Raw genomic sequence first — 113968 nt, forward strand, 5'->3', positions numbered from 1 at the left:
GGTGGCCCGGGAGGTGGGCACCGAGGGCAAGTTGGGTGGTCAGGCCCAGGTGAAGGGGGTCTCCGGCACCTGGCGGGACCTGACCGACAACGTGAACTCGATGGCCTCGAACCTGACCAGTCAGGTGCGGAACATCGCCTCGGTCACCACCGCGGTCGCCAACGGTGACCTCTCCCAGAAGATCACCGTTGATGCCCAGGGCGAGATCCTGGAGCTGAAGAACACCGTCAACACGATGGTGGACCAGTTGTCGTCGTTCGCCGACGAGGTGACCCGGGTGGCCCGCGAGGTCGGCATCGAAGGCAAGTTGGGTGGTCAGGCCCAGGTGAAGGGGGTCTCCGGCACCTGGCGGGACCTGACCGAGAACGTCAACCAGCTCGCCTCCACCCTGACCACCCAGCTGCGGGCGATCGCCCAGGTGTCGACCTCGGTGACCCGGGGTGACCTGACCCAGCGGATCGCGGTGAAGGCACAGGGCGAGGTCGCCGAGCTGAAGGACAACATCAACCAGATGATCGTCACCCTGCGGGAGACCACCCACAAGAACGCCGAGCAGGGCTGGCTGGACTCCAACCTGGCCCGCATCGGCGGCCTGTTGCAGGGCCAGCGCGACCTCGGCGAGGTCTGCCGGATGATCATGATGGAGGTGACTCCGCTGGTCGACGCGCAGCTAGGGGCGTTCTTCCTGGCGGACAACTCCGAGGGGGTGATGCGGCTGAGGCTGACCGCCTCGTACGGCTATGTGTCCCGAGGCCACGAGGTCACCTTCGGTCCCGGTGAAGGGCTGGTCGGGCAGACCGCCCTCTCCCGCCGCACGATCCGGGTCGGGGCCGTGCCGGACGGCCGGATCACCCTGCGCTCCGGGCTGGCCGACACCCCGCCGGCCGACCTGGTCGTGCTGCCGGTCCTCTTCGAGGGCGAACTGCTCGGAGTGATCGAGTTCGCCAGCGTGACCCCCTTCTCCGAGCTGCACCTGTCCTTCCTGGAGCGGCTGGTGGCCACCATCGGCATCGCGGTCAACACCATCCAGGCCAACCGGCGTACGGAGGAACTGCTCGCCCAGTCGCAGCGGCTGGCCCACGAGTTGCAGGAACAGTCCGCGGAGTTGCAGCGCACCAACGCCGAACTGGAGGAGAAGGCGACCCTGCTGTCGGAGCAGAAGGGCAACATCGAGACCAAGAACCGGGAGATCGAACTGGCCCGGCTCGGTCTGGAGGAGAAGGCGCAGCAGCTCACCCGGGCCTCGGCGTACAAGTCGGAGTTCCTGGCGAACATGAGCCACGAACTGCGTACCCCGCTGAACTCGCTGCTGCTGCTGGCTCGGCTGCTGGCCGAGAACTCGGAGCGCAACCTGACCCCGAAGCAGATCGAATTCGCCCGTACGATCCACGGCTCCGGGTCGGATCTGCTGCGCCTGATCGACGACATCCTCGACCTGTCCAAGATCGAGGCAGGGCGGATGGATGTGGAGCCGACCGAGGTCCGGTTCGCGGAGATCCGTGGCTACGTCGAGCAGGCGTTCGCCCCGCAGGCCGAGGAGAAGGACCTGGAATTCCAGGTACAGGTCGGCGAGGATCTGCCGCCCGCGGTGATCACCGACGCCCAGCGACTCCAGCAGATCCTGCGCAACCTGCTCTCCAACGCGGTGAAGTTCACCGACAACGGTGCGGTGACGCTGCGCATCTCCCGGGCGCCGGAGCAGGCGGTCTTCGACGTACCGGCGCTGATCAACGCCCGTCAGGTGATCGCCTTCACGGTGGTCGACACCGGTATCGGCATCTCCGACGACAAGCTCTCCCTGATCTTCGAGGCCTTCCAGCAGGCGGACGGCACCACCAGTCGTCGCTACGGGGGTACCGGCCTGGGGTTGTCCATCAGCCGGGACCTGGCCCGGCTGATCGGCGGCACGATCACTGTCAGCTCGGTACCCGGCCAGGGCTCGACCTTCACCCTCTACCTGCCCGACGTGTTGGCCCCGGACGCCGTGGTGGCTCCGGCACCGCCCTCCCCGCAACGGGCCGGCCTGCCCTCGTCGTTGCTGATGCCACCGGTGGAGCTGCTGCCTCCGCAGCCCGAGGCGCCGAAGACCCGCCAACTGGACGGGGCCACCGTGCTGATCGTCGACGACGACGTACGCAACGTGTTCGCCCTGACCAGCGCGTTGGAACTGCACGGCATGACGGTGCTCTACGCCGACAACGGCAGCGACGGGGTACGCCTGCTGGCCGAGCACCCGGAGGTCGACATCGTGCTGATGGATGCCATGATGCCTGACCAGGACGGGTACGAGACGACCCGGCAGATCCGGCGTAACCACCGGTTCGCGGACCTGCCGATCGTCTTCCTGACCGCCAAGGCGATGCCCGGCGACCGGGAGTCGGCGATCGCGGCGGGGGCCAGCGACTACATCACCAAGCCGGTCGACCTGGACGAGCTGATCGAGTTGATGGGCTCCTGGATCAGTGGCAGCCGCACCGAGGAGGGTTCGTGACGCAGGTGGCCAAGGCGCTACTGGTCGATGACCGCCGGGAGAACCTGCTGGCCCTGGAGGCGATCCTCCAGGGGTTGCAGGTGCAGTCGGTGGCGGTGGAGAGCGGGGAAGCGGCGCTCAAGCAGTTGCTGGTCGACGATTTCGCGGTGATCCTGCTGGACGCCCAGATGCCGGACATGGACGGCTTCGAGACGGCCAGCCACATCAAGCGGCGGGAGCGTACCCGGCACGTACCGATCATCTTCCTGACCGCCGCCGACCGGGACGCCCAACTGGCGTTGCGCGGCTACGCGGTCGGCGCGGTGGACTACCTGACCAAGCCCTTCGACCCCTGGGTGCTGCGGGCCAAGGTCTCCGTCTTCGTGGAACTGTGGACCAAGACCCGCCAGTTGGCCGCCCAGTCGGAGATGGTCCGCGAGCGCGACGCCCAGTGGCGTGTGCTCACCGACGCCGTGGACGAGGCCACCACCCTCCTGCGCACCGCCTCCGACAACCCCAACGCCGTCCCCCAAGCCCTGACCACCCTCGAACAAGCCCGCTGGGGCCCCACCCCCGACTAACCCCACCCCGGCCCCTCCCCACCCCGCCCTCCCCACCCCGCCCTCCCCACCCCCCCTCCCCACCCCCCCCACCGCTCTCTACGCCGCGATCTTGCACTTTCTGTCGGGGCAAAACGGGGCAAGGGTGGCGTATGGGCGACCAAAAGTGCAAGATCGGCGCGGCGTGGGGCGTGGGGCGTGGGGTGGGCGTGGCGTGAGGGGGGTTAGGGGGTGGGGGCGTCGTTGCGGATCATCAGGGCGCTGCGGAGGCCGGTGATGTCCAGGACGCGGAGCAGGAACTCGCCGACGTTGGTCAGCATGAGCAGGCTCTGGGCGTGACTGGCCTTGCGGCTGAGTACGACGAGGGTCCCGAGGCCCTGCGAGTCGCAGAAGGTGACGCCACCCAGGTCGAGCACGATCCGGGGCGGCGGCTCGGCGAGGACCTCGTTCACGACGGTCGACAGTTGGGCGGCCGTGAGCATGTCGATCTCACCGGCAAGGCGCAACACTGCTTCGTCGCCCGCTCGATGTACGGTGATGGACAGTTCGGCACGATCCACCGGGTCAGCCTATCGCGATCTCGCACGTCCGGCCCGTCGAGGCGAGCCGGCTCGGGGGTGGCCTTTCGCAGGTGAGCCTGGTAACCCCGATCCGGGGTACCTGCCGGTGCTCCGATCGACGCTGACACAATGGCGACATCGTGACCGAGGTGACTTCCGCCGGATCCGACCGCTACCCGGTCGACGCTCCGGCCTCAGCGGCCCTGTTCGACCGCGCTCGCGCCATCGTGCCGGGCGGGGTGAATTCACCTGTGCGTGCCTTCCAGGCCGTCGGTGGAACCCCCCGCTTCATGGTTCGGGGTGAGGGCCCCTGGCTGTACGACGCCGACGACCGGCGCTACGTCGATCTGGTGTGCTCGTGGGGGCCGTTGATTCTGGGCCACGCGCATCCCGAGGTGGTCGCGGCGGTCCAGGCCGCCGCCGCCAAGGGCACCAGCTTCGGTACGCCGACCCCCGGTGAGGTGGAGTTGGCCGCCGAGATCGTCGCGCGGACCCCGGTCGAGCAGGTCCGACTGGTCAACTCGGGCACCGAGGCCACCATGTCGGCGATCCGGTTGGCCCGTGGATACACCGGCCGCTCGAAGATCATCAAGTTCGCCGGTTGCTACCACGGTCATGTGGACGCGCTGCTGGCCGCCGCCGGGTCCGGTGTGGCCACCCTGGGCCTGCCCGACTCGCCCGGCGTCACCGGCGCCGCGGCCAGCGAGACGATCGTGCTGCCGTACAACGACATCGCCGCGGTCGAGGAGGCCTTCGCCGCCGAGGGCCAGCACATCGCCGCCGTGATCACCGAGGCGGCGGCGGGCAACATGGGGGTGGTCGCCCCCCGGGACGGCTTCAACGAGCAGTTGGCGCGGATCGCCCACGCCAACGGTGCGCTGCTGATCATCGACGAGGTGATGACCGGCTTCCGGGTCTCCCGCGCCGGGTGGCACGGCCTCGACCCGGTCGAGGCGGACCTGTGGACGTACGGCAAGGTCATGGGTGGTGGGCTGCCTGCGGCGGCCTTCGGCGGGCGCGCGGAGATCATGGCGCGACTGGCCCCGGCCGGTCCGGTCTACCAGGCCGGCACCCTCTCCGGTAACCCGCTGGCCTGCGCGGCCGGGCTGACCACCCTGCGGTTGGCCGACGAGGCCCTCTACCGCAAGCTGGACGAGACCGCCACCGTCGTGGGCAAGCTGGCCACGGAGGCCCTGACCGCCGCCGGTGTCCCGCATCGGCTGTCGTACGCGGGCAGCATGTTCTCGATCTTCTTCACGGACGCCGACGTGGTCGACTACGACAGCGCCCGCACCCAGCAGGTGCCCGCGTTCAAGGCGTTCTTCCACACGATGCTCGCCGCCGGGGTGTACCTGCCGCCGAGCGCGTTCGAATCCTGGTTCGTGTCGGCGGCGATCGACGATGCCGCCCTGGAACAGATCGCCGCCGCCCTGCCGGTGGCGGCCAATGCAGCGGCAGCGGCGGGCACAGGGGGGTAAGCACGGTGAGCAAGACGGTGGTCCATGTGCTTCGGCACGGTGAGGTGTACAACCCGGAGGGCATCCTCTACGGCAGACTGCCCGGGTTCCGCCTCAGCGAACTGGGTGTCCAGATGGCCAAGGCCGCAGCGCAGGGGCTCGCCGACCGCGACGTCGTGCATGTGGTGGCCAGCCCGCTGGAGCGGGCCCAGCAGACCGCCGAACCGATCGCCGCCCAGTTCGGACTGCCCGTCGGGGTGGACGAGCGACTCATCGAGAGCGCCAACTGGTTCGAGGGCAAGAAGGTCTCGCCCGGTGACGGTTCCTTCCGGGATCCGCGCAACTGGTGGGTGCTGCGCGACCCGGTCACCCCCTCCTGGGGGGAGGCGTACCGGGCGATCGCCGAGCGGATGTTCGCCGCCCTGCACGCCGCCCGGATCGCCGCCGAGGGCCGGGAGGCCGTCCTGGTCTCCCACCAACTGCCGATCTGGACCCTGCGCCGGCATGTCGAGCGCAAGCGACTGTGGCACGACCCCCGCCGCCGTCAGTGCGGGCTGGCCTCCCTCACCACCTTCCACTTCGACGGTGCGAAGGTCGTCGGCATCGGCTACTCCGAACCGGCCGCGCACCTGGTGGCGATGTCGGCGACCGCCCGGACGGCGAAGGGGGCCTGATGGCGCTGGGCAGGAGGTCGGTGGCCGGTCTGCTGGCCGCCGGCACCGCTGTGGCTCTGCTGGCCGGCTGTGTCTCCGGCGGTGGGGGGAAGCCGGAATGTGACAGCGAGGGCGGCATCGTGCAGTGCGCCCCCGACCAACGCTCCGCCGCTCCCAAGATCAGCGGTGAGCTGCTCAAGGGCGGCAGCTACGACGTGGCCGACCAGCGTGGCCAGGTGGTCGTGGTCAACTTCTGGGGCTCGTGGTGCGCGCCCTGTCGGGCCGAGGCCGAGGACCTGGAAGACACCTACCAGGCGACCAAGGACTCCGGGGTCACCTTCCTCGGCATCAACGTGCAGGACAGCCGGGACAAGGCGATCGCCTTCGAGGAGGGCCGGGTCAGCTACCCGAGCATCTTCGATCCGGGTAGCCGACTGGCCCTGGACATGGACATCCCGCCGAACACCATCCCGGCCACGGTCGTGCTCGACCGGGAGGGCCGGATCGCCACGGTGATCCGGGCGGCCGTCCGGCAGGAGGGCCTGCAACCCATCGTCGAGCGAATCGCCGCGGAGTCACCCGCGCCGTCCGGCCCACGCTGATGGGCGAGACCTTCGGACAACTCGCCGTCTCCGGTCCGCTGCTGCTGGCGATGGGCGCGGCGGCCCTGGCCGGGCTGGTCAGCTTCCTGTCGCCCTGCGTACTGCCGTTGATGCCGGGCTACCTTTCGTACGTCACCGGCCTGGCCGGCGCCGACCTGGAAGGCCGAGGCGCAGGCAAGGGCACCCTGTCGACGCCGGCGGTGGCGCAGGGGTCACCTGCTGACAGCAGCGAGCGCGGTGGCGGCGTCGGCACCGTCGTACGGGATGAACAGCCCAGGGTGCGGGCCGCCGTGAAGGGGCGGGTGCTGGCCGGCACCCTGCTCTTCGTCCTCGGGTTCACTGTCGTCTTCGTCAGCACCGCGATCCTGTTCAGCACCATCGGCCGGGTCTTCTTCGACTACAAGCGTCCGTTGGAGATCGTCATCGGCGCCCTGGTGGTGCTGCTCGGGCTGGGTTACCTCGGGGTGCTGCCCGGTCTCCAGCGGGAACTGCGGATCAACCGGCTGCCCTCCGCCGGTCTGCTCGGTGCCCCCGTACTCGGTGCGGTGTTCGCCTTGACCTGGGTGCCGTGCACCGGGCCGACCCTCGCCGCGGTGCTCGGCATGGCCGCCACCAGCGGGCAGACCGATCGGGCGGTCGTACTCGCTGTGGCGTACTGCCTCGGGTTGGGGATCCCGTTCGTCGTCTTCGGGCTGGGCTTCAACCGGCTGCTCGGGGTGTTCCAGGCGATCCGGCGCAACAGCCGCTGGGTCACCCGCATCGGTGGCGCCCTGCTGATCCTGATCGGGTTGGCGCTGGTCACCGGCGGCTGGACCAACGTGGTGATCTGGTTGCAGACCACCATCGGCGTAGGCGATTTCCAGGTGAGCATCTGATGACCGCTGTGGACGACCGGCCGGCCGACACACCGGCCAGGAAGCCCCGCCGCCCCAACCCCCTGCTGGCCCTGGCGCGCAACTCGTGGCGACAGCTGACCAGCATGCGTACGGCGTTGGTACTGCTCTTCCTGCTCGCGGTCGCCGCCATCCCCGGGTCGGTGCTGCCACAGCGCGGGGTCAACCCGGAGGATGTCCGCGACTTCTTCACCGAGCACCCCGACCTGGCCCCCTGGCTGGATCGGATCGGCGCCTTCGAGGCGTTCAGCTCGGTCTGGTTCTCCGCTATCTACCTGCTGCTGTTCACCTCGCTGATCGGGTGCATCACCCCCCGGTTGGCCGACCACATCCGGGCCCTGCGCGCCCGGCCACCGGCCGTACCGAAGCGGCTCGGCCGGCTGCCGCAGCACACCGTGGTGCCCGCCCCCGAGGGTGGGGTGGCGGCGGTCGCCGAGGTCCTGCGGCGTCGGCGGTGGCGGGTGGTGGTCCGGGGCGACGAGGTCTCCGCCGAGAAGGGCTACCTCAAGGAGACCGGCAACCTGATCTTCCACACCTCCATGGTGGTGGTGCTGCTCGGTGTCGCACTCGGCTCCTGGTACGGCTGGCAGGGCAACCGCCTGCTGGTCGCCGGCGAGGACCGGGTCTTCTGCAACACCCGCCAGCAGTACGCCGAGATCAAGCTCGGTCCGCGGGTCGGCGACGACCTGCCCCGGTTCTGCATGCAGTTGGACGAGTTCGACGCCCGTTTCCTGCCGACCGGTCAGCCCTCGTCGTACCGCGCGAAGGTGACCGTGGACGAGAACGGCGGCGCCCCCCGGACGGCGGAGTTCTCGGTCAACTCGCCGCTGCGCCTGGACGGGGCGAACGTCTACCTGCTGGGGCACGGGTACGCCCCGGTGATCCGCTACACCGACCGGTTCGGTGGCACCCAGACCAGCGCCGTGCCCTTCCTCAGCAACGGTGATGTCGGGATGACCAGCGAAGGGCTGGCCGCCTTCCCGGACGCCAATGTCGATCCGGCCACCGGCGAGCGCGACCCCAATCTCCAGGTGGCCTTCGACGGGCTGTACCTGCCGACCGCCCCGCAGGAGCCTCCGTTCACCCGCTCCGAGCACCCGACCGAGCAGAATCCCCTGCTCGGCCTGGTGGCCTACCGGGGCAACATGGGGCTGGACGCCGGCATCCCCAGCTCGGTGTATCAGCTGGACCAGCGTCAGGTACGCAACGGTCGGCTCACCGAAGTCGGTGCGAAGGAGCTACGGCTCGGGGAGAGTTGGACCCTGGACGACGGCACCACCGTCGAGTTCCTGGGCTCCGAGCCGTACATCGTGATCTCCGTACGCTACGACCCCGGTACGACCTTGCTGCTGGTCAGCTCGATCGGCCTGGTGTTCGGGCTGATGGGGTCGCTGTTCTTTCGGCGTCGGCGGGTCTTCGTTCGGCTGCTGCCGGCGGGTGCGATCGACCCCGCAGATGGATCTCCGACGAACGGTAGTAGTTTGATCGAGGTGGGCGGCCTGCCGCGTACCGAGCATCCCGGGTTCGCCGAGGAGTTCGCCCAACTGGTGGCGGCGATGCGCGGCGACCGACCGGCCGACGAAGTCGACGGCGTACCGGACGCGCGAGAAGGAGCCAAGTGATGTCCGCACTCTCCGACCAGATGGTCTCCATCACCACGATGGTGTACCTGCTGGCGATGATCGGTCACGCGGTCGAGTACGCCCTGGGCAACTCGCGGGCCGTGGCCGCCCCCGCCCGGCAGATGGTCGGTGCGGCGGTAGGTGCCGGTGGTGTGGCCGTGGCCGAGCGGGACACCCCGGTCGTCGATCCCAACGGACCGGCCCAGCGCACCGCCCGTCGGGCCGGCCTGGCCGGTCGGATCGCGATCGGACTGACCGCGCTGGGCGCGTTGTTGCACCTGGTCGGGCTGGTCACCCGCGGTATCGCCGCCGAGCGGATGCCCTGGGGCAACATGTACGAGTTCGTGCTCACGGTCTCGTTCATCGGCGTCGCCGGCTGGCTGGTGGTGCTGTGGAAGGTGCCGTCGCTGCGCCGGCTCGGGCTGTTCCTGACCCTGGTCATGGTGCTGCTGGTGGCCACCGCCGAACTGGTGCTCTACACCCCGATCGTGCCGCTGGTGCCCGCGCTCAACTCGTACTGGTTCGTCGTGCACGTGTCGACGATCGTGTTCGCCTCGGGGCTTTTCCTGCTCGGCGCGGTGCCGGCGGTGACGTACCTGATGCGGGCCGGCTACGAGCGGGGCAAGCGCAGCTTCCCGTACACCCTGGCGAAGCGGTTGCCGGAGGCGGCCAGCCTGGAGCGGCTCACCTTCGTCCTGCACGCCTTCGCGTTCCCGATCTTCACCTTCGCGGTGATCGCCGGAGCGGTCTGGGCCGAGGCGGCCTGGGGTCGGCCGTGGGGCTGGGACCCGAAGGAGACCTGGTCCTTCATCTCCTGGGTGATCTACGCGGGCTACCTGCACGCCCGGGCGACGCCGAGCGTGAAGCGCAACCTGGTCGCCTGGCTGGCCATCCTGGGCTTCGCGACGATGCTGATGAACCTGTTCGGCGTGAACATCTTCTTCACGGGCCTGCACTCGTACGCCGACGTCTAGATCGACGATTGCGCGTGGTCACGCCGGAACCGCGGTAACCAAGCGCACCTGATGCCGCCGTACCGGCGCAACGGTGTCAGTTCTCGCGGGCGGCCCGGCCGGTGGGCAGGTCGAGCGCGGCGGCGATTGCGTCCAGCACCTCCGGCTTGTCCGCACCGGCGCTGCGCAGCAGGTCGACGACCACCATCCGGATGTGGCCGACAACCGTGCTGACCGGCAGGGGCTGCTTGTGCCGGACCAACGGGGTCATCGCCCGGACGGTGTCGAGCGCCACCGCACCCGCCTGCTCGACGTGCCGGTCGGCTCTGTCGCCCGCACCGGCGACGACGGCGGCGAGCACCGCGGCGGCGCAGCCGGCCAGGCGGTTCAGCCCGGCCAGCGCGGCGACGAGCTGCGGTGGCGACGGGTGCGGCAGTCGGGCCAGCACCAACGCCGAGCGCGCCAGCGTACGGGTGTTGCGGACGGCGTAGTCGACGTGGTCGGCGGCGCTCCGGGCGGCATCGACACGGGATCGGTTGCGCCGCTCCCAGACTGCCAGGCGCAGGTTCTCGTCGGCGACCGACACGGCCCGGCGCAGCGCTGCGGTACGCGAGTCCAGTTGCTGAGCCCGCCCGAACGCGGTGACGGCCGCCTGCTTGTCGTGCCGCTGCACCGCCTGACGGATGTCGTCCAGCACCCCGGACAGCTCCGCGAACGTCCGCCGGCCTTCGGTTTCCAGAGGCCCGAGCGGCGACTGCGCGCCGACGACCTGGGTGATCAGCAACGCGATCGAGCCGCCGATCAACGCGTCGTAGAGGCGGGTCGGCTCCAGTTCCCCGCCCGGCGGCACCACGGCGACCAGGAAGAGCGCGGAGGTGGTCAACTGGTTGCGGACCACGCCGGGGGCGCCGGCGGCGATCGTCAGCCCGGCCGAGGCCAGGATGACCACGAAGATGGCGGCGGTGGAGCGGGCGCCGAACACCCAGACGACGACCTCACCGAGGATCACGCCGACGGCGATACCGGCCAGAACCCGCACGGCCTGCCGCAGCCGTACGCCCCGGGCCTGCGACAGGACGATCAGCGCGGCGGCCGGTGCGTAGAACGCCGAGGCGTCGCCGCTGCCGTGCGGGCCGCCGAGCAGGCGACTGGCGACGAACCAGGAGGCGGTCGCGGCCAGCGTCACCTCCACCACGAGAAGCCAACCGCTGCGCAGCCGGCTCCACGAGGTTCGGAACCAGTTCGTGACCCGAGACACGTGCTTCAACGAGGTGGGCGGATGTTTCGTCGCTGCCTGGACCAACCGCCGAACGAGCACCCACCCGGGCGGCCCGACCACTGACCGGCCCGACGACCCGTCAGGCCCGGAGGAAGGGCAGCAGCAGGGCGGTGAGTTCGGCCGGCTGCTCCTCGAAGAGCCAATGGCCGCTGTCCTCGATCACCTCGCCGGTCACCGAGTCGGCGTACTGGCGGACCTGATCGGCCACCTGGCCGCCGAGGCTCGCCTGCGCGCCGATGGCGAGCACCGGCATGGCCAGCTTCGACTTGCGGTACTCGGCGTTGTCGGCGATGTCCTGCCCGAACGCACGGAAACATTCGAAGCTCGCCCGCAGGTGGGCCCCGTCGCGCAGGGGCCGGGCGTACTCCTCGATGTCCGCCGCGTCCAGGCTGCCCTTGCGGATCATCAACGAGTCGGTGAACTGGTCGACCCAGAGCGCCTCGCGGCCGGCGACGAGATTCTCGGGCAACCCGTTGGTCAGGTTGAAGAAGCCGAAGTTCCACACCGCCGGACCGGCGGCCGTCAGTGCCGGGAAGGTGTAGATGCTCTCGTCGGGGATCGGTGCCTCGCTGAGCACCAACCGACTCACCCGGTCCTGGTGGGCTGCGGCGTACGCGTACGCGACCATGGTGCCGATGTCATGGCCGACCAACCGGAGGGCGCGGTCCAAGCCCAGGGTGGTGAGCAGCCCGTGCAGGTCGGCGGCGAGGGTCTTCTTGTCGTAGCCGGCGGGCGGGGCGTCGCTGCCGCCGAAGCCCCGCAGGTCCGGCGCGATCACCTCGAACGACCGCCCTAACTCCGGCAGTACGTGCCGCCACATGTACCAGGACTGCGGATAGCCGTGCAGTAACACCAGCGTGGGCCCGATGCCGCCCCGGACGTAGTTGATGGTGACGTCACCGACCTGCGTCCGCTGCTCGGCGAAGCTCGTTGGAATCCGTCGCTCACCCATCATCACCTTTCTGCCTCGTCCGGGCGATTCGCCCGGTGGTCAGCTCCTCCGGCGTCGACGACTACCCGGCTGGCCCACTCTCATGCCGCCGCTTGTTAATAGGGGACCCCTGCTCTACCGGAGGCGTTAACAAGGGGCCCTTCCTTTCACGTCATAGCAGTGGGGGAGACTTGCTGTCATGGCTGCTCGTGGGTTTCCGTACACCGATCTGAAGGATTTCCTGGTGGCGCTGGAGCGCGCCGGTGAACTGCGCCGGGTCGGCGTGCCGGTGGACCCGACACTGGAGATCAGTGAGGTGGTGACCCGTACGGTCCGGGCCAACGGGCCGGCGCTGCTGTTCGAGCGGCCGACTCGCGGCGAGATGCCGGTGGCGATCAACCTGTTCGGCACCGAGAAGCGGACCGCGATGGCCCTCGGGGTCGAGTCCCTGGACGAGATCGGCAACCGGATCGGGGAGATGCTCAAGCCGGAACTGCCGATGGGCTTCTCCGGCATGATGGGCGGCCTGGGCAAGGTGATGCAGCTCAAGTCGATGCCCCCCAAGAAGGTCAAGACCGCCCCCTGCCAGCAGGTGGTCTACCGGGGCAAGGACGTCGACCTGAACCGGCTACCCGGGCTCCAGGTGTGGCCGGGTGACGGTGGGATCTTCCACAACTTCGGGCTGACCCACACCAAGCACCCGGAGACCGGCAAGCGCAACCTCGGGCTGTACCGGCTCCAGCAGCACAGCCACAACACCCTCGGCATGCACTGGCAGATCCACAAGAACTCCACCGCCCACCACGCCGTCGCCGAGCGGCTCGGCCAGCGGCTGCCGGTGGCCATCGCGATCGGCTGCGACCCGGTGGTCAGCTACTCGTCGAGCGCACCCCTGCCGGCCGACATCGACGAGTACCTGTTCGCCGGGTTCCTGCGCGGCGAGCGGGTGGAGATGGTCGACTGCCTGACGGTGCCGCTGCAGGTGCCGGCGCACGCCCAGGTCGTGCTGGAGGGTTACCTGGAACCCGGGGAGCGTCTGCCGGAGGGGCCCTTCGGCGACCACACCGGCTTCTACACCCCGGTGGAGCCGTTCCCGGTGCTGCACGTCGAGGCGATGACCATGCAGCGCGACCCGGTGTACCACTCGATCGTCACCTCGCAGCCGCCGCAGGAGGACCACGGCCTGGGCAAGGCCACCGAGCGGATCTTCGCCCCGCTGCTGCGGTTCCTCATCCCGGACATCGTCGACTACGATCTGCCGGCCGCCGGGGTCTTCCACAACTGCGCGATCGTGTCGATCCGCAAGCGCTACCCCAAGCACGCGCAGAAGGTGATGAACGCGATCTGGGGCGCACACATGATGTCGCTGACCAAGCTGATCGTGATCGTGGACGAGGACTGCGACGTGCACGACTACAACGAGGTGGCCTTCCGCGCCTTCGGCAATGTCGACTACTCCCGGGACCTGTTGCTCACCGAGGGCCCGGTGGACCATCTGGACCACGCCTCGTACCAGCAGTTCTGGGGTGGCAAGGCCGGCATCGACGCCACCCGCAAACTCCCCAGCGAGGGCTACACCCGGGGCTGGCCCGAGGAGATGACCATGACCCCCGAGGTCGTCTCCCTGGTTGACAAGCGCTGGAAGGAATACGGCATCCAATGACGCCCCCCTCCACCCCACCCACCCCCCGCGACCCCTCTTCCCGTCGCGATCTTGCACTTCCGGTCGCTGATTCGTCTGCTTCGTCCGGCTCTGTCCCGACGGAAAGTGCAAGATCGCGGGGGCGGGTCAAGGCGTTTCTGCGGCTTGTGGCGATTGAGCACTCGGTGTTCGCCCTGCCGTTCGCTTACCTGTCGGCGTTGACCGCGATGTCGGTTAACGGGGGACGGGTGCGGTGGGGGGATCTGGCGCTGATCACTGTGGCCATGGTGGGGGCTCGGACCTTCGCCATGGCGGCCAACCGGATTCTGGATCGGCGGATCGACGCGCGGAATCCGCGTACCGCCAATCGGGAGTTGGTGACCGGGGCGGTGAGCCTGCGGACGGCCTGGATCGGGGCGGGCGTCGCCCTGGTGGTCTTCCTGGCCGCAGCCGCCCTGCTCAACCGGCTCTGCCTGGTGCTGGCCCCACTGGCGGTGGTGCCGCTGATCGTCTACCCGTACGGCAAGCGGTTCACCAACTGGCCGCACGCGATCCTGGGCCTGGCCCAGATGGTCGGCCCGGTCGGCGCCTGGCTGGCGGTCACCGGCACCTTCGCCGGCTCCGGCCCGGCCTGGCTGCTCGGCGCCGCCGTGGGCCTGTGGATCGGTGGCTTCGACCTGATCTACGCCTGCCAGGACGCCGAGGTGGACCGGGAGATCGGGGTGCACAGCGTCCCGGCCCGGTACGGGCTGCGGTTCGCCCTGCACGCCTCCACCGTGTCGCACGTGGTGACATTCGTGCTGTTCGGCTGGTTCGGAGTGCTTGTCGGCTTCGGCTGGCTCTGGTGGATCGGGCTGGCGCTGACCGCGATCGCCTTCGGCTACCAGCATCTGGTGGTCAAGCCGACCGACCTGAGCCGGGTCAACCGGGCATTCTTCACCGCCAACGGTTTCGTCGGCATAGCCCTGTTCCTCTTCGCCCTGCTCGACCTGGTGATCCGCCTGGGTCTGCGTCCCTGACCCCGGCCGGTTCCCTCCCCGTTCGGCGGGGTGCCGGCCCGGCGGCGGTGGCGACCAGGCAGGCTTGGGACATGCGCGAACCATGGGTGGTCGGGGTGTCCGGGGCGTCGGGTACGCCGTACGCGGCTGCGGTCCTTCGCGGACTGCTGGACGCCGGGCAGTCGGTGGACCTGATCGTCTCCCGGGCGGCCCGGTTGACCGTCCTGGACGAGACCGGGCGTCCGTTCCGCGACGCACACTGGGCCGAGGATCTGGCCGCCTGGCTCGGTCGTGATCTCGACGACGCGGACGTGCGGCACTGGCCCGCCGGTGACCTGGCGGCCGGTCCCAGCAGCGGCTCCTATCCGGTACGGGGCATGGCCGTGGTGCCCGCGAGCACGGCGGCCTGTGCCGGTATCGCGATCGGGTTGTCCAAGGACCTGTTGCAGCGCTCCGCCGAGGTCAACCTCAAGGAGCGCCGGCCGGTGGTCGTGGTGCCCCGCGAGACCCCGGTGACCCGCAGCCACCTGGAACACCTGATCGCCCTGCACGATGCCGGGGCGGTGGTGCTGCCCGCCAGCCCCGGTTTCTACGGTGCCGGAGCTGACGCTTCCGCCGCCCAGCTGGTGGATTTCGTGGCCGGCAAGGTGCTCGACGCCCTAGGCGTGCCGCACACCCTGTTCCGCAGGTGGGCCGGAAAGGTGAACGCGGACCGGACCTGACGAGCCGGTCCGCGTTCGCTCCGCACCACTTCAGTACATGCCGGCGTTGGCCGGGCCCGGTCCGGTCGGGGCGGCTGGGCCCGTACTGCGCGGTCTGCCCATCTCATCCGTCTCTTCCAGCATGCCCTCCCCTTCAAGCAGGGCCCGCACCTCGGATTCCCGAAACCGGCGATGCCCTCCTGGAGTCCGGATACTGCCGATCCGGCCCGCCGCCGCCCAGCGCGTCACGGTCTTCGGGTCAACCCGAAACAACGCGGCGACCTCACCCGGTGTCAGCAGGCGATCTCCAGTGTCCACAGCCCCCTCCTCGCGTCGACGAAGCCCCCGGCTGAACACACTGCCCCCGGCCGGTGCGAGCCCAGAGCCGTCATGAGGGACGTATGGCAATTACAGCACCGCCGACCTGACGTGTCCGTCAAACGCGAAAAATGCACTGAGTGGGAAGTTAGTAATGGTACCGGCGCCCCAGCCTCAGGACCTTTGGTATGCGAACTGTAGCGCTAGGTAATTCCCAACGGATGCCGGCGTCCTGGTGCTACCCGGCGACGACTAGGGTCTACAGTCCGTGGACGCCATCGACCTCGCCCTCGTGGATCTGCTGCGCGGCAACGCCCGCCTCTCGTACGCCGAACTCGCCCGCCAGGTCGGGCTCTCCGCGCCCGCAGTGCACGAACGTGTCGGCAAGTTGGAGGCCGGTGGGGTGATCCGCGCCTACCGTGCCGAAGTCGAGCCGGAGACCATCGGGCTGGCCGTGACTGCATTGATCAGCATCGTCGAGGACTCCAACGCGGACACCGACGACGTGCTGGAGGCCTTTCGGGCCATACCCGAGATCGAGTCCTGCTACTTCATGGCCGGTGTCGAGTCCTTCCTGCTCAAGGCTCGGGTGAGCACCATCGCCGAGTTGGAGCAGTTGATCGTGCGGCTGAACCGTACCCCCGGGGTGGCCTCGACCCGTACCAGCATCGCGCTGTCGACCAAGTGGGAGAACCGTCCACAGCCGGTCGGGCCCTCCTCCTGAAGGCCCAGCTCTCAGGCTCGCTTGCTAGGTTCCGAAGGTGACTCAACTCGACCGGTGTGACGAGGCGAGCCGACGGTGGGTGACCGAGGCGATCGCCGCCGTCGAAGCCGACGCGAACCGGTCCGCCGACACCCACCTGCTGCCGTTTCCGCTGCCCCGACAGTGGGGCATCGATCTCTACCTCAAGGACGAGTCGGTCCACCCGACCGGGTCGCTGAAGCATCGCCTGGCCCGTTCGCTGTTCCTCTACGGGCTCTGCAACGGCTGGATCGGCCCGGACACCACAATCGTGGAGGCCTCCTCCGGCTCCACGGCCGTCTCCGAGGCGTACTTCGCCCGGATGCTGGACCTGCCCTTCATCGCGGTGATGCCCGCCTCCACCTCGCCGGAGAAGATCGCCCAGATCGAGTTCCAGGGCGGTCGGTGCCACCTGGTCGAGGACCCGGCGAAGGTGGTCATCGAGGCGCGCTGGCTCGCCGAGGACTCCGGCGGGCACTACATGGACCAGTTCACCTACGCCGAGCGGGCCACCGACTGGCGGGGCAACAACAACATCGCCGAGTCGATCTACGCGCAGTTGGCCCTGGAGCGTCATCCCGTACCCGCCTGGGTGGTGATCGGTGCCGGCACCGGCGGCACCAGCGCGACCATCGGCCGCTACGTCCGCTACCGGCGGCTGCCCACCAAGCTCTGCGTGGTCGACCCGGAGAACTCGGCCTTCTATCCCGCCTGGCAGGCGGCGAACTGGTCGGTGTGCACCGGGCGAGGCTCCCGGATCGAGGGCATCGGCCGACCCACCGTCGAGGCCTCCTTCCTGCCCTCGGTGGTCGACCGGATGGTGCGGGTGCCCGACGCCGCCTCGCTGGCCGCCATGCGCTCCGGCTCGGCGGTGCTGGGCCGCCGGGTGGGGGGCTCGACCGGCACCAACCTGTGGGGGGCCTTCGGGCTCATCGCCGAGATGCTGGCCGCCGGTCGGACCGGCTCGGTGGTCACCCTGATCTGCGACGCGGGTGACCGGTACGCCGACACCTACTACGCCGACGAGTGGGTGGCGGCGCAGGGCCTGGACCTGGCCCCGCACCTGGCCACGATCGAACGTTTCCTGGCCGACGGCAGTTGGCCGACCTGAGGACGCCGAATCACCGATTCCGGTGGGCCAGGCCCGGGTAGTGCAGGACGAAGCCGTCGGGGTCCATGTCGATCTCGGCGCTGAAGCTGCCACTGGCGTACCGGAACCGGCCGCCGCCCAGCGCGGTGTAGACCTGCTCGGCGGGCAACACCGTCAGGCTCGGCACCAGCACCCAGGCCACGCTGATCGGGAAATTGGCGTCAGCGGGCTGATCGGCCAGCCGGAGTCGGCGCACCGGCAAGGTGTTGAACAGCGGCGAGCCGCCCAGATCGACATCCAGGGCATCGGCCAGCCGGTCCGGATCCTCGACCCCGGGCAGCCCGGCCGGGGCATGACCGGTGGCAGCCAGGGCAGCGTCCAGGTCACCCTGCTCGGCGGCGGTCACCCGCCACCGGTCGGTGGCCCGTTCCAGGCGTACGCTTCGCCGCCAGCCCGCTCCCTCGACCTCGACCTCCAGCCGGAGGCTCACCCACTGGGGGTCGGTCAGCAGTTGATAGCGGCAGGTGTACGGGATCGGAGCCGCGGCCACCTGCGTGCCGTGCGCCGCCAGGCCGTGGCTGTCGTCGGCCAGGGCATGTTCGGCCCCGGCGGTGTCGATCCGGGTCCACAGCATCGACTTCGGCACGGTCGGCATGAACCGGACGTTACGCCACCCGGCCCCCGCCCGGCAGCGCCTTGCGCCGAAGGCCTGGTCGTACCCGTAGTGCCCCTCACCCTGGGGTCAGGATCGCGCTCGATACGGGGATCGAGTGGTCAAGGCAGGGCCTCAGACCACTCGATCCCTGATCAAGCGCGGTTTTCTGTCCCCGGCAGGGGACCCAGGTCAGTGGGTAAGCGCCCGGGGGCGCCCGCCCGACCCACGCCAGTCCTCGCGCGGCCGGTCCTGGGGGCCCCGAGCGTCCGAGCGGGGCCGGTCGCCGTATCGGCGTTCGCCACGACCTTGACCGCCGAAGCCGCGCTCGCTGCGGCTCGGGTCGCGGTAGCCGCGCTCACCCCGGCTGTCGGTCCCGGGGCGGCTGTCGCCCTGGCTGTCGGTCCGGCTTTCTGCCCCGTAGCCGCGCTCGCCCCGGCTGTCGGTCCCGTAACGGCGCTCGCCCCGGCTGTCGGCTCCGTAGCCGCGCTCACCTCGGCTGTCGGCTCCGTAGCGGCTGTCGCTCCGGCTGTCGGTGCCGTAGCGGCCGGTGCCGCGGGTGTCGTCGCCGTAGCGGCGCTCGGTGGGCCGGTCACGGTAGCGGCGCTCGGCGGTGGGTCCGTCGCCGAAGCGGCGCTGGCCACCCGGCCGGCTGCTCCGACGCGGGCCCTCCGGCTCCTCGCGTACGGGCACCCCACTCGGCTCCCGTGCGCCGATCAGCTCGGTCAGCGCCGGGTCGCCGGCGCGTACCCGGGTCTCCGCCGGCTGCACCCCGGCCTTCTCCATCATCGCCAGGGTGGTGCGTCGCTGCTTGGGCAGCACCAGAGTGGCCACCGCGCCGGTCTCCCCGGCGCGGGCGGTGCGGCCGGCCCGGTGCAGGTAGTCCTTGGGGTCCTTCGGCGGGTCGACGTGCAGCACCAGGGAGACCCCGTCGACGTGGATGCCCCGGGCCGCCACGTCCGTGGCGACCAGCACGGTGGTCCGTCCCTCACGGAACTCGGCCAGGGTGCGGGTACGCATCCGCTGGGTCTTGCCGCCGTGCAGCCCGCCGGCCCGGACGCCGACCGCCGCGAGTTGGCTGACGAGTCGGTCCACACCGAGCTGGGTGCGGGCGAAGACGATGGTCCGGCCGGCCCGCGCCGCGATCGACGCGGTCACCGGGAACTTGTCGCTCGGCGGAATCAGCAGCATGTGGTGATCCATGGTGGACACCGTGGCGGTGGCCGGGGCGGTCGAGTGGGTGACCGGGTCCGTCATGAAGCGCCGCACCAGCGAGTCCACGTCATTGTCCAGAGTGGCGGAGAAGAGCAGCCGCTGGGCGCGCGCCGGAGTCTTGGACAGCAGTTCGGTGACATCGGGCAGGAAGCCCATGTCGGCCATCTGGTCCGCCTCGTCGAGCACGGTGATCTCGACATCGTCGAGCTGGCAGACACCACGGTCGATCAGGTCGCCGAGCCGACCGGGGGTGGCCACCACGACCTCCACGCCGCGCCGCAGGGCGTCGATCTGGCGGTCGTAGGGCACCCCGCCGACGGCGGTCTTGACGAACACGCCGAGCGCGCGGCCCAGCGGCAGCAGGGCGTCGCTGACCTGCATGGCCAATTCCCGGGTGGGCACCAGGACGAGGGCCCGGGGGCGCAACGGCCGGGCTCGCGGCCCATCGCCGATCCGGGCCAGCAGCGGCAGCCCGAAGGCGAGGGTCTTGCCGGAGCCGGTCTGCCCCCGACCGAGCACGTCCCGCCCGGCGAGGGCGTCGGGCACGGTGGCGCACTGGATCTCGAACGGATGGGTGATGCCCTGTCGGGCGAGCGTCCGGACCAGCGGCTCGGGTAGGCCCAGGGCCTCGAAGCTGATCGCCTCGGCGGAGGCGGCGGGCGAGACGGTGCCGATGTCGGTCGGCTGCGCGGCCGGGTCGGCGTCGGGGGCGGACAGAGGCGTGCCGGAGACAGCAGAGGTGGTCAAGAAATGCCTTTCGAGCGGGGCGCACGTTTGCGATGTCCCGCTGCGGCACTACGCCGTCGGATCTTCAGCAAGAACGCCCAGGGGCGCGCACGGTGGCGCGCACGGTCAGTGATCACCTACAAGTGTACGGCGGCGGACGCACCGACACTCGGGTAGGCATGAGGTAGTGGGCGGATTCACCCGTCGATCCACCGACCGTCGTCACTCCAGCAGGCTGCTGAGGGCATTGTTCGCCACCAGTACGACCAGCACACTGATCGCCACGAGCAGGACCAGGGCGACCGCCATCACGATCAGCACCCGGGTGGTGCTGCTGGAGCGTTCGGTGGCGGTGTCCGCCCAGCCCTGAGCCAGGATGTGCCCGGTCAGCGAGCCCGAGTTCTCCGCCTCTCCGGCCGGGAAGGCGACCGTGGCGGAACTCGTACCGCCGGTGTAATAGGAGCTCAGATCACCGCCACCGGTAAGCGGCGTGGCCGGCGCGACACCGGCCCCCGGGGAGTTGGCTTCCGGCGTGGGAGCCGGTGGGGTGGTACCGGCTGCGGCTGACGATCCGGCGGCTGCCAGCAGACCCGGGCGGGTCGACTGGCGGGGTGCGGCTCCGGACGAACCGGGGGCAGGCTCGTCCCGGCGCCCGGTGGCACCGACCGGTGGTGGCCAGGTCGGCAGGGCGGGGGCCGGTACGACCGGCGGGGCCCCGGCGGGTTCGGTGCCGGTGATACCTCCGGCCCGGTTCGTCGTCACCGGTGCCGTGCCCGGTGCCGTGCCGAACACCCGCCCGGCGGGCGGCGCAGCGGGTCTGGAGGCCGGGGCCATGCCGGTGGCGGGTGGGGGCGGGAAAGGCGGGGCGGGCATCGGGCCCGGCGGAGGCGGTGGTGCCGGCATCGGTGGGCCCGGCATCGGGGTCGGCGGACCCGGCAACGGCGGGGATGGCCTGGGCGCGGGCGGCGGCGCGGGCACCGGCCCCGGCGGATAGGGCACAGGTGGGCCCGGTGCCGGCGGTGCAGGTGCAGGCGCCGGGGGTGCCGGTATGGGTGGTGCCGGTACGGGTGCGGGTGGTGCCGGCGGTCGTGGCGCGGGTTCCGGTTCCGGCGTCGGAGGCGTCGGCGGTTGGGCCGGTTCCGGCGGCTGCGCGGGCTCCGGCGGCTCGGGGCTGACCGGAGTCGACCGGTACACCCCGGCGGCCCTGCTGCCGGCCCCGGCGGCCTGCGCCTCGTCGACGCTCACCCGGCTCATTCCCGGCACCCGTACGCTGGCGCGCACCGACCCCCCTGATCCGGCCGACCCGGTCGCGGCCGGTGCGGCTGTCAGGGCTGTTTCCCTGCCGTCCGACCCGGTCGGCCCGGCGGACCCGGTCGATCCGGCGGACCCGGTCGGCCCGGCGGACCCGGTCGATCCGGCGGACCCGGTCGGCCCGGCGGACCCGGTCGGCCCGGCTGGCCCGTGCGACCCGGTGGGCCCCTGCGGTCCGGTCGGGCGGGGAACACCCGCTCGTCCCACGGCAGGCTGGCTGGCCGGGGTGGCCGAACCGATCGCGGCCTTCGGCGTGCCCGGGACGGGCTCGGTGCGCAGGGCGGGAGTCGATCCAGGGTCGGCCGTCGCCGGAACCTCGTGCTCGGTCATCCTCGCCTCCGCGCCACGCTTGCACCCGGATCCTCAACGCGACCGGGCGTGCCCTGAGTGACACCGTGCCACATTCCGGCGGTACGGCACAGCCGGAGTGCCCACAGTGTTCCGAGTGCGGCCGTATGGTGCCGGCCGGGTGGTCTGTTCAGTCAGGCGCGGCTCGACCGCCCTCAGCGGCCACCGGCCGCCGAGGGGGTGGTGGCCGCCGAGGGGGTGGCCGAAGCGCTCTCCCGGGGTGCGAGGCTGCTCGCCGCCGTGGTCGGGCTGTTGTCGCTCTCGTCGTTCTCGGGCGGAGCCGTCGCAGTCCGGGTCGGGCTCGGCGTCGTGGTGCCCGGTGGGGTGACCGACGGCGGCGGGGTCTCCGAGGGGGTGGGTGCCGGGGTCGGCGAGGGCGTCGTCGGCGTTGGCGTCGGCTTCGGAGTGGTCGGGTCAGGCTTCGGGGTGGTGGGGTTCGGCGCCGGGGTGGTCGGGTCCGGCTTCGGGGGAGTCGGAGTCGGCTTCGGAGGGGTCGGAGTCGGCTTCGGGGCCGGCGGGGTGGGGGTGACCGCCGGAGCGGGCACCGCGCCGACCACCCGGGTAGCGGCGTACAGGCGGGACCAGCGCACCGTGGAGATCTTCACCACGTCACCGCTGGTCGGTGCGTGGATCATCTTGCCGTTGCCGACGTACATCCCCATGTGGTGGATGGTTCGCCAACTGCTGCCGCTGGCGAAGAAGACCAGGTCGCCGGGGAGCAGGGCGGACCGGGAGACCGTCCGGGACCTGGTCGCGTAGTACTGGTCCCGGGCGACCCGGGGCAGCTTGTAGTAGCCCGCCGACCGGTACGCCGACCAGACCAGCCCGGAGCAGTCGAAGGAGTTCGGACCGGTGGCCCCCCAGACGTACGGGTCACCCAGTTGCCGCCGCGCGTACGCCAGGGCCGCCAGGGCGGTGGGGTGCGCGACCAGCCCGTCCGCGGACTGGGTGGGGTAGTCGGCACCCAGTTGCTGCTCGGCGCGTTCCTGCTGGCGGGCCAGCTCGACCAGCTGGGTGGCGTTCTGCTCGCGCAGCTTGACCAGCTTGGCCTCTTCGTCGCGCAGCGCCTTCTGGGTGGCGGTGTGCTGGTCCCGGACCCCGTTCAGTCGGGACTCGGCCGCGGTGTGTGCCTGGGTGGCCACCCTTTCGTCGGCCTGGGCGCGGGCCAGCTCACCGGCTGCCGGGGCGGTGTCGTGCTCCGCCCGTTCGCCGAGGTTGGCGCGCCGGAGCAGGTCCAGATCGAGCAGGTCGGCGGCGAAGTCGGCGGGCGGCAGGGCCGCGTGCAGCTTGATCGCCTGGGCGGCGGCCTGGTCGGCGCGCTGCTGGGCCTGTTGCAGCGCGGCCGTGGCGAACTCCAGATCACGCGCGGCCGTGGCCAGTTGGGTCTCGGCCTCGGTGAGCTGCTGTTGCAGGTCCAGGAGTTGGGTGCCCAGCTCGCCGATCCGAGCCTCGGCGGCGTTGATCTGTTGCTCGAGGGCGCTGCCGCCGGGCGAGATGGTCGTGGGAATCACACCGGGGGTGGTGGTCGCCGGGGCACCGCCGGGCAGGTGCAGCGGGCCGGTGAGCACCGGACGGGAACCGGTGTCGGGCACGGTCACCGGTACCCCTGGCTCGGCGTACGCCGGTGCCGAGAGGACCGCGGTGGCGACGGCGCTGAGCAGCGCGGACCAGAGCATTGGCCGGAGCACCGGCGAGACCACCGGATGTCGTCGCTGCCGTCGTCGCCCGTGCTCGCTGCCGACCATTGTGCTCCTCGTCCGGTGGTGCTGCTCCGCGTCGTGGTGGGAACGCGGTGGGGCGGGGACGGTACCAGGGTGTGTCGTCCCCCACCCTGTCTTACCTCACCGGCACCACAGTGTCGATGTCTGGACGGGTCACAGAAGGCTGAGAGTCCGGTTTGCCGGGGATGGTCCGGCGGAGGGCACTGTGAGCTGCCCCGGTGTCCGACGTAGGCTCTGAGATCGTGGCCAGGCACGGTCGCGACCGCAGTGGGAGGGACGGGCTTTCGATGGACGCCGGACTCAAGCGTGAGCTCGAAGCGAAGGTGTACGCGGGGGAGCGGCTGACCCGGGAGGACGGCATCGCCCTCTACGCCAGCGACGATCTGACCTGGCTGGGCCGGCTGGCCCACCACAAGCGCACCGAACTCAACGGTGACCGGGTCATGTTCAATGTCAACCGGCACCTCAACCTGACCAACGTGTGCAGCGCGAGCTGCGCGTACTGCTCGTTCCAGCGCAAGCCGGGCGAGAAGGACGCGTACACGATGCGCATCGACGAGGCGGTCCGCAAGGCCAAGGAGATGGAGGACGAGCAGCTCACCGAGTTGCACATCGTCAACGGCCTGCACCCGACCCTGCCCTGGCGCTACTACCCCAAGGTGCTGCGTGAGCTGAAGGCGGCGCTGCCGAAGGTCAACCTCAAGGCCTTCACCGCCACCGAGGTGCAGTGGTTCGAGAAGATCAGCGGCCTCAGCGCCGACGAGATCCTGGACGAGCTGATGGACGCCGGCCTGGAGTCGCTGACCGGCGGTGGCGCGGAGATCTTCGACTGGGAGATCCGGCAGCACATCGTCGACCACGCCTGCCACTGGGAGGACTGGTCCCGGATTCACCGGCTGGCCCACAGCAAGGGCATGAAGACCCCCTCGACGATGCTCTACGGCCACATCGAGGAGCCTCGGCACCGGGTCGACCACGTGCTGCGGCTGCGCGAGTTGCAGGACGAGACCGGGGGCTTCCAGGTCTTCATCCCGCTGCGCTACCAGCACGACTTCGTGGACTCGGCGGACGGCAAGATCCGTAACCGGATCCAGGCCCGTACCACGATGGCCTCACCGGCCGAGTCGCTGAAGACCTTCGCGGTCTCCCGGCTGCTGTTCGACAACGTCCCCCACGTCAAGTGCTTCTGGGTGATGCACGGGCTCTCGGTGGCCCAGCTGTCGCTCAACTTCGGGGTGGACGACCTGGACGGCTCCGTCGTGGAATACAAGATCACCCACGACGCGGACTCGTACGGCACGCCGAACACCATGCACCGCGACGACCTGCTGCACCTGATCTGGGACGCCGGCTTCCGCCCGATGGAGCGCAACACCCGCTACGAGGTGGTGCGCGAGTACGACCCCGCGCCGAGCCTGGCGCAGCGTCGCGCCGAGCCGCAGCAGGTCTGGGCCTAAGGACCTCAGCCCTCGGACGCGCTGGCCGCCGTGGTGCTGGCCAGCGCGAAGAGGGCCGAGCGGCCTCGCGTACCCTCGTCCGGGAGATGAGCGAGCAACAGAACAGCTTTCCGCGGCGCGACGCCGAGGGACGCATTCAGACCCTGGGTGACCTGCTCGGCGTGGCGCTGGCCGGTGCGGTCATCGGGATGCTGGTGCTGGTGCTCTTCGACGCAGCCTTCGCCTGGTTCGGTGCCGGTGACTTCGGCCAGGCCAACGGCTGGCTAGCGGTGATCCTGCCCGCCTGGCTGTTCTGGGAGGACTTCCGGGCTTGGGAGTTCGGTGCCCCCCGGGTGGTGGCCGCGCTGGTGGCCGTCGCGGTGGCGGTGGTGTCCGGGCTGCTGGTGGCCGGGATCGCGACCGGTCTGCCGCCGCTGGCCTCCGGTGGGTTGGCCGCAGCGACCTTCACAGTGGTGTACGCGCTGGTCTGGTTCCCGGGCGTGCGCTGGCTGGTCAACCGGACGAGCTGACCTCGGGTACCCGGACCGGGCGCACCGCCCGGTCGGGAACACACATGGCGACGTGAACGAGCGGAGTGGATCAACGTGAGTGCGGCGGTCAAGTACACACTCGGCCGGGTCGGCCTGTTCGCGGCCGTGGTGGCGGCCCTCTGGCCGGTCAACATCGACATCTTCCTGAAGCTGATCGTGGCGTTGCTGTTCTCCGCCGCCCTGTCGTTCTTCCTGCTCAAGGGCTGGCGGGACGAGATGGCCGAGGAGATGGCCGTCGCCGCCGAGCGGCGCCGTACGGAGAAGGAGCAGTTGCGCTCCGCCCTGGCCGGCGACGACAAGGCCGACACCGACGGCGATGCCCCCTCCGCCGAGCAGCCGGGCGGCTCCGATTCCCGGCCCGGCCCCTCAGCCTGAGCCGGGCGCCCGACTCCCTCGCCGCTACATGCTGCCGACGTAGGGATCAGGTTGGGATGGAGTAAACAGCGAGCGATATTGATATGACCATGTGACCGGTGGTGGGCTGGCCGCTACCGAGCGGGAAAACCCCGCGCCTCCAGGAGGTTGTCCATGGCCTTCCGATCCATCCCTGTCCGCCGGGCACTGGCGCTGATCATGGCTGCTGGTCTCGGGCTACTCGCCCTCTCCGCACCACCGGTCTCCGCCCGCCCCGCACCGGATCGGGACGAGCAGCCGGCTGCCGCCCCCTACCGGGTGCTGGGTCCGAGGACGGTGGCCGACCGCACCGCGGTCGCCCGTACCGGCGCCTCGATCGACTACTCCGAACACGGGGTGCTGCACATCTCGGCCACCCGCGCGGAGGCCGCCGCCATCACCCGGCTCGGCTTCCAGTTGGAGCCGATCGCCGCGGCGCCGACCGACCGGGGTCACGACCACGGGGACATCGGCGTCACGGCCTTCCCGCCGGCCGACGCGAACTACCACGACTACGCCGAGATGGTCGCCGTGGTCAACAAGGTCGTCGCGGACCACCCGGCGATCGCCCGCAAGATCAGCATCGGCACCTCGTACGAGGGCCGGGACCTGGTGGCGATCAAGATCTCCGACAATGTCGCCACGGACGAGAACGAGCCGGAGATCCTGTTCAACTCACAGCAGCACGCCCGTGAGCACCTGACCGTCGAGATGGCCATCTACCTGATGAACCTCTTCACGGACAGCTACGGATCGGACTCCCGGATCACCAACCTGGTCAACAACCGGGAGATCTGGATCGTGCCGTCGGTCAACCCGGACGGCAGCGAGTACGACATCGCCACCGGCTCCTACCGGTCGTGGCGCAAGAACCGCCAACCCAACAGCGGATCGTCGAACGTCGGCACGGACCTCAACCGCAACTGGAGCTACAACTGGGGCTGCTGCGGCGGTTCCTCCGGCTCGACCTCCTCGGAAACCTACCGGGGCCCCTCGGCCTTCTCCGCCCCGGAGACCCAGGCCCTGCGCAACTTCGTCAACAGCCGGGTGGTCGGTGGAGTCCAGCAGATCAAGGCCAACATCGACTTCCACACCTACTCCGAGCTGGTGCTCTGGCCGTACGGCTACACCTACAACGACACCGCCACCGGGATGAACGCCGACCAGTACAACACCTTCGCCACCATCGGTCGGCAGATGGCCGCGACCAACAACTTCACCCCGCAGCAGTCCAGTGACCTGTACATCACCGACGGCAGCAGCATCGACTGGATGTGGGCGGTGCACGGCATCTGGGCGTACACCTTCGAGCTGTACCCGCGCTCGGCCTCCGGCGGCGGCTTCTACCCGCCCGACGAGGTGATCCCGCAGCAGACCTCGCGTAACCGTGAGGCGGTGCTCCTCCTCGCCGAGTACGCCGACTGCCCGTACCGGGCGATCAACAAGCAGGCCCAGTACTGCGGCGGTGGCAGCGGCGGTACGACGGTCTGGTCGGACACCTTCGAGACCAACACCGGCTGGACGATCAACCCCAACGGTACGGACACCGCGACCTCGGGCCAGTGGGAGCGGGGTGCCGCCCAGGCCACCAACTCCAGCGGCGCCAAGCAGCTGACCCCGTACGCCGGCAGCAACGACCTGGTGACCGGCCGGCTGGCCGGTTCCGGTGCGGGTGACTACGACCTGGACGGCGGCGTGACCAGCGCCCGCTCCCCGGCGATCTCCCTGCCGTCCAGCGGCACCCTGACCCTGTCGTTGGCCTGGTACCTGGCCCACGGCTCGAACTCCTCCTCGGCCGACTACTTCCGGGTCAGCGTGGTGCACAACGGCGGCACCACTACCCTGCTCAGCCAGGCCGGGGCGGCCAGCAACCGCAACGGTGCCTGGACCACCTCCAACCTCAACCTCACCCCGTACGCAGGTCAGTCGATCCGGATTCTGGTGGAGGCTGCGGACGCCTCCACGGCCAGCCTGGTCGAGGCGGCTGTGGACAACGTCACCATCACCGCCTCCTGATCCGACGGGGCCCCGGCACCCCCCCCTCGCACGGGGCCCCGTCTCCAGGAACCGGTCATTGACGACGAACATGGATCGGCCCGGTGCTGCCAGCGCCGGGCCGATCGGCGTGGTCACCCCGGTGCGGCGGGGTGCCGGCGGGGTGTGCGCTACGGTTCTACCGACCCGCCACAGCGAAGCCGGTGTGAAACCGGCGCTGTCCCGCAACTGTGATGCCCCCTTCGGTGGGGGACGAGCCAGGTCGCCTGTGGCGCGGGTCGCGAACCGCGCTCTCGAGGAAGGGCGCCTCGCCCACGGGTGCCCTCGGCTCCCTGTCGGCGAAGCACCGATCTCCTCGACCGACAGGAGGACCGATGTCCAGACGTACCCCCCGGCTGCTCGCCGCCACCCTGGCGCTGGCCGCGCTGACCCTCGGTGCCTGCGCCGAGAAGACCACCGAGACCCCGGCCGCCGGTGGCAGCCCGACCAGCGGTGCCTTTCCGGTCACCGTAGGGACGCTGACCCTGGAGCAGCGCCCTGAGAAGATCGTCTCGCTGGCGCCGACGGCCACGGAGATGCTCTTCGCAGTCGGTGCCGGCCCGCAGGTCGTCGCCGTCGACGACCAGTCCAACTACCCGCCCGAGGCGCCGAAGTCGGACCTGTCCGGCTACCAGCCCAACGCCGAGGCGATCGCCGCCAAGAACCCCGACCTGGTGGTGATCAGCGACGACCGCAACAAGATCGTCGACCAGTTGGCCGTCCTGAAGATCCCGGTCTACCAGACCCCGGCGGCGCAGACCATCGACGACACGTACCGGCAGCTCACCGAGCTCGGCACTCTCACCGGCAACGCCGACACCGGGGCGGAGCTGGTGCGACGGATGAAGGACGACATCGAAAAACTCGTCGCCCAGGTGCCGGACCGGATCCAGGCGCCCACCTACTTCCACGAGCTGGGGCCGGAGCTGTACACCGCCACCAGCAAGACCTTCATCGGCTCGATCTACGCCCTGGCCGGTCTGGAGAACATCGCCGACCCCTCCGACGCCGACGGCAAGAGCGGCGGGTACCCGCAGCTCTCCCAGGAGGTGATCGTGGCGGCCAACCCGGACTTCGTCTTCCTCTCCGACGTCACCTGCTGCCAGCAGAGTGCCGCGACGGTCAAGGCGCGCAGCGGCTGGGCCGACATCAACGCCGTACGCAACGACCAGATCGTGGAACTCGACGACGACATCGCCTCCCGCTGGGGCCCGCGGGTGGTGGACCTGCTCCGCACCATCGTGGACGCCACCACCAAGGCCGCCGAGTGACGAACGGCCGGCGTTGACAAAGGCCCTTCCCATGCGCCGGACGTCAAGCAGGGGCCCTTCCATCCAAGCCGGATCCCGGCCGGCGGGCCTGCGGAAACGCTGGCTCGCCGCCGGTATCGGCGCGGTGCTGGTCGCCCTGTTGGCCGGGGTCTCCCTCGGCCCGGTCAGCCTGCCCCCGGGCAGCGTCGCCCTCGAACTGCTCAACCTGCTGCCCGGGGTGCAGTTCGACAGTGGACTGACCGAGCGGGAAGTCGCCATCATCACCGAGCTGCGGCTGCCCCGGGTGGTGCTGGGGCTGCTGGTCGGCGGGCTGCTGGCCCTGGCCGGCGGGGCCTACCAGGGGGTGTTCCGCAACCCGTTGGCCGACCCGTACCTGCTCGGGGTGGCCGCGGGGGCCGGGCTGGCGGTCACCCTGGTGCTGACCGTCGGTGGGGTCGGTGCGGGCGGGGCGCTGAGCGGGCTGCCGGTGACCATCCCCCTGGCCGCCTTCGTCGGCTCGCTCGGTGCGGTGATGATGACCTATCTGCTCGGTGCGGCCGGCGGGCGCAGCCGCTCCCCGGCCGTGCTGATCCTGGCCGGGGTGGCCGTCTCCGCGTTCCTGTCCGCCGGGCAGACCTACCTGCTGCAACGGGACGCGGAGAGCATCCAGTCCGTCTACTCGTGGCTGCTGGGGCGGCTGGCCACCGCGGGTTGGCAGGACGTCCGGCTGGTGCTGCCGTACTTCCTGATCACCAGTGTGATCGTCCTGCTGCACCGGCGGGAACTGGACGTGCTCTCGGTCGGTGACGACGAGGCGGCCAGTCTCGGCCTGCATCCGCAACGGTCGCGGTACCTGCTGATCGCCGCCGCCTCGCTGGGCACCGCCGCCGCGGTCTCCGCCTCCGGTCTGATCGGCTTCGTCGGCATCATCGTGCCGCACACCGTACGGATGCTGGCCGGTTCCAGCTACCGGGTCATCCTTCCGCTGTCCCTGCTGTTCGGCGGGGCCTTCCTGGCCCTGACCGACGTGGTGGCCCGGACCGCCGCCGCGCCGCAGGAGATCCCGATCGGGGTGGTCACCGCCCTGCTCGGCGGGCCGTTCTTCGTCCTCGTGCTGCGTACCGCCCGGAGGGTGCTGACATGACCCCGCCGGACCCGCCTGCCGTCGAGCTGCGTGATCTTCAGGTCAAGCTGGACGGGGTGCCTATCCTCACCGGCGTCGACCTGACCGTGCGTTCGGGCGAGTGGGTGACCGTGATCGGCCCGAACGGGGCCGGCAAGTCCACCCTGCTGCGCGCCGTCGGGGGCCTGCTGCCGGTGCCGCACCCGGTCCGCCTGTTCGGTACCCCCCTGGGGGATCTGCGTCGCCGGGATCGGGCCCGGGTGGTGGCCACGGTGGCCCAGTCCCCGGTCGTACCGCCCGGGATGGCGGTGCTCGACTACGTGCTGCTCGGCCGCAACCCGTACATCCCGCCGTTGGGCCGGGAGTCCGCGACCGACCTGGCGGTCGTGCGGGGGGTGTTGGAGCGGCTGGATCTGGCCGGCTTCCGGGACCGGGAGTTGGCCACCCTCTCCGGCGGGGAACGCCAACGGGTCTTTCTGGCGCGGGCGTTGGCCCAGGGCGCCACCCTGCTGCTGCTCGACGAGCCGACCAGCGCCCTGGACATCGGCCACCAGCAGGAGGTGCTGGAACTCGTCGACCAGTTGCGCCGTACCGAGGGGCTGACCGTGCTGGCCACCATGCACGACCTGTCGATCGCCGGCGAGTACGCCGACCGCATGGTGCTCCTGGCCGACGGCCGGATCGCCGCCACCGGCACCCCCGCCCAGGTCCTGACCGAAGACCTGCTCTCCCACCACTACCGCGCCCACGTCAAGGTCATCCCCGGCCCGCACGGCCCCCTCGTCCTCCCCACCCGCCCCCCTTCCACGCGATCTTGCACTTAGTGTCCCCGCATTAGGTACATAACGTGCATAACGGCGACCGAAAGTGCAAGATCGGCGGAGGTCAGGAGGGCGGGGTCAGGGCGATGAGGGAGAAGAGGGCGCCGTCGGGGTCGCGTAGGGCGGTGACGCGGCCTGCGGGGATGTCGCGGGGTGGGACGAGGATGGTGCCGCCGAGTTCAGCGGCGCGGGCGGCCGTGGCGTCGGCGTCGGCGACCGAGAAGTAGAGGGTCCAGTAGGCGGGGGAGTCGGGGGCGAAGGCCTCGTCGCGCGGGGGCATCATGCCGGCCACCATCCGATCGCCGAGCCGCCACCCGGTGTAGGCGACCTGCCCCATCGGCTCCTCCTCGGGCTGCCACCCGAAGACCAGCTCGTAGAAGACCCGGGCACCCTCGGGATCGGGGGTGACCAGCTCGGTCCAGCACATCGCCCCGGGCACGTCGAAGACCTCGGCCCCGGAGAAGGTCATCGGCTGCCAGACGCTGAAGGCGGCCCCGGCCGGGTCACTGAAGACCGCCATCCGCCCTCGGTCGAAGACCTCGAACGGCGGTACGACCACCTGCCCGCCCGCTCGCTCCACCCGCCCGGTGACCAGGTCGGCGTCGTCCGTGGCGACATAGGTGGACCAGATCGGCACCTGGTCCGGTACGGCCGGTGGCCCCACCCCGGCGACGGCCCGGCCGCCGAGCTGGAAGATCGTGTACCCGCCCGCCTCCGGCGCGGGCTCCACCTGGCCGGTCCACCCGAACAGCTCCGGGTAGAACTCCCGGGCCCGGTCCAGTCCTGGCGTGGCCAGGTCGGCCCAGCACGGTGTGCCCGACGGGACGCTGGCCACGGCCACCCCTCTCCAACCCGCAGTGGCCGCCGCCCGACCACCCCTCCTCGGGCATCGTGGCACCGCCGACGGCGGATCCGGGCCGGAAACCGAGAGAAGGTCAGCTGAACCGGCGACCCTCGTCCCGCCGGTAGGCCCAGCCGGCCAGGGTGGCCAGCAGCACCACCCACACCCCGAGCATGACCAGCGAGAGCAGGTTGACCGAGTAGTCCCCGACCGCCGCCCACATCAGCTCCACCGCACCCCGGGTGGGCAGAAAGGGTGCGATCGCCTCGATGAAGCCGGGCGCCTGGCCCGGTGCGGAGAGCAGGCCACCACCGAAGGCGAGCGGGAAGAAGACCAGCTGCGCCACCACGATCGCCGCCTTGCTGGGCAGCGCGTACCCGATGGTCAACCCCATCAGGGTGAACGGCACCGAGACCACGGCCACGGTCGCCAGGGCCAGCAGAAAGGCCCCCGGAGTGATCCGGGCCTGGGTCAGGGTCGCGGCGATCACCACCACGGGGACCAGGGAGAGGTAGGTGAGGAGCATCCCGGCCAGGATCCGCCCGGCGAAGCGCGGGGCCGACCCGGCCGGCAAAGTCCGGGTGTACGGATTCCAGGGCTGGTCGCGGTCCTCGGCGACACCCACGCCGTACTGGAAGATGTTGGAGCTCATCACCGAGAAGGTGACCATCGCGGCGGTGGCGTAGGTGGCGCCCACCGGATCCTTGCCGGCGAAGGGCACCACGAAGAAGAGCATCGCGGCGGCCGGAAAGAAGGTGCTGCCGAAGATCGCGACCGGGATACGGACGGTCTCCAGCAGTTGGTAACGCGCGTGTACCAGGGCAAGTTGCACGTCGAGATCCCCTCAGGTGGCCACTGGTGCGGCGTCGGTGGCGGTGATGGCCAGGAACGCCTCCTCCAGCGAGGTCGGGCGTACCTCCAGATTCCGGAACTCGACTCCGCTGGCGACCAGGTCCCGCACCAACTGGTCGGCGTCGCCGGTGAGCAGGTGGGTGCGGCCGTCGACGTGCTCGGTGCGTACCACCCCTGGCAGCGGCGGAAGCGTGTCGACGGTCAGGCTCACCCGGCGTACCCCGACCACGGCCCGGACCGCCTCGACGGTGTCGTCGGCGAGCACCCGACCCTGACCGATCACCACCACCCGGCGGGCCAGGGCCTCCACCTCCTCCAGGTAGTGGCTGCTCAGCAGGACGGTGCCACCTTCGGCGTGGAAGGCCCGGATGGCCTCCCAGAGGGTGTGTCGGGCCTCCACGTCCAGCCCGGTCGTCGGCTCGTCGAGCACCACCAACCGAGGGCGGCCGAGAAAGGCCAGCGCCACCGCCAGTCGGCGTTTCTGCCCACCGGAGAGCCCGCCGCACTGCCGCCGAACCAACTCGGCCAGGCCGAACCGGTCGAGCAACTCACCTTGGGGCACCGGGTCCGGGTAGTGGGCGGAGACGAAGTCGACCACCTCGCCGACCCGCAGGGTGCCGGGCAGCCCGGTCTCCTGCGGGGTGACCCCGATCTGCCGCCGGCTGGCCGGGTCACGCGGATCGCCGCCGTTGAGTTCCACCCGACCCGAGGTGGGCTTCCGCAGCCCGACCAGCAGGCTGATCAGGGTGCTCTTGCCGGCACCGTTGGGCCCCAGCAGGCCGACCAGTTCACCCGCCCGTACCTCAAGGTCGACCCGGTCCAGGGCGAGCACCTCGCCGTAGCGGCGGCTGACCTGTTCGGCGCGGGCGAGGATGTCTCTTTCCACGCGCTTGATCATTCTCGGTTCACCAGGTGGTGGCAATACGCCGGTCAGCCCAAGGGCGCGGGCAGTGGCGCGCTGTGCAGCACCGACATCCGGGAGACCGCCCGGGTGAGCACCACGTAGAGCCGGTGCAGCCCGCGAGGCTCGGCCGCGACGATGGCGGCCGGCTCGACGACGATTACGTGGTCGTACTCCAGGCCCTTGACCGCGGTGGCGGGAAGAACCGTGACGCGCGGGCCGCCGCCCGGGTCGGTGGCGGTCGCGGTCTCGATCCCGGCCGCCGCCAGCGCCGCGCCCAATCGGTCCACCGCCTCGTCGGCGGCGATCACCGCGATCGACCCCTCGTGGGCCAGCGCCGCCCCCACCTCGGCCACCGTCGCCCCCAGAAGACCGGTCACGGTACGCACGGTCAGCACCCCGTCGCGGCGCAACGACTCGGCCGGCGGTACGTCCACGGCGAGCGAGGGCAGCAACCGGTTGGCGAAGGCGAGCACGTCGGCCGGTACCCGGAAACCGACGGTCAACGGCACCACTGTCGCGTCCGGCTTACCGAGGTGGCCCAGGGTCACCCGCCAGTCGGTGGCGGCCCACGGCGCGGTGGCCTGGGCCAGGTCGCCGAGCAGGGTCAGCGAACCGTGCTCGCTGCGTCGGGCGAGCACCCGGCACTGCATGGCCGAAAGGTCCTGCGCCTCGTCGACCACCACATGCCCGTAGCTGCCCGGCCGCTCGATCAGCCCGGCCGCCTCGTCGATCAACACCGCGTCGGCGGCGCTCCACCGGGTGGCCTTCGGGGTACGCCCCAGCTTCGTACCGCCGCCGCCTGCTCGCTCCCTTGCCTCGCCGGTGCTCCGGGGCGTTGCGGTGCTGTCCTGGCCGGTCAGCAGGGCCTGCTCGGCGGGGGTGAGCAGGCCGTCGGCCGCCGCAGCCAGCCGGGCGGGGTCGGCGAGCAGCGCGTGCACCAGCCCGTCCGGGGTCAGCGCCGGCCAGACCGTGTCCAGGAAGGCCGTCACCGGCTTCGACCGGCCCATCCGGCGCAGCCACGCCTCGCTCGGCGACTCCGCCCGCCGGGCCTCCGCCTGCCGTTGCAGCAGCCCGACCACCCGGGCACGGACCCGTTCCCGGCCGAGGGCGTACGGCAACCGCTCGGCCCGGGTCTCCTGGACCAGCCGGTACAGCGGCTCCAGCCCGATCCGCCAGCGGAAGGAGCCGTCGGAGACGACGATCGGCTCGGTCGGCTCACCGAGGTACGTGTCGACCGCCCGACGCAGCACCTCGGCCATCCGGGCGTCGTGCTTGATCATTGCAACCGTCGGCGGGTCCACCGCCCGCACCACCACCCGGTCGACCAGGTCTTCGACGGTCGCCTGCTCGACCTCCACCTCGCCGAGGGCCGGCAGCACCGCCGCGATGTACGCCAGGAAGGCCCGGTTCGGGCCCACGACCAGCACCTTCGACCGGCGCAGCCGCTCCCGGTGCAGATAGAGCAGGTACGCGGCCCGGTGCAACCCGACCGCGGTCTTCCCGGTGCCCGGGGCACCCTGGACGCAGATCGACTCGGCCAGGTCGGCGCGGACCAACTCGTCCTGCTCGGGCTGGATGGTGGCGACGATGTCCCGCATCGGCCCCACCCGGGGCCGCTCGATCTCGGCGGTCAGGATCCGGCTGGCGGTGCCGAGTTCCTCGCCTCGATCCAGGTGCTCGTCCTCGAAGCTGGTCAGCATCCCGTTGTCGAACCCGAACCGACGCCGTACCGCCAGCCCCTGCGGGTCGCGGGCGCTGGCCTGGTAGAACGCCCGGGACACCGGTGCCCGCCAGTCCAGCACCAGCGGTTCGCCCTGCTCGTCGGTGACATGCCGGCGCCCTACGTGGTAGCGCCGCCCGGCGTGCTCGGCGGGGTTGTTGTGCCCAGCTTGACGGGTGTGCCCGGCGGGGGCGGCTTGGTCGGCGGGGGCGGCGCCGAAGTCGAGTCGGCCGAAGAACAGCGGCGTGCGTGGGTCGTCGGCCAGTTCCGCCACCCGACGGGAAAGGTGGCGTCCCAGCTGCTCGGCGGTGTACCTGTCGCCGGCGACCTTGTCGCCGGTGGCGAAGAGCGCCTCGGCGCGTTCCCGCATCCGGCGTAACGCCGTGCGGGAGATGTCCAGGTGTTCGCGTTCGGCCTTGAGATCGGCGTCGAGGTCGGATGCAGGCACGATGCGATTCCTCACGGAGATTCCGGTTGCTCGCGTTTCCGGGGCGGATGGCCGGCGCCCGGCGCGGGGACGTCCGCTGCGGTGCGTGCTCACCGCGGCCGTCAGGCGAACGAAAATCCTACTCCGGCCAGCAACGCCGGCAATCGAATTCTCATCCTGTTCGGGGATCATGAGGGCATGACGGAGGCCCACCCCGAGCCGCCCCGGGTGACGATCAGCGACCCGCAGACGCTGCGTGCGCTCGCCCACCCGGCCCGGCTCGCGATCATGGAACATCTCGCGACGACCGAGGGCGCGGTGACCGCCACCGAATGTGCCGAGGTGGCGGGGTTGTCCCCGAGCGCGACCAGCTACCACCTCCGGGCGCTGGCCCGGTTCGGTCTGGTGGAGGCGGCGCCGAGCCGGGGGGATGCCCGGGAACGGTTGTGGCGCAGCACGGTCCACTCCTGGACGATCGACGCCGGCCGGGCTGCCGACCCGTCTACGCGCGAGGCCGAGCAGAGTCTTGTCGAGGCCTTCCTGGCGCGGGAACTGGAGCGCAGCCGCGACTGGCTGCGCCGGGCGCCCGACGAGTCGGAGGAGTGGTATCGAAATTCGATGCTCAGCGAGTCGTTGCTACTGCTCACGGCCGAGGAGTTGGCCGAGGTGAACCGCGCGGTGACGGAGGTGCTGCGGCCGTACCGCAAGCGGGGCCGGACCGATCCGCCGCCCGGCGCCCGCCGGGTGGCGATCCAGTACAAGGCGCTGCCGCTGGACTGAGGGGTTTGCGTGGACGGGGCTTGCGTGCACCAGATGTGAAGCATTACTTTCGAAGTATGTCTTTCACATCTGGTGGCTCCCGCTGGCCGGACGTGGGCCTCGCCACCGCCGCGCGGGGCATCGCCACCTGCGGTGACTTCCTCGCCGCCACGACGCTGACACTGACCCTCCAGTCGACCGGGGCAGGCGGCGCAGCCGTGGCCGGAGTGCTGCTGGCGGCCACCTTGCCGCTGGTGCTGCTCGCCCCGCTGACTGGGCGGCTCGCCGACCGGGTGGACAGCCGGACCCTGTTGATCGGTGCCGGCCTGGCGCAGTCGGTGATCTGCCTCAACCTGGCGTACGCCCGGCACCCGCTGCTGGTCGTCTGCCTGATCGCACTGCTCGCCACCGGTTTGGCGGTCACCCAGCCGGTGCTCTCCGCCCTGATCCCCGCGATGGTGCGTCCAGCTGACCTGCCCCGGGCGATCGCGCTCAACCAGACCGCCGGCATGCTGGGCATACTCGCCGGTCCGGCGCTGGCCGGCTTCATGGTCGGATGGTTCGGCAGTCGGGTGCCGCTGCTGGTGGGCGCGGCGAGCTACCTCGCGCTCGTCGTTGCCGGGCTGCTCATCCGCACCCGTCGAGGCGGCGCCCGGCCTTCGACGCCGTCGGCTGCCAGCGCCGCCGGGACGCCGGACGGTGCCACGGTGGACTGGCGACTGCGCCGGGATCCGTTGCTGGTGGCGATGGTGGCCACCCTGGCCGGGGTGATCGCGGCGATCGGGGCGATCAACGTGATCGAGATCTTCTACGTACGGGAAACCCTGGGTGCCTCCGCCGCTACCTATGGCCTGGTGACCGGGGCGTGGACCCTCGGCGTGCTCTGCGGCGCCTGGATCTTCGCCCGGCTGGCCCGGCGGTTCACCGACGACGCCGCTCTGGTCCAGGCCGGTCTGTTCCTGCTGGGCGGCTGCTGCCTCATGGTGCTGGTCTCGGTGACGGTGCCGGTGGCGCTGCTGCTGGTGCCGATCTGGCTGATCGGTGGCGTGTGCAACGGCGGCAACAGCGTGTTCAACAACCTGCTGTTGGCTCGGCGGGTACCGGAGGCCGCCCGTGGGCGGGCCTTCGCTGCGATGGGCGCGGCGGTGCAGGGCGCGGCGATGGTCGGTTACCTGATCGGCGGACTGTTGCTGGAGGTGAGCGAACCCCGGCCGCTGATCGTCGGCTGCGGGGTGGCCGGGTTGCTGGTGCTGCTCGGCTTCGTCCGGCCGGTCCGGCGTGCGATCCGGGCCGAGCGGTCCCGCGTCGCTGCGATGGCCCCGCCTGCCGGGCCGGCGGGTGCGGGGTTGGCCACTTCGATGCCGATCCGCTGAGCAGGTCAGCGGTGGCGGGGATACGGTCGGGGCATGATCGAGCGCGTCGCCCGCCCCCGGGTCGGGCACATCCAGTTCCTGAACTGCCTACCGATCTACTGGGGCCTGATGCGCTCCGGTGCCCTGCTCGACGTCGACCTGTACAAGGACACCCCGGACCGGCTCAACGCCGCGCTCGTCGCCGGTGATCTGGACATCGGACCGATCTCCCTGGTGGAGTACCTGCGTCACGCGGACGAACTCCTGCTGCTGCCCGACCTGGCGGTCGGCAGCGACGGCCCGGTGCTGTCGGTCAACCTGGTCAGCACCCGCCCGCTGACCGAACTCGACGGGGCCCGGGTGGCTCTCGGCTCGACCTCGCGAACCGGTGTACTGCTGGCCCAACTGCTGCTGCGCGAGCGGTACGGGGTGCAGCCCGAGTACTTCCGGTGCCCGCCCGATCTGACCCAGATGCTGCTGGAGGCGGACGCGGCGGTGCTGATCGGTGATGTGGCCCTGCGCGCCCTCTACGAGGCACCCAGCCGTGGCCTGACGGTCACCGACCTGGGGCAGGCCTGGCGGGAATGGACCGGCCTGCCGATGGTCTTCGCCGTCTGGGCCGCCCGACGCGACTTCGCCACCGCCCACCCCGGCCTGGTCAAGGAGGTGCACGACGCCTTCCTGCGCTCCCGTGACCTGTGCCTGGCCGAACTCGACCAGGTCGTCGAGTCCGCGGCCCGCTGGGAACCCTTCGACGCGGCCACCCTGGCCTCCTACTACCAGGCGCTGGACTTCTCCCTGGGCGACCGCCAGGTAGCCGGCCTCCGCGAGTTCGCCCGCCACGCCGCCGCCCTCGCCGAAGCTCCCGCCCTCCCCCCCACCGGCCCCACCTTCTTCACCCGCTAACCCCACCCCCACCCCCACCCCCACCCCCCTCTCCTCCGCGATCTTGCACTTCTTGTCGCCGCATTCCGGGCATAAGCCGTGAATCAGCGACCAAAAGTGCAAGATCGACGAGGGAGGGGGCGGGTGCGCGAGGGCGCCCGGGTAGGGGTGGGTTAGAGGGTGGGGGTTTGGAGGGCCTTGGTGATTTTCTGGCAGTTGGCCATGCCGTATTCGTAGCCCTTGTCGATGGGGTAGCGGAGCATGACCCCCATCGTCCAGGTGTCACCGATGGCCAGGCAGTTGACGTGGACTTCCTGCTCCTGCTCGCGGTCGACCCAACCGTTCTTGATGGCGATCTTCTTGGCCTCGGCGGTCGGGAACGCCTTGCGGATGCCGAAGTCCCCGGCGCCGCGTACCAGCCGCATCTCGTTGAGCAGCCACTTGGTCCAGGTGGGGCCGGCGGCCCGGCCGTCGACGATGCAGTTGCCCAGCCGGGCCACGTCCCGGGGCGAGAGTTGGGTACGGCTCCACCCGAGGTCCTCGGACACCTTGCTGTCGGTCAGGTCGCAGGTGGAGAACAGTCGCTTGATCGACGCGGTGGTATCGACCTGTTCGTACACGGTCTGGGTGCGTACGTTGTCGCTGTCCCTGATGATCTTCGTGAGATCGGCCAGCTTCGCGTCGCTCGGGGTCTGCCCGGCGTCGGCGCTGCGGCGCAGGTAGTCGGCGACGATCCAGGACTTGATCAGGGAGGCGGTGGTGCTGGTCTCGGCCATGTTGTCCGAGCCGATGATCTCGCCGGAGCGGCGGTCCAGCACGCTCCAGGCGTACCAGCCTTCGATCTTCAGGTTGAGGTTCTTCGCCTCGAAGGGCAGGGGCTCAGGCTCGGGGGAGGGGCTGGGAGACGGCGGGGCGGACCTGGTCTTGCGGTCGGTCAGATCCTTGCCCCGGCCCTCCGATGAGGCCGATCCCCACTGAGCGGCCGCAGTGGACTCGAAGGGCGAGCCGGGCAGCAGGCGCAGCGACACCAGGACCAGACCGATCAGGACGGCGGTGATGGCCGCGAGACGTAATCGCGATGCCTCGCGGTGGCTGCGGCGACGGTTCCGGGCGGCCATCAGAGCTTGCCGATCGGCTGCTGGGGCACCTTGAGGGCGCCGCCGGGCTGGGCGGTGACCAGCTGTGCGGTCACGCTCGCGCAGACGTCGGAGCCGTAGTCGAGCCCCTGGCTGTGTGGGTAGCGAAGCATTACCGCGAGACTCCACTTCTCGGTGACTGCCAGACAGTTGACGTGCCAGTTGCCGTCATAACTGAGCGGCGTCCAGCCGTTCTTGATGCTCAACGGGCCCTGGCTGAGGATGGACTCGGGGAGCCCATCGATAATTCCCCATCGGCCGCCGCCTGAACGTGCCCGCTGGTCCTTGTCGGCGGTGCTGCCGCGTACCTTGCTCATCTCGGCCATCAGCCACTTGGTCCACTTGGGTCCGGCGGCCTTGCCGTCGGCGATGCAGTCGCCGAGCCGGACGGCGTCCCGAGGGGACATCCGGGTGAAGCTCCACCAGCCCTCGTAGCCGGGCACGTTGCCGCGCTTGGTGTCGGTGAGACCGCAGATGCTGATCGCGCGCTTGACCACCGGGCCGGGTTGACCACCGGCCGGCACCGCGTACGAGCCCCCGGCGGCCCGGTAGACGAGGTTCGTCGCGTCGTCGTCGCTGTCCCGGATGGCCAGACTGGCGGCCTTCTTCAGCGCTGCCGTCGGCTCCTTGTCGCCCAGTTGGCGCAGGTAGTCGGCGACGATCCAGGCCTTGAGCATCGACTCGGTGGAACTGGTCGCGGCCAGGTTCTTGGAACCCGAGATCTTGCCCGATTCGCGATCCATCAGCGCCCAGGAGAAGAACTCGCCTTTGAAGTTCACCGAGACCTTGGCCGCCGCCAGGGTCGGGGGCGGCGGGGGCTCCGGGGTGGGCGCGGCGACGCTGGCCGGTGCGGCGTCGCCGGTCGCGCCGGCGAGTCGGGCGTACGCGGTTGGTACCAACATGACGCCGCCGAGCAGCACTGCTGTGACGGCGAACACCATGGTCACGCGGGATCGCATGAGCGGGTGAGCTCCAGATGTCAGGCCGGGGGGACCGGCTTGTTGCCAGGACTGATCGCGGTGGATCGTCTCCGGGCCGGGGGACCTTGGCCCTGTTTCTGGTCGACGATCGCTGTTGGCCGATCGGTGTGACGTGCGAAGTCTACGTGCGGATCGGCGTCTTGCCAGGTTTCGACACCTGGCAACGCGCTGTGCAGGCGGGATAACAAACCGTTGGAGGTCGGTTGTGAGGATTTATCCGCCAATTGTGAGTCAAGTCTCGCTCTCGGAGCGTCACCATTCGCGCTCATCGCGCAACGAGCAGCTGTTTCGCAATTCTGTGACACCCTCTGGTGTCGTGAGCTGATAGCTGTAACACTTAGGGCATGTATGGCAATGACTTCCCGGGCGAGGACCCGTCCGGCGGCCTGCTCGGCGAGGTGGAGGCGGCGGAGGCGGCGCTGCGGGCCGCCGCGGAGCGAGACCGGGGCGCCCCTGGTCAGGACATCGACCTGGCCGCCTTCTTCACGGAGGTCATCGACGCCGACCAGAAGATCGAGCCGCGCGACTGGATGCCCGAGGCGTACCGGCGGACGTTGATCCGGCAGATCGCCCAGCACGCCCACTCCGAGATCATCGGGATGCAGCCCGAGGGCAACTGGATCAGCCGGGCCCCGTCGCTCAAACGCAAGGCGATCCTGCTGGCCAAGGTCCAGGACGAGGCCGGCCACGGTCTGTACCTCTACGCTGCCGCCGAGACCCTGGGGATCAGTCGGGACGAGCTGGTCGACCTGTTGCTCGAAGGCCGGCAGAAGTACAGCTCGATCTTCAACTACCCCACCCTCACCTGGGCCGACGTCGGAGCCATCGGATGGCTGGTGGACGGCGCGGCGATCGTCAACCAGGTCCCGCTCTGCCGCTGCTCCTACGGTCCGTACGCCCGCGCCATGATCCGGGTCTGCAAGGAGGAGTCGTTCCACCAGCGCCAGGGTTACGAGATCCTGCACACCCTGGCCCACGGCACCCCGGCCCAGAAGGCGATGGCCCAGGACGCCCTGGACCGCTGGTGGTACCCCTCGCTGGCGATGTTCGGCCCGCCGGACGGTGACTCCACCCACTCCGCCCAGTCGATGGCCTGGAAGATCAAGCGCTTCTCCAACGACGAGCTGCGGCAGCGCTTCGTGGACATGTGTGTGGGCCAGGCCGAGGTGCTCGGGCTGACCATCCCCGACCCCGATCTGCGCTGGAACGAGGAACGCCAGGCGTACGACTTCACCCAACCCGACTACGCCGAGCTGATGCGGGTCATCTCCGGCGACGGGCCGTGCAACCGGCAGCGGATGGAACATCGTCGTCGCGCCCACACCGAGGGCGCCTGGGTACGTGAGGCCGCCGCGGCGTACGCGGCCAAGCAGGCAAGCAAGGAGAAGGTCGCGGCATGAACCACCAGAGCCCCCTGTGGGAGGTCTTCGTACGGGCCCGGCGCGGGTTGGCGCACACCCACGTGGGCAGCCTGCACGCGCCCGACGCCGAGTTGGCCCTGCGCAACGCCCGTGATCTCTACACCCGCCGTCAGGAAGGGGTGTCGATCTGGGTGGTGCCGGCGAGCGCGATCACCGCCTCCAGCCCGGACGAGAAGGACGCCTTCTTCGACCCGGCGGCCGACAAGGTCTACCGCCACCCCACCTTCTACGAGGTGCCGGACGGGGTGGCCCACCTGTGAGCGCGAGGAGTGAGCCGGGCCTGCGAGCCCCGCAGTCGCGAACGGAGGCGGGTGTGTTCGACTTCGCCCTTGCCCTCGGCGACGACGCGCTGATCGCGGCGCAGCGGCTGGCCGAGTGGACCACCCGGGCGCCGGAGATGGAAGAGGACATCGCGCTGGCCAACATCGCCCTGGATCAGCTCGGTGCGGCCCGGCTGCTGCTGTCGTACGCGGGTGAGCTGGAGGGCGCCGGCCGGGACGAGGACGCGTTGGCGTACCTGCGCGACGACCGGGAGTTCCGCAACTGCCTGCTGGTCGAGCTGCCCAACGGCGACTTCGCAGTGACCATGGCCAAGTTGCTCGTCCTGTCGGCCTACCAGTTGCCGCTCTACACCGCCCTGGCCGACTGCGCCGACGAGCGGTTGGCCGCGATCGGGGGCAAGGCCCGCAAGGAGTCCGCGTACCACCTGGACCACGCCGCCCTCTGGGTGCGGAGGCTGGGCGACGGCACCGAGGAGTCGCACCGGCGGATGCAGGCCGGCATCGACCAGGTCTGGCCGTACGTCCCGGAGTTGTTCGCCGCCCAGCCGCAGGCCCCGGTCGACCCGGCCACCCTGCGGGCCGACTTCGACGCGACGGTCTCGACCGTGCTCGCGGAGGCGACCCTCACCGCGCCGGAGCCCGGCTGGGCGCCGGCCGGTGGACGTGCGGGCCTGCACACCGAGCACCTGTCGTATCTGCTGGCCGAGATGCAGGTGCTGCATCGGGCCCACCCCGGCGCCCGCTGGTGAAGGGTCGGGACACGAGGTGGCGACGGTGAGCTCCGCGCACGAGGCCGTGGCCGCGGTGGTGGACCCGGAGATCCGGGTGATCACCATCGCCGACCTCGGCATCCTGCGTGCGGTGGAGGTGGAGCCGGATACCGGCCGGGTGGTGGTGACCATCACCCCCACCTACACCGGCTGTCCGGCGATGGATGTCATCCGCGCCGACATCCGCCGGGCCCTGGCCGTGGCCGGTCACCCCGATGCCGAGGTACGCACGGTGCACAGTCCCGCCTGGAGCACCGACTGGATCACCGAGGACGGACGGGCCAAACTGGCCGCCGCCGGCATCGCCCCACCGGCCCCGGTCCGACGAGACGGGGTCGTCCCGTTGACCCTGGCCGTGCGTTGCCCGCGTTGCGGCTCCCCGGAGACCGAGCAGCTCAGTCGGTTCGGCTCCACCGCCTGCAAAGCACTCTGGCGCTGCCGCGCCTGCTCCGAACCGTTCGACCAAGTGAAGGCACTGTGACTGTCACCATCACCCGCCCGGTCCGCCGTCGCCCGGTGTTCCACCCGCTGCCCGTCATCGCCGTGGACCGGCTCACCGCCGACGCCGTCGCGGTCACCTTCGCGGTGCCGCAGGAACTGCGCGAGACCTTCGCCTTCCGCGCCGGTCAGCACCTGACGGTACGCCTACCTGGTGCGCTGCCCGACGGCGAGGAGGTGCGCCGCTCGTACTCGATCTGCTCCACTCCGGAGGAGTTGGCCCGGCACGGGCGGCTGCGCATCGGGGTGCGGGAGATCCCCGGCGGGGCCTTCTCGTCGTACGCCTGCGGGGTGTTGCGGCGCGGCGACACGGTGGAGGTGCTGCCCCCACTGGGCCACTTCACCACGGCGTTCGCGCCGGACCGGGCGCGTCGCTACGGCGCGGTGGTCGCCGGGTCCGGCATCACCCCGGTGCTGTCGCTGATCGCCACGGCCCTCGCCGTCGAGGCGGCCAGCACCTTCACCCTGGTGTACGGCAACCGGACGGCCAACAGCGTGATGTTCGCCGAGGAACTGGCCGACCTCAAGGACCGCTATCCGACCCGGCTGCACCTGGTGCATGTGCTCTCCCGGGAGCAGGGCGAGTCTGCGCTGCTGTCCGGGCGGGTGGACGCCGAGCGGCTGGGTCGCCTGCTGGACACCATCGTCCCCGGTGACCTGATCGAGGAATGGTTCCTCTGCGGCCCGTACGGCCTGGTGGTGGACGCCCGTGAGGTGCTGGCCGGGCGGGGTGTGCCGGAATCGGCCGTGCACACCGAGCTGTTCCATGTCGACGCCGCGCCCGAGCCGCTGCGCCGCCCCGAGGACTCCTCCGGCGGCACGGAGGTGACGATCATGCTCGACGGCCGTTCGTCGAGCTTCACCATGCGCCGCGACGAGCGGGTGCTGGACGCCGCGCTGAAGGTCCGGGGCGAACTGCCGTACGCCTGCAAGGGTGGCGTCTGCTCGACCTGCCGGGCGAAGGTGGTCTCCGGCGAGGTGGAGATGGCCCGCAACTACGCCCTGGAGCCCGACGAGGTGGCCGCCGGTTACGTGCTGACCTGTCAGTCCAGCCCGCGCACGGACACCCTCAAGGTCGACTACGACGCCTAGCCGCGAGCCGCCCGGCGTAGCGGGCGATTGATCAACTCCGTTACGCCGAAATGGTTGCTTCCCGCGGCGCCGTACCCCGCCGTTTCGGCGAAACGGTGCGCGCAGTGCGGCGGGCAGGATCGACGAGGGGAGTGCGTCACAGGTGGGGTGCGCCACCCGGGGTCTGTCGGGGCGTTCGGCGTAGGCTCGGGGGGTGATGGAGAGCCGGGAGATCGACGACATCCTGCAGCGTGGCGCGGACGGCGGGCGGATCACGCCCGAGGAGGCCCTGCTGCTCTACACCGATGCGCCCTTCCACGCCCTCGGTGAGGCGGCGGACGCGGTGCGGCGGCGGCGCTACCCGGACAACATCGTCACGTACCTGATCGACCGCAACATCAACTACACCAACGTCTGCGTGACGGCGTGCAAGTTCTGTGCCTTCTACCGGGCGCCGAAGCACAAGGAAGGGTGGACCCACCCGACCGAGGAGATCCTGCGGCGCTGCGGCGAGGCGGTCGAGTTGGGCGCCACCCAGGTCATGCTCCAGGGCGGCCACCACCCGGACTACGGGGTGGAGTACTACGAGGAGCTGTTCTCCTCGGTCAAGAAGGCGTACCCGCAGCTCGCCATCCACTCGATCGGGCCGAGCGAGATCCTGCACATGGCCAAGGTGTCCGGGGTGAGCCTGGACGAGGCCATCGCCCGGATCAAGGCGGCCGGGCTGGACTCCATCGCCGGGGCCGGCGCCGAGATGCTGCCCGCGCGGCCCCGCAAGGCGATCGCTCCGCTGAAGGAGTCGGGCGAGCGCTGGCTGGAGGTCATGGAGCTGGCCCACCGGCAGGGGGTCGAGTCGACCGCGACGATGATGATGGGCACCGGCGAGACCGCCGCCGAGCGGATCGAGCACCTGCGGATGATCCGCGACGTGCAGGACCGTACCCAGGGCTTCCGGGCCTTCATCCCGTGGACGTACCAGCCAGAGAACAACCACCTGAAGGGGCGTACCCAGGCCACCACCCTGGAGTATCTGCGCCTGGTGGCGGTGGCCCGGCTGTTCTTCGAGACCGTGCCGCACCTGCAGGCCTCCTGGTTGACCACCGGCAAGGATGTCGGCCAGCTCGCCCTGCACATGGGGGTGGACGACCTCGGTTCGATCATGCTGGAGGAGAACGTCATCTCCTCGGCGGGGGCACGGCACCGGTCCAACCTGCACGAGCTGATCGGGATGATCCGCTCCGCCGATCGGATCCCGGCCCAGCGGGACACCCTCTACAACCGGCTGGCCGTGCACCGCACGCCGGCGGACGATCCGACCGACGAGCGGGTGGTGTCCCACTTCTCCTCGATCGCCTTGCCGGGTGGCGGGGCAGGTCGTTCGCTGCCTCTGGTCGAGGCGAACTGACCCTGCGTGGTAGCCGGCCGCGACGAACTGATCCTGCGCGATAGGTGGTCGCGACGTTCCGCGATGCGGCCGGTCAACCAAACAGCGTGATGCGGCCGGTCATCCGAACAGTCGAGTCGTATCGTCTTTCGGCTGACTGCCTGCTGCCGGGAGGACCGGACGGGGATCCCGTCGGACGACCACGGTCATCGATTCGGTCGATCCTTAAATAAAGATTAGCTGACCAGTTCCGCCGTGGTGGCGTTGCGGGGTGGCGCGGGTGATCGAGGACCGCTAACGTCCCCGCCCGTACATTCCCACACCTCACTGGGGAGACCAGTTGATGATCTTCCGTGCCCGCCGCGCCGCGAGTCTCGCCACGGCCGCACTGCTCGCCGCTGGTGCTGTCACCGCGTTCGGTGCGCCGGCCCACGCGGCCGGTACCGAGACGGACCTGGCGGTCACCGCCGCCGGCACCCGGATGACCGAGGGCGTCGAGGGCAAGTACGGCTGGATCAAGATCGCGAACCAGGGCGAGGGCACGCCGGGCAAGGTGCTCGTCAAGGTTGACGTGTCCAAGATGGACGACGAGAAGATGATGCTGGCTCCGCTCTCCTTCGGTGAGTGTGAGGTCATCGGCGAGTCGAAGCCCGAACTGTTCACCTGCGCGCTGGCCAAGGAAGAGATTCCCGGTCCGGGTGAGACCTCCGAGGTGTCGATCGTCCTGTTCAAGATGGACGAGAAGGTCACCGGGCCGCTGACCGCGCCGGTGACGATCAGCATCGAGTCCGATGACGACACCGATGACAGCAACAACAGCATCGACGTCGATGTCGAGTTGACCCCGGAGAGTGGCGTCGACCTCGGTGTGATCGTGCCGGATGTGAAGACCCGCATCGACCTCGACAGTGGCAAGGAGAAGGGTCCGCTGCGCCCCGGGGACACCGCCCTGGTCTACGGCGAGGTCATGAACCAGGGTGACCGGGTCGCCGAGGGCATCAAGCTGACCTTCCAGTTGCCGAAGGGTGCGAAGTTCGAGCCGATCGACGGCTGCGAGATCGGCGACGACGGGCGCACCGCGATCTGCCAGGACAAGAACTTCCTGCTTGAACCGAACTCGATTATCTGGTTCGACCTGCCGATCACGGTGGATGGGGACCTTGAGGCACCGATCACCCTGAAGGGCGGCTCGCTGGAGGCCACCGCGTTCGGCGCTCTGCCGGTCGACTCCCCGGCGATCCACCGGAAGGCCGCCAAGCCGGCCTTCGCCAAGGCCAAGGTGCGGCAGGCCGAGGAGTCCGACTTCGCCGACCTGGACCCGTCCGACAACACCGACGACTTCGCGGTGGTCCTCTCCGCCCCGACCGGTGGCGGTGGCGGTGGCGGTGGCCTGCCGGTCACCGGTGTGCAGGCCGGTCTGATCGGTGGTGTCGGTGCGGCCGTGGTGGTCGCCGGTGCCGTGCTGTTCCTGCTGGCCCGCCGTCGCCGGGTGGTCCTGGTGACCCCGGGTGACGAGAAGACGACCGTCTGAGGTTCGTCCTCTATCGGCCCGCACGGGCCGTTCACATAACGCAAGGCAGTCAGGGCGAGATGGGTGACCATCTCGCCCTGACTGTGTGCGCAGGACGGTCGGCCGGGCCGACCGGGCGGCTGCGGGGTGGCGAAGATCGCCCCAGGGCAGGCGACCCTGCTCGCGATCCGGCACCGGTCGGGCTGGCAGAGTGGAGGGGTGAGTCGTACCCCGCAGGGCCAGCGAGCCAGCCTGGACAAGCAGCCGCACGAGGTCGCCGCGATGTTCGACGGCGTGGCGGCCCGCTATGACCTGACCAACACCGTCCTCTCCTTCGGGCAGGACCGGTTCTGGCGGCGGGCCACCCGGTCCGCGCTGGAACTGCGCCCCGGTGACCGGGTGCTGGACGTGGGCGCGGGCACGGGGGTGTCCACCGAGGAACTGGCCCACTCCGGGGCGTACGCCGTCGGCGCCGACCTGTCGCTCGGCATGCTGTACGCCGGTAAGCGCACTCGACCCCAGGTGCCGCTGCTGGCCGGAGACGCGCTGCGGTTGCCGTTCGCCGACGCCAGTTTCGATGCGGTGACCATCTCCTTCGCGCTGCGCAACGTCAACGACACCGATGCCGCGCTGCGCGAACTGGCGCGGGTCACCCGGCCGGGTGGACGGCTGGTGGTCTGCGAGTTCAGCACCCCGGTCAACCCGGCCTTCCGGACGGTCTACCTGTCGTACCTGATGCGTTCCCTGCCCGCGGTGGCCCGGACGGTCTCCAGCAATCCGGACGCGTACGTCTACCTGGCCGAGTCGATCCGGGCCTGGCCGGATCAGGCGGCTCTGGCGGCCCGGGTGCAGGCGGCCGGCTGGGGTCGGGTGGCCTGGCGCAACCTGACCGGGGGTGTGGTGGCCCTGCACCGGGCAATCCGCCATTAATTGCGGACATTCGGGAGAATGCGGTTAATTTACGGCGTATTCTGGCGGGCATGACCGATCCGAGGGATGTGGCCGACGGCGATGCCGCCGAACTGGTCGCCCAACTGCGGGATCTGGCTGGTGCGGATCCGGCGGACGTGCGTCAGGTGGTGTCCGAGGTGTTGGCGGCGCTGGACCGGGCCGCCGGGGGTGCCCTGCGTGAGCATCTGCCGGAGACCATCCGGGCCGGTCTTGATGCGGCCAGTCCGGCCCGGCTGGTCCCCGGGTCGAAGGGCTAGGTCGGCCTTGTCGAACCGGTCGAATCGACGAAAAGGCATGGCATGCAGCCGTGACCGACTCGTTCCGCCAGGTTAGGTTGCCCTAACAACGCGAGCGTACGGCCACGGTCATAGACTCGTCTCGGCAGGCTTGTGAAGCATTTCACGAGCGCGCGGGGAGGAGGCGCAAATGACCGCGGTGGAGAACGACGCCGACGTGATCGTCGTGGGCGCCGGTCCCGGTGGTTCGGCGACCGCATACCACCTGGCTCGGCACGGCGTACGCGTGCTGCTGCTGGAGAAGACCGAGTTTCCTCGGGAGAAGGTCTGCGGTGACGGGCTGACCCCCCGCGCGGTGCGCCAACTGATCCGCATGGGCGTGGACACCTCGACCGAGGCCGGTTGGTTGCACAACCGTGGCCTGCGGGTCATCGGTGGCGGCGTCCGGCTGGAACTGGACTGGCCGGATCTGGCCAGCTTCCCGAACTACGGCCTGGTGCGTACCCGCCTGGACTTCGACGACCTGCTCGTCAAGCAGGCGGTGTCCGCCGGTGCCGAGCTGCGTACCAGTGTCAACGTCATCGGTCCGGTGCTCGACGGCGCCGGCCGGGTGATCGGCGTCGAGGCCGAGACCGGCCCGGACAAGGCCCCGGCCACCTTCCACGCGCCCCTGGTGGTCGCCGCCGACGGGGTCTCCGGTCGGTTCCCCCTGGCCCTTGGGCTGGCCAAGCGGGAGGACCGCCCGATCGGGGTGGCCGTGCGCCGCTACTACCGCTCCGAGGTCCGGCACGACGACGACTACCTGGAGTCGTGGCTGGAACTGCGGGCCAAGGGCACCGGGGAACTGCTGCCCGGGTACGGCTGGATCTTCGGCCTGGGTGACGGCCGGGTCAACGTCGGGCTGGGCATCCTGAACTCCTCCTCGGCCTTCGGCAAGACCAACTACCGGCGGCTGCTCACCGACTGGCTGGCCAACACCCCGCCGGAGTGGGGGATGACCGACGAGGCCAACGCCGAAGGGCCGACCCTCGGCGCGGCGCTGCCGATGGGCTTCAACCGGGTGCCGCACTACACCCGCGGAGTCATGCTGGTAGGTGACTCCGGAGGCATGGTCAACCCCTTCAACGGCGAAGGCATCGCGTACGCGATGGAGTCCGGCGAACTGGCTGCGGAGGTCGCCGCCCAGGCCCTCGCGCGGCCGGCCGGTGCGGAGCGGGAGCGGGCCCTGATGGCGTACCCGCAGGAGCTCAAGACGCGCTTCGGCGGTTACTACCGGCTGGGCGGGATCTTCGTGAAGCTGATCGGCCGGCCCGAGATCATGCGGGTGGCGACGAAGCACGGAATGCCGCACCCGACGTTGATGCGCTTCGTGCTCAAGCTGCTGGCCAACCTCACCGACCCCCGTGGCGGTGACGCGATGGACCGGGTGATCAACGCGATGACCCGGGTAGCGCCAGCGGTATAGGGCGCAAGGCCACCCCGCCGAAGGTCGTCGGGTGGGTTGTGAATAGTGTGAATTTTGCCAACGAACGAGGGCAGGGAAGGACGAGCAGGAGAAGAATATGTCGCTCTCGCCTTACGTACCCATCATCGGGCTGTTCGCCCTTGCCGCGGCCTTCGCGCTGTTCTCGATAGCCGCCACCCGGTTTACCGGCCCCCGCCGCTACAACAAGGCCAAGCTCGAAGCCTACGAGTGTGGGATCGAGCCCAGCCCGCAGCCGATCGGCGGCAGCCGGTTCCCGGTCAAGTTCTATCTGACGGCGATGCTTTTCATCGTCTTCGACGTGGAAATGATCTTCCTTTACCCGTGGGCGGTCTCGTTCGACGCCCTACCGGTGTTCGGGCTCGTGGCCATGTTCGTGTTCATCGGTGCGGTCTTCGTCGCGTACGCCTACGAGTGGCGTCGCGGCGGCCTGGACTGGGACTGAGGGAGGAACCCAGATGGGTATCGAGGAGAAACTTCCCGCCGGTGTCCTGCTCACCTCGGTGGAGAAGCTGGTCAACTGGTCGCGCAAGTCCTCGGTCTGGGGCGCCACGTTCGGCCTGGCCTGCTGCGCGATCGAGATGATGGCCGCCGGTGGCCCCCACTACGACATGGGCCGCTGGGGCATGGAGGTCTTCCGGGCCTCGCCCCGACAGGCCGACCTGATGATCGTCGCGGGCCGGGTCAGCCAGAAGATGGCCCCGGTGCTGCGCCAGATCTACGACCAGATGGCCGAGCCCCGCTGGGTGCTCTCCATGGGCGTCTGCGCCAGCAGCGGCGGCATGTTCAACAACTACGCCATCGTGCAGGGCGTCGACCACGTCGTACCGGTCGACATGTACCTGCCCGGCTGCCCGCCCCGGCCGGAGATGCTCATCGACGCGATCCTCAAGCTGCGCGAGAAGATCGGCCACGAGCCGCTCGGGGCGAACGGACGCAAGATGCTGGCCGCCCGCGAGGCACGCGGTGACGTGCCGGTGGTGCCGTACGGCTCGATGCCGTCGTCGTACCGCAGCGACAAGGCCCGGCGGGCCGAGTGGACGAAGGCCGTCCGCGAGGGCCGCGAGGAGCAGCTGCGGATCGAGAACTGGATGAAGGCCCAGAACCACCTCCAGCCGTACCGGGGGATCAAGTGACTGACTCCAAGCCGAGCACCGGCGGCGTACCGGTTCCGGTGACGCCGGCCGGGGCCACCAGCGGTGCTCCCGCCGAGCTTCCTCCGGCCGCACCGGCCGGGCGGGGCATGTTCGGCAACCAGGGCACCGGCGACGTCTCCGGTTTCGGTGGTCTGGTCCGACCGCACCGCCCGATCGAGAGCTCACCCCGGCCGTACGGTGGCTACTTCGACGAGGTGCACGACGCCCTGGAGGAGGCCTACCCGGCCTTCGGCGAGGCGATCGAGCAGGTCGTGGTCGACCGTGGCGAGCTGACTCTGCACATCCGGCCGGAGCGCATCGCCGAGGTCTGCCAGGTGATGCGGGACGACCCGGCGCTGCGCTTCGAGCTGTGCTCCTCGGTCTCCGGGGTGGACTACCTCGGCGCCGACGCCCGGCGGCTGCACGTGGTCTACCTGCTGACCTCGATGACCTACCGGCGACGGGTCCGTCTGGAGGTCGCCGTCTCCGCCGAGGAGCCGCACCTGCCGAGTGTCACCGCCGTCTACCCGACGGCCGACTGGCAGGAGCGGGAGGCGTACGACATGTTCGGCGTCATCTTCGACGGTCACCCGGCGCTGACCCGGATCCTCATGCCGGACGACTGGGAGGGTCACCCGCAGCGTAAGGACTACCCCCTCGGCGGCGTGCCCGTGGAGTACAAGGGCGCCGAGATTCCGCCGCCCGACAAGCGGAGGTCGTACCAATGAGTGCGTCGAACTACGCCACCGAGCGCGAGACCACCGAGGGTCGCGTCTTCAACGTCACCGGCGGGGACTGGGACGACGTGGTCTCGGGGGTCGACCCGATCAACGAGGGTCGGATCGTCGTCAACATGGGCCCGCAGCACCCCTCCACCCACGGGGTGCTCCGACTGGTCCTGGAGCTGGAGGGCGAGACGGTCCGCGAGGCCCGCTCGGTCGTCGGCTACCTGCACACCGGCATCGAGAAGAACCTGGAGTACCGCAACTGGGTCCAGGGTTCGACCTTCGTGACCCGGATGGACTACCTCTCGCCGATCTTCAACGAGACGGCGTACTCCCTGGCGGTGGAGAAGCTGCTCGGCATCACCGACGAGGTGACCGAGCGGGCCAACACCATCCGGGTGCTCATGATGGAGCTGAACCGGATCTCCTCGCACCTGGTCTGGGTGGCCACCACGGCCATGGAGCTCGGTGCGATCAACATGATGCTCTACGGCTTCCGGGACCGTGAGTACGTCCTGGAGATCTTCGAGCTGATCACCGGCCTGCGGATGAACCACGCGTACGTCCGGCCGGGCGGTGTGGCCCAGGACGTGCCGGACGAGGCGATCGTCAAGATCCGCGAGTTCCTCAAGCTCCTGCCCAAGCGGCTCAAGGAGTACGAGGACCTGCTCTCCGGCCAGCCGATCTGGTTGGAGCGGACGCGCAACGTCGCCGTGCTCGACGTCACCGGCTGTGTGGCCCTCGGCGTCACCGGCCCGGTGCTGCGCTCCGCGGGCCTGGCCTGGGACCTGCGCAAGACGATGCCGTACTGCGGCTACGAGACGTACGAGTTCGACGTGCCGACCCACGCCGACGGCGATGTCTGGGGCCGCTACCTGGTCCGGATGGCCGAGATGCGGGAGTCGCTCAAGATCATTGAGCAGGCGGTCGACCGGCTCAAGCCCGGCCCGGTGATGGTGGCCGACAAGAAGATCGCCTGGCCGGCGCAGCTGGCCATCGGGGTCGACGGCATGGGCAACTCGCTGGAGCACGTCGCCAAGATCATGGGGCAGTCGATGGAGTCCCTGATCCACCACTTCAAGCTGGTGACGGAGGGCTTCCGGGTACCGCCGGGCCAGGTGTACGTGGCCGTCGAGTCGCCTCGCGGTGAGCTGGGCGTGCACGCGGTCTCCGACGGTGGCACCCGGCCGTACCGGGTGCACTACCGGGAACCCAGCTTCGTCAACCTCCAGGCCCTGCCGGCGATGGCCGAGGGCGGCCTGATCGCCGACGTGATCGCCGGCGGCGCTTCGCTGGACCCCGTGATGGGAGGTTGTGACCGGTGACTACGGTCTTCACCGACGAGACCCGGGCCCGGGCGCGGGAGATCATCGCCCGTTACCCGGCCGACCGGTCGCGCTCGGCCCTGTTGCCCCTGCTGCACCTGGTGCAGTCCGAGGAGGGCTATGTCTCTCCGGCCGGCGTGGCGTTCTGCGCCGAGGTCCTCGGCCTGAACAAGGCCCAGGTCGGCGCGGTCGCCAGCTTCTACACCATGTACAAGCGCCGGCCCACCGGTGACTACCTGGTCAGCGTCTGCACGAACACCATGTGCAACGTGCTGGGTGGCCAGGAGGTCTACGACACCCTCGCCGAGCACCTCGGCGTCGGGCACGACGAGACCACCGAAGACGGCAAGATCACCCTGGAGCACGCCGAGTGCCTGGCGGCCTGCGACTACGGCCCGGTGATGACTGTCAACTACGACTTCTTCGACGGAGTCGACCCGCAGGCCGCGGTGGGTCTGGTCGACGAGCTGCGGGCCGGTGGCCGGCCCACCCCGAGCCGGGGTGCCCGCCTCTGCACCCTCAAGGAGATGTCGATCCAGCTCGCCGGGTTCGCCGACGAGCGCGAGGGCGCGGTCGCCGACGGCGTGCCGGGCGAGCCCTCCCTGCGGGGTCTGCTGCTGGCCCAGCAGCACGGCGTCTCGGCTCCGGGTTTCGACCCGAACACCCCGATCCGCAGCGGCAAGGCCGAGGACAAGCCGGCCCCGGCCACCCCGGCCAAGGCGGCACCGACCGGCAGCACCGCCCCGGACGTGGCGGCACCGGACCGCAAGTCGCCGCAGGTGCGTACCGCCGAGACCCGTCAGCCGGACGCGAAGACCGCCGTGCCGGACGCCCCCGGCACCAAGGTCCCGACCGACGGTGCGGCACCCACGCCGCGTGACGCCCAGGCGGCGGAGGCGGCCGGAGTGGCGGCCAACAAGCCGGCCGGCGACGCCAAGCCCGCCGGCGACGACGCCGAGGCGCAGGAGCGCAACCTCAGCGAAGCGGAGTCCACCGCTGGTGGCGCCGCGAACGACAAGGGGGCTCAGAAGTGACCACGCCTCGGCCCGAGACCCTGGCCAAGCTGACGCCGGTGCTGACCAAGCGCTGGCTGTCGCCGGACGCCTGGCGGATCGGCACCTACGAGAAGCTCGACGGGTACGCGGCGCTGCGCAAGGCGCTGAAGGCCCACCCGGACGACCTGATCCAGCTGGTGAAGGACTCCGGCCTGCGGGGCCGGGGCGGCGCGGGCTTCCCGACCGGCCTCAAGTGGGGCTTCATCCCGCAAGGTGACGGTAAGCCGCACTACCTCGTGGTGAACGCCGACGAGGGCGAGCCGGGCACCTGCAAGGACCTGCCGCTGATGACCCACGACCCGCACTCGCTGGTCGAGGGCGTGATCATCGCCTCGTACGCGATCCGGGCCAACCGGGCCTACATCTACATCCGGGGCGAGGCGGTGCACGCCGCGCGTCGGCTGCGCAACGCCGTGCAGGAGGCCAAGGCCAAGGGCTACCTGGGCAAGAACATCCTGGGCAGCGGCTTCGACCTCGAACTGGTGGTGCACTCCGGCGCCGGGGCGTACATCTGCGGCGAGGAGACCGCCCTGCTGGACTCCCTGGAGGGCTTCCGGGGTCAGCCCCGACTGCGTCCGCCGTTCCCGGCCACCCACGGCCTGTACGCCAGCCCCACCGTGGTCAACAACGTCGGCACCATCGCCAGCGTGCCGTACATCGTGCTCGGTGGCGCCGACTGGTGGAAGTCCATGGGTACGGAGAAGTCCGCCGGCCCGATGATCTACTCCCTCTCCGGCCGGATCGCCAACCCCGGTCAGTACGAGTGCGGCCTCGGCATCACCCTGCGCGAGCTGATCGAGCTGGCCGGTGGGATGCAGCCGGGGCACAACCTGAAGTTCTGGACCCCGGGTGGCTCGTCGACCCCGCTGCTCACCGCCGAGCACCTGGACGTGCCGATGGACTTCGAGGGTGTCGCCGCCGCCGGCTCGATCCTCGGCACCACGGCCACCCAGATCTTCTCCGACCAGGACTGCCCGGTCTACGCGACCTACCGGTGGCTGGAGTTCTACCACCACGAGTCGTGCGGCAAGTGCACCCCGTGCCGGGAGGGCAACTACTGGATGGTGCGGGTCTACCGGCGCATCCTGGCCGGTCAGGGCACCCACGACGACCTGGACACCCTGCTCGACACCTGCGACAACATCCTCGGTCGTTCGTTCTGTGGCCTGGGTGACGGTGCCACCAGTTCGGTGACCTCCTCCCTGAAGTACTTCAAGCAGGACTACCTCGACTACATCGAGGGCCGGACTGCGCCGAAGTTGTCCGACAAGCAGTTGGTGGGAGCCCACTAATGACGGACGTAGCGAAGTCGACCGAGACGGTCACCCTCACCATCGACGGTGTGGAGGTCACCGCCCCCAAGGGGGCGCTGCTGATCCGGGTGGCCGAGCAGATCGGCACCGAGATTCCCCGGTTCTGCGACCACCCGCTGCTGGCCCCGGCCGGTGCCTGCCGGCAGTGCCTGGTGGAGGTGGAGGGGCAGCGCAAGCCCGTCGCCTCCTGCACCCAGACGGTGGCCGAGGGCATGGTGGTCCGTACCCAGCTCACCTCTCCGGTCGCCAAGAAGGCGCAGGAGGGGATCATGGAGCTGCTGCTGGTGAACCACCCCCTCGACTGCCCGATGTGTGACAAGGGCGGCGAGTGCCCCCTGCAGAACCAGGCCATGTCGACCGGGCGTACGGACTCCCGGTTCCACGAGCACAAGCGGGAGTACCCCAAGCCGCTGCCGATCAGCACCCAGGTGCTGCTCGACCGGGAGCGGTGCGTGCTCTGCCAGCGCTGCACCCGGTTCTCCGAGGAGATCGCGGGCGACAAGTTCATCGACCTGATGAACCGCTCGTCGGCCGAGGAGATCAACATCTACCGGGACGAGGCGTACGGTGCGGAGGGCGACGAGGGGGACGTTCCGTTCAACTCGTACTTCTCCGGCAACACCGTGCAGATCTGCCCGGTCGGCGCCCTGACCGGCACCCAGTACCGGTTCCGCGCCCGCCCCTTCGACCTGGTCTCCACCCCCAGCGTCTGCGAGCACTGCTCGGCCGGCTGCGCCCAGCGCACCGACTGGCGTCGGGGCAAGGTGCTGCGTCGGCTGGCCGGCGACGACCCGCAGGTCAACGAGGAGTGGAACTGCGACAAGGGCCGCTGGGGCTTCCAGTACGCCCGCGCCGCCGACCGGCTCACCACCCCCCTGGTCCGCGACCAGAGCACCGGTGAGCTGCGGGAGGCCTCCTGGAGCGAGGCGCTGCGCGTCGCCGCCGAGGGCCTGCGGGCCGCCCGGGACGGCGGTCAGGGGACCGGGGTGCTCACCGGTGGCCGGCTGACCGTCGAGGACGCCTACGCGTACGCGAAGTTCGCCCGGGTGGCACTGAACACCAACGACATCGACTTCCGGGCCCGGCCGGTCTCCCGCGAGGAGGCCGACTTCCTGGCCAGCACGGTCGCCGGCAGTACCGAGGTCACCTACGCCGACGTCGAGAAGGCCCCGGCCGTGGTGCTGGTCGGCCTGGAGCCGGAGGAGGAGTGCCCGATCCTCTTCCTGCGCCTGCGCAAGGCGTACCTGAAGAACAAGCTCAAGGTGTACGCGATCGCCCCGTTCGCCACCCGCGGCCTGGAGAAGCTCGGGGCCAAGCTGGCCCGGGTGGTGCCGGGCGAGGAGGCCGGGGTGCTCGCCGAGCACGCCACGGTCGCCGAGGCCCTCAGCGCCGAGGGTGCGATCCTGATCGTCGGCGAACGCCTGGCCACCGTGCCGGGTGGTCTCTCCGCCGCCGCCGAGGTGGCCGCGCGTACCGGTGCGAAGCTGGCCTGGGTGCCGCGGCGCGCCGGTGACCGGGGCGCGGTCGACACCGGCTGCCTGCCCAACCTGCTGCCCGGTGGGCGTCTGGTCACCGAGCCGACCGCCCGTGCCGAGCTGGGTGAGGCCTGGGACATCCCGGCCGGGGTGATCCCGAGCCAGGCCGGTAGGGACACCGACGGCATCCTCGCCGCCGCTGCCGCCGGTCAGCTCGGTGCGCTCGTGGTGGCCGGGGTCGACCCGGCCGACCTGGCCGACCCTCGGCTGGCCGAGCAGGCCCTGGAGGCGGTGCCGTTCCTGGTCAGCCTGGAGCTGCGGGGCACTGCGGTGACCCGCCGAGCGGATGTCGTCCTGCCGGTCGCCGCGGTGGCCGAGAAGGCCGGCAGCTTCCTGGACTGGGAGGGTCGGCTGCGTCCCTTCGAGGCCGTGCTGACCACCGCCGCGATGACGGACGGCCGGGTGCTGGACGCGCTCGCCGCGCAACTGGACGTGCGGTTGGGCACCGGGGACGTGCTGAGTGTCCGCCGCGAGCTGGGTGGACTGCCGGTGACCCGGATGACCCGTCCGGCGGCGCCCTCGGTCTCGTCCAGCCCGGTGCCGCAGCCGGGTGCCGGCGAAGCGGTCCTGGCGACCTGGCATCAGCTGATCGACCTGGGCAGTCTCACCGACGGTGACGAGTACCTGGGTGGCACCGCCCGTCCGCCGGTGGTCCGGCTGGGCAAGGGCACCGCCGAAACCCTCGGTGTCGCCGACGGCGACCCGGTGACGGTGGGCACCGACCGGGGGGCGTTGACCCTCCCGGCGGCGATCACCGAAATGCCGGACGGCGTGGTCTGGCTGCCCACCAACTCGCCCGGCTCGACCGTGCGACGCAGCCTGGGTGCGACCTCCGGCGCGGTGGTGCGGATCTCCGCCCCCGGCACGACCGAGTCGGTAGCCGCCGACGCGGCCGGCCGTCCGGGTCCGCTTCTCAACTCCTCCGGGGGTGTCGCATGAACCCGCTAGCTCAGGCCCCGTCGCTCACGGACTTCGGTCACGACCCGTGGTGGCTGATCCTCGGCAAGGTCGTCTTCGCCTTCGTCGTCGCTCTGCTCGGCACCCTGCTCGGTGTCTGGTTCGAGCGGCGGGTCGTGGGTCGGATGGCGGTCCGGCCGGGCCCGAACCAACTCGGCCCCTTCGGTCTGCTCCAGACCCTCGCCGACGGCCTGAAGATGGCCTTCAAGGAGGACATCCTCCCGAAGGCGGCTGACAAGGTCATCTACTTCTTCGCCCCGGCCATCTCGATGATCTGCGCGGTCACCATGCTGGCGGTGATCCCGTTCGGCCCGATGGTGAGCATCTTCGGCCACCAGACGCCGTTGCAGGTCACCGACGTGTCGGTATCGGTGCTGGTGGTGCTGGCCCTGTCCTCGATGGCGGTGTACGGCATCGTGCTCGCCGGCTGGGCCTCCGGTTCGACCTACCCGCTGCTCGGTGGTCTGCGCTCCACCGCCCAGCTGATCTCGTACGAGGTGTCGCTGGGTCTGTCGATCGTGGCGGTGTTCATGCTCGCCGGCACGATGTCCACCAGCGAGATCGTGGCCGCCCAGGGCCAGGGCGTGACGCTGAACCTTTTCGGCGCGGAGATTCCCGGCCCGGGCTGGTACGCGCTGCTGCTCTTCCCGAGCTTCGTGGTCTTCTTCATCTCCATCGTCGGTGAGACCAACCGGCCGCCCTTCGACATGCCCGAGGCGGAGTCGGAGCTGGTGGCGGGCTTCATGACGGAGTACAGCTCGCTGAAGTTCGCCCTGATCATGCTCAGCGAGTACGTCGCGATGGTCGCCATGTCGGCGTTCACCGTGACCCTCTTCCTCGGCGGCTGGTACGCGCCGTGGCCGATCAGCATCTGGTCGGGCGCCAACTCCGGCTGGTGGCCGATGCTCTGGTTCTTCGCCAAGGTCATCCTGCTGGTCTTCGTCTTCGTCTGGCTGCGCGGCACCCTGCCCCGGCTCCGCTACGACCAGCTCATGCGCCTGGGCTGGAAGGTGCTCATCCCGGTCAGCCTGGTCTGGATCGTCTTCCTGGCGACCTGGCTCAAGGTGCAGGACTGGGAGCGCAACGACCGGCTTGTGGTGTTCGGCGTCCTCGGTGGTCTCGGACTGATCGCCGCGCTGTTCTGGCCGAGCCGCAAGCCGGAGCAGAAGCCGAGCCTGGCAGAGCAGATCGAGAACCGGCCGCAGGGCAGCTTCCCGCTGCCCCCGCTGGACCTTCAGGTACCACCGAGCCCGCGCACCCGGCGCATGGTCGCCGAGCGGGAGCCGGCCAACGCCCCCGCCGGCCAGGACTCTGAGGAGGTGTGACGTGGGCGCGATCACCGGAACGTTCAAGGGCTTCGGGGTCACCTTCTCGCACATGTTCAAGAAGGTCGTCACCACCGACTACCCGTTCACCCCGCCGACCCCGGCCCCCCGCTACCACGGGCGGCACATTCTCAACCGTCACCCGGACGGTCTGGAGAAGTGCATCGGCTGTGAGCTGTGCGCCTGGGCCTGCCCGGCGGACGCGATCTACGTCGAGGGTGGCGACAACACCGACGAGCAGCGGTTCTCACCGGGCGAGCGGTACGCCAGCGTCTACCAGATCAACTACGCGCGGTGCATCTTCTGCGGACTGTGCATCGAGGCCTGCCCGACCCGCTCGTTGACCATGAGCAACGAGTACGAGCTGGCCCGGGACAACCGGCAGGATCTGATCTTCACCAAGGAGCAGCTGCTCGCGCCCCTGTTGGAAGGGATGGAGCAGCCGCCGCACCCGATGCGTCTCGGTGACAGCGAGAAGGACTACTACGTCGGCAGCCTGACCAACCCGGGCACCTCGGCCGGGGCCGAGCGCTCGCCGATGGGGCCGGGCCGCTACCAGGTGGACGAGCACCCGGGGGTCACCTTCCCCGGTGCCGAGCAGGCCGCCCAGCGGGCTGCGGCGGAAAAGGGAGAGACGGCATGACCACGTCGACGGTGCTCGCCGCCGCGGGGGCGGTCTCCGGCGGGGAGGCGGTGACCTTCTGGATCCTCGCCCCGCTGGCGCTGGCCGGCGCGATCGGCATGATCGCGGCGCGTAACGCGGTGCACTCGGCGCTCTGGCTGGTGCTGACCATGCTCAGCCTGGGCGTGTTCTACGTGCTCCAGGCGGGACCCTTCATCGGCATGGTGCAGATCATCGTCTACACCGGCGCGATCATGATGCTCTTCCTGTTCGTCCTGATGCTCGTCGGCCGGGACGCCTCCGACTCGCTGATCGAGGTGCTACGCGGGCAGCGGATCGCCGCGATCGGGCTCGGGGTGGGCTTCGCCGGCCTGCTCGGCAGCGGCGTCTACCGGGCCACCCAGGACACCGTCTCGGTCGGCCTGGAGCAGGCCAACGCGGGCGGCAACGTCGAGGGCATCGCCCGGTTGCTCTTCACCGACTACGTCTTCGCGTTCGAGCTGACCGCGGCGCTGCTGATCACCGCCACCATCGGCGGCATGATCCTGGCGCACGTCGAGCGGCGCAAGGAGGACCGGCGCGACCAGGTGGCCACCATGAAGGCCCGCTTCGTGCCCGGCAACTACCCCGGTCCGAAGCCCGGCCCGGGTGTCTTCGCCACCTCCTCCTCGGTCGCCACCCCGGCCCGCCTGCCGGACGGCCGGTTGAGTGACCGGAGCACGCCGGACATCCTCCCGGTGCGCGAGTTGACCGCCGAGGAGACCACCCTGAAGGGCACTGAGAAATGAGTGACTTCTTCTCGGTCGAGCCGAACTACTACCTCGTCCTCGCCGCGGTGCTGTTCACCATCGGCGCGGCCGGGGTGCTGGTCCGGCGCAACGCGATCGTGCTGTTCATGTGTGTCGAGCTGATGCTCAACGCGGCCAACCTGGCGTTGGTCACCTTCAGCCGGATGAACGGTGACCTCAACGGCCAGATCATGGCGTTCTTCGTGATGGTGGTGGCGGCGGCCGAGGTCGTGGTCGGGTTGGCCATCATCATGGCGATCTTCCGCACCCGGCGCTCCGCCAGCGTCGACGACGCCAACCTGCTGAAGTACTAGAGGGGCCCACCGGTGGACGAAATTCTGACGTACGCCCAGGCTGCTCCGGCCGAGACGGTCTCGTACGCGACGGCCGACGGCCTGCTGAGCAGCGTCTGGCTGCTGGTGGCGATTCCGCTGATCAGCGCGGCGGTGCTGCTGCTGCTCGGACGGCGGGCCGACCGTTGGGGGCACTGGCTCGGCGTCGCCTCCGTCGGCGCGGCGTTCGTGCTCGGGTTGACCTACTTCCTCGGCCTGCGGGGCCTGGAGAACAAGTCGGTTCAACTGAGCCTGTGGGACTTCATCGCGGTCGGTGGCCTGCACGTCGACTTCGGCCTGCTGTTCGACCCACTGGCCGGGGTCTTCGTCCTGCTGATCACCGGGGTGGGTTTCCTGATCCACCTGTACGCGGTCGAGTACATGGCGCACGATGCGGGTCGTCGGCGGTTCTTCGCCTACTTCAACCTGTTCGTCGCGGCCATGCTGCTGCTGGTCCTCGGCAACAACTACGTGATGCTGTACTTCGGCTGGGAGGGCGTCGGTCTGGCGTCGTACCTGCTGATCAGCTTCTGGAACACCAAGCCGGCTGCGGCCACCGCCGGTAAGAAGGCCTTCCTGATGAACCGGGTCGGCGACGCCGGTCTGGCCATCGCGATCTTCATCATGTTCGCCACCCTGGGCACCACCCAGTACGACGAGGTCTTCAACGGCGTCGGTGCGCTGGCCGGCGGCACCGTACTGGTGCTCGGTCTGCTGCTGCTGCTCGGGGCCGCCGGTAAGTCCGGTCAGTTCCCGCTCCAGGCGTGGTTGCCGGACGCCATGGAGGGCCCGACCCCGGTGTCGGCGCTCATCCACGCCGCGACGATGGTCACCGCGGGTGTCTACCTGATCGCCCGGTCCAACATCATCTTCTCGGCCAACACCACCCTGCAACTGGTGGTGGTGAGCGTCGGCGCGCTGACCCTGGTGATGGGCGCGATCATCGGCTGCGCCAAGGACGACATCAAGCGGGTGCTGGCCTGGTCGACGGTCAGCCAGATCGGCTACATGTTCCTGGGTGTCGGCCTGGGCGGCGCGGCGTACGGGCTGGCCATCGTGCACCTGCTGGCGCACGGCTTCTTCAAGGCCAACATGTTCCTCGGTGCCGGCTCGGTGATGCACGGCATGTCCGACCAGGTGGACATCCGCCGCTTCGGTGGCCTCTCCAAGTACATGAAGATCACCTGGTTGACCTTCGGTGCGGGCTGGCTGGCCATCATCGGCATGATCCCGTTCTCCGGGTACTTCTCCAAGGAGCCGATCATCGCCGCCGCCTTCGAGCGGGACGACTGGACGGCCTGGCTGTTCGGTGGGGCCGCGGTGCTCGGTGCCGCGCTGACCGCCTTCTACATGACCCGACTGTTCATCCTGACCTTCCACGGGCCGAAGCGGTGGACCACGGACATCGAGCACCCGCACGAGTCCCCGCCGCTGATGACCATCCCGCTGATCCTGCTCGGCATCGGCTCCCTCGGCGCCGGTTGGCTGCTGGCCACCTCGGTGCCGGACTGGCTGACCGCCACGGCCGGTCTGGGTGCGACCGAGGCGCACCACGACGCAGTGCTGCCGCACTGGGCGATCGTGGCGCTGTCGCTGGGTGTCACCGTGCTCGGTGTGCTGCTGGCCTGGTTCATGTTCCGTGGCGGTACGGCGATCGAGCCGCAGCCGGCCGGGGTGCTGGTCACCGCCGCTCGCAAGAACCTCTACACCGACACGGTCAACGAGGCGGTCTTCGAGAAGCCGGGCATCTTCCTCACCCGGGCGCTGGTCTACCTGGACAACCGGGGCATCGACGGGCTGGTCAACGGGCTCGCCGCCGGTGTCGGCGGTGGCTCCAGCCGCCTGCGGCGGATGCAGACCGGCTTCGTCCGGTCGTACGCCACCTCGATCCTGACCGGCGCGCTGCTGGTGGTGGCCGCCTTCCTGGCCGTGCAGGCGGGGTGGTTCGCGTGATCCACCTTCCGGGGTCGGGGAACCGCGCGGCTTTCCCGACACTCTCCCAGGCGGCCGTCACCGGCGGACCGCGCTTCGACGACGGAGGTAAGGCCGCATAATGTCCGACTTCCCGTTCCTCTCGGTGCTCACCGTGGCGCCGCTGGTCGGCGCAGTGGTGGTCGCCCTCCTGCCGCGCAGTCGGCCGACGCTGGCCAAGCAGGTCGCGCTCGGCTGGTCTCTGCTGGTACTCGCCCTGTCCGTGGTCATGTGGGTGACCTGGCAGGTCGACGGCGAGCGCTTCCAGTTCCACGAGTCGTACCCGTGGATCCCCAACTGGGGGGTCAACTTCACCTTCGCCGCCGACGGCATCGCGCTTGTCATGCTGATGCTGATCGCGGTGCTGGTGCCCCTGGTGATCCTGGCCTCCTGGCACGACGCGGAGTCCTCGAAGCGCTCGGTGCCGGCCTACTTCGCGCTGCTGCTGGTCCTCGAATGCACGATGCTCGGTGTCTTCGCCGCCGCCGACATCTTCCTGTTCTACGTGTTCTTCGAGGTCATGCTGGTGCCGATGTACTTCCTGATCGGCAGCTACGGCGGCCACCAGCGGCAGTACGCGGCGGTCAAGTTCTTCCTCTACTCCCTGGTCGGCGGTCTGTTCATGCTGGCCGCGGTGATCGGCCTGTGGGTGGTCGGCGGCAAGACCTTCGACTGGGTGGCGCTGTCCGAGGTGGACATCTCCACCGGCGCGGAGCGTTGGCTGTTCCTCGGGTTCTTCATCGCCTTCGCGATCAAGGCACCCTTCTTCCCCTTCCACACCTGGCTGCCGGACGCCGGTGGTGCGGCGCCGGCCGGAGCCGCCGCCCTGCTCGTCGGGGTGCTGGACAAGGTGGGCACCTTCGGCATCCTGCGCTACTGCCTGCCGCTGTTCCCGGACGCGGCGCAGTGGTTCGCGCCCTGGGCGCTGGCCATCGCGGTGATCGGCATCATCTACGCCGCCCTGCTGGCGGTGGGGCAGAACGACCTGAAGCGGTTGGTGGCGTACACCTCGATCGCCCACTTCGGGTTCATCGGGGTCGGCATCTTCGCCTTCACCACCCAGGCCGGTACGGGTGCGGTGCTCTACATGGTCAACCACGGGCTTGCCACCGGGCTGCTGTTCCTGGTGGTCGGCATGCTGGTCACCCGCCGGGGCTCGGCGCTGATCAGCGACTTCGGTGGTGCCGGCAAGTTGGTGCCGGTGCTGGCCGGGGTGCTCTTCTTCGCCGGTCTGGCCTCGCTGGCCCTGCCCGGTACCGCGCCGTTCGTCTCCGAGTTCCTGGTGCTGATCGGCACCTTCACGGTGAACAAGCCGGTCGCGGTGATCGCCACCCTGGGCATCATCCTGGCCGCCGCGTACGTGCTCTGGATGGTGCAGCGCACCACGCAGGGCACCCTCAACCCGGAGCTCACCAAGATCGACGGGATGAAGCGGGACCTGAACCTTCGCGAGAAGTTCGTGGTCGCGCCGCTGATCGCCCTGATCGTGCTGCTGGGGTTCTACCCCAAGCCGGTCACGGACGTGATCAACCCCGCCATCCAGGCGACCATGGAGGATGTCGGCCGGACCGACCCGGCTCCGACGGCAGTGACCGTGCAGGAGGCCGGCCGGTGAGCGCGAGGAGTGAGCTTGCTGGTCCGGTGAGCGCGGGGAACGCAGCGCAGCGGAGTACCGCAGTCGCGAACGAAAGGCTGGTCTGGTGAACGAGTTTGAACTGCCGCCGATCGACTACGCGGCACTCGCGCCGATCCTGATCATGATGGGCGCGGCGGTGGTCGGGGTGCTGGTCGAGGCCTTCGTGCCTCGCCGCCTGCGGCACCCCATCCAGCTGCCGCTGGCGCTGCTGGCGGTGCTCGCCGCGCTGACCATGGTGGTGTTCAACGCCGACAAGCGGCTGATCACCATCGGGGTGATCGCCATCGACGGGCCCACCCTGTTCCTCCAGGGCTCGATCCTGGTCCTGTCGGCGGTGGCGTTGCTGCTGATCGGTGAGCGGGCGATCGAGCGGGGTGGCGCATTCGTCGCCCAGGCCGCCATCACCGCCGACTCCCCGGACGACCGGCGGCAGATGGCGCGCTCCGGTGGTGCCGGTGAGGTCTACCCGCTGGTCACCTTCGCGGTCGGTGGCATGCTGGTCTTCGTCTCGGCGAACGATCTGCTGACCATGTTCATCGCCCTCGAGGTCTTCTCGCTGCCGCTCTACCTGCTCTGTGCGCTGGCCCGTCGTCGGCGGATCCTGAGCCAGGAAGCCGCGATGAAGTACTTCCTGCTCGGCGCGTACGCCTCGGCCTTCTTCCTGTTCGGCCTGGCCCTGCTCTACGGGTTCACCGCCGGGCTGGGCGACCGCCCGGCCGGGGTCGACTTCGCCACCCTGCACGCGGCGGTGGCCAACTCGACGCAGAGCCCGGTGCTGCTCTTCGCCGGCATGGCCCTGGTGGCGATCGGTCTGCTGTTCAAGGCCGCCGCGGCACCGTTCCACGTCTGGACCCCGGACGTGTACCAGGGTGCGCCGACCCCGGTGACCGGTTTCATGGCCGCCTGCACGAAGGTGGCCGCCTTCGGTGCCCTGCTGCGGGTCTTCCATGTCGCCTTCGAGGGTGCCCGCTGGGACTTCACCCCGGTGCTTGGTGTGGTGGCGGTGCTCACCATGCTGGTCGGCGCGGTGTTCGCGGTGACCCAGACCGACATCAAGCGGCTGCTGGCGTACTCCTCCATCGCCAACGCCGGGTACCTGCTGGTCGGGGTGCTGGCCCCGGGCGCGAACGGGCTCTCCGGCACCATGTTCTACCTCGTCGCGTACGGCTTCGCGGTGCTGGCGGCCTTCGCGGTGGTGACCCTGGTGCGGGACGCCGACGGCGAGGCCACCCACCTGTCCCGCTGGGCCGGGCTGGGCCGGCGTTCCCCGCTGTACGCGGCCGTGTTCACCTTCATCCTGCTGGCCTTCGCCGGTATCCCGCTGACCAGCGGTTTCACCAGCAAGTTCGCGGTCTTCGGGCCGGCCCTGGAGGGCGGGCAGGTCTGGTTGGTGATCGCCGGTGTGCTGACCAGCATGGTGCTGGCCTTCCCGTACCTGCGGGTCGTGGTGATGATGTGGCTGTCCGAGCCGGGTGAGTCGACCCCCACGGTCACCGTGCCCGGTGGGCTGACCTCGGCGGCCCTGGTGATCGGTGTGCTCGCCACCCTGGTGCTCGGGGTGGCGCCCGGACCACTGCTGGACCTGGCCTCCAACGCGGCCGAGTTCGTGCGCTAGCGGTAGACCCTGCTGACGAGGGCCGGCCCACGACTGTGGGCCGGCCCTCGCCGTGTATCCCCGGTCCGGTGCAGGTAGAGCCCGTGTGGCATGGTGGAGTCGTGGGGATTAGCGGTGGCGAGCGTTCGGATGGCACCGGCTGCGGTGGCCGCCGGAACCGACTTGGCGCAGGTCAGTTCGGCGCGCTCGGCCTTCATCTCGCCGACTCTCGCACGGAGGAGTCCGTGCTGGGTCTGCTGGAGGTGGTCGAGGCGGAACTGCGCGACACCGTCGCCAGTGCCGACCCGTTCGTGACCGAGGCCGCCCGACACCTGGCGGATGCCGGTGGGAAGCGGTTCCGGCCCCTGCTGGTGGCCCTGGGCGCGCAGTTCGGTGACCCGAGCCGGCCGGAGATCGTGTCGGCCGCCGTGGTGGTGGAGCTCACCCACCTGGCCACGCTGTACCACGACGACGTGATGGACGAGGCCCCGGTGCGTCGGGGCGCCCCGAGCGCCAACTCGCGCTGGACCAACTCGGTCGCCATCCTGGTCGGCGACTACCTCTTCGCGCGGGCCGCGGACGTCGCGGCCGAGTTGGGTCCCGAGGCGGTACGCCTACAGGCCCGCACCTTCGCCCGGCTGGTGCACGGTCAGATCGCCGAGACCGTCGGGCCACGGGTCGGCGACGATCCGGTCTCCCACTACCTGCGGGTGATCGCGGAGAAGACCGGGTCGTTGATCGCCACCAGCGCGCACTTCGGCGGCCTGTTCGGCGGTGCCGCGCCCGAGCATGTCACCGCACTGGCCGGCTACGGCGAGACCATCGGGGTGGCCTTCCAGCTCTCCGACGACCTGCTGGACATCGCCAGCGAGTCCACCGAGTCAGGCAAGACCCCCGGCACCGACCTGCGGGAGGGGGTGCCGACCCTGCCGGTGCTGTACGCCCTGGCTGCGGACGACACCGACGCCGCCTCGGTGCGCCTGCGGGAGATCCTGGCCACCGGGCCGCTGACCGACGATGCCCTGCACGCCGAGGCCCTCGGTCTGCTGCGGGAGTCCGCAGCGCTCAAGCGGGCCCGGGAGACCGTCCGCAGCTACGCCGAGGACGCCCGGGCGCAGCTCGCCCCGCTGCCGCAGATCCCTGCCCGGCGGGCCCTGGAATCCCTCTGCGACCACATCGCCGACCGCACCAGCTGACCCGCCGCCGATCAGGCGTCAACCATGATGAAGGCCCGCCTCACGCCGGGCGTGGGGTGACCGGCTGACGCTGGGCGGACAGCAGGCGGGTGGCGGTCAGCATGAGCGCGGCGGCGACCAGCATGGCGATGGCCGCGGTCAGCCACATCGTCGGGTAGCCGGCTGCGGCGGCTAGGGGACCCAGGGTCAGCGGGCCGATGGCACCACCGGCGTACACCCCGGTCTGGGTGATCGAGGTGGCGGCGGCCGGCGCCTGGGGATGCAGTTGGACCACCGCGAAGTTCATCAGCCCCGGCCACGACCAGCCCAGGCCGAAGCCGAGCAGTACGCCGACCGTCAGCGGTACCGGGCCGGCCATCGTGAGCAGGGCCAGCCCGACCGCCCCGACGACGAGCATGCCGGCGATCACGGTGACGTGCCCGCCGGAACGGCGGTCGGCCAGCCAGCCGAAACCGACCCGGGTCACGATGCAGGCCGCGCTGCCGAGGGTCAGGGTCAACCCGGCCAGTGCCGGTGCCAGTCCCCGGTCGACGGAGGCGTCCACCACGAAGGTGCCCAGCGCGTTCGCCGCCCCGGCGGCGAGCGCCGCGGCTATGCCGACCACCACCAGCGGGAAGGTCCCGCGCCCGGCACCACCGACCGGCCGGCGGGCAGGTTGCGGACTCTGTGCGGGTACGGCCGGCAGGGTGGCCAGCGCGGCAGCGGCGGCTGCCACGAAGGCCCAGCGCCAGCCGACCGTGAGGGCGAGGGTGGGCACGGCCGCCCCGGCCAGCAGGGTGGAGACCGGGATGGCGGCCTGTTTGATGCCGAAGGACAGACCCTGCCGCCGAGTCGGTACGTGCCGGGCCAGCAGTGCGTTGCTGGACAGCTGACCCAGGGCGTTGGCGGTGCCGGCCACCGCGAGCAGGCCGACCAGCACCGGGTACGACCGGGCCAGCACCGCCGTGGCCAACAGGCAGCCGGCGGAGATCAGGATTCCGACCCGGGCCACCACGGCGCCACCCCACCGCTCCACCAGGGCCCCGGTGGGCACGGAGGTCAGTGCGCTGACCCCGAAGTAGACCGCTACCGCCAATCCCAGTCCGGCGGGGGAGAAGGCCAGTTCCTCCCGCATCTGTACGGCCAGACCACCGACCAGGAAGACCGGCAGGACGCAGGCGATGGTCACGACGACGGCCACCGCGCTGGCACGGACCGGCCTGGTGCCGGCGGTCGGATCGGGAAGCGAGGCGGTGTCGGTCATGGTCAGATCAACCTATGCGAGTACGGGGGTGGCGACACGAAGTGCAACCGAGATCACTTCATGTACGTCATCCGCCTGCGTCATCCATCCGATCAGGGATTTCGCCTGGGGCCGCTTTTTCATATGGTGTAAGTCCCTGGTGGCGGAGGTGGTTGTGCGCGACCCCCTGGCGGAGCCTTCGGATCTGATCCGGAGCGTGTCCCGCGCACTTCGAGTGCTCGAAGCGGTCGGCCGTGCCCCGCGCGGGCTGACGGTGAAACAGATCGCCCGACGCTGCGAGCTGACCGTGGCCACCACATACCACCTGGTGCGGACCCTGGCGTACGAGGGATATGTGATCCGTCGGGAGGACGGCACGTACATCGTGGGCCTGGAGGTGGCCGACCGCTATCGCGAGTTGGTCGCCGCCTTCCGGGGGTCGCCGGCGGTCGGGGAGACCCTGCGCCGGGTGGCCGTCGAGACCGGCTGGAGCCACTACCTCGGCCGGTTCGTCGGGGGGCAGGTGGCGATCACCGCTGTCGCGGAGGGCGCCCGTTCGCCCTATCTGGAGGATCTCGTGCCGGGATTCGACGAGGGAGCCCACGCGACCGCCCTCGGCAAGGCCCTGCTGGCCACCCTCACGGTCGAGCAACGCCACCGCTACCTCCGTGAGTACGGTATGCGCCCGTTCACCAGCGCCACCCTGTGCACTCCGGAGGCCTTCGAGGCCGATCTGGCGGCCGGGGAACGTCGTGGGATGCAACTGGAGCTGGGCCAGTTCCGGCAGGGGGTGGCCTGTGCCGCCGTGCTGATCAGCCCGGACAAGGACATCGAGCGGCGGACCGTACTGGCCTGTGCGCTGCCGGCCAGCGAGATGATGACCTCTGCCCGGGTGGTGCGGACGAAGCTGCTCACCGCCGCCCGGGCGATCGCCGACAGCCTGGCCACGGAAGTCTGAGCCGCCCCCCTCGCGCCCAACCCCCAGGTTTGAGCTGCGACTGAACTCTTCCGGGTGACCGCACGTACCAGAGGTCGTAACGCCGCGCCCGCTCCCGTCGAGAGCGAGGAGAGGATCATCAGCGACCACGACGCCCATCTGCTGCGTGCCCTGCATGACGAACATGCCGACGCGCTCTACGCGCACGCGTTGCGGCTGGTCAACGGCGACCGGCAGCGTGCCGAGGACCTGGTGCAGGAGACGTTGCTGCGGGCCTGGCGCCACCCGGAGTCGCTCGACCCGCGTCGCGGCTCGGTACGGGCCTGGCTGTTCACGACCGCACGCAACCTGGCCATCGACGCCTGGCGACGCCGCTCCACCCGGGTCGGCGAGATCTACACCGACGAACTGCCCGAACCGCCGGAGGTCGTCGACGAGACGGAACGTGCCGTCGAGGCGTGGACGGTCGCCGAGGCGCTCAACCGGCTCAGCCCCTCCCACCGGGACGTGCTGGTCGAGTGCTTCTATCAGGGCCGCTCGGTCGCGGAGACGGCCTCCCGGCTGGGTGTTCCGCCCGGGACGGTGAAGTCTCGAACCCACTACGCCCTGCGGTCACTACGGTTGGTGCTTGCCGAGATGGGGGTGACCGGATGAGCCGCTGCGACTTCGCCTACGACGATGGCGCGTACGTGCTGGGTGCCCTGTCTCCCGCGGACCGCGCGGCCTACGAACGCCATCTGGTCGACTGCCCGGCCTGCCAGCAGTCCGTCTCGGAGATCGCCGTGCTGCCCGGTCTGCTCGGCCGGTTGGATCCGACCAGCCTGGAGCAGTTCCTGCCACTGCCGGAGAACCCCCGGGTGCCGGAGTTGCTCAGCGCCGCGCGGGAGCGTCGGCGCCGGGAGCGGCAGGCCAACCGACTGCGGTACGCCGTCATCGGCCTGGCGGCTGCCGCCTTCGCCCTGGTCGTCGGCTTCGGCACGGCCACGATGCTGCCCGAACCGGCGCCGACCGGGCCGGTGGCCCAGGTGCGGATGGTGCAGATGCGTCCGGTCGCGGGTGCGGTGCCTCTGCACGCCGAGATCGGGCTCACCGGCACCAACTGGGGCACCGAGGTCACCATGACCTGTGGGTACGACGAGCGCTCCGGTTATGGCAAGGCGAACGCCTTCCGGCTGGTGGCCCACGCCGCCGACGGGTCACAGGAGCAGATCGGCTCCTGGCTGGCCGCACCCGGGGACGACCTGCGGATCAGCGGAGCCACCCGGTTCACCAATGCCGAACTGGTCCGGTTGGAACTGCTCCGGGCCGACGGCACCGTGGTGCTGGCGTACGACGTGCCCTGAAGCGGGGTCAGCGGGCGGCGGCCGGGCCGGGGCGCTCGCGGCGGGTACGCCGGGCCTGGCGCAACCCGTCCACGGTGAAGACGATCAGGGCCAGCCAGACCAGAGCGAATCCGGCCAGGCGGGCCGGCGGCATCGGCTCGTGGAAGATCAGCACCCCGCAGCCCAGCTGGAGGATCGGGGCCACGTACTGAAGCATGCCCAGGGCGGTCAGCGGGAGCCGGTTGGCGGCCCCGGCGAACAGCAGGAGAGGGATGGCGGTCAGCGCACCGGCCAGGACCAGCAGCAGGGTGTGCCCCGTCGAGACCTGCCCGAAGGTCGCCTCCCCGGTGGCCGCCAGCCAGCCCAGGTAGCCGAGGGCGGGCAACGCCAGCACGGCCGACTCGACGAACAGGCCCTCCGCGGCGGGCAGCCCGAGCTGCTTCTTGACCAGGCTGTACCCGCCGAAGGTCAGTGCCAGGATCAAGGCCAGGTACGGCAGTCGACCGTAGTCGACCGTGAGTACGGCCACCGCCAGCCCGCCGATGCCCAGGGCCAGCCACTGCCCCGGACGCAGACGTTCCCGCAGCACCACCACCCCTAGCAGGACCACCACCAGGGGATTGATGAAGTACCCGAGGGCGGTTTCCACCACCCGGTCGGAGTTGACCCCGTAGATGTAGGTGAACCAGTTGAGCCCGATCAGGGTGGCGGCCACCCCGATGCCCGCCAAGGCTCGCGGTCGGCGCAACAGGGCCCGCAGGAATCCGATGTTGCGCATCGCGCCGAGCAGGAGGGCGACGAAGGCCACAGACCAGATCACCCGGTGGGCGAGGATCTCCAAGGGGCTGGCCGGACGGAGCAGCTTGAAGTAGAGGGGAAAGAATCCCCACATCAGGTACGCGGCGAGCCCGTAGAGATATCCGAGGCGCAGGGGTGTCACGGCTACACGGTAAGGGCCGATCTCCCCGCCTGCTCCTTGCCGGTGAGCGGGCTCACTGCTGGTTACGGCGGTCCAGTTCCATCCAGCGCTCGGCCTGCACCGCAGTGAAGCCGAGCTTCTGGTAGAGCCCGTGCGCATCCTGGGTGGCCAGCAGCAGCCGGCGTACGCCCAGGGTGGCCAGATGGTCGCGGACCGCGCCCGCCAGCCAGGTGCCCAGGCCGCGACCTCGCTCGGTCCGGTCGACGTACACGTCACACAGGTAGCCGAAGGTGACCTGATCGGTGATCACCCTCGCCACGGCGACCTGGCGGCCGTCGACCGGCCGGTAGACACCGAACCCGATCGAGCCGGCGAAGGCCCGGGTCACCGTCTCGTGGTCTCGTCCGAGCGCCCAGTAGGCGTCCGTGCTGAGCCAGTGGTGCACCCGGTCCAGGTCCAGCCGGGCCGGATCGGTGCTGATCGTGTAGCCGTCGTCGCGGGTCAGCGTGAACACCCCTGCGACGGTAGTCCGTACCCCGGTCGGGTCCGGTAGCCGGATCCCGCAATCTGGCCTGCACAGCGGACAGGTACCGCTCGTTGAGCGGTACCTGTCCGGCTCGGCCCGGCTCGGCGCTGCCGGCCGGTGGGTGGTGGGGTCAGTCGCGGTCGAGGACGGCGCCGAGGACCCAGGTGACGATGCCGACGAAGAGGGCACCCAGGACGGCGGCCGGCCAGAAGCCGTCCACCTCGAAGGGCAGCCCGACCTGGTCCGCGATCCAACCGGTCAGCAGGAAGAGCAGACCGTTGACCACCAGGGCGATCAGACCGAGGGTCAGCAGGTAGAAGCCGCAGCCCACGGTCTTGATGATCGGCTGGAGGACCCCGTTCACCACGCCGAAGATGACCGCCACGAGGACCAGGGTCAGCACCGTTTCGCTGACCGACTCCGTGTCGAGAGAGATGCCGGGGATGATCAGGGTAGCCAGCCAGAAGGCCACCGCCGTGGCGCCGACCCGGATCAGTAGACCTTTCAGGAAATCCATGGCCGGCATGGTGTCACGACCAGGCCAGAGACGGTACCCGCGAGATCGCCTGTGCCGGTCTCAGGCGCGCGACGGACGACCGACCAGTTGGGCCTCCAACGGGGTGCCGGCGAGCAGCACCCAGCGCAGAGCCCGCCGGTTCACCACGGCCACCATGTCGGGCCGGATCCGGGTCAGCCAGTCGGCCGCGTCGCCGAGCCCCAGGGCGGTCCCGGCGATCGAGGCCTCCGCAGGACTCAACGGTTGTAGCAGGGCCAGGTCGGACCGGCCCAGGGCATCCGCGTCCGCCGGGGTCAACTCGTCGCGTACCAGCAGGGTGGTCTGCCAGGCCGCACCCGGCCGGGGACCGCCGGTGGGCGGCGGCGCGTCCAGGACCACCAGCAGCGGTGACAGCGGGGTGCCCGGCTCGGTCTCCACCGGCCTGCCGGGCGGAACCAGCGGGATCGTCTCGCCCGGCGTGCCGACCCCGCGTACGAACGGTTGCCAGGCCTGAGGTCGGCTGGTCTGGACGACGACTCGGCAGCCCAGGGCCATCGCCCGCATGGTCAGCAACTGGGCCGCCCGCACCCCGCCGACGATCATCACCCGGGTGCTCTCCGGCCGGAACAGCCGGACGGTGACCGGATCGCCGTGCCGGTTGGCTCCCACCACCAGGCCGGCTGAGCCGTACGGCAGGTCCAACTCGGACCCGACCCCGAGGGTGGCCGGGACGGGCGGGGCCAGTGGCAGGGTGTCCGCCAAGCCGCAGAGGTGGGCCCCGTCGAGTCGCTGCACCACCCCACCGGCCGTCGTCACCAGCCCGCGCAGCGCCCGCGCGGCGGCGGAGAGCTCGGCGGGAGTCGAGGCGCTGATCCGTACGGTCAGACCCTCGGTCGGACCCGGCTCGGCGTGCAGGGACACCGTGACCGCGGTAGCCGGCAGCGTCAACAGCCGCGGCACCAGCTGACGTCCGCCCTCCGAGGTGGGCCATCGGCGCAGTCGGAAAGTGGTCTGCAACAACCCGCCGCAGCGCACGGCCTGCCAGGACTCCCGAACGGGTCGCCCGTCATGGTGGGCGAGTTCGGCGAACACCCGCAGCGCCGCCTGCTCGCCCAGCGGTCGGATCGACAACGAACCGGAGCGGCGGATGATCCGGCGGACGGTGCTGGCCAGGGTTCGCCGTAACGCCTCCTCCGACCAGCCCTCCGTCCGGATGACCCGTACGGCCAGTACCCCCCGTTCCCAGCCGGCCAGCCGACCCTGGGTCAACTGGCGGTACGAGGTGGCCGACAGGCCGCCACCGGCACGGAGCGCCGGAGCCGCCGAGGCGGACAGCACCAGCTGAATGCGTACCGGCGGAGCCTGGTCGGGGTCGGCCGGTAGCAGGGCGGCGGGCGAGGGCAGGTGCTGCCCGCCGTCGCCGAGCAGATCGGCCCGGTCGCCGATTTCCAGCAGTGCCACCACCCCACCGGGGTCGTCGAACAGCACCGCCGAGGAGCCCGCCAGATCGGCCGGGTGACGCACGGTGTCCGGGGCGACCAGATCGAGCAGGGCCGCCGGTCCGCCCGGCGCGGTGAGTGCGCGTTGCCGGGTGAGATAGCCCAGACCGGTGCCCGACCACTCGTACAGCCACCGCTGACGAACCCGGCCCCAGGCGAGCAGCAACAGGGCTACGGCCAGCACGGCGGCGGCCGACAGCGTGACCACGCCCCGGCCCGAGGCGGCGACGACCACGGCCACCGCCACCTGCGTGGTCACGACCTGCCCTGCCCGAGGTCGATGCTCTCGCCAGTACTCACCGCGCCCGGCCGTGGCGGCGGCAGGTGGGATGCGCTGCTCGGGCGACCCTTCGGTCGGGGCAGGCGCAACCGTGGTCGGGAGGCTTGTCATCGCCACCGCACCTCCTCGGCCGGTCACCCGCCGCAACCCGACTGCCGCCCATCGTAGTGAGCGAACGGGATCAGCGTTGTCCACAGGGGAACGGGACGGGGTAGCACAACAGCGACGGTGCCGCTACCGTCAGCGACGAGACGTCATTGGTCCGATCCCACGGCCCGCAAGCCCCTTCCGGTGCCGGCGGGTGCGTGATGTTCGCAGGGCCAGCCACGACCCAGCAGACAAGGAGATGTCGGGGTGTCCCAGACCCAGGCACAGGCCGCGGTGATGCAGCAGACCGCGGCGAAGTTCGAGCAGACGGACCAGTCGTTGCAGTCGATGCTCAGTGGACTGCTGACCCAGCTGGAGGTTCTCCAGCAGGCCTGGCGCGGGGCCGGTGGCCGGTCGTTCGAGCAGGTGAAACAGCAGTGGGCGCAGGACCAGGCCAGTTTGCAGCGGGCGCTGCGCGAGACCGCAGGGGCGATCCGCACGGCCGGTACGCACTACGACGCGTCGGACGCCGAGGCGGCCAGCCGGGTGTCCGCCACCAACCGCGGCGGCATTCAGTTGCCGCTCTAGACCACGATCCAGGGGGATTCGATGGAGCACGGTGTGCTTGTCGTCAACTTCGCCGCGCTGCAGCAGGCCAGCGCGGACATCCAGCGGGCGTTGAACACGCTCGACTCGCAGTTGGGCCAGCTGGAACGGGATGCCGCCCCGTTGGTGGCCACCTGGTCCGGTGAGGCCCAGCAGGCGTACGAGCAGCGGCAGGCCCGGTGGCGCAACGCCTCCCAGGACCTCCAGGCGATGCTGCGTGACATCAAGCTGGCGGTGGACGAGTCAGCTGCCGACTACCTGGACACCGAGAAGAAGAACGTCGGCCTGTTCCGGTGACCACCAGCGGCGACGCCGCCCGTTCGGTTGAGCGGCGTCGCCGCGCGTCAGGCCTCGGGGTGGGTGGTTCGTCAAGCGGGGTCGGCGGGACGCCAGCGGCGTCGGGCACCCCGGGGCACGATCAGGGCCGTCAGCACGATGCCGACCACCAGCACAGCGCCCGTGGTGGCCAGCAGGACGGCCCGCTGCCGGGCGGCGGCCCGGCGGTTCTGCTGGGCTACCAGTGCGGGGTCGGGCCCCTCGTCGGGCAGGGCGATGACCGGGGCGGGCCGGGTGACCCTGCCGGTGGCGGACTCGGTGACCGCCCGATACGGGTTCAGCACCCCGGCGCCGTAACCGTTGCCGGGGGCCGGGTCGGCGGTGGCCATGAGCCGGTCGGCCACCTCCGGGGCGCTCAGCTCGGGACGGTACTCGCGCAACAGGGCCGCCGTGGCGGCCACGAACGGCGCGGCATAGCTGGTCCCCTCAGCCCGATGATGACCCTGCCCGGGAGCGGCCATCAGCACCTCCGAGCCGGGTGCCATCAGATCCACATAGGATCCGACCTGGGAGAAGTCGGCCCGGACACCGTCCGCCCCGACCGCACCGACGCCGAGTACCCCCTCGTACGCCGCCGGGTACGGGCGCGGATCACCGCTGCCGTGCAGGTTGCCGACGGCGGCCACCACGACCACATCCCGGGCCAGGGCGTAGCCGATCGCCTCGCGTACCGCCGGATGGTCGGCGTACAGGACCACGGACAGGTTGACCACATCGGCGCGGTTGTCCACCGCCCAGCGGATCGCGCGGGCGAAGTCGGCCGGGGCGACCGTACGACCTGCTCCCTGACCGTCCACGATCTGCTGTTCGCTGACCCGTACCGGCAGAATGCGGGCCTTCGGTGCCAGCCCGCGCAGGCCGGTTCCGTCCCTGGGGGCGGCGGCGATGATGCTCGCCACCCCGGTTCCGTGGCCGACGCAGTCGCGGGTGCCGTCCCCGCCGGGATCGAGCAGGTCGGTGCCGGTGAGTACCCGGCCGGTCAGCTGTGGGTGGCGTCGATCCACCCCGGAATCGACCACCGCCACGGTCACTCCCGATCCGGTAGCCAAGGAGTGCAGCCGCTCGGGCGCGTACCGTTGCTGTGGCCAGGGGACCGCGGACACCGGCCGGGCAGGTGCTGGTGGTGCCTCGCAACCCGGCGTCCGGCCGGTCGTGACCGAGGCGACAGCCGTCCCGGCCCCGACCGCATCCGCCACGAACAGCAGGACGGCGGTCAGACCCGCGAAAAGGGGATGCCGAGCGTACCGGGACATCGACCGCCTCCGTATCGTGTCGACACCGGAACGGGATGTTATCGCCTGGGACGAAACGGCGGTGGATCCCAGCCAGCCTTGTCATTGTGATCTTGATATGACCTTGTAGGTTGTAACCGACACCTATGGCCTGGGCCCGGGAGGAGGGGGTGGCCGTGACCGACTGGGAGCCGGCCACCGAGGCGGAAGCGGCGCTGCGGGACGCACTACGCAGCAATGACCAACAGCTCTACTTCCGCATCCTGTCCAGCATCGAACTGCTCCTGCCGATCTCCGCGCCGACGGTCCCCGGATCGGCACCTGCGGGTTGGGGCACCTGGACCACCGGTGGGCGTACGCACGTCCTGGCCTTCACCTCCGTCGAGGCGATGCGGGCCTGCCTGGGTGAGTACGGCGCGTCCGCCCGCCGCACCGGCTACGCCGAACTGGCCACCGGTTGGCCGAACCACGAGTGGTGGTTGGCGGTCAACCCCGGCTTGCCCATCGAGGGCTACCTGCCCGCCTGGTACGTCGCTCAGCTCTCCCGGGGTGACGTCCGGCTGCCCGGCCGCACCGTCGGTGCCCGAGCCAGGCTGGAGCGGGTCGAGGCGATGAGTCGGCTGCGCGAATCCGGCCCGGCCGCGAACCCCCCGGCACAACTCCGCCCGAGTCGACCGGAGATGCCTCCGCCGGTGATCCCGGCCGCCTTTCAACTCTCCGACGTCGCGGTGACCGCACCGGGCGCAGGCACCCGAGTGCCCGGTCAACCGCCCGCCGGTCAGCCAACGGGCTATCCGGGCGCCGGTCACCTCAGGCCGAGCGCCCCCGAACCCCGACCCGGCCTCAGCGGCCAGCGCCCGGACCTCGCCGGTGGCGCGCGTCCCGAGACCGCCGATGGCCTCTGGGGGGACCGCCAGGGGCACCTGCCGCCGCGCCAGCCCATGCCCCCGCCCGGGGAGACACTCGGTCGACCGGTCACCGCCGAGCAGGACGGAGCCCCAGCCAACGGTCAGGCCGCCGACCACCCGCCCCGGCGGTCCTTCTTCGAACCGGCCTCCGGTCGGACGGCCTCCCGAAGCGAGCGGGCCACCGCGCCCTCCCGGTTCTCCCGCAGCGGGCAGCCGTTCCCCCGCCGTGGCCAGGCCCCCGAGTCGACCGCCGACGGCACCACCCGAGCCTTCGACTTCAGCCAGGACGCCCAGACCGGCGGCCTGACCCGGCCCGACGCGAACGGCGAGGCGACCCAGCCGCTGCGGCCCCCGGCCGACCCGTCGCCGGAACCGACCCAGCGTCTGTGGTCGACCGCGCCGACCGATCTGACCGGCTCGGTGCCAGGCGACCCGACCGCAGAGACCCAGGCGCTGCCCCGCCGCCAGTCGACCGAGGGTGGCGAGCAGACCCTCCCGTCGGCGGCGGAGCCGGTCTCCGCCCCGCCCGAGCCGAGGCGCGGGTTCACCCCGATCGTCATAGAGGGCACCATCATCGAGGCCCGGGACCTGACTTCGGGGCCGCCCGCGCAGCAGCACCCGGAGCCCGGTACGACCCAACGCCAGGCCCCCGAAGCAGGCCCGACCCTGCCCCCGACCTCCGAGGCACCGCAGACCTGGCCCACTGAGGCGGAACCGACGGCACCGATCACCCCGAGGCAGGCGGAACCGACGACGACCTTCTTTCCGTCCCAGGCGGAGCGGACGGTGTCGTTGTCCCCCTCGCAGGGGGAGCCGGAGCAGGCGGATCCGACGACCACGTTGTTCCCCGCGCAGGCGGAGCAGACGGTGGCGATGTCCCCGTCGCAGGCAGACCCGACGACGCTCTTCCCGTCGCAGGCGGAGCAGACCGTGTCGTTGTCCCCGTCGCAGGCGGAGCCGGTGGAGGCGGACCCGACCACGACCTTCTTCCCGTCGCAGGCAGAGTCGACCGTGTCGTTGTCCCCGTCGCAGGCGGAGCCGGTGGAGGCGGACCCGACGACGACCTTGTTCCCCGCGCAGGCGGAGTCGACGGTGTCCATGTCTACGTCGCAGGTGGACCCGACGACGACGCTCTTCCCGGCGCAGGCGGAGCAGACGGTGGCGATGTCCCCGGCGCAGGCGGAGCCAACGCAGGTGGATCCGACGATGCTCATCCCGGCGCAGGCGGAGTCGACGGTGGCGATGTCCTCGTCGGCGGCGGAGCCCACGGTGGTGGTTCCGGCGGTGGCGGATGAGGTGACCGCGCCGGTGCCGGCAACCGAGCCCTCACTGTTCGACCCGTCGCCGTCGCACAAGGCCGCCGCCGGACCTGAGCCCGAGGACACCGTCGCGACGCCCACCCTGCCATTGGCCACCCCGGAGCCGGCCACCGCGTCGCCACCGGAGGAGCCCGCCCCGGCATCGGGGGTGTCGCCGGCAGGGTTCGAGCCGGCCAACGAGGTGGAGGAGGATCTGCTCGCCGCTGCGGGGGCCGCGAAGACCGACACCTTCCTGTCGACACTGCTGCTGGCCCGGGTCCTCCTGCCGATCGCCCCGGACTCCGCCCCGGGCAGCCGCCCCGGTGACCCCGGGTACGTCTGGCCGACGGTGGAACTGGACGATCAGACCTTCGTGGTGGCCTACACCTCGCCGCAGCGTCTCGCCGACCATGGCGACCAGGCGGCCGAGACGATGACGGTCCGCTTCGTACAGCTGATTCGCTCCTGGCCCCAGTTGTCATGGTCCTTCGCGGTCAACCCGGGTACCCCGGTCGGTGCGAAGCTGCCCGGCGAGCAGATCGTCGGGCTGGCCAACTGGGCGGCCGAACTCGGGCTCGGTGACGACAACGAGCCGGAACCGGGCGTCGACAAGACGGCGGCGACCAGCAGCCCACCGAAGGTGGCCACCGCAGCCGACCCGACTCGACCGATCGTGATGCAGAAGGCGATCGCGCCCAGTCAACTGGGCTTCTACCTGGAACGTGGCTACGACCGGGTCTCCGGTTTCGTGCACCGGGCCACCGAACTGGCCCACCTCACCACCCCCGACCAGCTCTACCGCGCGCTCGGTCTACAGCATCCGGAGTCACCGTTCGCGGCAGACGCCGAGGAGATCTACGTGTTGCGGTGGCCGGCGTACCGGCCGAGTCTCTACCGCATCCCCTACGGCGGGCAGAACGAGGCCGCGATGCGGGCCATGGAGGGCTGGGTCATCGAACGTCCGCCGTTCCGCGGCAACGGCTTCGCCCCCGGGGAGAGCAGTGAGGTGCTCGCCGAATTCAAGGTGGACAGTGTCCGGCTGCCGCACGGCGCGCAACTGCTGCGCCTGGGTGCGGACGGCACCGAGCGGCTGATCGCCGTCTTCGACGCCGACACGGTCACCTGGTGTGAGGCGGGTGCCCAGTGACCCGCGACGGCTACGTGGCCCGCTGGCGGGGCCGGGAGTACCAGGCCAGCCCGGACGGTGGTGACGTGCGGCTGTACCAGACGGAGCCGGCCGAGGGCTTCGTCGAGGTACGACCCGGCCGGTACCTCCGGGTGGTGCCGGTGGCCGAGGTCGAGGAACTGGCGTACGTGCGGACGACCTGCACCTGGAAGGGACAGCCGTTCATCGTGCTCGGTGAGCACGAGGGTTGGCTGCGGGTCGAGTACACCGGTGGCCGCTGGCCGGTGGCGCAGGCGCTGCGGCTGGAGGCCTTCGACTTCGGCGTCTACCAGGGATGGGCGCCGGTCGGGGAGGTCACCGACCTGCGCGAGCAGCGGGTCTGATCACGACTTGGCCCAGCGCAGGATCTCGCCCAGCACCAGCTCCGAGGCCTCCAGGTGCGGGAAGTGGCCGACCTCGTCCAGCAGCCGCCACTCGTACGGCCCGCTGACGTAGCGACTCGACCCCTGGGCGGTACGGGGTAGGGAGGCCACATCCTGTGCGCCGTGCAGTTGCAGGGTGGGTGCGACAAGCGGCCGTTGCATCAACTTGACGAACCGGTAGCCGTGCAGCCGCAGCACCGACCGGAACGCCCAGCGGTAGCCCTCCAGGGCGCAGAACGCCGCCTGCGGGATCTGCATGGCCTGCCGGTACTGCCGGGCGTACTCGGCGAAGTCCGGGCCGGCGACCCAGCGGGGGCCACCCCAGCGGCGCAGGATCTCCTCCACCGCCCGCCCGTCGTCTCGGGTGAGGACGTGTTCGTAGCGGGGCAGCTGGAACTTCAGGGTGGGTGTGGCGGCGGCGAACTGTCCACGCGGATCGGCGAAGATGGCCGCCCGTAACCGCAGCGGATGCGGGGCACCGAGCACCACCAGCCGGCGTACCAGGGTGGGATGGAAGGACGCCACCGTCCAGGCCACCATGCCCCCGGCTCCGGTGCCGACCACGGTCGCCGAGCGTTCCCCCAGAGCCCTGATCATCCCGGCGACGTCGGCGGCGAGGGTGTATCCGTCGTACCCCCGGGGTGGTTTGTCGCTGGCGCCGTAGCCGCGCAGGTCGACGGCGACCGCGCGGAAGCCGGCGTCGGCGACCATGGGGAGCATCCGGTGCCAGGCCCACCAGTGCTCGGGGAAGCCGTGCAGGAAGAGCACCATCGGACCGGTGCCCGCCTCCACGACATGGAACCGGCTGCCGTTCGCGCCGACGAACCGGTGCGTCCACGGCCCCTCGGTGAGGACGCAGGACTCGTCGACGGCTCCGCCACGCTGCTCGGTCATGACCGACAGCCTAGGACCCCGACGCCGGTAGGCCGGTCCGGCGGCGTGTGTGGTGTCCGGCGCGACCCTTGCCGGGCGAAGGGCGATGCCCCGGGCAGGTGAGCTGCCCGGGGCATCGTGGTCGTGCGGTTACTCAGGAGAATCGGACCTTGGTGTTCAGGCCCTTCTGCTCCAGCACCTTGATCTTGGTGCCGGTGGCCGGCAGCTTCACGCCGTGGTTCGGCAGCTCCGGGAACCAGTACTGCTTGGTGTCGTCGAACAGCGGCTGCGCCGCCTGGCCGCGGATGTACTGCGGCTGGCTGTTGAGGTGCAGCGTGAACGAGTCCGCCTTCTTGAGGCTGAACGGCGCGTCGTAGACCTGGATCCGGGCCCGCCAGGGCTGGCCGGTCAGGTTGTAGATCGGCCGGGGCCGGGAGTCGATGATCAGGTTCCGGCCCTCACCCGGGTGCGCGAACGTGTCGTTGTCCGCCCACCGGGTGTTCCAGTACGAGATCAGCAGACCCTCCTGGTACGCGTAGTGGTCCACGTAGTCCGGCTTGGTGTTGGCGTACCCGAAGAAGTACGGGCCGGTCTTGAGGTACTTGTCGTACGAGATGTACTGCCGGGTGCCCGCGATGTAGTAGTTCGCGAACTTACGGGCGTAGCTCTCCTCGACCACCTCGAAACCACCGGCCAGGGTCCAGCCGGCTCCGCCGTCCTCGGCCCCGTCGGTGAAGACCGTCACGCCGTCGGCGGTCAGGGTGACGGCGTCACCGAAGAAGCCGCCCTCGGAGACCGCACCGTCGGTCTGGTACCGCAGCCGGAAACCGACCTGGTTGCCGACCACCCCGTCCAGCGGAATGGTGACGTCCACCCACTCGTCGTCGGAGCTGCCGTCCAGGGCGAAGCGACCGGGGGAGATCTCCTTGAGCGGCTGGCCGTCGGCGGTGCCGGGCTGGGGAGTCCAGGTCTGTCCACCGTCGATCGAGGTCTCGAAGAACAGGTAGTCGTACTCCGCCTCGATGCTGTAGCGGCCCTTCATGGACAGGGTCGCCGACGACTTCCCGGTCAGGTCGAAGGTCCGGGTCATCGTGCTGTTCAGGTCGTCCGCGTTGCCGGAGAAGAACTGCTTGGTGCCCTCGAAGGGTGCACCGTTCTCGAAGGTGTACTCCCGCTCGGGCAGCACCACCACGGCGGCCTGGGCCTCCTTGGTGTTGTACTCCTGCGGGCCGAGCACCAGGGTCCGCTTCTGACCGGCGACGATCACTTCGTAGTCGAGCCAGCCGAGCTGGAGCTTGTTCCAGGCACCCAGGTCACCGCCGCGCTCGCCGATGCCGCCGTCGTTCTTGGCACCCAGGCGGCTCTGGGCCATCAACGTCCAGTGCTCGTTGTTGTTGTCGCCGCCGCTGATGACGTTGTAGTCGTCCGGCAGACCCAGGTCGTGGGCGTACTCGTGGTAGAAGACGCTGCGACCGCCGTTCTCCGGCTGGATGGTGTAGTCGCCGATCCAGATGCCGGTGTCGCCGATCTGGGTACCCCCGCCCAGGAAGTTCGGCGGACCGGTACGACCCTGGTCGGAGGCGTACGCGTACCAGCGGTGGCTCCAGATGGCGTCCTCGCCGTAGATCGGGTCACCGTCGGCCATGTCGCCACCGGCGTGCACGATCTGGAAGTGGTCGATGTAGCCGTCCGGCTCGTTGAAGTCGCCGTCACCGTCGTGGTCGTAGCGGTCCCACTGGTCCATGGCCCGTACGTCGGCGGCGATCTGGGCGTCCGTGCGCCCGGCGGCCTTCTGGTCGGCCACCCACTGGTTGGCGGCGTCGCGCACCAGGGCCCACACGTTGGAGCAGACGATCGAGTCGCAGGGGTAGCCGTTGGAGCGGCCGTACCGGGCCTGGTTGTAGTTGACCTTGACCCAGTTGCTGACCACACCGTCGACGCTGTAGCGACCCGAGGACTGCGCCTCGTAGTACTGCTTCACGGACTCGTCGCCCGGAGCGGTGCCGAAGTAGAGCGTGCGGAAGTGATCGGCGTCGTAGTTCGGCTGCCACACGGTGGAGTTGTCGACCCGCCGGTCCGGCTGGGGGATCTGGTTGTGCAGCGGCCCGTCGAACCGGGCAGGCCCCGGAACACTGGGGTCGGTGTCCTGGTCCGGGTAGTTCGGGTGCCGCTCGTCGCCGAACTCGGCCAGGATGACGAAGATCTGGTCGGTCTTCTCCCGGGAAAGCTCGACGTACTGCTTCTCGGTGGGCCCCTTGCCACCCTTGGGGGTCTTGGCGTTGCGGCCGGCCTTGCCACCACGGACGGCCCGGTCACCGACCTTGGCCACCGTGCTGCCGTTGATCCGTTCGGTTTTCACACGGCCCGAGAGCACCTCGCTCAGGCCCTCCTGACGCAGTGCGCGACGCTTCTCTTCCAGCGGGTTCGGCAGGTCGTGTTCGGCGTGGGCGGGCTCGGCGATCGACGGCGCGGCCGTCGGCGGCTCCGCGATCGGCGCGGCGGAGGCCGATGATCCGACCGTCAGCCCTGTCGCCGTCATCGAAAGCCCGAGCAGACCCACTGCGAATTTCCGCACGCGGTACCTCCGGATATAGGGAACCGGCCATCGGGGGGTGCAAGCCGGTGAGATCGGCCCCTACGGATGGGGCCACTGGTGAACTTAGGCACTAGTGGGGCGGCTGGGAAGGGGTAACCATCGATTTTATGGCAGTGAATTGCCGACAGGTCTGCTCACTGTCACAACCCCGCCTGGGCCCACCCGCCGTCCGTGCAGGTCCGGACAGACATCGACGGGTGGCGGTCCGCACCGGACCACCACCCGTCGAGGGGTACGACAGGTCAGTCCTCGTCGGACTTGCTCCCGCCCATGCCGGAGGCGATCAACTCCATCACCGAGGAGTCCTGCAACGTGGTCACGTCACCGAGCGAACGGTTCTCCGCCACGTCCCGCAACAGCCGCCGCATGATCTTGCCCGATCGGGTCTTCGGCAGCTCCGGCACCAACATGATCTGCCGGGGCTTGGCGATCGGGCCCAGCGTCTTCGCCACGTGGTTGCGCAGGTCGGCGATGAGCTGCTCACCCGCCTCACCGGCGATGTCGGTGCTGCCGCGCGGGATGGCGAAGGCGACGATCGCCTGGCCGGTGGTCGGATCGGTGGCACCCACCACCGCCGCCTCGGCCACCGAGGGGTGCGAGACCAGCGCCGACTCCACCTCCGTGGTGGAGATGTTGTGCCCCGACACCAGCATCACGTCGTCGACCCGGCCGAGCAGCCAGATGTGCCCGTCGTCGTCCTTCTTCGCCCCGTCACCGGCGAAGTAGATCCACTCGTCACCGCCGGTGCCGCCGGCACCCGCGCCGAACCGGGACCAGTAGGTCTCGATGAACCGGTTGTCGTCGCCCCAGATGGTGCGCAGCATCGAGGGCCACGGCTCCCGCAGCACCAGATAACCGCCACCCCCGTCGGGCACCGACTGGCCCTGGTCGTCGACCACGTCGGCACTGATGCCGGGCAGCGGAGTCATCGCCGAACCCGGCTTGGCGGCGGTGACCCCCGGCAGCGGCGAGATCATGATGCTGCCGGTCTCGGTCTGCCACCAGGTGTCCACGATGGGCAGCTCACCCCGCCCGACATGCTGCCGGTACCACATCCACGCCTCGGGGTTGATCGGCTCACCGACGCTGCCGAGCAGCCGGAGGGTGGACAGGTCGTACCCGGCGGGAATGTCCTCGCCCCACTTCATCATGGTGCGGATCAACGTCGGCGCGGTGTAGAGGATGGTCACCCCGTACCGGTCGACGATCTCCCAGAACCGCCCCTTGTGCGGGGTGTCCGGGGTGCCCTCGTACATCACCTGGGTGGCGCCGTTGGAGAGCGGGCCGTACACGATGTAGGAGTGACCGGTCACCCAGCCGATGTCCGCCGTACACCAGTAGACGTCCGTCTCCGGCTTCAGGTCGAAGATCGCATGCGAGGTGTACGACGTCTGGGTCAGGTAGCCGCCGGTGGTGTGCAGGATGCCCTTCGGGCGGGCCGTCGTGCCGCTGGTGTAGAGGATGAACAGCGGATGCTCCGCGTCGAAGGCCTCGGCGGTGTGCTCGGTCGAGGCCTGCTCCACGGTCTCGTGCCACCAGTGGTCCCGCGACGACCAGTCGACCTGCTCACCGGTACGGCGGACCACCAGCACATGCTCCACCGAGGGGCAGTTGGCCACCGCCTCGTCGACGGTCGGCTTGAGCGCGGACGGCTTGCCCCGCCGGTAGCCGCCGTCGGCGGTGATCACCACCTTGGCGGAGGCGTCCTGGATCCGGTTGGTCAGCGACTCCGCCGAGAACCCGCCGAACACCACACTGTGGGTGGCGCCGATCCGGGCACAGGCCAGCATCGCGACCGCCGCCTCCGGGACCATCGGCAGGTAGATCGCCACCCGGTCACCGGCGACCACCCCCAGGTCGGTCAGCGCGTTCGCCGCCTGGCAGGTCATCCGGTGCAGGTCGGCGTAGGTGATGGTGCGGGTGTCGCCCGGCTCGCCCTCCCAGTGGATGGCCACCTTGTCGCCCCGGCCGGCCTCGACATGCCGGTCGAGACAGTTGTACGCCACATTCAACTGCCCGCCGACAAACCACTTGGCGAACGGCGGATTCGACCAGTCCAGCACCTGGTCCCACGGCCGCGCCCAGGCCAGCCGCCCCGCCTGGCGCTCCCAGAAGGCCAGCCGGTCGGCCTCGGCCTCGGCGTACGCCTCGGCGGTCACATTGGCCTCGGCGGCCAGTGCCGCCGGCGGCGGGAACTGGCGGGTCTCGTTCAGCAGATTGGCCAACGCCTCGCTCATGCCAGCCCTCCGCTTCGCTGCGTGATGCCATGAGGCACTTGGGCGCTGCATTGATGATTCGCTCGCTGGCCCTCGCTCATGCGGTGCTCCTCGTCGTCGGGTGACCTGCGCCTCTCCGGGGCAGGTTAGCCGGGGCCGACGACCATGGCGACGCAAGCCACCCGCCTCCGTCGCCCAACGGACCCTCTCGCGCGCCGAGGTGCAAAACGGTCTCGATGAACGCCGCCGGCCCCTCCTGGTCGGAGGAACCCCACGGCGTACGGGTGGTGTCCGTCGCGTTGCCGGTGACTGCGGCGCGGGCCGACCGGCGGGCTCGATAGCGTGACGGGGTGACGACCGACCCGCTGGCACCGCTGCTCGCGCTCGCCGACATCACCGAGGCCGTCGAACAGGCCCGGACCCGCTTCGACACCGCCCTGGGTCACCGGGCGCTGCGCCGCCACGGTGGCCAGGTCGCCGCCGAAGTGAGCCTGCGTTCCGCGGTCGCCAGTGCCGCCTTGGAGGGCCGGGTCCACGAGCGGGAAGCGGTCCGGGCCGGTACGGTGACCGACCCGGTGCTCCAGGGGGCGCTGCGGGTGGCCGGAGCGCTGCCCGGGCTCAGTGACCGCTGGACCAAGGCCCCCCGGCAGGTGCTGGCGAAACTGCACGTACTGGCCAGCCGGGAGGTGGTCGAGACCGCCGAACTGGGTCGCCCGGTCGAGGATCCGGTGGTCGCCGCCCGCCTGGACGCCCTCGTCGGCCTGGTCGCCGGAGGCACCAAGGTCCCGCCGCTCGTGCTGGCCGCCGTCGTACACGGAGAACTGCTCAACCTGCGCCCGTTCGCCGGCCCCTCCGGGGTGGTGGCCCGGGGCGCTGCCCGCCTGGTGCTGCTCTCCAGCGGATTCGACCCGCGGGGACTGCTGGCGATCGATGTCGGCCACCGCGAGCGCGAACCGGAGTACGTCGGCGCCGCCGGGGCCTTCGCCACCGGCACCCCGGACGGGCTCCGGTCCTGGCTGCGCCACTACATGGCGGCCGTCGAGGTGGGCGCCGACCAGCTGACCGAGATCGGCGACGAGGTCCTGGCCGCGAGCTGAACCCGGCTGCCGGGTGGCCGGGGGTGGGCTGAGGCCGGGTGGTGGCTCAGGCGGGCTGCCGGGTGGGTCAGGCTGAGGTGGTGGGTCAGGCTGAGGTGGTGGGTCAGGCCGAGGTGGTGGAGGCGCGGGTACGCCGGTGCCGGCCGTACCAGGCGATGCCGATCGCCACCCCGACACCCACCCCGAGCGCGGCAGCGGCTACCGGCACCCCCGGCCGCTCCCGCAGCCGACGGCCCAACGGAATCGGATGCCGGAACTCCAGTACCGGCCAGGCATTCTCGACGGCCAGCCGACGCAACTGCCGGTCCGGGTTGACCACGCTGGGGTGCCCCACACACTCCAGCAGGGGCCGATCGCTATACGAGTCGGAGTAGGCGTACGAGTCGGCCAGGTCGTACCCGCGCTCCGCGGCCAGCTCGTTGACCGCCTCCACCTTGCTGGGCCCGGCGGCGTAGAACTCGACCTCACCGCTGTACCGGCCGTCCACCACCGCCATCCGGGTGGCGATCACATCGGTGACACCGAGCAGCGCCCCGATCGGACGTACCATCTCCTCACCCGAGGCGGAGACCAGCACCACGTCCCGACCGGCGGCCTGGTGCTCCTCGATGAGGGCGGCAGCCTCGGCGTACACATAAGGGTTGATCAGCTCGTGCAGGGTCTCGGCGACGATCTGCCGGACCTGTTCCACCTGCCAGCCCTTGCAGAGCGCCGCAAGGTAGTCCCGGGTACGGGCCATGGTCTGCTCGTCGGTGCCGCCCAGCCGGAACATCAACTGCGCGTACGCCGACTTGACCACATCGCGTCGAGTGATCAGGCCGTCCCGGTAGAACGGCCTCCCGAACGCCAAGGCGCTCGACTTGGCGATGACGGTCTTGTCGAGATCGAAGAAAGCGGCACTTCGGCCCACGGCGCGAAAGTCTAGCCCGATGGTCTATGGTCGGCGGGTGCCCGGGGGTCGAACCTCCTCGGACCTGCGGGGCAGCCCTCACCATGCTTGCGAACGGTGACCGCGGTCACACTCTGCGAACAGGATTTCGCAGGGAGTGGAGGCTACACCACTCGACGTACACAGGCTCACTCAGGCAGACTTGTCCACAGAACGAGTATTCATATCGCGTACGACCCGCAGACTCTCGGCGGTTGCACCCCCCGTGACCGCTGAGCAGGTTCGGCTCGACCCCCCCGGAGCCGAACCTCGACGACCCCCGTCTCCCCCCGACGGGGGTCGTCCCTTTCCCCTTCCATTGCAGTCCCAGGTGACAGCGAGTCTCCTGAGTCGGTCAGGTCGGGCGACGGGTGGAAAGTCAGCGAATCGTCAGCGAACGTCAGCCGGACCCGGTCGGCGTAGTCCTCGGGTGTGTGCGTGTACCGGTCCAGCGTCGTGGACGCCTTTTCGTGCCCCACCACGTTGACCGGCACCCCGTCCGTCACCAGCCATGTCATGTACGAGTGCCGCAAATCGTGGAAGCGCAGCCCGCCGACCGCCGACGCCGCAACCTGAGCCACGGCCGCCGCCTCCGTCGTTAACTCCGCCCGCTGCTCCCGGCCGTTGCGTTCCGGCCACGAGGCGCCCCAACGGCCCGGCGCCATTTCGGACACGCGACCGAGTAGCCCGGCCCGCACCAGCGACGGCAGCCACACTCGCCGCCGGAAGTCCGACCGCCGTTGCGGCCCGCCGTCCCGGTCGGCGAAGACCAGCGCCCGCCCGTCCGGCGCCGCCTTGCCACGCCGCCGCAACTCGTCGACGAGGAAGGGCGGCATTGGCACCGTCCGCAAGCCGGCCCGACTCTTCGGGTAAGCCCGCAGCACGATCCCGCTGTGCGTCTCCACCGCCACTTGGGCGACATGCAGCAGTCCTCGGTCGAGGTCGACCGCTCCCACGGCAGGCCGGCGCACTCACCCCAGCGCACCCCGCCCCGGCGGCAGCAAACACGATCGCTCGATGCTTTGCCGGGACAGCGGGCAACAGCCGGCGGAAGAACGCCTCCCGGCTGATCATGGTCGAACGAACCTCGACCGCCCGGTTGCGAGGCACCCGCACCCCTTCGCACGGGTTCACCGGATGACCCGCGCCCGGACGCTGTCTGCATGACCATGGAGAGCATGCCGAGATGCTTCGCGTGGTCGACGGCGCCAAGGTCCGGCTGAGGGGACGGCAACGGCCCCCGATCAGCATTTCTGCTGGTCAGGGGCTGTTGGTGCACCTGGTGGCGGGTAGAGGATTCGAAACCGCTGTAGCTTTCGCGACGGATTTACAGAACCCTGCGAGCTTTCGCTCGACGAAGATAGTCCGGAGATTCAAGATGAGCCTGGCGTCGTCACGGTCAAGATGAGTCGGTGCATTCCTGATGATGGATTGTTGTGAGGGAAGGCGGTGCCATCATTAGCGTGCCGTCGATCTAGAGCAACAGCACGACGCGCCGCTAGCTGTCGGCTTGCCATATAGTCTGCCCCCTTGAGTCCTTTATCTAGCTGGCCATCGTGGGATCGTCGAAGCCGGCGAGCGACCTCGTTATCGAGCCATGCCGTGTGGTTCCGGAAATGCAGCACTAGCCACAGCTCAAAGCATGGGTTCGATACCGCCAAGTTGATGCCATTCCTGTTGGCGAGATCCATAGCCTCGCGCAAGCCTGGGTGGTTTCTCGGCCACTCTACATCAAAGACGCACCAGAACTCATCGATCTCTCCCTCTTCCCGGGCTGCCTTTTCCTTAGCACTGATGGCCATTCGGACGAGTGTTAGAGGAACTGATCCGTATCCGTGAGTCTCGATTCTCAGATCCACAGCTGCTGTCTCTCGAACCGCAGGATCCCGCTTCAAGGCTTCAAGGTATTCTGGCTCGGTTCGTTCGCCCTCGCAGAATACCGCAATTGTCTTGCGCGGCCTGCGAACGCCGACCTTGCGCTTCAGGGATGCTGGTCTGTATTGGCCGCCGCGTCCCATCAGTGCGCCTCTGGGAGAAGGCCCAACGCGCGCCGCAAGATGTGTTGATCGAACTCGGGGACTGCGCCGAAGCGGCCTTGAAGGTACGCCTTCTCAAGGTTGAGTGATCTCCGCACCTTGTCGCCGCCGTATTCGGCTAGTGCCGTGAGTGATGTGGATCCACCCGAGTCCTTCTCGGTCAGCCAAACTTCATCCCTATTTAGGTGGTTCAACAGGCTCGTGTCGTGTGTCGTAAAGATCAACTGAGCACCACGGGGGTTAGTCTCAGGATCTTGGAAGAGCTCGAGGAGCCTTGCGGAGAGCTTGGGGTGCAGGCTGGCGTCAATCTCATCGAACAATAGGGTCTGGCCTGTTTGCAGTGCTCGCACCGTAGGTCCAATTAGCCGGAACCAAGTTTGGGTACCCTCGGACTCTTCAAAAAGATCGAAAGGCAGATGTTGGCCTGCAACTTTATGAATGAGTCGTAGGTGGCGCCTCGGTTCTCCCATGCCTGTGGTCTCGGTGATAGCCTCCTCGACGATCTGGACGTCATCGATTCCTAGGTCGGCAAACCGTAGAAGTGCTAGTGCCGACTCTCTGCTACCAAGGCGGTCGCCTTCAAGTTCGTCGAATAGTGGCAATTGGTTTGAGTCGTTGTCGAAGAACATTCTCTCGGTGGAGTAGCGCCGAGCGTGGGGGGGTGCCAGGTACCGACGGATGCGTCCGAACGGCCGGCGTCGAATGCCCAACACGCCGATGTTCGCGAGAGTCCGGCCGAACGACCGAACGTCTGGATCATCGAATCGCATTGCGGCCGAAAGTGCCAAGGTGGTCGGTGTCAGTAGTTCACGTGTTCCTGAAAGAACACCCAGCCCTCGCCTGAAGTGAACATCCATGCCGTCGCGTTCGAAGAGAGACCGTCGCCGTCGCTCCGGAAAGCTGTAGAGGCCCTCAAATATCACCTCTGAGTCAGAGACCATCGCCCTATAGGTGTACCGGACTCCGTGAACCATCATCTCTACTTCGAAAGATGAATCCTGAGCCGGTCCATCGCCAAACTTAAAGGGCTCGCGGGGGATGAACTCGTCCCAGCCCTTCAGTGAAGTGCTAACAGCGTCCGAAAGCCACGCCAGGGCGTCTAGGACATTAGACTTTCCGGAAGCGTTTGGCCCATATATGCCGGCAACCGTCAGCACCTGCTCGGTGAGCAGTTCGAAGGGTCGCGCTGCTGGCCGATCCTCATCAACGGCGATCATGGACAGTTCCACCGGCTCGTAGATGGACCGGTGGTTGGAGACCTCGAATCGCAGGAGCATGCTCTCGTCTCCTTACGCCTGTGCTGCATTCTGAGGACACTGTACGTCAAGATCTTACGGAAATGGGGGTGAAGCTGCACTCGCCGAGCGTGCAGCTCCCTGCTCCTAGCGCGGGACGGAGGTTATGGGGCGGAGACCAGGTGCTGTCCGAAGTCGGGGGCCGCCTTGTGAGTTCGCGTCGCCCGAGCTACGGAGAGGAAGAGGATCGCTGTACAGCCAAGCCCAGCGGCGGACACAGTCCAGGGCCGGCGGTAGGCGACACGGCGAGCAGGCGAGCGGCGGTCACAGACGCTGACCGGCAGCTTGATCTTTGCAAGGCAACGCCGCAGGGTGTGTGCGACGCGCTGCGGACTGCCCTGCGGCCGTCCTCGGGCACCCGCAGCGCGTCATCTGAAAGTCAGCGAACGCCGTACCGCGCAGCCCGACTCGATCATGTTCGACGGCACGACCACAGCGTCTGACCATGCGGCACGGCACTCGATCACACTCGTTGCTACGTCAGGTCACTTTCCCCGCGACGGGGGTCGTCCCTTTGGTGGGTAAGCGCTACCCCGCAGGTCATAGCTCGTCTCCGCTCCCGTCAGCGCCCCTCGTCGCAAGAAGTCCTCGCCGGACTCATCGGCCGTACCGCCGACTGGCTCGGCAAAGTCGAGAACAACCGGATCGACCTGGACCGCCTGTCCGTCGTCAAGGCCCTCGCCGAAGCCCTCGACATCTCCCTCGGCGAACCCACGCTGCTCGACTGGACCATCGACAGCGGCACCCAGACCATCGCCGCCCTGATGGACTACCGCGTCCTCGCCCCGTTCGGCGGCAGCACTGCCGCGCCGCTGCGCGGCTTGCCACCGGCTGTGTGGCTTCGGCTGGCTGCCGGCCACCAGGACCAGCCACCCGCGTTTGGTCACGGGCCGAAGCTACGAGACGTCGAAGAGGCGTAGGCCTTCGTACTCGGCGAAGTCGGCGTAGTCCTTGCCGTTGAAGGTCGCAAGCGGTAGCCGGTCGACCAGGCAGCAGGCCGCGATCCAGGAGTCGTTCGTCGGACGTGGACGCCCTCGGTGGTGGGCCCGTGCCTGGAGCTGACCCCAGGTCGTCGCCACCGCCTCGTCGAAGGGCAGCAGCACCACGTGGGATCGCCACTGCGCGAGGTCAGCCAACTTGCGTGGCCCCCAGCTCCGCAGCACGGTCCACTTGGTCAGCTCCCCGAGCGTGACGAACGTGATGCACAGGGTGTTACCGGCCAGTCGGTCATGTAGCCGACCCTCAGGATCGCCGACGCGACGTCGGTGTCCAGGACGACCAGGCTCACGCGGCGCTGGCCCGCCGAGAGGCGTAAAGGTCGGCGAGGAAGTCGTCCAACTCCTCGTCGGACTCGAACAGGTCCGGCCGGGCAAGGTCGTCAACGGAGGCGACCGGCCGCACGCCCTGACGGCGGGCCAACTCCTCCGCCGGCACGTGCTCAGCGGTCGGCCACTCGGGTGTCCGCTCGGCGTTGCTCGACATCACGACCAACCTCCTCGACCACATACCGTCACTAATTGTCGCACGGTCAGCACCGGCACCACCGCCACTCGGGCGCGCGGAAAGCCGGCGACACGGTAAGCCACCCCCTCGGCCGGCCGAGTCGCCAGCAGGCCCACGGGGACAGCATGGACCCACCTAAGTGAGGCACGATCTGCGTCATGGTGGGCCTGAGATCGGTGGCTCCGATCTTCCTGTGCTGGTGGATCGGCTCGGACCCGGCTCGCGGCGGCAACAGACCCTGCCGATGTACGTGATGGTGGGCTGGCTGTCGACGGTGGCGTGCGCCCTCGTCGTCGTACTCAATTTGCCGGACCCACACGACTGACTGCTCGTGGCCGATGGCGTTACCGGCGGTCCTGCTGCGGTGGGACAGTAGGTCGGCTGGAGTTGGCGAGGTCGATGCGCCAGTTGTTGCTGCGCATCAGGTGGCCGCTGCCCGGCGGGTACTCGAAGTCGCAGGGGCCGAGGAGGGTGAAGCCGAGGCGGTGGCAGAGCGTGTTGGAGGGGGCGTTCTCGACCGAGGGGAATGCGTGCAGGCTGTGGGGTGCGTCGCAGTGGCGGGCGATCTCGCGGACGATGGTGATCAGGGCGGTGCCGGCTGCGGTGGCGATGCCTCGACCCTGGTAGGGCGGTAGGACGTTCCAGCCGGTCTCGTAGATCTGCTCGCCCTGCCAGTCACGCTGGTGGTAGGCGATGCTGCCGACCATGTCGTCGCCAAGCAGTACGGCGAACATGCGGCCGCGGCCGGTTACCGGCATCGCGAGGTATCGGCGGTGCCGGGCGAGTAGCTGCTCCTCCCGCTCGATACCGCCGACATGTCGACGCATCTGCGGGGTGTTGATCCGGCGCAGGAGGTCGAGTGCGGATTCCGACCAAGGTTCGAGACGAACGTCCATGCCACGCAGCCTGGCAGCCTCCGGGATCGTCAAGTACCTCATTTTCGACCGGGGCAGTGGTGACCGACTGCGATGCAGGCCCTAGCGGACCACGGCGCGGGCGGGGGTGGCGGTGGGCTCGAAGCAGACCAATGCCCTACCTCGGCCACCGGTCACCACCCACGGATGCCCGACATAGGTGTGCTGCCGGTACGAGGCCGACGGTTGGAGGACTGCGTAGTGGCGTCGGTGGCCCTGGTAGTCCAGCCAGTGGATGGTCACCGGATGCGACCTGTGGTTGACGAACTCGATGCTGGTTTCCGAGCCACCGCTGACGGACCGCAGACCCCGCTCCCGCGAGGGTGGCAATGGGGTGAGTTCTCGCGGCTCGGCCGGACGAGGGCTCGACGTCGGTCGTACCGTCCGGCTCGGCGAGGTGCTCGGTCTGGCGCTGGGAGAGGCCGGTCTGGCGCTGGGGGCAGCCAGGCTGGTCCTGGTCGCCGACGGCGAGGGCGACGGCGGGCGGGTGGGTGAGGACGCCTGACTGGGCGGGGTCGGGCGGGTGGAGGAGACCCCGGCTACGGAGGACGAAGCCTGCGGGGCGGAGGGGGTCAGGGTGCCGGGGGGTGACCAGGGCAGGTCGGGGGCATGAGGCCAGCCGAGCCGGCCGGGCGGAGTGGGCGGTTCGGCGGTCGGTGACGGCGGGGTGGTCGGCCAGAGTGCGGTCAGCAGGAGGCCGAGCACGGCGGTACCCACACCCGCCAGCATCAGCCGGTGGGAGCGGCGGCCGGTGGGTTGCGGTGTCGGATCGGCTGCCAGGACGACCGGCTCGGGTACGAGTGGTGGTGGCCGGTCGTCGGCGAAGTCCGGGCTGGCCGACAGGGTGGTCCTGACCGGGGTGACGGGAAGTGCCGGCGGCATGGTGTCCGAGTCGGGATCGGGCAGCCAGGGACCGATCCGAAGCCGAGGTTGTCTGCGTACGTGGTCGTGATCTGGTGACTGTGTCATGACCCCGATCCGGCGAGGATTGCCGTCCCGCCGACGGCAGCGGAGACCGATTATGCGTGGTTCATGTCACTCCTGACCATGATGGAGTGACCGATGTAGACACTCGGTGAGCGCTCGACAACACATAGCAGATCAACAGGTCTGGTGGGCGTTGTCCACAGAAGGGTTGGTTATCCACAGGGCGGGCGTTCGGGGCGGTTTCGGGGGCGTCACGGCAGGCATGGTTCGGCACAGCGAACCCGCGCTGACCGTTGGAGGCCGCGATGCCGTCCCGTACCTCCGTTCCGCCGCCCCGGAGACCGCCGTTGGTGGTCACCGCCGACGGTGACCTGCTCGATGACCTGCTTCGACTCGCCGCTGCAGGCGCCGTCGAGGTGGAGGTCGCCGCTGATCCGGCCGCCGCGCGTACCCGATGGCAACCGGCTCCGCTGGTGCTGGTCGGTACCGACCAGGCCCAACCCTGCCTGCGGGCGCGGCTGCCCCGACGGTCCCGGCTGGTGCTCGTCGGTCGGGCCGAGGACCTCGATCCCGGGTGGCAGGTCGCGGACCTGCTCGGCGCGGAACATGTGGCCGTGCTGCCGGCGGCCGAGCCGTGGCTGGTCGACCGGTTCGCCGAATGCGGCACCGATGGTGATGCGCAGGCCCGGGTGGTCGCCGTGGTGGGTGGGCGCGGCGGCGGTGGGGCGAGCATCCTGGCGGGCGGGCTGGCGGTCACCGCCGCCCGAGGTCGGTTGCGGACCCTGCTGCTCGACGCCGACCCCCTTGGCGGGGGTCTGGACCTGGTTCTCGGCTGGGAGCAGTTGGAGGGGCTGCGGTGGCCGGCGCTGTCCGGGGCCGACGGTCGGGTGGACCCACCGGCCCTGGTGCGGGCCCTGCCCAGCCGAGGCGACCTGGTGGTGCTCTCCTGGGACCGGGGCGATCCGGTGGCCGTGCCGGCCGAGGCCATGGCCTCCACCCTGGATGCGGCCCGACGAGGCCGGGACTTCGTCGTCGTCGACCTGCCCCGGCATTTCGACGACGCGGCCGTCACCGCCTTGCAGGCGGCCGATCGGGTCTTCGTGGTGGTGCCCGCCGAACTCCGGGCCACGGCCGCCGCCGCCCGGGTGGTGTCGGTGGCCGCACCGCACTGCCAGGACCTGTCGGTCATCGTCCGTGGGCCGGCCCCCGGGCGACTGCGCGCAGCGGAGGTGGCTCGGGCCCTGGGGCTGCGACTGGCCGGGACTCTGCGCCCCGAGCCGGGCCTGTGTCGCGGGCTTGAGCGGGGCGAGGCCCCGGCGGCCGGTGGGCGCGGCCCACTGGCGGAACTCTGCCAGCGGATCGTCGCCGACCTGACCGGCCGTACCGTCACGGGTGCGGCATGACCGGTCAGCCGCTGGTGGCCCGGGTCCGGCAACGGATCGCCGCCGCCACCACGCCGGTCACCCCGGCCACGATCGTCTCGGCGGTACGTGCCGAGGCCGACCCTGCCGTCCTCGGCGACAACGCCCTGCTGCGGATGGCCGACCAGGTGCGCGACGACCTGGTCGGGGCGGGCCCGCTCGCCCCGCTGCTGGCGGACCCGGAGGTGACCGATGTACTGGTCAACGGCACCCGGGTGTGGGTCGACCGGGGGCAGGGGCTGTACCAGGTCCCGGTGCCGATAGGCACTGTGGACGATGTCCGTCGGCTCGCGCAGCGGCTGACCGCCGGTGCCGGTCGCCGTCTCGATGACGGCTCACCCTGCGCGGACGCGCGGCTGGCCGACGGCACCCGGTTGCACGCCGTACTGCCGCCGGTGGCGACCGACGGCCCGTACCTGTCGCTGCGGACCTTCCGGCAGCGGCCCTTCACCCTGGACGAGTTGGTGGCGCAGGGCGCCGTGCCCCGCCCGGCCGCGTCGCTGCTCGCCGCCGTGGTGGCGGCCCGGCTGGCCTACCTGGTGATCGGTGGGACCGGGTCCGGCAAGACGACCCTGCTGAACACCCTCCTCGGACTGGTGCCGGCCACCGAACGGATCGTGCTGGTCGAGGACGCCGCGGAACTACGGCCGTTGCATCCACATGTCGTCGGGTTGCAGGCGCGTACGGCGAACGTGGAGGGCCGTGGCAGTGTCGGCCTGAGTGAACTGGTCCGGCAGGCGTTGCGGATGCGACCGGATCGTCTGGTGGTGGGCGAGTGTCGAGGCGCAGAAGTCGTTGATCTTCTTGCCGCACTGAACACGGGCCACGACGGTGGCGCCGGCACCCTGCACGCCAACGCCCCGTCGGACGTGCCGGCCCGGTTGGAGGCCCTGGGCCTGCTCGGCGGGCTACCCCGTCCGGCGTTGCACGCCCAACTGGCCGCGGCCCTTCAGGTGGTCGTCCAGATCCGGCGTACGACGCGGGGGCGGGCGTTGGAGTCGGTCTGCCTGCTGCTGCCCGAGGGGCCCGAGCGGCTGGTCAGGGCGGTGCCGGCCTGGGTTCGCGGCCAGGGTGTCGGCCCGGCGGGACCAGCGCTGGCTGCTCTGCTCCGCGACCGGGAGGTGCCGGTGCCGCCGATCCTGGAGGAACCTCCGTCCAGGTCCCTGGGGGAGCGCCTCGGGCCGAGTGCGGTGACGCCGCAGGAGGCGACGAAGCCCGGAGCAGCGGCATGAGCGACAGGTACTGGTGGTTGCTGGCGCTGCTGGGCCTGTTCGTCGTTGCGGCGCTGCCGGTTCGCAGGCTGATCACCCGAGCCGCCAGGTCCAGCCGGACGGAGGGCGAGGCGCTGGTCGACTGGATCGTCACCCTGCGAGAGGCGGGGGAAGGGCCACTGACCCAGCCTTCCACGACTCGACCGGTCGGGCGCGAATGTGCCGTCCGTCAGCCGGCCGCCCTCCGCGCGGCGCCCGCCGGAGCCCCGGCCCCGACCCGCCCGCCGCAATGGCGGGGAAGCCGACGCCCGCCGACCTCAAGCCGTACCCCCTTCGTGCCTGGCGGTTCCGAGGTGGGCCTTACCGACCCGGCGACCGACGAGGCCCGGCCGGTGTCCAGCCCACTGGTTCGGACCGTCGCCACGGAGACCTCCCGCTGGTCCGGGTTACCACGGCGCTACCTGCTTGTTCTTCTGTTGCTCGGCGCGGGGGTGTCCGGGTTGCTCGCCGGGCCGGTGGCGGCGGTGGCCTGTGGCGGGTACGGCGCGCTGGGCGTGCGGGCGTGGCACCGACACGGTGCGGAGGCTCTCCGGGTCCGGACGCGGCATGAGCGGTTGGACCAGTTGTGCGCCCTGGCGGCCGACCTCAGGGCCGGACTGCCGGTGCCGGTCGCCGCCGAGGCCTTGGGCCTCGCCCCGGTGCCGACCACCCCTCGGGTCCTGGCGGCCAGCGCGCCCGCAGCCGGGTCGACGGCCGGAAGTCAGCGAGGGTGGCGGACCGGCGACCCGGGTGAGTCCGCCGTGCCCGGGGGCCGGTCTTCGGACGGTCTCTCCCGGGCGGCGAGCCGCGTTGCCGTGCCGGACCGGCCGGGGCAGTTGGCCCAGGCGGCGGTGCGGCTCGCCGAGCGTACGGGGGCGCCGCTGGCCGATCTGATCGAGCGGATCGAAGCCGATGCCCGCTCCGCCGACCGGGGAGTGGCCGCTGCCGCCGCGCAGGCGGCAGGTGCCCGCGCGACTGCCTGGCTGCTGGCTGCCCTGCCGCTGGGTGGCATCGGCCTGGGCTACGGCATCGGGGTGGACCCGCTCCAGGTGCTGCTGCACACCCCGATCGGTGCCGGGTGCGCGGCTGCCGCCATCGCCTTGCAGGTGATCGGGCTGCTCTGGGCGGACCGCCTAGGCACGGTCGCGGACGGGGCAAGCTGATGTCCGCCATCACCCTGGCAGTGGGTTGCCTGGCCGGGGCTGTGCTGCTCGCCGTGGTGGCCGTCGGCCGGCGACGTCCCCGCCGACGACTACGCCGGTTGACCGACTCCCCGACGGCCGACCCCGTCGTCGGCCGGGCCCGCTTCCGTCGGGGCCGGGCACCCGGTCGGGGTACCGGCGACGGCGCTGGCCGGGGCTCGGTCGGCCATGCCGCCCGAGAATCCGGCGGCGATGGCACCGGTACGTCCACCAGCCCTCGCAGCGGCCTCAGCCGCCGACTGGACCGCATTCGCCTTGCCGCAGCCCTGGCCGGGGTGGCCGTGGCGGTACTGGTCGAAGGCTGGCTCGGCCTGCTGGTCGGGTTGCTCGTCACGGTGCTGCTGGATCGACTGCTCCGGCGGATCGAGCCTCCTGCCGTCCGGAACCGGCGGCTGCGGGCCGCTGCGGATCTGCCGCTGGCCGCCGATCTGATGGCGGCGGCCCTGCGGGCCGGCGCTCCGGTGGAACGGTGCGTCATCGCGGTGGCCGACGCCCTTGGCGGCCCGTTGGCCGACCACCTGCGACGGGTCGGCCGGACGCTGCAACTCGGCGGGCTGCCGCAGGAGGCCTGGTCGCATCTGGCCGCGGTGCCGGGTGGGCAGCGGGTGGCCACCGCCGCCGTTCGCTCGGCCAGCAGCGGGGCTGCCCTGGCCGGGGCCCTGACCCGGCTAGCGGATGACCTGCGTGCCGACCGCGTCACCACGATCGAGGCGGCTGCCCGCCGCTCGGGGGTGCTGATCGTGCTGCCCCTGGGCCTGTGTTTCCTGCCCGCCTTCATTCTCGCCGGCCTGGTGCCGGTGATCGTCGCCGTGCTCGGCGACGTGCTGTGAATCCATCGAGAAGGGACGACCAAGTGCGCACAATGCTCGCCCGCCTGCGCGGGGACGCCGGTATGAACACCGCGGAGTACGCCGTCGGAACGCTAGCGGCGGTGGCCTTCGGCGGCATCCTGCTCAAGGTGCTGACCTCCGACAGCGTGCAGTCGGCGTTGGCGGCCGTCATCGACCGGGCGCTGAAGTGACCGGGCGCCGGCTGGCCGGTCGTGACCGAGGCTCCTTCACCGCCGAGATGGCGGCCGGCCTGCCGGCGCTGCTGCTGTTCCTGCTCACCGGCCTGACCGCCGTCAACGCGGTCAGTACCAGATCGGCCTGTCTGGATGCGGCCCGGGAGGCGGCCCTGGCGGCCTCCCGGGGCGGGGACGGCACACATGCCGGCAGTCGATACGCACCACCGGGTGCGACGGTGACCGTGGTGGTGGAGGGCGACCTGGTCCGAGCGACTGTCCGCGCCCCGGTACGGGTTCTCGGCGGCGACCTCCCGGTGATCACCGTGGTGGGCGGAGTGGTGGCGGTCGCCGAGCCGGGCGTACCGGAGCCGCAACCATGAGGGACAGGGATCGTGGCGGGGCCACCATCTGCCTGTTGGCGGCGGGGCTGGTGTTCGTCCTGGCCGGCCTGTTCGGTGCCGGGGTCGGCGCCGCCCGGATGGCTCGCCAGCAGGCCCGGGTAGCCGCCGACTTCGGTGCCCTGGCCGGGGCCGCCCGGGCCCTTCAGGACGAGCCGACGGCGTGCGCCCGGGCTGCCGAGATCGTCGCCGTGAACGGTGCCCGGTTGGTGCGGTGTCACCTCGACGGGCTCGACCTCCTGGTCACCGCCGAGCTGACCATGGAGCCGCTGCCCGGACTACGCCGGGTGGCCACGGTGACCTCCCGAGCCGGGCCGCTGCGCGGCTGATCACCGCTGCCCCGGCCGGCACCGCGGATACCTCGGTCCCGACCGGAGGCAGGGGTCAGCTCAACCGGCTCAGACCGTCGGTGATCGCCGTACGAAGTTGGTTGCCGTACGCGTCCGCCGGCAACGCGGTGACGTGCTCGGCCGCTCGCTCGAAGGCGGCGCGTGCGGCGGCGGGCTCGCCCAACCGTTCGTGCGCCATCGCCAGGCTCACGTGCAGCGATGGGTACAGGGCGCTGACTCTGGTGTCGCCGACCGCGTCGGCCTGCCGCAGTGCCTCCTGGTTCCAGCGCAGGACCTCCCGCGGGTCGTCCTGTTGCCGGGCCAGGTAGTGCGCCGCGACGCAGGCGTCATAGCTGTCGGTACGCCTGGACCAGGCCTGCTCGAACAACCCCCGCGCGTCGGCCGGTCGGCCCTCCGCCTCCGCCCGCATCCCCTCCTGGCACAGCTTGAGCACCGGATTGTCGAGGTCCATAGCCGCTCCTGTTGATCGCCGACTGGCTGATCCGACGATCCTCAGGGCTCAACCAAGGTGAGGATCAAGCGGCAGCGACGAAGGAGCCGCCCCGGGAACGGTCAGCGACTCTGGAGGGCGTCCAGCGCGATCGCCATGGCGATCACCAGGCGACGGTCGATCTGCGGGTGCTGGATCTGGACCACGTAACGGTCGCGCAGACCCCACTTCTTGATCACCGAGAAGATCGGCTGGCCACCGGCGACGAAGTCGAAGTGGTAGGGCAGCCAGGACAGCGAGTCGACGAAGCGGCGCAGCAGGGCCACCGGCATGCTGCGTTCCTGGCCGGTGACGGCGGGCAGGCCGGCCTGCTCGACATGCCAGGTGGACCGGAGCAACGACTGCGCGAAGTCCTTGCGGAACAGGCCGATCGGGTTGCCGGTGTGGTCGGTGACGTCGTACGTGGCGGCCAGGTCGAGGCGCTGGCGGGCCTTGAACCCGAGCAGTGGGTGCTGCTTCGAGTCGTCGGTGTAGATCGTCACCTGCTCCTTGAAGGCGAGCCGCTTCTGCTGGGCGAACGCCAGCAGACCGCCCTCGGTGCCGTCCGGGGCCACGCTGTGGACCTCGTACTGGTTGACCATGAGGCGGATGCGTTGGCGGACGTGGAACTGGTGCTGCGACTGCAGGCTGTCGAGCTGCATGAATTCTCCTCAACTCTGATGCGCCGGAGTGTCGCACAGCCCGGCAACGGTGCCGTTGAGCGGGCACGATGCGGACGGCGTCGAGGAGCGGGTCAGCGGACCCCGTCGACGGCCGATCGGTGGGTCATGTTGGTGAGCAACTGCTGGATGGTACGCAGCCGCTCGTTGATCTGATCCAGCCGTTCGGCCTGCGCCAGGGTGGCGAGCGCCGTGCTCAGGGCGATCTGCTGATCGACACTGAGCTTCTCCTGGTCGATGGTGTAGAGCAGGTCGACGGTCTCGGCGATGGTGTCGGCCACGGCCCCTCCTCACGTACGCGGGCAAAACAGCGAGCGGCGAGCGCAGCTCACAACAGGCATCGATGGAAGCGCTCCCACAGTTCTTGCCCGTACACCTGGCGTTTTATGCCTGGTGTCAGTGCGGCAGGTTGGCCAGCACCACGTCGAGCACCCGGACGGCACCCGGCTTGGACAGCGGGTTGTTGCCGTTGCCGCACTTGGGCGACTGCACGCAGGAGGGGCAGCCGGTCTCGCAGCCGCACTCGTTGATGGCGTCCCGGGTGGCCGTCAACCAGGCGGCGGCCGTGCCGTACGCCCGCTCCGCGAAACCCGCCCCGCCAGGGTGACCGTCGTAGACGAAGACCGTCGGGGCCTCGGTGTCCGGATGCATCGCGGTGGACAGCCCGCCGATGTCCCACCGGTCGCAGGTGGCCAACAGCGGCAGCAGCCCGATTCCGGCGTGCTCGGCGGCGTGCAGGGCCCCCGGCACCTCGGCCGGTTCCACCCCGGCGGCGGCCAGCGACTCCGGCGAGAGGGTGAACCAGACCGCGACGGTACGCAGTTCCCGGGTCGGCAGGTCCAGCGGCCGGGTGTCGATCACCTCACCGGTGGAGAGGCGTCGCCGCTGGTACGACACCACCTGGCTGGTCACGTCCACCTCGCCGAGGAACAGCCCGACCGGCCCGGCGTCGACGTACGAGCGCACCGACACCACCGACAGGGAGGTGACGTCCCGCGCGTGGGTGGACCAGTCCGGCTCCTCGGGATGGACCAGTGCGCAGCCGTCCGCCAGGTCGAGGGTGTCGACCACGTAGGACACCCCCTGGTGCAGGTAGACCGCGCCGGGGTGCAGCAGGAAGTGTGACGAGCCGCCGTCCACGGTGCCGAGCAGCCGACCGGTCGCCGCCTCCACCACGCAGATCGGGGCACCCCCCTGGCCGCGCAGGTCCACCTCGGGCCGTTCCCGGTGCCGCCAGTACCAGCCGGTCGGCCGCTGCCGCAGGGCCCCCGCCTCCACCAGGGCCTCGACGGTCTCCTTGGCGCTGGCGCCGAAGAGTTCCAGATCGGCCACGGTCAGCGGAGCCTCGGCCGCCGCGCAGGCCAACTGGGGCCCGAGCACGTACGGGTTGGCCGGGTCGAGCACGGTGGCCTCCACCGGTGCGCCGAAGATCGCCTCCGGATGGTGCACCAGGTAGGTGTCCAGTGGATCGTCGCGGGCCACCAGCACCGCCAGGGCCTCCTGCCCGGAGCGTCCGGCCCGTCCGGCCTGCTGCCACAGCGAGGCCCGGGTGCCCGGGTACCCGCAGATCAACACGGCGTCTAACCCGACCAGGTCGACCCCCAACTCCAGGGCGTTCGTCGAGGCCAGGCCGAGCAGGTCGCCTTGGAGCAGAGCCCGCTCCAGGGCACGCCGTTCCTCGTGCAGGTAGCCGCCACGGTAGGCGGCCACCCGCGCGCCGAGCCCGGGCACCGCCTCGTCGAGGCTGCGCCGGGCGTTGGTCGCCACCACCTCGGCGCCCCGCCGGGACCGGACGAAGGCCAACGTACGCACCCCGGCGGCGACACTGTCCGCCAGCAGGTCGGCGGTCTCCCGCAGTGCCGACCGACGGACCTGGGTGAGGTCGAGGATCTCGGGATCGGCGGGTCGGGGGGTATCCGGAGCGCGGCGCGGCGCGGGCGCGGCGGCGGTGGGTGACGACGCGGCGGCCTCGGCGGGCAGCAGCGGAGGTTCCCAGAGCGCGAAGGTCACCCCGGCCCGGGGCGAGGTGTCCTCGGTGACCGCGGTCACCGGCAGGCCGATCAGCCGTCCGGCGGTGACCGCCGGGTCGCCCGAGGTCGCCGAGGCCAACACGAAGGTGGGGCCGGCGGAGTTGCCGTACCGGACACACTGCCGGCGCAGCCGACGCAGCACGTGGGCGACATGGGAGCCGAACACCCCCCGGTAGACGTGGCACTCGTCGATCACCACGTACCGCAGCCGGCGCAGGAATCCCGACCACTGGGCGTGGCCGGGCAGGACGCCGTGGTGCAGCATGTCCGGGTTGGTCAGCACGAACCGGGAGTGCCGGCGGATCCACTCCCGTTCGGCCCGTGGGGTGTCACCGTCGTAGCAGGCCGGGCGTACGCCCTCGATCTCCAGCTCGGCGACGGCGCGCAACTGGTCGGCGGCGAGGGCCTTGGTGGGTGCCAGGTAGAGCACGGTGGCGCGGGGGTCGGCGAGCAGGGTGGCCAGCGCGGGCAACTGGTACGCCAGGGACTTGCCGGAGGCGGTGCCGGTGGCCACCACAACATGCCGTCGGTCGTGGGCGAGTTCGGCCGCCTCGGCCTGGTGCCGCCAGGGCGCGGTCACCCCCCGCCGCGCGTACGCGGTGCGCAGTTCCTCCCCAACCCACTGCGGCCAGGGGGCCGGGGTCCCGGCCCGGGATGACACCCGTTGGACATGGGTGACCGGATCGACCGGGTGCCGTTGCCGCAACCGGCGTAGCAGGTCCCCGGGCGCGGTGACCGGAACCGGGACGGGGCCCGACTCAGGGCCCCGGCCGGCGGATACGCTGGCTGCCGAGGTCACGTCCTGCACTCTCGCACTGGTGTTCGGAAATGGGAAATTGGCGTGCCACTACGGTGAAAACCGATCCCGGTGAGTCGTCGGGTGGTCTCAGGGGTAGTGGTTAGATGCCCATGAAGCTTACGGCCGCGTCGAGGGAGGATCGATGGAGCTGTCGCTGGCGACCCGTACCGTGGGGGAGCACACGGTGCTCGAGGTCGGTGGTGAGGTGGATGTCTACACCGCCCCCCGGCTCCGCGAGCGGCTGCTCGAGCTGATCGACTCCGGTGCCCGGCATGTGGTGGTCGACCTGGGGCGGGTCGACTTCCTCGACTCCACCGGGCTGGGTGTGCTGGTCGGCGCGCTCAAGCGACTGCGTACGGCCGACGGCACCTTCGCCCTGGTCTGCGACAAGGAGCCGCTGCTCAAGATCTTCCGGATCACCGCCCTGGACCAGGTGTTCCCACTGCATCCCACGGTCGAAGCGGCGACCGGCGCTGGCGCGTGATGGCGACGGTACGGCTTTCCTTCTCCCCGGCGCCGGTGCATGTGCGTACCGCCCGTCTGGTCGGGGTGGCGGTCGCCCGCCGGGCGGGGATCCGCGAGGAGCTGCTCGACGAGGTGCGCCTGGCCATCGGTGAGGCGTGCACCCGGGCGGTGGCCCTGCACCGCCAGTACGGGCTGACCGAGCCGGTGCTGGTGGAGATGTCCGACTCCGGGGCGTACGCGGTGCGGGTGGTCGACCGGGCGCCGATAGAGGCGGGGATCGGCCTGGCCGCCCTGAACGCCGACCAGTTGGCCAACGAGTCCCTCAACGAGGACGACCTCACCACCGGAGTGGGCTTCGCCCTGCTCGCCGGGTTCGTCGAGGATCTCCAGGTGCGCCCGGTCGATGACGGCATCGGCACCGAGGTCCGGATGGTCTGGCCACTGACCCGCTAGTCGAATCGACCCGCTGGCCGCCGCCTTCCCTGAGCAGGGAATGCGGCGGCTTTGTCATGGATGGACCCCTATATCAGATTTAATCTCATAACACAGCGACGAAGATCATCGACATTGCCGGGCACCTCGCTGTGACCTCGAACACTGCGGAGGGCTAGAGTACGCGGGTTGTCAGCAAGTGATCCATCGGGCAGCCAGCGCAGCTGGGCGTGGAGGCGCTGGCTCGCCGAGGGCTGCTCAGCGCGCACTTGCGAATTCGCATCCAGGCGCAGGTCGGTGCGTCTCCACCGGCCGGCGCGTTGTTCGGCACAGGAGGACACAGATGTCCGACAGCTTGGCCGCCGAGGGCGGCGGCGCGATCTCCCTGACCGGAGCCAACGTCACGTACGTCGTCATGGCCGCGGTGATCGCGCTGGTCGCGCTCGCCTTCGCCGCCGCGTTGACGAAGACCGTGCTGGCCGCCGGCAAGGGCACCGAGAAAATGCAGGAAATCTCCGGGGCCGTGCAGGAGGGCGCCTCGGCCTACCTGTTCCGGCAGTTCCGGACCCTGGCGATCTTCGTGGTGATCGCCGTAGTACTGCTCTTCCTGCTGCCGGTGCACCAGACCGACGGCAACGAGACCGCGGTGAAGATCGGCCGTTCGCTCTTCTTCGTGGTCGGTGCCCTGTTCAGCGCCTTCATCGGCGGTGCAGGCATGTGGCTGGCCACCCGGGCCAACCTGCGGGTCGCCGCCGCCGCCCGGGAGCGGGAGGGCGGCCGGGAAGTGGCCATGAAGATCGCCTTCCGGACCGGTGGGGTGGTCGGGTTCCTCACCGTCGGGCTGGGCCTCTTCGGTGCCGCGCTGGTGGTGCTGATCTTCCGGGGTGACGCGCCGACGGTGCTGGAGGGCTTCGGCTTCGGCGCCGCCCTGCTGGCCATGTTCATGCGGGTCGGCGGCGGCATCTTCACCAAGGCCGCCGACGTCGGCGCCGACCTGGTCGGCAAGGTCGAGAAGGGCATCCCCGAGGACGACCCGCGCAACGCGGCCACCATCGCCGACAACGTCGGCGACAACGTCGGTGACTGCGCCGGCATGGCCGCCGACCTGTTCGAGTCGTACGCGGTCACCCTGGTCGCCGCGCTGATCCTGGGTCGCGCCGCCTTCGGCACCGACGGCCTGGTGCTGCCGCTGATCATCTCCACCATCGGTGTGCTGGTCGCCATCATCGGCGTCTTCATCACCAAGCTGCGTGCCTCCGACCGCAACGGGCTGACCGCCATCAACCGGGCCTTCTACCTGTCCGCGCTGATCTCGGCGGTACTGGTCGCGGTGGCCACCTTCGTCTACCTCCAGCCCTCCTGGGCCGCGCAGCTCGGCGACGACTGGCGGACCGCGCTCGGCGTGGACGGCGGCGACCCGCCGTTCGGCCCGCGTGGTGTGGTCATCGGCGCGGTCGTCATCGGCATCGTGCTGGCCGCCGCCATCCAGGCGCTGACCGGCTACTTCACCGAGACCAGCCGCCGTCCGGTGCAGGACATCGGCAAGAGCTCGCAGACCGGCCCGGCCACCGTCATCCTCGCCGGCATCAGCGTCGGCCTGGAGTCGGCGGTCTACTCGGCGCTGCTCATCGCCGCCGGTGTCTTCGGCGCCTTCCTGCTGGGTGGCGGCTCGATCACCCTGTCGCTGTTCGCCGTGGCGCTGGCCGGTACCGGTCTGCTCACCACCGTCGGCGTGATCGTGGCGATGGACACCTTCGGCCCGATCTCCGACAACGCCCAGGGCGTGGCCGAGATGTCCGGCGACATCGACGAGCACGGCGCCCGTACCCTCACCGAGCTGGACGCGGTGGGCAACACCACCAAGGCGATCACCAAGGGCATCGCGATCGCCACGGCCGTGCTGGCCGCGACCGCGCTGTTCGGCTCGTACACCGACACCCTGCGCATCGCGTACGCCGACGCCGGGGTGACCGACGTCGGTGCCGAGATCCTGAACGCGCTGAACGTGTCCAACCCGCAGAACCTGGTCGGCCTGATCATCGGTGCGGCGGTGGTGTTCCTCTTCTCCGGCCTGGCCATCAACGCGGTCTCCCGCTCGGCCGGTGCCGTGGTGATGGAGGTCCGCCGGCAGTTCCGTGAGCTGCCCGGGATCATGGACGGCACCCAGCGCCCGGAGTACGGCAAGGTCGTCGACATCTGCACCCGGGACGCGCAGCGCGAACTGCTGACCCCCGGCCTGCTGGCCATCCTGGCGCCGATCGCGGTCGGCTTCGGCCTCGGACCCGGCGCGCTGGCGTCGTACCTGGCCGGTGCGATCGGGGCGGGCACGCTGATGGCGGTCTTCCTGGCCAACTCCGGTGGCGCCTGGGACAACGCCAAGAAGATGGTCGAGGACGGCGCGTACGGCGGCAAGGGCTCCGACGCGCATGCCGCCACGGTCATCGGCGACACCGTCGGTGACCCCTTCAAGGACACCGCCGGTCCGGCCATCAACCCGCTGCTGAAGGTGATGAACCTGGTCTCGCTGCTGATCGCGCCGGCCGTGGTGGCCTGGAGCATCGGCGACGACCGCAACGTCGGCCTGCGGATCACCATCGCGGTGGTGGCGACGCTGATCGTGGTCGCGGCGGTGGTGTTCAGCAAGCGCAAGAGCATCGCCCTGGAGGAGGACTCCCCCAGCGGGCCGGGCACCGCGGACCCGCGTCCGGAGGAGATCAAGGCCTGACCCTGCGTTGAGCGTCACCGGTCCCCGGGCAGCGGCACCACGCCCGGGGACCGGTCGGCGCAGCGGGACCGGCACCGGTGAGGCGGTGCCGAGGGCAACAGGAGGCCGTACCCTGCAACGCATGCGTACGTGCCGGGCGGACGCCGCCAGAGCGGTGACGGTGGTCCTGGCCACGGTGGTCCTGCTGACCGGCTGCGGATCCGACGGTCCCAGCCCTCGGGCGTGGGCCGCCTCGGTGTGCTCGGCGTTGACCCCCTGGCGAGCCGAGATCAGCAAGCTGACCAGCAGCACCGACCAGCAGATGACCGCACAGACCACCCCCGCGCAGGCCAAGGAGAACCTGGTCCGACTCTTCGGTGGCGCCGAACAGGCCAGCGAGGACGCTCGTCGCAAGGTGGAGCAGGCCGGGGTGCCGGCGGTCGAGGACGGTGCGGAGATCTCCGAAGGGTTCCGGGCGTCCCTGGCGTCGATGCGGGACGCCTACGGCCGGGCCCGGAGCACGATCGACGGGCTGGGCACGGGTGAGGCCACCACCTTCTACGACGGCGTGCAGGCGGCGGTGGAGCGGCTGCAACAGGACTACGATGCCAGCGCCCTCGACACCAGCCGACTGAACTCGGAGGAGTTGAAGCGCGCCTTCGACGAGGTACCCGAATGCCATTGAGCGGTCCCGGTGAGACATCGGCGGCGCAACCGCTGCCGGTGTCCTTCCCGGTGCCTGCTGCGGCGCCACCGACACCCCGACGGGCCCGGGTACCGGCGGCCGAGCCCGACCAGGGCACCCCGGCCGGGGACCGGCAACTGGTCTTCTTCGGTGCGGAGACCGCCGAACCCTCGGTCGCCGACCTGGCCGGTCTGCTGGCCGGGCCGGGCGAGGTGCACCGGATGGGCGGCACGGCCCGGCTGTCGGTCGTGGTGGGGGCGGCCTGGCGGGTCCATGTGCTCGTCACCGAACTGGCCCAGCGGGGGGTCCGGGCCGCCTGGACCCCGACCGAGGATCGGCGGTACGCCGTGCGGACCGCGTACACCCGGGCGATCGTGCCGCTGGCAGCGGCCTGGCTGCGCGGTGGGACGCAGCAGCCACCGGCCGGTTTTCAACTGGACGGCCGGCGGCTGCGGCTCTGGCTGGCCACGGCCGGGGTGATCGACTCGCCGGACACCGTGGTGTTGCACCTCGGGGGCCTGGACCCGGGTCGCTGGGCGGTGGTCGGTGCGGCCCTGGTCGCCGCGGGGCTGGTCGGCGAACTGGTCGAGCCGGCGGCCGGCGGCCCCGCGTACCGGATCACCGGACGGCGGCGGGTGCTGCGGCTGGCGGAACTGGTCGGCGAACCCCCACCCGCAGCGCCGCCCGGAGCCTGGCCGGTCCGCGACTGATCGCCGCTGTCGGGCGGGTGACGGATGTCCGATCCGGGACAGCCCGGGGGCCAGCGCACGTCCGGAGAAACGGCCGGGTTTCACCTCCACCGAGGGGCTGCCATGGTCACAGTGGCACGCCTTTGACCCTACCCAGGGTGTACGGTGACGCCGTTCGGCGTGACCACGGATCGTCCCGAGCGGATTGCCGCCCGCGAAACCCGAACGACGGACGGCGCGTTACGTTGGACATCCGGACCGCCGGGTATCGGGGTCGGGCGTGCCCCGATCCGGACAGGCGCGGCCACGAGTGGGAATGAGGTCGAAACCGAAGTGCCGAGCAATGCTGGAACCACCCGTCTGGTCATCGTCGAGTCGCCGGCGAAGGCCAAGACGATCTCGGGCTACCTGGGCCCGGGGTACGTCGTGGAGGCCAGCTTTGGGCACGTCCGCGACCTGCCGCGCAACGCCGCCGACGTGCCTGCGAAGTACAAGGGCGAGCCGTGGGCCCGGCTCGGTGTCGACGTGGACAACGGCTTCCATGCCCTCTATGTCGTCTCCGCCGACCGCAAGCAGCAGATCAGCAAGCTGATCAAGTTGGCCAAGGAGGTCGACGAGATCTTCCTGGCCACGGATGAGGACCGTGAGGGCGAGGCGATCGCCTGGCATCTGGTGGAGACCCTCAAGCCGAAGGTGCCGGTCCGGCGGATGGTCTTCCACGAGATCACCAAGCCGGCCATCCAGGCCGCGGTGGCCAACCCGCGGGAGATCGACCGCAGTCTGGTCGACGCCCAGGAGGCCCGCCGCATCCTCGACCGGCTCTACGGCTACGAGGTCTCCCCGGTGCTGTGGAAGAAGGTCATGCCGAAGCTGTCGGCGGGCCGGGTGCAGTCCGTGGCGACCCGGATCGTGGTCGAACGTGAGCGGCAGCGGATGGCCTTCCGCACCGCGGAGTACTGGGACATCCTGGCCACCCTGGCGGTGGGGAAGGCCGGCGAGGGCCCGCGTACCTTCAACGCCACCCTGGTGGCCCTCAACGGTGATCGGATCGCCACCGGTAAGGACTTCGAGCCGACCACCGGCAAGGTGCGCGCCGGAGCGGGAGTCGTGCACCTGGACTCCAGCGGTGCCCGAGGGCTGGCCGCCCGCCTGGACGGGCGCCCCTTCACGGTCACCCGGGTCGAGGAGAAGCCCTACCGGCGCCGCCCGTACGCACCGTTCATCACCTCCACCCTCCAGCAGGAGGCGGCCCGCAAGCTGCGGTTCTCGTCGCAGCAGACGATGCGCACCGCGCAGCGGCTCTACGAGAACGGCTACATCACCTACATGCGTACCGACTCGGTGAACCTGTCGGAGACCGCCATCGCGGCGGCCCGCCGGCAGATCGTCGAGCTGTACGGTGAGCGCAGCGTGCCGCCGGAGCCGCGCCGCTACACCGGCAAGGTGAAGAACGCCCAGGAGGCCCACGAGGCGATCCGCCCGGCGGGGGACAACTTCCGCACCCCCGGTGACGTGGCCAAGGAACTGTCCGGCGAGGAGTACAAGCTCTACGAGCTGATCTGGCGGCGCACCATCGCCTCCCAGATGACCGACGCGGTCGGCTCCAGCGTCTCGGTGCGGATCCGGGCGACCACCACCGCCGGTGAGGAGGCCGACTTCGGCGCCACCGGCAAGACCATCACCGACCCGGGCTTCCTGCGGGCGTACGTCGAGTCCAGCGACGACGAGAACGCCGAGGCCGAGGACGCCGAGCGTCGGCTGCCCAACCTGGTCAAGGACCAGCCGCTGACCGCCGACGAGTTGGCCGCCCAGGGTCACCACACCCAGCCGCCCTCCCGCTACACGGAGGCGTCGCTGGTGAAGGCCCTGGAGGAGTTGGGCATCGGTCGTCCCTCCACGTACGCATCGATCATGCAGACCATCCAGGACCGGGGATACGTCGTCAAGCGCGGCCAGGCGATGATCCCGTCCTTCCTGGCCTTCGCGGTGATCGGGCTGATGGAGCGGCACTACCCGCGCCTGATCGACTACGACTTCACGGCCAGCATGGAGAACGAGCTGGACGAGATCGCCGGTGGCGACCACGCGGCGGTCGACTTCCTCACCGCGTTCTACTTCGGCACCACCAACGGCGCCGGTGACCAGGACATCGCCCGTTCCGGCGGGCTGAAGAAGTTGGTCACCGAGAACCTCAGCGACATCGACGCGCGTAGCGTCAACTCGATCCCGCTGTTCACCGACGAGGAAGGTCGCGAGGTGGTCGTGCGGGTCGGCCGGTTCGGGCCGTACCTGCAACGGGCGCTGCCCGGCGAGCAGCCCGCGCCGAAGGCGGAGGGCGAGGAGGGCGGCACCCCGGGCGACCGGGCGCCGATCCCCGAGGGACTGGCCCCCGACGAGTTGACCCCGGAGAAGGTGCACGAGCTGTTCCTCGGCGGTGGTGGCGAGCGCAAGCTCGGCGACGACCCGGCGACCGGGGAGCCGATCCTGCTCAAGTCCGGCCGCTTCGGCCCGTACGTGGCCAGTGGGGAACGCAAGTCCTCCCTGCTGCGTTCGCAGTCGCCGGATTCGCTGACCCTCGACGAGGCCCTCAAGCTGCTCAGCCTGCCCCGCCTGGTCGGGGTGGGACCCGACGGCGCCGAGGTGTTCGCCAACAACGGCCGCTTCGGCCCGTACGTCAAGCGGGGCGACGAGTTCCGTTCGCTGGACTCGGAAGACCAGATGTTCACCGTCACCCTGGACGAGGCGCTGACTCTGCTCAACACCCCGAAGGCCCGTCAGCGGCGGGCCGCCGCTCCACCCCTGCGGGAGATGGGCGCCGATCCGCTGACTGAGAAGCCGCTGGTCATCAAAGACGGCAGGTTCGGCCCGTACGTCACCGACGGGGAGACCAACGCCTCCCTGCGGCGCGGCCAGACCCCGGAGGCGCTGACCCTGGAGGAAGCCTCCGAGATGCTCGCCGAGAAGCGAGCAAAGGGCCCCGCCCCCAAAAAGGCCACCAAGAAAACCACCAAGGCGACCAAGACCACCGCAGCCAAGAAAACCACCAAGGCCGCCAAGTCCACCGCCACCAAGTCCACCGCCACCAAGTCCACCAAGGCTGCCGCTACCAAGGCCACCAAGGCCGCCCCCAAGAAAGCCGCCCCCAAAAAGGCGACCTCCGCGCGCCCCGAGTAACCCCGCCAGAAATCTTGGTACGAAAGCGCCCCTCGGAGGGCGGTTTCGTACCAAGATCTCGGGTCAGGGGCGCCAGCCGGCGGCGAGTAGGGCGGCGCGGAGTTGGGCGATGACCTCGGCGGGGTGGTGGCGGATTGCCCAGGCGGGGAAGCGGAGCACTCGGTCGCCGCTGCGCCACAGATCGTTCTGCCGGCGCATGTCCGCCCAGGCGGTGGCCGGATCGAGGTGCTGGCTGCCGTCGATCTCCACATGGACCCGCCACTCCTCGAACCAGGCGTCCAGGTAACGGCGCCGGCCGGCGGCGTCCCGGCGGACAGCCTGCCTGGTGGGCTCGGGCAGCCCGGCCCGCCTGACCAGTCGCAGGAAGTCGAGCTCGGGCAGCGAATGCGCACCACCTGCCGCATCGGCGGCGGTCTGCGCGATCAGGTCGCGGCGCCGGGCTCGCGGCAGGCGATCCAGCACCTGCCGTACGTCCTCACCAGCGACCAGGCGTTGCTGAAATCCGGCCGCGATGATCGCCCGAGCTTCCTGGTCACTCGGTGCCCACTGTGCCGCGTCCACCAACGATCGGGCCGGCATCGTCCGGCGGG

At 70.2% G+C, this 113968-nt stretch carries 108 protein-coding genes and 1 riboswitch (1 of these 109 cut by a window edge); of the genes, 72 read left to right on the forward strand and 36 right to left on the reverse strand.

Annotation, left to right across the window (positions count from 1 at the left end; translation table 11 throughout):
- Positions 1-2491 (forward strand): ATP-binding protein (locus tag ACLQ2T_RS16645; protein WP_425767119.1); only part of this gene is annotated, 2491 nt, incomplete at its 5' end.
- A complete protein-coding gene (locus ACLQ2T_RS16650; protein WP_425767120.1) occupies positions 2488-3051 on the forward strand; it encodes a response regulator in 564 nt (187 codons plus the stop codon). The genes ACLQ2T_RS16645 and ACLQ2T_RS16650, both read left to right, overlap by 4 nt.
- Before the next feature lie 203 nt (positions 3052-3254).
- Here ACLQ2T_RS16650 and ACLQ2T_RS16655 read toward each other — a convergent pair whose 3' ends face one another.
- Complete coding sequence (locus ACLQ2T_RS16655) at positions 3255-3590, reverse strand: STAS domain-containing protein (protein ID WP_425767121.1); 336 nt, start codon at positions 3588-3590, stop codon at positions 3255-3257.
- Between the two features lie 140 nt (positions 3591-3730).
- On the opposite strand from ACLQ2T_RS16655, the gene hemL reads away from it, so the two are divergent.
- From hemL to ccsB, 6 genes are read left to right on the forward strand one after another with little or no spacing between them, the layout of a single operon-like run.
- A complete protein-coding gene (gene hemL, locus ACLQ2T_RS16660) occupies positions 3731-5068 on the forward strand; it encodes a glutamate-1-semialdehyde 2,1-aminomutase (RefSeq protein WP_425767122.1) in 1338 nt (445 codons plus the stop codon).
- A 5-nt stretch (positions 5069-5073) separates the two neighbouring features.
- A complete protein-coding gene (locus tag ACLQ2T_RS16665) occupies positions 5074-5721 on the forward strand; it encodes a histidine phosphatase family protein (protein WP_425767123.1) in 648 nt (215 codons plus the stop codon).
- A complete protein-coding gene (locus ACLQ2T_RS16670; RefSeq protein WP_425767124.1) occupies positions 5721-6302 on the forward strand; it encodes a TlpA family protein disulfide reductase in 582 nt (193 codons plus the stop codon). The genes ACLQ2T_RS16665 and ACLQ2T_RS16670 overlap by 1 nt, the downstream gene beginning before the upstream one ends.
- The gene (locus ACLQ2T_RS16675) at positions 6302-7177 is read left to right on the forward strand and encodes a cytochrome c biogenesis CcdA family protein (protein ID WP_425767126.1); all 876 of its coding nucleotides are present in this window, start codon (positions 6302-6304) and stop codon (positions 7175-7177) included. The genes ACLQ2T_RS16670 and ACLQ2T_RS16675 overlap by 1 nt, the downstream gene beginning before the upstream one ends.
- Positions 7177-8817 carry a cytochrome c biogenesis protein ResB gene (locus tag ACLQ2T_RS16680; protein ID WP_425767127.1) on the forward strand — a complete coding sequence of 547 codons (1641 nt, stop codon included), beginning with the start codon at positions 7177-7179 and terminating at the stop codon, positions 8815-8817. Before ACLQ2T_RS16675 ends, ACLQ2T_RS16680 begins: the two co-directional genes overlap by 1 nt.
- Positions 8817-9791 carry a c-type cytochrome biogenesis protein CcsB gene (gene ccsB, locus ACLQ2T_RS16685; RefSeq protein ID WP_425767128.1) on the forward strand — a complete coding sequence of 325 codons (975 nt, stop codon included), beginning with the start codon at positions 8817-8819 and terminating at the stop codon, positions 9789-9791. The genes ACLQ2T_RS16680 and ccsB overlap by 1 nt, the downstream gene beginning before the upstream one ends.
- A gap of 76 nt (positions 9792-9867) precedes the next feature.
- Here the strand turns inward: ccsB and ACLQ2T_RS16690 are convergent, their stop codons facing one another.
- The gene (locus ACLQ2T_RS16690; RefSeq protein WP_425767129.1) at positions 9868-11028 is read right to left on the reverse strand and encodes an FUSC family protein; all 1161 of its coding nucleotides are present in this window, start codon (positions 11026-11028) and stop codon (positions 9868-9870) included.
- Between the two features lie 100 nt (positions 11029-11128).
- A complete protein-coding gene (locus ACLQ2T_RS16695) occupies positions 11129-12001 on the reverse strand; it encodes an alpha/beta fold hydrolase (protein ID WP_425767130.1) in 873 nt (290 codons plus the stop codon).
- Positions 12002-12179: 178 nt separating this feature from the next.
- Here ACLQ2T_RS16695 and ACLQ2T_RS16700 point away from each other — a divergent pair, with 178 nt between their 5' ends.
- The 3 genes from ACLQ2T_RS16700 (at position 12180) to ACLQ2T_RS16710 (ending at position 15342) form a co-directional block, all read left to right on the forward strand.
- Positions 12180-13643 (forward strand): menaquinone biosynthesis decarboxylase, encoded by a 1464-nt coding sequence (locus tag ACLQ2T_RS16700; RefSeq protein ID WP_327023268.1) that lies wholly within the window; start codon positions 12180-12182, stop codon positions 13641-13643.
- A complete protein-coding gene (gene mqnP, locus ACLQ2T_RS16705) occupies positions 13640-14641 on the forward strand; it encodes a menaquinone biosynthesis prenyltransferase MqnP (RefSeq protein ID WP_425767132.1) in 1002 nt (333 codons plus the stop codon). Before ACLQ2T_RS16700 ends, mqnP begins: the two co-directional genes overlap by 4 nt.
- Positions 14642-14712: 71 nt before the next feature.
- Positions 14713-15342, forward strand: coding sequence for a UbiX family flavin prenyltransferase (locus ACLQ2T_RS16710; protein WP_425767134.1), 630 nt, complete (start codon positions 14713-14715; stop codon positions 15340-15342).
- Positions 15343-15372: 30 nt separating this feature from the next.
- Here ACLQ2T_RS16710 and ACLQ2T_RS16715 read toward each other — a convergent pair whose 3' ends face one another.
- Positions 15373-15639 carry a BldC family transcriptional regulator gene (locus ACLQ2T_RS16715; RefSeq protein ID WP_425767135.1) on the reverse strand — a complete coding sequence of 89 codons (267 nt, stop codon included), beginning with the start codon at positions 15637-15639 and terminating at the stop codon, positions 15373-15375.
- Positions 15640-15907: 268 nt separating this feature from the next.
- On the opposite strand from ACLQ2T_RS16715, the gene ACLQ2T_RS16720 reads away from it, so the two are divergent.
- Both ACLQ2T_RS16720 and ACLQ2T_RS16725 read left to right on the forward strand, forming a co-directional pair.
- The gene (locus tag ACLQ2T_RS16720; protein WP_327023264.1) at positions 15908-16363 is read left to right on the forward strand and encodes an Lrp/AsnC family transcriptional regulator; all 456 of its coding nucleotides are present in this window, start codon (positions 15908-15910) and stop codon (positions 16361-16363) included.
- Positions 16364-16400: 37 nt separating this feature from the next.
- Positions 16401-17492, forward strand: a complete 1092-nt coding sequence (locus tag ACLQ2T_RS16725; protein ID WP_425767137.1) for a PLP-dependent cysteine synthase family protein — start codon at positions 16401-16403, stop codon at positions 17490-17492.
- A gap of 10 nt (positions 17493-17502) precedes the next feature.
- Here the strand turns inward: ACLQ2T_RS16725 and ACLQ2T_RS16730 are convergent, their stop codons facing one another.
- The 4 genes from ACLQ2T_RS16730 to ACLQ2T_RS16745 form a co-directional block, all read right to left on the reverse strand.
- Positions 17503-18126: a putative glycolipid-binding domain-containing protein gene (locus tag ACLQ2T_RS16730; RefSeq protein ID WP_425767138.1), complete on the reverse strand. Its 624-nt coding sequence runs from the start codon at positions 18124-18126 to the stop codon at positions 17503-17505.
- Positions 18127-18315: 189 nt separating this feature from the next.
- Positions 18316-20085 carry a DEAD/DEAH box helicase gene (locus ACLQ2T_RS16735; RefSeq protein WP_425767139.1) on the reverse strand — a complete coding sequence of 590 codons (1770 nt, stop codon included), beginning with the start codon at positions 20083-20085 and terminating at the stop codon, positions 18316-18318.
- A gap of 201 nt (positions 20086-20286) precedes the next feature.
- Positions 20287-20937 carry a hypothetical protein gene (locus ACLQ2T_RS16740; protein WP_425767141.1) on the reverse strand — a complete coding sequence of 217 codons (651 nt, stop codon included), beginning with the start codon at positions 20935-20937 and terminating at the stop codon, positions 20287-20289.
- 941 nt (positions 20938-21878) lie between these two features.
- Positions 21879-23468, reverse strand: a complete 1590-nt coding sequence (locus tag ACLQ2T_RS16745; protein ID WP_425767142.1) for a C40 family peptidase — start codon at positions 23466-23468, stop codon at positions 21879-21881.
- Positions 23469-23731: 263 nt separating this feature from the next.
- On the opposite strand from ACLQ2T_RS16745, the gene mqnE reads away from it, so the two are divergent.
- From mqnE to ACLQ2T_RS16780, 7 genes are all read left to right on the forward strand, one after another.
- On the forward strand, positions 23732-24901 hold the full coding sequence (gene mqnE, locus ACLQ2T_RS16750; protein ID WP_327023259.1) for an aminofutalosine synthase MqnE: 1170 nt from the start codon (positions 23732-23734) through the stop codon (positions 24899-24901).
- Between the two features lie 86 nt (positions 24902-24987).
- Entirely contained in the window at positions 24988-25410 is a 423-nt protein-coding gene (locus ACLQ2T_RS16755) for a hypothetical protein (RefSeq protein ID WP_425767144.1), read from the forward strand.
- Positions 25411-25485: 75 nt separating this feature from the next.
- Entirely contained in the window at positions 25486-25806 is a 321-nt protein-coding gene (locus ACLQ2T_RS16760; protein ID WP_327023257.1) for a DUF4229 domain-containing protein, read from the forward strand.
- Positions 25807-25959: 153 nt separating this feature from the next.
- Positions 25960-27840, forward strand: a complete 1881-nt coding sequence (locus tag ACLQ2T_RS16765; RefSeq protein ID WP_425767146.1) for a M14 family zinc carboxypeptidase — start codon at positions 25960-25962, stop codon at positions 27838-27840.
- 132 nt (positions 27841-27972) lie between these two features.
- A riboswitch (cobalamin riboswitch) is annotated at positions 27973-28107 on the forward strand.
- Positions 28108-28193: 86 nt separating this feature from the next.
- Positions 28194-29129, forward strand: a complete 936-nt coding sequence (locus tag ACLQ2T_RS16770; protein WP_425767148.1) for an ABC transporter substrate-binding protein — start codon at positions 28194-28196, stop codon at positions 29127-29129.
- A gap of 31 nt (positions 29130-29160) precedes the next feature.
- Positions 29161-30252, forward strand: a complete 1092-nt coding sequence (locus ACLQ2T_RS16775; protein WP_425767150.1) for a FecCD family ABC transporter permease — start codon at positions 29161-29163, stop codon at positions 30250-30252.
- Positions 30249-31055, forward strand: a complete 807-nt coding sequence (locus ACLQ2T_RS16780) for an ABC transporter ATP-binding protein (protein WP_425767152.1) — start codon at positions 30249-30251, stop codon at positions 31053-31055. Before ACLQ2T_RS16775 ends, ACLQ2T_RS16780 begins: the two co-directional genes overlap by 4 nt.
- Before the next feature lie 61 nt (positions 31056-31116).
- Here the strand turns inward: ACLQ2T_RS16780 and ACLQ2T_RS16785 are convergent, their stop codons facing one another.
- The 4 genes from ACLQ2T_RS16785 to ACLQ2T_RS16800 form a co-directional block, all read right to left on the reverse strand.
- Entirely contained in the window at positions 31117-31887 is a 771-nt protein-coding gene (locus ACLQ2T_RS16785) for a VOC family protein (RefSeq protein ID WP_425767153.1), read from the reverse strand.
- Between the two features lie 100 nt (positions 31888-31987).
- Positions 31988-32725, reverse strand: a complete 738-nt coding sequence (locus ACLQ2T_RS16790) for an ABC transporter permease (protein WP_425767155.1) — start codon at positions 32723-32725, stop codon at positions 31988-31990.
- 12 nt (positions 32726-32737) lie between these two features.
- Positions 32738-33643, reverse strand: coding sequence for an ABC transporter ATP-binding protein (locus ACLQ2T_RS16795; RefSeq protein WP_425767157.1), 906 nt, complete (start codon positions 33641-33643; stop codon positions 32738-32740).
- Between the two features lie 32 nt (positions 33644-33675).
- Positions 33676-35817 (reverse strand): HelD family protein, encoded by a 2142-nt coding sequence (locus ACLQ2T_RS16800; protein ID WP_425767159.1) that lies wholly within the window; start codon positions 35815-35817, stop codon positions 33676-33678.
- A 177-nt stretch (positions 35818-35994) separates the two neighbouring features.
- On the opposite strand from ACLQ2T_RS16800, the gene ACLQ2T_RS16805 reads away from it, so the two are divergent.
- Genes ACLQ2T_RS16805 through ACLQ2T_RS16815 form a run of 3 tightly spaced genes read left to right on the forward strand, consistent with a single transcriptional unit; the run spans position 35995 to position 38813 of the window.
- On the forward strand, positions 35995-36576 hold the full coding sequence (locus tag ACLQ2T_RS16805) for an ArsR/SmtB family transcription factor (RefSeq protein ID WP_425767161.1): 582 nt from the start codon (positions 35995-35997) through the stop codon (positions 36574-36576).
- Between the two features lie 56 nt (positions 36577-36632).
- Positions 36633-37928 (forward strand): MFS transporter, encoded by a 1296-nt coding sequence (locus ACLQ2T_RS16810; RefSeq protein ID WP_425767163.1) that lies wholly within the window; start codon positions 36633-36635, stop codon positions 37926-37928.
- 33 nt (positions 37929-37961) lie between these two features.
- Positions 37962-38813: a menaquinone biosynthetic enzyme MqnA/MqnD family protein gene (locus ACLQ2T_RS16815; protein ID WP_425767164.1), complete on the forward strand. Its 852-nt coding sequence runs from the start codon at positions 37962-37964 to the stop codon at positions 38811-38813.
- Between the two features lie 152 nt (positions 38814-38965).
- On the opposite strand, the gene ACLQ2T_RS16820 is transcribed toward ACLQ2T_RS16815, so the two are convergent.
- Both ACLQ2T_RS16820 and ACLQ2T_RS16825 read right to left on the reverse strand, forming a co-directional pair.
- On the reverse strand, positions 38966-39910 hold the full coding sequence (locus tag ACLQ2T_RS16820) for a serine hydrolase (RefSeq protein WP_425767165.1): 945 nt from the start codon (positions 39908-39910) through the stop codon (positions 38966-38968).
- A complete protein-coding gene (locus ACLQ2T_RS16825) occupies positions 39910-40887 on the reverse strand; it encodes a hypothetical protein (RefSeq protein WP_425767167.1) in 978 nt (325 codons plus the stop codon). Before ACLQ2T_RS16825 ends, ACLQ2T_RS16820 begins: the two co-directional genes overlap by 1 nt.
- 365 nt (positions 40888-41252) lie before the next feature.
- On the opposite strand from ACLQ2T_RS16825, the gene paaA reads away from it, so the two are divergent.
- The 25 genes from paaA (at position 41253) to ACLQ2T_RS16950 (ending at position 68023) form a co-directional block, all read left to right on the forward strand.
- Positions 41253-42308 carry a 1,2-phenylacetyl-CoA epoxidase subunit PaaA gene (gene paaA, locus ACLQ2T_RS16830; RefSeq protein ID WP_425767169.1) on the forward strand — a complete coding sequence of 352 codons (1056 nt, stop codon included), beginning with the start codon at positions 41253-41255 and terminating at the stop codon, positions 42306-42308.
- Positions 42305-42589 (forward strand): 1,2-phenylacetyl-CoA epoxidase subunit PaaB, encoded by a 285-nt coding sequence (gene paaB / locus ACLQ2T_RS16835; protein ID WP_425767170.1) that lies wholly within the window; start codon positions 42305-42307, stop codon positions 42587-42589. The genes paaA and paaB overlap by 4 nt, the downstream gene beginning before the upstream one ends.
- Positions 42590-42609: 20 nt before the next feature.
- Positions 42610-43359: a 1,2-phenylacetyl-CoA epoxidase subunit PaaC gene (paaC, locus tag ACLQ2T_RS16840; protein ID WP_425767342.1), complete on the forward strand. Its 750-nt coding sequence runs from the start codon at positions 42610-42612 to the stop codon at positions 43357-43359.
- A gap of 25 nt (positions 43360-43384) precedes the next feature.
- Complete coding sequence (gene paaD, locus ACLQ2T_RS16845) at positions 43385-43861, forward strand: 1,2-phenylacetyl-CoA epoxidase subunit PaaD (protein WP_425767172.1); 477 nt, start codon at positions 43385-43387, stop codon at positions 43859-43861.
- Positions 43858-44970: a 1,2-phenylacetyl-CoA epoxidase subunit PaaE gene (gene paaE, locus ACLQ2T_RS16850; protein WP_425767174.1), complete on the forward strand. Its 1113-nt coding sequence runs from the start codon at positions 43858-43860 to the stop codon at positions 44968-44970. The genes paaD and paaE overlap by 4 nt, the downstream gene beginning before the upstream one ends.
- 193 nt (positions 44971-45163) lie before the next feature.
- The gene (mqnC, locus tag ACLQ2T_RS16855; RefSeq protein ID WP_327023235.1) at positions 45164-46354 is read left to right on the forward strand and encodes a cyclic dehypoxanthinyl futalosine synthase; all 1191 of its coding nucleotides are present in this window, start codon (positions 45164-45166) and stop codon (positions 46352-46354) included.
- A gap of 322 nt (positions 46355-46676) precedes the next feature.
- Positions 46677-47864, forward strand: coding sequence for a hypothetical protein (locus tag ACLQ2T_RS16860; RefSeq protein WP_425767177.1), 1188 nt, complete (start codon positions 46677-46679; stop codon positions 47862-47864).
- Between the two features lie 198 nt (positions 47865-48062).
- Positions 48063-48773 carry a demethylmenaquinone methyltransferase gene (locus tag ACLQ2T_RS16865; RefSeq protein WP_425767179.1) on the forward strand — a complete coding sequence of 237 codons (711 nt, stop codon included), beginning with the start codon at positions 48063-48065 and terminating at the stop codon, positions 48771-48773.
- Positions 48774-48823: 50 nt separating this feature from the next.
- Positions 48824-49051 (forward strand): hypothetical protein, encoded by a 228-nt coding sequence (locus tag ACLQ2T_RS16870; RefSeq protein WP_425767181.1) that lies wholly within the window; start codon positions 48824-48826, stop codon positions 49049-49051.
- Positions 49052-49220: 169 nt separating this feature from the next.
- Entirely contained in the window at positions 49221-50495 is a 1275-nt protein-coding gene (locus ACLQ2T_RS16875) for a geranylgeranyl reductase family protein (protein WP_425767183.1), read from the forward strand.
- Between the two features lie 97 nt (positions 50496-50592).
- Positions 50593-50958 carry an NADH-quinone oxidoreductase subunit A gene (locus ACLQ2T_RS16880; RefSeq protein WP_363742085.1) on the forward strand — a complete coding sequence of 122 codons (366 nt, stop codon included), beginning with the start codon at positions 50593-50595 and terminating at the stop codon, positions 50956-50958.
- 13 nt (positions 50959-50971) lie between these two features.
- Complete coding sequence (locus ACLQ2T_RS16885) at positions 50972-51649, forward strand: NuoB/complex I 20 kDa subunit family protein (protein WP_013731019.1); 678 nt, start codon at positions 50972-50974, stop codon at positions 51647-51649.
- Positions 51646-52377 carry an NADH-quinone oxidoreductase subunit C gene (locus ACLQ2T_RS16890; protein WP_425767186.1) on the forward strand — a complete coding sequence of 244 codons (732 nt, stop codon included), beginning with the start codon at positions 51646-51648 and terminating at the stop codon, positions 52375-52377. Before ACLQ2T_RS16885 ends, ACLQ2T_RS16890 begins: the two co-directional genes overlap by 4 nt.
- The gene (locus ACLQ2T_RS16895) at positions 52374-53699 is read left to right on the forward strand and encodes an NADH-quinone oxidoreductase subunit D (protein WP_425767188.1); all 1326 of its coding nucleotides are present in this window, start codon (positions 52374-52376) and stop codon (positions 53697-53699) included. Before ACLQ2T_RS16890 ends, ACLQ2T_RS16895 begins: the two co-directional genes overlap by 4 nt.
- Positions 53696-54733: an NADH-quinone oxidoreductase subunit NuoE gene (gene nuoE / locus ACLQ2T_RS16900; protein ID WP_425767190.1), complete on the forward strand. Its 1038-nt coding sequence runs from the start codon at positions 53696-53698 to the stop codon at positions 54731-54733. Before ACLQ2T_RS16895 ends, nuoE begins: the two co-directional genes overlap by 4 nt.
- Positions 54730-56046 (forward strand): NADH-quinone oxidoreductase subunit NuoF, encoded by a 1317-nt coding sequence (nuoF, locus tag ACLQ2T_RS16905; RefSeq protein WP_425767192.1) that lies wholly within the window; start codon positions 54730-54732, stop codon positions 56044-56046. Before nuoE ends, nuoF begins: the two co-directional genes overlap by 4 nt.
- Positions 56046-58541, forward strand: coding sequence for an NADH-quinone oxidoreductase subunit G (locus ACLQ2T_RS16910; protein WP_425767194.1), 2496 nt, complete (start codon positions 56046-56048; stop codon positions 58539-58541). Before nuoF ends, ACLQ2T_RS16910 begins: the two co-directional genes overlap by 1 nt.
- Positions 58538-59884, forward strand: a complete 1347-nt coding sequence (nuoH, locus tag ACLQ2T_RS16915; RefSeq protein WP_425767196.1) for an NADH-quinone oxidoreductase subunit NuoH — start codon at positions 58538-58540, stop codon at positions 59882-59884. The genes ACLQ2T_RS16910 and nuoH overlap by 4 nt, the downstream gene beginning before the upstream one ends.
- Before the next feature lies 1 nt (position 59885).
- Positions 59886-60527: an NADH-quinone oxidoreductase subunit NuoI gene (gene nuoI, locus ACLQ2T_RS16920; RefSeq protein ID WP_102657960.1), complete on the forward strand. Its 642-nt coding sequence runs from the start codon at positions 59886-59888 to the stop codon at positions 60525-60527.
- Entirely contained in the window at positions 60524-61294 is a 771-nt protein-coding gene (locus ACLQ2T_RS16925; protein ID WP_425767198.1) for an NADH-quinone oxidoreductase subunit J, read from the forward strand. Before nuoI ends, ACLQ2T_RS16925 begins: the two co-directional genes overlap by 4 nt.
- Positions 61291-61608 carry an NADH-quinone oxidoreductase subunit NuoK gene (gene nuoK / locus ACLQ2T_RS16930; protein ID WP_013731028.1) on the forward strand — a complete coding sequence of 106 codons (318 nt, stop codon included), beginning with the start codon at positions 61291-61293 and terminating at the stop codon, positions 61606-61608. The genes ACLQ2T_RS16925 and nuoK overlap by 4 nt, the downstream gene beginning before the upstream one ends.
- A gap of 12 nt (positions 61609-61620) precedes the next feature.
- Positions 61621-63579 carry an NADH-quinone oxidoreductase subunit L gene (gene nuoL / locus ACLQ2T_RS16935; protein WP_425767200.1) on the forward strand — a complete coding sequence of 653 codons (1959 nt, stop codon included), beginning with the start codon at positions 61621-61623 and terminating at the stop codon, positions 63577-63579.
- Positions 63580-63679: 100 nt separating this feature from the next.
- The gene (locus ACLQ2T_RS16940; RefSeq protein ID WP_425767202.1) at positions 63680-65212 is read left to right on the forward strand and encodes an NADH-quinone oxidoreductase subunit M; all 1533 of its coding nucleotides are present in this window, start codon (positions 63680-63682) and stop codon (positions 65210-65212) included.
- An 85-nt stretch (positions 65213-65297) separates the two neighbouring features.
- Positions 65298-66848: an NADH-quinone oxidoreductase subunit NuoN gene (gene nuoN / locus ACLQ2T_RS16945; protein ID WP_425767204.1), complete on the forward strand. Its 1551-nt coding sequence runs from the start codon at positions 65298-65300 to the stop codon at positions 66846-66848.
- Positions 66849-66955: 107 nt separating this feature from the next.
- Entirely contained in the window at positions 66956-68023 is a 1068-nt protein-coding gene (locus tag ACLQ2T_RS16950) for a polyprenyl synthetase family protein (protein ID WP_425767344.1), read from the forward strand.
- Between the two features lie 40 nt (positions 68024-68063).
- Here the strand turns inward: ACLQ2T_RS16950 and ACLQ2T_RS16955 are convergent, their stop codons facing one another.
- Positions 68064-69266, reverse strand: coding sequence for an MFS transporter (locus tag ACLQ2T_RS16955; RefSeq protein ID WP_425767206.1), 1203 nt, complete (start codon positions 69264-69266; stop codon positions 68064-68066).
- A 154-nt stretch (positions 69267-69420) separates the two neighbouring features.
- Here ACLQ2T_RS16955 and ACLQ2T_RS16960 point away from each other — a divergent pair, with 154 nt between their 5' ends.
- From ACLQ2T_RS16960 to ACLQ2T_RS16970, 3 genes are all read left to right on the forward strand, one after another.
- Positions 69421-70203 (forward strand): IclR family transcriptional regulator, encoded by a 783-nt coding sequence (locus ACLQ2T_RS16960; protein WP_425767346.1) that lies wholly within the window; start codon positions 69421-69423, stop codon positions 70201-70203.
- A 138-nt stretch (positions 70204-70341) separates the two neighbouring features.
- The gene (locus ACLQ2T_RS16965; RefSeq protein ID WP_425767348.1) at positions 70342-70836 is read left to right on the forward strand and encodes a sigma-70 family RNA polymerase sigma factor; all 495 of its coding nucleotides are present in this window, start codon (positions 70342-70344) and stop codon (positions 70834-70836) included.
- Positions 70833-71525 (forward strand): anti-sigma factor family protein, encoded by a 693-nt coding sequence (locus tag ACLQ2T_RS16970; protein WP_425767208.1) that lies wholly within the window; start codon positions 70833-70835, stop codon positions 71523-71525. The genes ACLQ2T_RS16965 and ACLQ2T_RS16970 overlap by 4 nt, the downstream gene beginning before the upstream one ends.
- Before the next feature lie 7 nt (positions 71526-71532).
- On the opposite strand, the gene rarD is transcribed toward ACLQ2T_RS16970, so the two are convergent.
- The 4 genes from rarD to eccE form a co-directional block, all read right to left on the reverse strand.
- Positions 71533-72444 carry an EamA family transporter RarD gene (rarD, locus tag ACLQ2T_RS16975; RefSeq protein WP_425767210.1) on the reverse strand — a complete coding sequence of 304 codons (912 nt, stop codon included), beginning with the start codon at positions 72442-72444 and terminating at the stop codon, positions 71533-71535.
- 52 nt (positions 72445-72496) lie between these two features.
- Positions 72497-72937, reverse strand: a complete 441-nt coding sequence (locus ACLQ2T_RS16980; protein WP_425767212.1) for a GNAT family N-acetyltransferase — start codon at positions 72935-72937, stop codon at positions 72497-72499.
- A gap of 142 nt (positions 72938-73079) precedes the next feature.
- Positions 73080-73466, reverse strand: coding sequence for a phage holin family protein (locus tag ACLQ2T_RS16985; protein WP_425767214.1), 387 nt, complete (start codon positions 73464-73466; stop codon positions 73080-73082).
- A gap of 60 nt (positions 73467-73526) precedes the next feature.
- Positions 73527-75335 (reverse strand): type VII secretion protein EccE, encoded by a 1809-nt coding sequence (gene eccE / locus ACLQ2T_RS16990; RefSeq protein WP_425767216.1) that lies wholly within the window; start codon positions 75333-75335, stop codon positions 73527-73529.
- Positions 75336-75578: 243 nt separating this feature from the next.
- On the opposite strand from eccE, the gene ACLQ2T_RS16995 reads away from it, so the two are divergent.
- Both ACLQ2T_RS16995 and ACLQ2T_RS17000 read left to right on the forward strand, forming a co-directional pair.
- Positions 75579-75899: a WXG100 family type VII secretion target gene (locus ACLQ2T_RS16995; protein ID WP_327023213.1), complete on the forward strand. Its 321-nt coding sequence runs from the start codon at positions 75579-75581 to the stop codon at positions 75897-75899.
- 21 nt (positions 75900-75920) lie between these two features.
- On the forward strand, positions 75921-76214 hold the full coding sequence (locus tag ACLQ2T_RS17000; RefSeq protein WP_327023212.1) for a WXG100 family type VII secretion target: 294 nt from the start codon (positions 75921-75923) through the stop codon (positions 76212-76214).
- A 71-nt stretch (positions 76215-76285) separates the two neighbouring features.
- Here ACLQ2T_RS17000 and mycP read toward each other — a convergent pair whose 3' ends face one another.
- A complete protein-coding gene (mycP, locus tag ACLQ2T_RS17005; protein WP_425767219.1) occupies positions 76286-77506 on the reverse strand; it encodes a type VII secretion-associated serine protease mycosin in 1221 nt (406 codons plus the stop codon).
- A 155-nt stretch (positions 77507-77661) separates the two neighbouring features.
- On the opposite strand from mycP, the gene ACLQ2T_RS17010 reads away from it, so the two are divergent.
- Both ACLQ2T_RS17010 and ACLQ2T_RS17015 read left to right on the forward strand, forming a co-directional pair.
- A complete protein-coding gene (locus ACLQ2T_RS17010) occupies positions 77662-80838 on the forward strand; it encodes an SseB family protein (RefSeq protein ID WP_425767350.1) in 3177 nt (1058 codons plus the stop codon).
- Positions 80835-81200, forward strand: a complete 366-nt coding sequence (locus tag ACLQ2T_RS17015) for a hypothetical protein (protein ID WP_425767221.1) — start codon at positions 80835-80837, stop codon at positions 81198-81200. Before ACLQ2T_RS17010 ends, ACLQ2T_RS17015 begins: the two co-directional genes overlap by 4 nt.
- Here the strand turns inward: ACLQ2T_RS17015 and ACLQ2T_RS17020 are convergent, their stop codons facing one another.
- The 3 genes from ACLQ2T_RS17020 to acs all read right to left on the reverse strand — a co-directional run bounded on the left by ACLQ2T_RS17020 (position 81201) and on the right by acs (position 86945).
- On the reverse strand, positions 81201-82133 hold the full coding sequence (locus ACLQ2T_RS17020) for an alpha/beta fold hydrolase (RefSeq protein WP_425767223.1): 933 nt from the start codon (positions 82131-82133) through the stop codon (positions 81201-81203).
- Between the two features lie 133 nt (positions 82134-82266).
- Entirely contained in the window at positions 82267-84672 is a 2406-nt protein-coding gene (locus ACLQ2T_RS17025) for an immune inhibitor A domain-containing protein (protein ID WP_425767352.1), read from the reverse strand.
- A 278-nt stretch (positions 84673-84950) separates the two neighbouring features.
- Entirely contained in the window at positions 84951-86945 is a 1995-nt protein-coding gene (gene acs / locus ACLQ2T_RS17030) for an acetate--CoA ligase (protein ID WP_425767225.1), read from the reverse strand.
- Between the two features lie 329 nt (positions 86946-87274).
- On the opposite strand from acs, the gene ACLQ2T_RS17035 reads away from it, so the two are divergent.
- On the forward strand, positions 87275-88021 hold the full coding sequence (locus ACLQ2T_RS17035; RefSeq protein WP_425767227.1) for an oxidoreductase: 747 nt from the start codon (positions 87275-87277) through the stop codon (positions 88019-88021).
- 103 nt (positions 88022-88124) lie between these two features.
- Here the strand turns inward: ACLQ2T_RS17035 and ACLQ2T_RS17040 are convergent, their stop codons facing one another.
- The 4 genes from ACLQ2T_RS17040 to ACLQ2T_RS17055 all read right to left on the reverse strand — a co-directional run bounded on the left by ACLQ2T_RS17040 (position 88125) and on the right by ACLQ2T_RS17055 (position 92262).
- On the reverse strand, positions 88125-88931 hold the full coding sequence (locus ACLQ2T_RS17040; protein ID WP_425767229.1) for an HAD family hydrolase: 807 nt from the start codon (positions 88929-88931) through the stop codon (positions 88125-88127).
- A gap of 200 nt (positions 88932-89131) precedes the next feature.
- Complete coding sequence (locus ACLQ2T_RS17045; protein ID WP_425767231.1) at positions 89132-89920, reverse strand: tyrosine-type recombinase/integrase; 789 nt, start codon at positions 89918-89920, stop codon at positions 89132-89134.
- 402 nt (positions 89921-90322) lie between these two features.
- Positions 90323-90967 (reverse strand): RloB family protein, encoded by a 645-nt coding sequence (locus ACLQ2T_RS17050; protein WP_425767233.1) that lies wholly within the window; start codon positions 90965-90967, stop codon positions 90323-90325.
- Positions 90967-92262 (reverse strand): AAA family ATPase, encoded by a 1296-nt coding sequence (locus ACLQ2T_RS17055; protein ID WP_425767235.1) that lies wholly within the window; start codon positions 92260-92262, stop codon positions 90967-90969. The genes ACLQ2T_RS17050 and ACLQ2T_RS17055 overlap by 1 nt, the downstream gene beginning before the upstream one ends.
- A gap of 617 nt (positions 92263-92879) precedes the next feature.
- On the opposite strand from ACLQ2T_RS17055, the gene ACLQ2T_RS17060 reads away from it, so the two are divergent.
- Positions 92880-93200: a hypothetical protein gene (locus tag ACLQ2T_RS17060; RefSeq protein WP_425767354.1), complete on the forward strand. Its 321-nt coding sequence runs from the start codon at positions 92880-92882 to the stop codon at positions 93198-93200.
- On the opposite strand, the gene ACLQ2T_RS17065 is transcribed toward ACLQ2T_RS17060, so the two are convergent.
- Together ACLQ2T_RS17065 and ACLQ2T_RS17070 are read right to left on the reverse strand one after the other, a co-directional pair.
- On the reverse strand, positions 93177-93653 hold the full coding sequence (locus tag ACLQ2T_RS17065; RefSeq protein WP_425767237.1) for a type II toxin-antitoxin system VapC family toxin: 477 nt from the start codon (positions 93651-93653) through the stop codon (positions 93177-93179). The genes ACLQ2T_RS17060 and ACLQ2T_RS17065 overlap by 24 nt on opposite strands.
- A complete protein-coding gene (locus ACLQ2T_RS17070; RefSeq protein WP_425767356.1) occupies positions 93565-93762 on the reverse strand; it encodes a hypothetical protein in 198 nt (65 codons plus the stop codon). The genes ACLQ2T_RS17065 and ACLQ2T_RS17070 overlap by 89 nt, the downstream gene beginning before the upstream one ends.
- Before the next feature lie 220 nt (positions 93763-93982).
- Between ACLQ2T_RS17070 and ACLQ2T_RS17075 the strand changes: the two genes are divergently transcribed.
- Positions 93983-94108: a hypothetical protein gene (locus ACLQ2T_RS17075; protein ID WP_425767239.1), complete on the forward strand. Its 126-nt coding sequence runs from the start codon at positions 93983-93985 to the stop codon at positions 94106-94108.
- 19 nt (positions 94109-94127) lie between these two features.
- On the opposite strand, the gene ACLQ2T_RS17080 is transcribed toward ACLQ2T_RS17075, so the two are convergent.
- Positions 94128-94679, reverse strand: a complete 552-nt coding sequence (locus ACLQ2T_RS17080) for a GNAT family N-acetyltransferase (protein WP_425767241.1) — start codon at positions 94677-94679, stop codon at positions 94128-94130.
- Between the two features lie 81 nt (positions 94680-94760).
- Positions 94761-95027, reverse strand: coding sequence for a hypothetical protein (locus tag ACLQ2T_RS17085; RefSeq protein WP_425767358.1), 267 nt, complete (start codon positions 95025-95027; stop codon positions 94761-94763).
- A 4-nt stretch (positions 95028-95031) separates the two neighbouring features.
- On the opposite strand from ACLQ2T_RS17085, the gene ACLQ2T_RS17090 reads away from it, so the two are divergent.
- The 8 genes from ACLQ2T_RS17090 to ACLQ2T_RS17125 all read left to right on the forward strand — a co-directional run bounded on the left by ACLQ2T_RS17090 (position 95032) and on the right by ACLQ2T_RS17125 (position 101230).
- A complete protein-coding gene (locus ACLQ2T_RS17090; RefSeq protein WP_425767366.1) occupies positions 95032-95202 on the forward strand; it encodes a hypothetical protein in 171 nt (56 codons plus the stop codon).
- A gap of 727 nt (positions 95203-95929) precedes the next feature.
- Entirely contained in the window at positions 95930-97027 is a 1098-nt protein-coding gene (gene ssd, locus ACLQ2T_RS17095) for a septum site-determining protein Ssd (RefSeq protein ID WP_327023198.1), read from the forward strand.
- Positions 97024-98277 (forward strand): TadA family conjugal transfer-associated ATPase, encoded by a 1254-nt coding sequence (locus tag ACLQ2T_RS17100; protein WP_425767244.1) that lies wholly within the window; start codon positions 97024-97026, stop codon positions 98275-98277. Before ssd ends, ACLQ2T_RS17100 begins: the two co-directional genes overlap by 4 nt.
- Positions 98274-99458 (forward strand): type II secretion system F family protein, encoded by a 1185-nt coding sequence (locus ACLQ2T_RS17105; RefSeq protein ID WP_425767246.1) that lies wholly within the window; start codon positions 98274-98276, stop codon positions 99456-99458. Before ACLQ2T_RS17100 ends, ACLQ2T_RS17105 begins: the two co-directional genes overlap by 4 nt.
- Positions 99458-100327 carry a type II secretion system F family protein gene (locus ACLQ2T_RS17110; RefSeq protein ID WP_425767248.1) on the forward strand — a complete coding sequence of 290 codons (870 nt, stop codon included), beginning with the start codon at positions 99458-99460 and terminating at the stop codon, positions 100325-100327. Before ACLQ2T_RS17105 ends, ACLQ2T_RS17110 begins: the two co-directional genes overlap by 1 nt.
- 32 nt (positions 100328-100359) lie before the next feature.
- Positions 100360-100518, forward strand: a complete 159-nt coding sequence (locus ACLQ2T_RS17115) for a DUF4244 domain-containing protein (RefSeq protein WP_013731057.1) — start codon at positions 100360-100362, stop codon at positions 100516-100518.
- Positions 100515-100883: a TadE family type IV pilus minor pilin gene (locus ACLQ2T_RS17120; RefSeq protein ID WP_425767250.1), complete on the forward strand. Its 369-nt coding sequence runs from the start codon at positions 100515-100517 to the stop codon at positions 100881-100883. The genes ACLQ2T_RS17115 and ACLQ2T_RS17120 overlap by 4 nt, the downstream gene beginning before the upstream one ends.
- Positions 100880-101230, forward strand: coding sequence for an Rv3654c family TadE-like protein (locus tag ACLQ2T_RS17125; RefSeq protein WP_425767252.1), 351 nt, complete (start codon positions 100880-100882; stop codon positions 101228-101230). Before ACLQ2T_RS17120 ends, ACLQ2T_RS17125 begins: the two co-directional genes overlap by 4 nt.
- Before the next feature lie 55 nt (positions 101231-101285).
- On the opposite strand, the gene ACLQ2T_RS17130 is transcribed toward ACLQ2T_RS17125, so the two are convergent.
- The 4 genes from ACLQ2T_RS17130 to ACLQ2T_RS17145 form a co-directional block, all read right to left on the reverse strand.
- Positions 101286-101702, reverse strand: coding sequence for a hypothetical protein (locus tag ACLQ2T_RS17130; RefSeq protein ID WP_425767254.1), 417 nt, complete (start codon positions 101700-101702; stop codon positions 101286-101288).
- Between the two features lie 101 nt (positions 101703-101803).
- Positions 101804-102382: a hypothetical protein gene (locus ACLQ2T_RS17135; RefSeq protein WP_425767256.1), complete on the reverse strand. Its 579-nt coding sequence runs from the start codon at positions 102380-102382 to the stop codon at positions 101804-101806.
- Positions 102383-102474: 92 nt separating this feature from the next.
- Positions 102475-102681, reverse strand: a complete 207-nt coding sequence (locus ACLQ2T_RS17140; RefSeq protein ID WP_425767258.1) for a hypothetical protein — start codon at positions 102679-102681, stop codon at positions 102475-102477.
- 115 nt (positions 102682-102796) lie between these two features.
- The gene (locus ACLQ2T_RS17145) at positions 102797-105229 is read right to left on the reverse strand and encodes a DEAD/DEAH box helicase (RefSeq protein ID WP_425767260.1); all 2433 of its coding nucleotides are present in this window, start codon (positions 105227-105229) and stop codon (positions 102797-102799) included.
- 142 nt (positions 105230-105371) lie between these two features.
- On the opposite strand from ACLQ2T_RS17145, the gene ACLQ2T_RS17150 reads away from it, so the two are divergent.
- From ACLQ2T_RS17150 to topA, 6 genes are all read left to right on the forward strand, one after another.
- Positions 105372-105713, forward strand: coding sequence for an STAS domain-containing protein (locus ACLQ2T_RS17150; protein ID WP_131307231.1), 342 nt, complete (start codon positions 105372-105374; stop codon positions 105711-105713).
- Positions 105713-106147, forward strand: a complete 435-nt coding sequence (locus ACLQ2T_RS17155; protein ID WP_425767263.1) for an ATP-binding protein — start codon at positions 105713-105715, stop codon at positions 106145-106147. The genes ACLQ2T_RS17150 and ACLQ2T_RS17155 overlap by 1 nt, the downstream gene beginning before the upstream one ends.
- A gap of 322 nt (positions 106148-106469) precedes the next feature.
- Positions 106470-108851 (forward strand): sodium-translocating pyrophosphatase, encoded by a 2382-nt coding sequence (locus ACLQ2T_RS17160; RefSeq protein WP_425767265.1) that lies wholly within the window; start codon positions 106470-106472, stop codon positions 108849-108851.
- A 121-nt stretch (positions 108852-108972) separates the two neighbouring features.
- On the forward strand, positions 108973-109515 hold the full coding sequence (locus ACLQ2T_RS17165; protein WP_425767267.1) for a hypothetical protein: 543 nt from the start codon (positions 108973-108975) through the stop codon (positions 109513-109515).
- The gene (locus tag ACLQ2T_RS17170; protein WP_425767269.1) at positions 109506-110225 is read left to right on the forward strand and encodes a hypothetical protein; all 720 of its coding nucleotides are present in this window, start codon (positions 109506-109508) and stop codon (positions 110223-110225) included. Before ACLQ2T_RS17165 ends, ACLQ2T_RS17170 begins: the two co-directional genes overlap by 10 nt.
- A 312-nt stretch (positions 110226-110537) precedes the next feature.
- Complete coding sequence (topA, locus tag ACLQ2T_RS17175; RefSeq protein ID WP_425767271.1) at positions 110538-113378, forward strand: type I DNA topoisomerase; 2841 nt, start codon at positions 110538-110540, stop codon at positions 113376-113378.
- Positions 113379-113441: 63 nt separating this feature from the next.
- On the opposite strand, the gene ACLQ2T_RS17180 is transcribed toward topA, so the two are convergent.
- Positions 113442-113968: the 3' portion of a DUF559 domain-containing protein gene (locus tag ACLQ2T_RS17180; protein WP_425767273.1), read on the reverse strand. The gene runs 421 nt beyond the window's last position; the window shows 527 of its 948 coding nt (coding positions 422-948); its start codon lies beyond the right edge, outside the window; the stop codon is at positions 113442-113444.

Source organism: Micromonospora sp. DT229, assembly GCF_049844505.1.
Lineage (GTDB): Bacteria > Actinomycetota > Actinomycetes > Mycobacteriales > Micromonosporaceae > Micromonospora.

Excerpts from the sequence above, each read along its gene's own strand:
- ACLQ2T_RS16670 (WP_425767124.1), top strand. The coding sequence starts at position 5,721 with ATGGCGCTGGGCAGGAGGTCGGTGGCCGGTCTGCTGGCCGCCGGCACC.
- ACLQ2T_RS16675 (WP_425767126.1), top strand. The coding sequence starts at position 6,302 with ATGGGCGAGACCTTCGGACAACTCGCCGTCTCCGGTCCGCTGCTGCTG.
- ACLQ2T_RS16680 (WP_425767127.1), top strand. The coding sequence starts at position 7,177 with ATGACCGCTGTGGACGACCGGCCGGCCGACACACCGGCCAGGAAGCCC.
- ccsB (WP_425767128.1), top strand. The coding sequence starts at position 8,817 with ATGTCCGCACTCTCCGACCAGATGGTCTCCATCACCACGATGGTGTAC.
- ACLQ2T_RS16695 (WP_425767130.1), bottom strand. The coding sequence starts at position 12,001 with ATGGGTGAGCGACGGATTCCAACGAGCTTCGCCGAGCAGCGGACGCAG.
- ACLQ2T_RS16700 (WP_327023268.1), top strand. The coding sequence starts at position 12,180 with ATGGCTGCTCGTGGGTTTCCGTACACCGATCTGAAGGATTTCCTGGTG.
- mqnP (WP_425767132.1), top strand. The coding sequence starts at position 13,640 with ATGACGCCCCCCTCCACCCCACCCACCCCCCGCGACCCCTCTTCCCGT.
- ACLQ2T_RS16710 (WP_425767134.1), top strand. The coding sequence starts at position 14,713 with ATGCGCGAACCATGGGTGGTCGGGGTGTCCGGGGCGTCGGGTACGCCG.
- ACLQ2T_RS16730 (WP_425767138.1), bottom strand. The coding sequence starts at position 18,126 with ATGCCGACCGTGCCGAAGTCGATGCTGTGGACCCGGATCGACACCGCC.
- ACLQ2T_RS16740 (WP_425767141.1), bottom strand. The coding sequence starts at position 20,937 with ATGCCCGCCCCGCCTTTCCCGCCCCCACCCGCCACCGGCATGGCCCCG.
- ACLQ2T_RS16745 (WP_425767142.1), bottom strand. The coding sequence starts at position 23,468 with ATGGTCGGCAGCGAGCACGGGCGACGACGGCAGCGACGACATCCGGTG.
- mqnE (WP_327023259.1), top strand. The coding sequence starts at position 23,732 with ATGGACGCCGGACTCAAGCGTGAGCTCGAAGCGAAGGTGTACGCGGGG.
- ACLQ2T_RS16755 (WP_425767144.1), top strand. The coding sequence starts at position 24,988 with ATGAGCGAGCAACAGAACAGCTTTCCGCGGCGCGACGCCGAGGGACGC.
- ACLQ2T_RS16765 (WP_425767146.1), top strand. The coding sequence starts at position 25,960 with ATGGCCTTCCGATCCATCCCTGTCCGCCGGGCACTGGCGCTGATCATG.
- ACLQ2T_RS16770 (WP_425767148.1), top strand. The coding sequence starts at position 28,194 with ATGTCCAGACGTACCCCCCGGCTGCTCGCCGCCACCCTGGCGCTGGCC.
- ACLQ2T_RS16775 (WP_425767150.1), top strand. The coding sequence starts at position 29,161 with ATGCGCCGGACGTCAAGCAGGGGCCCTTCCATCCAAGCCGGATCCCGG.
- ACLQ2T_RS16780 (WP_425767152.1), top strand. The coding sequence starts at position 30,249 with ATGACCCCGCCGGACCCGCCTGCCGTCGAGCTGCGTGATCTTCAGGTC.
- ACLQ2T_RS16795 (WP_425767157.1), bottom strand. The coding sequence starts at position 33,643 with ATGATCAAGCGCGTGGAAAGAGACATCCTCGCCCGCGCCGAACAGGTC.
- ACLQ2T_RS16805 (WP_425767161.1), top strand. The coding sequence starts at position 35,995 with ATGACGGAGGCCCACCCCGAGCCGCCCCGGGTGACGATCAGCGACCCG.
- ACLQ2T_RS16810 (WP_425767163.1), top strand. The coding sequence starts at position 36,633 with ATGTCTTTCACATCTGGTGGCTCCCGCTGGCCGGACGTGGGCCTCGCC.
- ACLQ2T_RS16815 (WP_425767164.1), top strand. The coding sequence starts at position 37,962 with ATGATCGAGCGCGTCGCCCGCCCCCGGGTCGGGCACATCCAGTTCCTG.
- ACLQ2T_RS16820 (WP_425767165.1), bottom strand. The coding sequence starts at position 39,910 with ATGGCCGCCCGGAACCGTCGCCGCAGCCACCGCGAGGCATCGCGATTA.
- ACLQ2T_RS16825 (WP_425767167.1), bottom strand. The coding sequence starts at position 40,887 with ATGCGATCCCGCGTGACCATGGTGTTCGCCGTCACAGCAGTGCTGCTC.
- paaA (WP_425767169.1), top strand. The coding sequence starts at position 41,253 with ATGTATGGCAATGACTTCCCGGGCGAGGACCCGTCCGGCGGCCTGCTC.
- paaB (WP_425767170.1), top strand. The coding sequence starts at position 42,305 with ATGAACCACCAGAGCCCCCTGTGGGAGGTCTTCGTACGGGCCCGGCGC.
- ACLQ2T_RS16860 (WP_425767177.1), top strand. The coding sequence starts at position 46,677 with ATGATCTTCCGTGCCCGCCGCGCCGCGAGTCTCGCCACGGCCGCACTG.
- ACLQ2T_RS16870 (WP_425767181.1), top strand. The coding sequence starts at position 48,824 with ATGACCGATCCGAGGGATGTGGCCGACGGCGATGCCGCCGAACTGGTC.
- ACLQ2T_RS16875 (WP_425767183.1), top strand. The coding sequence starts at position 49,221 with ATGACCGCGGTGGAGAACGACGCCGACGTGATCGTCGTGGGCGCCGGT.
- ACLQ2T_RS16880 (WP_363742085.1), top strand. The coding sequence starts at position 50,593 with ATGTCGCTCTCGCCTTACGTACCCATCATCGGGCTGTTCGCCCTTGCC.
- ACLQ2T_RS16885 (WP_013731019.1), top strand. The coding sequence starts at position 50,972 with ATGGGTATCGAGGAGAAACTTCCCGCCGGTGTCCTGCTCACCTCGGTG.
- ACLQ2T_RS16895 (WP_425767188.1), top strand. The coding sequence starts at position 52,374 with ATGAGTGCGTCGAACTACGCCACCGAGCGCGAGACCACCGAGGGTCGC.
- ACLQ2T_RS16910 (WP_425767194.1), top strand. The coding sequence starts at position 56,046 with ATGACGGACGTAGCGAAGTCGACCGAGACGGTCACCCTCACCATCGAC.
- nuoH (WP_425767196.1), top strand. The coding sequence starts at position 58,538 with ATGAACCCGCTAGCTCAGGCCCCGTCGCTCACGGACTTCGGTCACGAC.
- ACLQ2T_RS16925 (WP_425767198.1), top strand. The coding sequence starts at position 60,524 with ATGACCACGTCGACGGTGCTCGCCGCCGCGGGGGCGGTCTCCGGCGGG.
- nuoK (WP_013731028.1), top strand. The coding sequence starts at position 61,291 with ATGAGTGACTTCTTCTCGGTCGAGCCGAACTACTACCTCGTCCTCGCC.
- ACLQ2T_RS16940 (WP_425767202.1), top strand. The coding sequence starts at position 63,680 with ATGTCCGACTTCCCGTTCCTCTCGGTGCTCACCGTGGCGCCGCTGGTC.
- ACLQ2T_RS16955 (WP_425767206.1), bottom strand. The coding sequence starts at position 69,266 with ATGACCGACACCGCCTCGCTTCCCGATCCGACCGCCGGCACCAGGCCG.
- ACLQ2T_RS16970 (WP_425767208.1), top strand. The coding sequence starts at position 70,833 with ATGAGCCGCTGCGACTTCGCCTACGACGATGGCGCGTACGTGCTGGGT.
- ACLQ2T_RS16985 (WP_425767214.1), bottom strand. The coding sequence starts at position 73,466 with ATGGATTTCCTGAAAGGTCTACTGATCCGGGTCGGCGCCACGGCGGTG.
- eccE (WP_425767216.1), bottom strand. The coding sequence starts at position 75,335 with ATGACAAGCCTCCCGACCACGGTTGCGCCTGCCCCGACCGAAGGGTCG.
- ACLQ2T_RS17000 (WP_327023212.1), top strand. The coding sequence starts at position 75,921 with ATGGAGCACGGTGTGCTTGTCGTCAACTTCGCCGCGCTGCAGCAGGCC.
- mycP (WP_425767219.1), bottom strand. The coding sequence starts at position 77,506 with ATGTCCCGGTACGCTCGGCATCCCCTTTTCGCGGGTCTGACCGCCGTC.
- ACLQ2T_RS17020 (WP_425767223.1), bottom strand. The coding sequence starts at position 82,133 with ATGACCGAGCAGCGTGGCGGAGCCGTCGACGAGTCCTGCGTCCTCACC.
- acs (WP_425767225.1), bottom strand. The coding sequence starts at position 86,945 with ATGAGCGAGGCGTTGGCCAATCTGCTGAACGAGACCCGCCAGTTCCCG.
- ACLQ2T_RS17050 (WP_425767233.1), bottom strand. The coding sequence starts at position 90,967 with ATGGGACGCGGCGGCCAATACAGACCAGCATCCCTGAAGCGCAAGGTC.
- ACLQ2T_RS17055 (WP_425767235.1), bottom strand. The coding sequence starts at position 92,262 with ATGCTCCTGCGATTCGAGGTCTCCAACCACCGGTCCATCTACGAGCCG.
- ACLQ2T_RS17070 (WP_425767356.1), bottom strand. The coding sequence starts at position 93,762 with ATGTCGAGCAACGCCGAGCGGACACCCGAGTGGCCGACCGCTGAGCAC.
- ACLQ2T_RS17080 (WP_425767241.1), bottom strand. The coding sequence starts at position 94,679 with ATGGACGTTCGTCTCGAACCTTGGTCGGAATCCGCACTCGACCTCCTG.
- ssd (WP_327023198.1), top strand. The coding sequence starts at position 95,930 with ATGCCGTCCCGTACCTCCGTTCCGCCGCCCCGGAGACCGCCGTTGGTG.
- ACLQ2T_RS17100 (WP_425767244.1), top strand. The coding sequence starts at position 97,024 with ATGACCGGTCAGCCGCTGGTGGCCCGGGTCCGGCAACGGATCGCCGCC.
- ACLQ2T_RS17105 (WP_425767246.1), top strand. The coding sequence starts at position 98,274 with ATGAGCGACAGGTACTGGTGGTTGCTGGCGCTGCTGGGCCTGTTCGTC.
- ACLQ2T_RS17110 (WP_425767248.1), top strand. The coding sequence starts at position 99,458 with ATGTCCGCCATCACCCTGGCAGTGGGTTGCCTGGCCGGGGCTGTGCTG.
- ACLQ2T_RS17115 (WP_013731057.1), top strand. The coding sequence starts at position 100,360 with ATGCTCGCCCGCCTGCGCGGGGACGCCGGTATGAACACCGCGGAGTAC.
- ACLQ2T_RS17125 (WP_425767252.1), top strand. The coding sequence starts at position 100,880 with ATGAGGGACAGGGATCGTGGCGGGGCCACCATCTGCCTGTTGGCGGCG.
- ACLQ2T_RS17130 (WP_425767254.1), bottom strand. The coding sequence starts at position 101,702 with ATGGACCTCGACAATCCGGTGCTCAAGCTGTGCCAGGAGGGGATGCGG.
- ACLQ2T_RS17135 (WP_425767256.1), bottom strand. The coding sequence starts at position 102,382 with ATGCAGCTCGACAGCCTGCAGTCGCAGCACCAGTTCCACGTCCGCCAA.
- ACLQ2T_RS17150 (WP_131307231.1), top strand. The coding sequence starts at position 105,372 with ATGGAGCTGTCGCTGGCGACCCGTACCGTGGGGGAGCACACGGTGCTC.
- ACLQ2T_RS17155 (WP_425767263.1), top strand. The coding sequence starts at position 105,713 with ATGGCGACGGTACGGCTTTCCTTCTCCCCGGCGCCGGTGCATGTGCGT.
- ACLQ2T_RS17160 (WP_425767265.1), top strand. The coding sequence starts at position 106,470 with ATGTCCGACAGCTTGGCCGCCGAGGGCGGCGGCGCGATCTCCCTGACC.
- ACLQ2T_RS17165 (WP_425767267.1), top strand. The coding sequence starts at position 108,973 with ATGCGTACGTGCCGGGCGGACGCCGCCAGAGCGGTGACGGTGGTCCTG.
- ACLQ2T_RS17170 (WP_425767269.1), top strand. The coding sequence starts at position 109,506 with ATGCCATTGAGCGGTCCCGGTGAGACATCGGCGGCGCAACCGCTGCCG.